This is a genomic window from Vibrio sp. YT-15 (genome assembly GCF_033337445.1).
GTDB classification, from domain to species: Bacteria; Pseudomonadota; Gammaproteobacteria; order Enterobacterales; family Vibrionaceae; genus Vibrio; species Vibrio alginolyticus.
Genome location: NZ_JAWOQR010000012.1, coordinates 57672 through 142824 on the forward strand (window position 1 = coordinate 57672; position 85153 = coordinate 142824).

Genomic DNA, 85153 nt, shown 5'->3' on the forward strand with positions numbered 1-85153 from the left:
GGCTCTGTCGTAACCAAAGACGTTGCGCCGGGCGATCGAGTCGTTGGAAATCCGGCGCGCTCCATTAAACCCAAAAACTGAAGAAAGTCGCTATTTCGCCAAATGATCGCGAATAATATTGGCAAGCAGATTGAGAGCATGAACGTATTTGTCATTGAGCTCAAAAGAAGCGTTAAGACGAATACAGTGATCGTATTGTTCTGTCAGGCTGAACATCTTTCCCGGTGCGATGCTGATATTACCTTTTAGTGCTTCTCGATATATCGGCAAGGCATCAATATGCTTGGGGAGCTCTAACCAAATAAAGTACCCACCGCTTTGGCTTAACACTTTGACTGCTTCAGGTAACAGCTCACTAAGCAGAACCGTCATCTTACTTTTACGTTCAAACAGCTTTTTCCGTAACTGCTTCAAATGCGATTCATAATTGCGGCTTGTTAAATAGTGCACCAATGTCATTTGCACTGGTGCACTCGTCGCTAATGTACTCATTAACTGTAACTTTTGTACCTCTAGCGCCCGCTTTCCCGCCGCAACCCAACCAATACGTAGCCCTGCGATTAACGATTTTGAAAACGAGGAGCACAACATGGTATTGCCCGTGTCATCAAACATTCTTAGTGGGTAAACCGAGTCATTCTCGGCATGCAGTTCGCTGTACACATCATCTTCAATCACTGGCACGTTATATCGCTGTGTCAGCTCAATCAGCTTTTGTTTTTTCTCGTTGGTGAGCGTAAAACCCAGAGGATTTTGGAAGTTCGACATCAGCCAACATGCTTTCACATCGTGTGTTTGCAGCGCTCGTTCCAATGAGTCTAGGTCAATGCCCGTGACTGGGTCTGTTCTTACTGAGAGCGCTTTCAAGCCTAACCGCTCTAAGGATTGCAATGCACCATAAAATGCAGGCGACTCCACAACCACCCAATCTCCCGGTCTTGTGCAGGCTTGCAAACTGAGCGTTAACGCCTCCAGCGCGCCTGCCGTAATGACAATTTCATCGGGTGAAATTTCAATGCCTTTCGCAGCATAACGCTTCGCGATGATGGTGCGTAATTGTTCGTTTCCCGGCGGTAAGTTATCAAAGGTGGTGGAAATCGGCATATTGCGAGCGGCTGCGCTCATCGCCCGATTCACGTGATAGCGTGGATACAAACTTGGGTCTGGATAGGCAAAGCCAAAATTGATCATGGATGGATTTTTACTCGCCTGCAGAACATCAAAGATAAACTCATTGATGTCTACCTGCTCAGTCCACGAAACCGCGGCTGGCGCTTGGGGTTCATTTGAGCTCTTAATATTGGGCGCGACTCGATAACCAGATCGCGGCTGTGACGTGACCCAGCCTTGAGATTCCAGAATTTGATACGCGTGCAACACCGTCATCAAGCTCAAACCCGAGTGTTCAGATTGGCGACGCAGCGAAGGCAGCTTGTCACCCGGATGCCATATCCCCGATTTTATCTGCCTTTTAAGCTGTTCCACTAACTCTTGATACTTCGCCAAACGCAAATCCCCTTCCATAAAGCCGAATTCAAAATAATAACACTTCAATATTTAATCTGTTATAGGTTTATAGTCACTGTCTGTACCTACTTCCCTCATTCCGCTCCTTTTAAAATAGCTCTCTCATAAAACTTAAAAGATCAAAGGAAGTTTAATGTTTGGCCTCGACGCATTTATGCTTGCACGGATACAGTTCGCCTTTACGGTATCCTTTCATATTATTTTCCCCGCTATCACCATAGGTTTGGCCACCTATCTCGCCGTGCTGGAAGGCTTATGGCTAAAAACACGTAATCCCGATTACCAAAAGCTCTATCACTTCTGGTCGAAAATTTTTGCGGTTAACTTTGGGATGGGCGTTGTATCTGGCCTTGTCATGGCCTATCAATTCGGCACCAACTGGAGTGGTTTCTCCGACTTCGCTGGTTCTATCACTGGCCCATTACTGACTTATGAAGTGTTAACGGCTTTCTTTCTCGAAGCCGGATTTCTTGGCGTGATGCTGTTTGGTTGGCGTCGCGTCGGCGAAAAGCTGCACTTTTTTGCAACCTCGATGGTGGCGTTAGGCACGATCATTTCGACCTTCTGGATTCTCGCCTCCAACAGTTGGATGCAAACGCCACAAGGCTATGAAATTGTCGACGGACGTGTAGTGCCAACCGACTGGTTTGCTATCGTTTTCAATCCTTCATTTCCTTATCGTTTGGCTCACATGAGCGTCGCAGCTTTTGTCAGTTCAGCACTCTTTGTAGGCGCGTCAGCCGCTTGGCATTTATTGAGAGGCAATCAATCGACTGCGGTAAAAACCATGTTTTCGATGTCGCTCGGGATCTTAGTGTTCCTTGCGCCACTCCAAGCCGTGATTGGCGATGTGCATGGGCTAAACACTCTGGAACACCAGCCCGCCAAAATCGCTGCCATCGAAGGACATTGGGATAACAGTGATGGCAAACCAACCCCATTGATTTTGTTCGGCATGCCAAACATGGAACAAGAACGCACAGACTATGCCTTAGAAATTCCTGTTCTAGGAAGTTTGATCCTACGCCACAGTTTAACTGAGCCAATCCCGGCGCTGAAAGACTTCCCGAAAGAGGAACGACCGAACTCACCTATCGTCTTTTGGTCATTTCGAATCATGGTCGGGCTAGGACTTCTGATGATTTTTCAAAGCTTCTACAGCATGTGGTTACGAAAAAAGAACACGCTTTATACCTCGCGTTGGTTCCTCAAATTTTCATTATTTATGGGGCCATCTGGCCTTATCGCAATACTCGCTGGCTGGTTTACGACAGAGGTTGGTCGACAACCTTGGGTCGTGTATGGCGTACAAAAAACGCGTGATGCGGTTTCTGCACACGGAGACCTACAAATGAGCATCAGCCTGCTGTGTTTCCTTGTTGTGTACAGCTTGGTGTTTGGTTTTGGGTATTACTACATGATCCACCAAATCAAGAAAGGCCCCGATGCAATCGAGCACGATGAGCACGACATGACGACCGTTTCAGGCCGCATCTAGAATTTGTCACAAAGTTAAGGTAGAGAATATGCATTTTGATTTATCCGTGATTTGGTTCGCGATCATCGTTTTTGCCACTTTGATGTACATCATCATGGACGGCTTCGATTTGGGTATTGGAATACTGATGCCCTTCATCAAGGATGAAAAACAAAAAGACGTCATGGTCAACAGTGTCGCGCCAGTTTGGGACGGCAACGAAACTTGGATTGTGCTTGGAGGCGCATCTCTATTTGGCGCTTTTCCGATGGCTTACGCGGTAATTATTGAAGCGCTAACCATCCCTTTAACGTTGATGTTGATTGCTTTGATCTTTCGTGGCGTAGCATTTGAGTTTCGCTTTAAAGCATTGGAAAATCACTTAAAGTTCTGGGATCGCTCTTTTATGGTCGGCTCGATTTTAACCACGTTTTTCCAAGGCATCGTTGTTGGCGCGGTAATTCAAGGCTTTGCGGTGGAAAACCGCGTCTTCGTAGGTAGTCAACTCGACTGGCTCAGCCCTTTTCCCATCTTTTGTGGTTTGGGTTTAGTCGCAACGTACGCGCTGCTTGGTAGCACATGGCTCATCATGAAGACGGAAGGTGAACTGCAAAACACGATGTACCGCTTCACTAACAAAACACTACTGGCGATGATCTCCGCATTAATCATTGTGAGCGCTTGGACTCCACTTGCTTACCCTGCCATTGCGGAAAGATGGTTTTCTCTGCCTAATTTGTTCTACTTACTGCCCGTACCTGTCATTACTGGGCTGGTATGTTTGAAGATTGCTGACTCCGTTAAAAAGCGTAAAGAGCGCAGCCCTTTCGTGATGGCGCTAGTGATCGTGATTCTCGGGTTCGCAGGGCTTGGCATCAGTATCTGGCCAAATATCATTCCTCCTAGCATATCAATATGGGAAGCAGCGGCTCCTGCAAGCAGTCAGCGCTTTATGCTCGTCGGAGCAGTGATCATCATCCCGATCATTCTGGCTTACACCTTTTGGAGTTACTACGTCTTCTCCGGAAAAGTAAAAGAAGGCGAAGCGTACCATTAACAAGTTGATAAGGAGTGAGTATGAAAATCAAAAATTGGTGCCGCCAATGGGCTTGGATGGTTGGGATCTGGGCGGCCAGTGTGCTAGCTCTGGGGTTCGTATCAATGCTGTTTCGCGTCATGATGACCGCGGCAGGGTTAAAATCTTAGCTCGGCACTTTTAATGGGGGCCTCTAGCTCTTGCGTTAGGAGCTAGAGGCGTTTACATTCAAGTCCGACTTTTCACGTGTGCAGACAATACGATCGTAGATTCTGAACCACGAGCCACTTCAAAATAACCACCAGCACGAGATAGCTGACGAGCCGTCAATTTTTCTTTGCCCAGCTTTTCAAACCAATAAGGCGCTAATGAGCACTGAGCCGAGCCTGTGGCAAGATCTTCTGAAATACCGATTTTAGGTGCAAAGTAACGCAGCACATAGCCACTATCAGAGCTTTGAGCCGTCACGATGACCGCATGAAACTCATAAATTTTAATCAGCTCATCAAAGTTAGGTTGATAGCGAACAACATCATCTTCGGATTCGAGAACAACAACCAAATCACGCGTTGTAAAAGCATCTACGGGGTGATTGGAAAAGCCTGAAATACCCAAGGGGATGGCATGAGACTTGGCTTGCCAACTTGGCATCACGATCCTGTACATTCCATCAAGTTCAGTAACGGTAATATGGCCATACTGGCTTTTTAGAATGACCTCATTCTGATGATAGTTGGAAATGATTGCAGCGCCTGCGCCCAAACTTCCGTGTCCACATAGGTTGATCTCTCCTTCTAGGCTAAACCAGCGAATGTGGTAGTCACTGCCAGACTGAACCACAAATGATGTGACAGGTTGAGCGACCTGATGAGTGATTTGAAGTAATTCAGAATCACTCAGCCAGTGATTTAGTTCGACAACGCCACATGGATTACCTTGAGCTAACTCATCACAAAATACATCAAATATTTGCGCTTTAATCATCCATCATCCTTGCGGTTTAACCATGCATTAAATCAAGGTCCTCGTCATTATCATCTCGATAAAAACGAGAGTTCAGCTATCAAGTCAACTTGATGTAGGTAATATATACGACAACAGAGTCGCAATCTTCAGTAAGTTTTGTTCGTTGGGTACAATCGACAGGTTATATGACAAAGCTTTAAGCCTCAACATGACCGATGTTCGTGGCTACTTTTAACGCTTGTTTATTGAGATTAGATGCCTCCCAAGCAACAACAACACGACTAGTGAGAGGGATATCCTCAATCTCGGCGACTGTCGCGGAATCATCGAGATGTTCAGCCAGTGAGCGCGGAACGAGAGCAATACCTAACCCAGCCTGCGCCATGGCAATCGTCGTACGAAGTTGCGGTGCTGCGAACTGTGGTTCGAGCCTTACTCCTGCGTCGGCAAAAAGTGTACTCATGCCATCAAACAGTGCGGGGCCCGTCTCTCGTGGAAACAGTAAAATTTTATGGCCTCTCAACTGTTTCATCTGGATACAGGGATATTTTGCCAGTTCGTGCCCCGCCGGAATCACCGCGACAAACGGGTCGTTAAACAACACCTTGTGCTCAAAAGGCTCACTGGCGTAACAGGGTAGCCGCATGATTGCGAGATCAAGTTGTTTGCTTTTTAACTGAGTGGCAAGCTCTGGCATTGATAGTTCCGCCGTCTGTAAATGAACCCCATTCTCTTGAATACGCCCAATCCTCTCCAATACCTTAATGCAGGTTGATGTTGACGTCGCGAACCCAATTTTAACCTGCGTATTTTCACCACGAGCAATCTGACGAGCTTTTGCTTTAGCGCGTTCCACATCAGCAAGAATATTTACCGCATCCGTATAAAAGACTTGCCCTGCATGGGTCAGTTCTACTCCTCTAGACAAGCGCTTAAATAAGTCCACGCCAAGCTCGTGCTCTAGCTTTTTGATTTGTTGACTCAAAGGAGGTTGCGCAATCCCTAACTGTTCAGCTGCTCGGGTAAAGTGACGAGTCTCGGCGACCGCGACAAAATACTTCAGGTAGCGAAATTCCATATATTTTCCATATCAAAATAAATCTTTTTTATATTGGATTTAGCACCGTGTAGAAGTCAATCTAAATATACTCTTCATTGCATAACTGGTCTTACTCATGCGTGGATTTTATAACCCTCTATGCGCTTGTTCGCTTGAAGTAGCGAAAGAATTTTCTGAATACCATCACGTTACCGGAGATGGTGAGATTTATCAGACTTCGTTAATGAGTGCTTTGATAGCTGGTGTTTACGAAGGCTCAACAACCATAGAAGAACTGCTGAAACATGGGGATTTTGGTTTAGGTACGTTCAATGAATTGGATGGTGAGTTGATTGCGTTTGATAAGGAAGTTTTTCAACTCAAGTCGGATGGCTCCGCAAACCCGGCAGACCTAGCGCAAAAAACGCCCTTTGCTGTCATGACTTTTTTTAAGCCTGATATCGAGCTGCCACTGACATCGCGCATGTCACGTCATGAAGTCCATAGCCTCATAGACGACATGGTTCCAAGCGATAACCTATTTTGCGCAGTGCGCATTGATGGCGTTTTCGATTCAGTTCGTACTCGTACCGTACCTAAACAAACACGCCCTTATCGACCAATGCTTGAAGTGGTCAAAGAGCAACCAACATTCCGCTTCACGCATAAGCAAGGCGTGGTCGCCGGCTTTCGCAGTCCTAAATATACGACTGGCATCAATGTGCCCGGCTATCACGAACACTTTATTACTGATGACCGCCAAGGAGGTGGTCATATTCAGGATTACAGCATTTCGTCAGGGTTCCTCCAGATTGGCAAAGTCTCGCGGCTAGTGATTGATACCCCGGTATCGACAGACTTTCTCAACGCCAATTTGGCTCCGGAAGATATAAATACCGCCATAGAAAAGGCGGAAAAGTAACAAAGTCAGGCAAATAATAAGGACAACAAATGCAATCCAAACCTTCAAATAAAAATGGAGCTCAGTTGATCGCTCAACAGCTAGAGTCTCTCGGCATTAAGTACATTTTCGGTATTCCCGGTGCAAAGATCGATCGACTGTTCGATGCGATTGAAGACACTAACATCCAAATGATTCCGGTACGCCACGAAGCTAACGGCGCATTTATGGCGGGCGTTATGGGAAGACTAACCGGCAAAGCAGGCGTCACCATGGTTACGTCAGGCCCTGGCTGTGGAAATCTAGTTACGGGGGTGGCAACAGCAAACTCCGAAGGCGATCCGCTGATTGCTATCGGTGGTGCGGTGAAACGAACTGACCAGCAAAAACAAACACACCAGAGCATGGATACCGTCAGTATTTTTCGCTCTATAACTAAGTTCAGTGCTGAAGTGCAGCATGTGGACGCCGCAAGCGAGATCATGGCGAACGCATTTCGTATCGCAGAGTCAGGTCGTCCTGGGGCTTGCTTTTTGAGTCTCCCCCAAGATGTTTTATCCGAGCAGACCCAAACGGACATTATTGTCCCCTCGCCTTACACACAGCCTGGTTGCGCAGACATCGCAGCAATCGAAGAAGCGGTCAGTCGAATCAGTAAAGCAAAGCGCTGTTTGGTTTTACTTGGCCTTCACGCGAGCCGCAGTCAAAACGCTGCTGCTATCGCTCGGTTTCTTCAAAATACGCAGCTACCCGTTGTCGGCACTTACCAGGCCGCCGGCACGGTAGACATCAATTACTATCATCACTTTGCTGGGCGTGTCGGTTTGTTTAATAACCAACCTGGCGATGTTTTACTGCGGGACGCCGATTTAATTCTCACCATCGGCTTTAGCCCAATAGAGTATGACCCTGAGCTTTGGAACAGCCACCGCAACCCCGTGATTCACCTCGATATTGAACCGGCTGAATACCAACTTAATTATCAGCCTTGTGTTGAAATCGTCGGAAACATTGCGCAGTCATTAGACAAAATGGGCAGCTATATCTCTGAATATGCTCGCCTTTCCCCAACGGCACTTTCAGTACTGGAAGAGGTAGCACTGCAACGGCAAGTGATCAAGACCTATCCCAATGTCTATAACAAGCAAGGGTTTCATCCACTGGCGCTAATTAAAGCCATGCAATCTATCATCACACCAGATACCACGCTATGCCTTGATATGGGGAGCTTCCACATCTGGATCGCTCGTTACTTAAGCTGTTTTCGAGCTCGCCAAATGCTGGTGTCTAACGGCCAACAAACGATGGGCGTTGCACTGCCATGGGCCATTGGTGCCAGCCTACTAAAACCTGGTAGCAAAGTGGTATCGATATCAGGAGACGGCGGTTTTATGCAATCGAGCATGGAGTTAGAAACCGCGGTTAGACTGAACTGCAATATCGTCCATATTGTGTGGGTTGATAACGCCTACAACATGGTAGAAATGCAAGAGATCAACAAATATCAGCGCTGCTCTGGTGTGAAATTTGGACCAATTGATTTCAAGGCGTACGCCGAATCATTTGGCGCGAAAGGCTTCGCAGTGACTAGTCAACACGAATTACTACCGACATTGAATAAAGCCATGGATGTTGAAGGACCAGCAGTGGTGGCTATCCCCGTAGATTACAGCGACAACGACAAACTGATGTTGCCGCGCACAGAGAAAAATCAAGATCCCGTTTTTGTAAGTTTCGAAGGAGAAATCGCATGAGAGGATTAAAAAATAAAGTCGCACTCGTGACTGGCTCTGCCAATGGCATTGGTTTGGCCATCGCAAAACGTTTGTATGAAGAAGGCGCAAACGTCGCTCTTGCCGATTGGAATGAAGAGCAGTTGGCAAACGCCGTTGAGGGCTTTGATAAACAGCGTGTGTCGGCACATTCCATTGATGTTTCTGATCCAGACAAAGTCGCAGCACTGATTTCTGATGTTGTTACCCGTTTCGGTAAACTGGATATTTTAGTAAACAATGCTGGCGTACATGTCCCTGGTTCCGTGATTGAAGGTAGTGTGGAAGACTGGAAGAAGATCTCTGGTGTAAACATTGATGGTGTTGTTTATTGCGCGAAGTTTGCTTTGCCTGAACTCTTAAAAACGAAAGGTTGTATGGTAAATACCGCGTCCGTTTCCGGTTTGGGTGGTGACTGGGGTGCCGCATTCTATTGCGCGAGTAAAGGCGCAGTGGTGAACCTTACCCGAGCGATGGCATTGGACCATGGTGCGGATGGGGTAAGAATTAACGCCGTATGCCCAAGTTTAGTAAAAACCAACATGACAAATGGCTGGCCGCAGGACATCCGCGATAAATTCAATGAGCGCATTGCGCTTGGCCGAGCAGCCGAACCTGAAGAAATTGCGTCTGTCGTGACTTTCTTGGCAAGTGATGACGCATCTTTCATTAATGGCGTAAACCTACCTGTAGACGGCGGTGCCACCGCATCAGATGGTCAACCTAAAATAGTATAAGCATGAAATAGACAGATCAGTAAGAGACGTTCTACTACCTTTCGGATCGATGCTGATCTGTCGCTTTACGCTCTGAGCACATAACCCGTGCCAGCAATAAACTCAACCACTCAACCGCTGCTAGAGATATCTCAACAACTTAAAACCAGCAACGAGAAATTAATTTTTCACACAAACCGACAAACTATGTGAGCATTCCATCAGGCATAGAGTGAAGACTTATATATCAGCGATTCACAAAGAACCAGAAAGTTTCCGCGAATACTTCTTCAAAAAGATTAAAAGCGACTAACACTTCTGCCACACCATCCATTGCTCTCTGCCTTTAAAAACCTCAACACTGTTTGCCACCACTGAGGACTTCACAAGTTCAAACGTGGGCTCTAGAAAAGCTGCCAACTCCCCACTTCGCAAACAAAATGGAGGGAAGCGAGAGTGGTAATCATCATCTATAACGAAATAACCAATTAACAAACCGTCTCTTGGCAGCAATTTATCCACCATAGAGAAATATTCTGACCACATGTCTCTCGGTAGTGCTGCGAGAAAGGCCCGCTCGTAAATGACATCAAACGAGTGAAAAAAATCGGCATTAAATACATCACCCAATACGACTTTATCTTTGTAGTTACCTAACGCTGATTGCGCCATTTTTACCGCTTCTTGGCTGTAATCCATCGCGATCACGTCATGCCCATATTGAATAAAAGTGCTCAGTTCATAAGCGGCACCACACCCAGGAATAAACACTGACTGGCCTACATGAAGTGAATTGTCGAGATAGTCCTTGAGTTCTTGAGGTGTCGATTGGGCATCCCAAGGCATAGTGCCTCGGATAAACAAATCATCCCAGAATTGTGTGTTAATCATTGGTGCCTGTTTCATTTACCCGCTCCCTGATTGCGGTAGTAAAAAATAAAGGGATACGCAGCGCAATGTGGTATCCCTTTTCTAGCCTTTTGTCTGACGTTGTTAGTTTTTTATGACAACCACTTTCTACTGCACTTATGCCACCAATGAGTTAACTGCGAAGATCATTGATTAACGGCTGCTCCACTTGGTTCGGTACAAACTGGACATTGCCTTTCAGTTTAGTGACTGACTGTAGTGTTGCTTGAATGTCCTCTGCTGATACATGCACATCATGACAACAGAAAGTAATGGCATCGTTGAAGCCATCGCGCTCAATTTTCAAGGAGCCTTTAATATCGTGGCGACGACAGACTTCTTGGATCTGATGCGGATAAACAAACAGCCCTTTTACTTTCACCGCGGAGTCTGCTCGTCCCATCCAGCCCTTAATTCGTGCATTCGTGCGTGAAGAATCAGAACTTGTCTCTAGATATGCCGATAAATCTCCCGTTGCGTAGCGAATCAGCGGGAACTTCTCATCGAACGACGTTACAACGACTTCACCGACTTCTCCCGGTTGTACAGGAACACCATCAGGATCAACGATTTCAACAATAATATCTTCGGCAATCACTAATCCTTGTTCACCAGACACTTGATAAGCAATCAAACCAAGCTCTGCACTTGCGTAGGCTTGAAAGACTGCAATGCCTTTTTCCTCAAACATCTGTTGCATGTCTGCTGTAACCGCTTCACCAGAGACCAGAGCTTTCTCAAAGCTAGGCAGCTCATTGTATTTCTCTTGGTACTTTTGTAGCAACGTCAGCAAATAAGAAGGTGTGCCAGTGTAACCATTAGGTTGAAGCTGTTTAATTGCCTCTATTTGCGCTTCGGTATTGCCTACTCCAGCCGGAAATACCGCACAGCCACAAGCCCTTGCGCCACCATCCATAATAAATCCGCCAGGAGAGAAATGGTAAGAGAGCGTGTTATGCACTAAATCACCCGCACAGAACCCAGCAGCGTGAAACGCGCGCCCCATACGCCAGAAATCGGCCTCATCCGTTTGAGCCTCATATAACGGCCCAGGAGATTGGAATACGCGCGCCATTTGACCAATGGCAACGCTATTTAAGCCACCAAACGGCGGTTTAAGTTGCTGCTGATTAGGTACATTGAACTTACGTGTAATCGGGAGCTGAGCAAGCCCTTCACGATTGTTTGCCAATGTAGGATCTAACTCAGAAAAATGCGCTGCGTAATGTTCGCTATTGGCTTTCGAATTCTCAATCAGTGCTGGCAAACGTTGAAACAGCGACTCTTCTCGCGCCTGTAGAGACAACGATTCTTTCGCATCAAATAGTTCGTTCATCCTTGCTCCTTACAACCAACGCTTACGACGTTTGTAAGATTTCAGATTCTTAAAGCTCTTGCGATCTTCATCGCCGCCGCCAAGGTAGAATTCTTTTACGTCTTCATTGTTTAGCAATTCGTGCTTGCTGCCATCTAGTACGATTTTGCCTGATTCCATGATGTAACCGTAATCGGCCGCTTGAAGAGCGAAGTTGGCATTCTGCTCAACCAAAAGCATGGTAATACCTTGCTCTTTGTTGATCTTGTTAATAATGCTGAATACTTCTTTAACTAGCAGTGGAGAAAGCCCCATAGACGGTTCGTCCAACAAAATCATCTTCGGTCGAGCCATTAATGCTCGGCCAATCGCTAACATTTGTTGCTCACCGCCAGACAAATAGCCCGCCAGGCCAGTGCGCTCTTTGAGTCGCGGGAAATAGTCAAACACCATTTCGATGTCTTGTTCAACTTCGTTGTCAGTGCGTGTATAAGCGCCTAAGCGAAGATTTTCTATTACCGTCATATCTTCAACAATTCGGCGCCCTTCCATAACTTGGAAGATGCCCGAACGGACGATCTCTTCCGGGTTTTTGTTGTCTATACGCTCGCCCATGAAGTTGATTTCGCCGCGCGTCACTTCACCATCTTCGGTTTTCAATAAACCAGAAATGGCTTTCAACGTTGTGGATTTACCCGCACCGTTGGCGCCCAGTAAGGTCACAATCTGCCCTTTTGGAACTTCTAAACTCACACCGCGAAGTACTAGTATTACTTCGTCGTAGACGACTTCAATGTTGTTCACTGAAAGCAGTATTTCTGCCGGTTCGATATTCGTTGCTAATTCAGCCATCAAACTACTCCTTGCTAGGGTGAGAGTGTTCTCTCACCCATCCTTATTTTCAGTAAGCTTTGTTATTAATAAGTCGTAGATTAGTAACCTAGCCAATCGTCACGACGTGACAATGTCACCTGAGATACTTTCTTAATATCAACTGCGCCGCCATCGTTGTTGCCCATAAAGACGTTCACGGTTGTTGTGCCTCGGTGATCTTCCGGTTTCCAGTTCGCAGGGACACAAACACCTTCTAAGCCTTGTGGTACCCAGTTGTCATGGACATACATGCCCTTCTTGATGTTTTCACCTGTGATGCCACCGTTGTCTTTCGCCCACTCCATTGCTTCTTTCATATAGAACGCAGAACAAATACCGCGAATGTAATGGTGAGTTCTGAATTCGCCCGGCTCTGATTCAGACTGCTTAGAAATCTCACGGACCAGTTTCATGCCTTCATTATCATCTCCCCAAAACGCTGTCATACCTGGGAAAACGTAATCTTTAAGGCCATCGCCTGCTGCTTCAAGCACTGGCTTATCGCCGCCCCAAATGTTTGCCATGTACTGGAACTCTGTCCCAACCGTGTTACAAGACTTCACGAGTGAGATAACCGAGCTACCGATATTAGCAATGTAACCGTAGTTGGTGCCTGACTCTTTCAGCGACAAACATTGCGCTTTGAAGTCCCCTGGTTTTAGTGACACAACGACTGGGTTTTGCACATCAAAACCAAGCTCTTTGGCGTACTCTGCACACGCTTCTTTTGGCGCATTCGGGAATGGATGGTTATCGCCAATGTGCGTAAATTTCGGCGCACCTTGATTGCCCTTAGATTCCCAATCTTCTTTCGCCCACTTAACTAGCGCACGGCACGCATCTGAGTACGACGCACCATAAAAGAAATTATAAGGCGCTGGTTTCGCGGTTTTTGGGTTTTTGCCAGTTGGGTCAGTTAAGTGACCAGAGTAAGAAGCAGAGAACACCGGCACTTTGTCTTTGGTAACAAACGAAATAAGTGCTTCGGTATCCGCCGTACCCCAACCTTGCAGCGCAACCATGTCTTTACGCGCAACCCAACGTTTATAGTTAGAAATCGCCACTGGTACTTTGTACGCCATGTCTACTGTTTCAAATTCGAGCTCGGTACCGTTAATGCCACCGTTTTGGTTAATCCAACGCAATGCGTCTCGCACGCCAGAACCATAAGGCTTGCTCACATAGGCAGTTGGTCCAGAAAAGTCGACTAATTGCCCGACAAACACAGAATCTTTTGCCCAAGTTGCGGTAGTAAACAGTGCAGATGACAGCACCAACGTTGTCGCTAAATGTCCTTTGTTCATAACTCGTTGTCCTTGTTATTGAGGTATATTCCACTTAATTCCACGTTAATATGAGAACGGATAGTGTTTCCAATATGCTCGAATCTGTTGCCAGCGATGCGATAATCCTTGAGGTTCGAAAATGAGGAACAGCATGATGACTAAACCAATCGCCATCTCTTTGAAGTAAGCCAGACCATCAGTGAAAGCGGTGGTATCACCAAACGCTGAAAGCCCCGTTACACCAAACTCTAAAACTTCAGGCAGAAGTACGATAAATATCGTCCCCATCAATGTGCCTTTGACTGAGCCTAAGCCACCAATGATGATCATTGCCAAGAACTGGATAGACATCATGATGGTGAAACCTTCTGCTGATACAAACCCTAGATAATGTCCGTAGAGTGCACCCCCGATGCCCGCATAGAATGCACACACTCCAAATGAGAGCAGACGATACTTGGTTAGGTTGATGCCCATGATCTCTGCTGACAGATAGTGATCTCGTACTGAGACAAACGCGCGACCGTCACGAGAACGGATTAAGTTTGATGCCCACATATACATGAAGATCAGCGCAAACAGAGCGATGTAGAAGAAGCTTTCGTCAGTCGTAAACTCAAAGCCAAACAAATTAATTGGGTTCGCGCTTGCACCGTATGAGCCGCCACTGAACCAATCTGCGCGAGCAAAGAAGTCCTCTAGAATAAACTGCGCCGCCAACGTTGCGATAGCTAGGTATAAACCTTTAATTCGAGCCGCTGGCAGACCAAACAGCATCCCCACAATCATGGTTAAGTAACCCGCGAGCGGAATCGCAAACACGACTGGAATGTTAAACTGGTTATTTAGCCAAGCCGATGCAAAGGCGCCAAAGCCAAAGAACGCACCGTGACCTAGCGAAATTTGTCCGGTAAAACCAACCAGAATGTTTAAGCCCAATGCCGCGATACCGAGGTATGCAATCTGAATAAACAGGTTTAGGAAGTAAATATCCAAGACCAGCGGTGCTGCCAGCATGGCGATGACACCTGCAATCGCAAGGCTTCTGATGGTTTTGGTTTCAAAAATTGGCGTATCGCTTTTGTATGTGGTTCGAAAATCCCCACATGGGCGCATGCTAAGTTGAGCCATGTTATTTCTCCTTAAATACGCTCAATATCTTTGGTACCAAACAGGCCATATGGCTTGAAGGCAAGAATGATTAACAGCACATAGAATGGTGCGATGTTGTATAAGTTACCCACTTGCAGGTATTGGCTATCAAAAAACTCAGCCAAGTTTTCTAGCACCCCGATGGTAATACCACCGACAATTGCGCCGACTACCGAATCTAAGCCACCTAAAATAACGGCTGGGAAAACTTTGATACCAATAATGGATAGCGCGTCAGATACGCCGTTAACGATACCGATAACAATCCCTGCTGTTGCAGATACCATTGCCGAAATAGCCCAACTGATGGCGAACACTTTCTTGATGGAAATGCCAAGACTCTGGGCTACTTGCTGGTTGAATGCCGTTGCGCGCATTGCCAGACCCATTTTGCTGAATTTGAAGAACCAGTAGAACGCGCCCATGATGAGCATTGAGAAGATCAAGCTCAGAATGTAAGCAAACTCAACATTCAAACCTCCGATATTCACCACGTTGGTTTCGAACACTTGCGGGTACGACACAGCCGAGACACCGAATATCCACTTCATCAGCGCTTGGAAAAACATCGATAGACCAATGGTCACCATGATCACAGAGATAATCGGTTCACCAATCAACGGTCTGAGCACAATGGTTTGCACGGCGATACCAAAAATCATCATGAACGCGAGCGTGAGTAAAAAGCCAATAAAAAACGGTAACTGTAGGTGCACCAATGCCGCCCAACATACCCACGCGCCAATCAACAAAAACTCACCCTGAGCAAAGTTGACCACCTGGGTCGATTTGTAAATCAATACAAAGCACATGGCGACAACGCCATACAACATGCCAACGATCACGCCATTAATGACGAGTTGCAGTAATAAATCCGTATTCACTATGCGATCCTCCGTTGTTCGCTATCCACTAGTGTTGGCTCATGCTCAATAAGCGTTTCAATAACTAGCGACGTTTGAATGCGTGTTTTGGTGCCATCTTGATAAGTGATCACTGTATCGACATCGACTTTTGGATCGTCGCTGTAGATGGTTTCGATGATGTCTCCGTATTTCTCTGCAACCACACCACGGCGTACTTTACGTGTGCGAGTTAGCTCTCCATCGTCGGCATCCAACTCTTTGTAAAGTAGAATGAATTTGCTGATCTTCTGTGCATCCGGTAGGGATTCGTTCACTTTTTGAACTTCTTCACGAATCGCTTGGTACACTTCTGGTTGAGCAGATAAGTTGGTGTAGTTGGTAAATGCCAAGCCGCGTTGCTCTGCCCACTTCGCGACGATCGCATAGCGAATACAGATGATGGCAGACAGCCAAGGTCGACCTTTACCTACCACCACGGCTTCTGCAATAAACGGCGAGAACTTGAGTTTGTTTTCGATAAACTGTGGCGAATAACGGTCGCCATGGCTGGTTTCCGACATATCTTTCAGACGATCAATCACGACCAAGTGACCGGAATCTTTAAAATAGCCCGCATCGCCTGTGTGCATCCAACCATCTTGAACATCTTCATCATATGCTGCTTGGTTGTTTAAGTAGCCAGTAAACATGCCTGTACTTTTCGCGATGATTTCACCAACGCCATTGCTGTCTGGGTTGATGACTTTCACTTCTGCATTATCAAACGCAACACCAACGGAATCGTAATCCACATCATCCGCTTGGTGCACGGTGTATGCGCCACACATTTCGGTCTGACCATAAAGCTGCTTAAGTGGCACACCAATAGCTTGTAGGTAACGGAAAGTGTCAGGCCCCATCGCCGCGCCGCCCGTTGCAGCAGATGTTAGGTTCGAAAAGCCTAAACGGTCTCGCAAAGCACGCAAAAGAATCCATTCGGCGAGTTTAGAACGTTTGCCCTGCTCTAACGCTTTGTTGGCTAAGCTCATGCCCAGTTTGTACATCTTTTGCTTAAACGGTGTCGAATCCATCATTCGTGCAGACACGTCTGCCACAATGTTTTCCCACACACGTGGCGCTAACAGCACAAAGTTTGGACCGATTTCACGCAAGTCGGACATCATGGTTTCTTGTTCTTCCACAAAGTTAACGATTTGACGAGAAATCAACGCCTGACCAACCACGTAAACCTGCTCCATAATCCAAGGCAAAGGCAGAACAGAAACGTAGTTGTCGCCTGGGGAACGAGGGTCTGCACGCAAGTAAGCCGCACAGTGATCCAAGAACGTGCCACTGTGTAGCTGAGCCAATTTTGGTTTAGAAGTCGTACCCGACGTTGTACAAAGAATTGAAAGATCGCTGCCTTTGGTTTCAACAACCATATTGAGATATTTGTCTGGGTCCGCTTTATCAATCAGCTGACCTTTTTTGTAGACCTGTTCAACATCAATCAATCTTGGATCATCGTATTTACGCATTCCACGAGGATCGCAGTAAATAATGTATTCAACGCTAGGAATTTCATCACCAAGCTCAAGCAGCTTGTCGCATTGCTCTTCATCTTCGGCAATCACGACTTTTGCTTTGGCATAGTTGATAAGGTATGCCACCTCTTCGTGCATAGAATCTTGATAGATGCCCAGCGAGAAACCTTTGATCGCATGTGCCGCTAACTCGCCCCATACCCATTCCGGGCGGTTATCACCTAACAAACCAACGACATCTTGCTCACCAATACCCAAATCTTGTAGTGCCAGTGCCATCCACTTGACGCGGTTTTCGTAATCCTTCCAAGTGAACTCTCGCCAAATACCAAACTCCTTTTCACGCATTGCGACTTGTTCGGGCCAGTTCTTGGCATTGTGTTGCAACACTTTTGGAAAGGTATCTAAGCGGGTTATATCTGCCCAATCATTATGTTGCTGTGCCATTATGCACTCTCCTCTAATGTCGGTAGCTCTTCGCCTAAGTACGCTTGTTTCACATGTGGGTTGGCCATCACTTCTTCAGGCTCACCCGTAGCAATGTGTTTCCCGAAATCCAAAACCAAAACGCGATTAGAGATGTCCATGACCACGCCCATGTCGTGCTCAATCATGATGATCGTGATATCTAATTCTTCATTCAGATCCATGATGTAACGTGCCATGTCTTCCTTTTCTTCCAAGTTCATACCTGCCATTGGTTCATCAAGCAGCAGTAACTTAGGTTTTAAGGCAATGGCACGAGCAAGCTCTACACGCTTACGTAAGCCGTAAGATAGCGTGCCTGCAGTCGCTTTTCGGATGTGCTGGATTTCTAGAAAATCGATCATGTCTTCCACATATTTGCGGTGCGCCATCTCTTCTTTCTGCGCATTAGAGAACCAATAGAGTGGCCCCGTGACGAAGTTGTTTTTTAGTAGGTGGTGTCGGCCAACCATGATGTTGTCCAGTACCGACATGTGAGAAAAGAGCGCTAAGTTTTGGAAGGTTCTTCCCAACCCTAACTCAGCTCGTTGGCTAGGTGTCCGTTTAGTTACATCATCTCCAGCGAAGATTACAGAGCCTTTGTTTGGTGTGTATCGACCAGAGATGCAATTGAGCATTGAGGTTTTACCTGCACCGTTTGGACCAATGATTGAAAAAATTTCCTTTTCATTCACATGGAAGCTCACGTCAGTTAGAGCTTTCACCCCACCAAAAGCCAATGAAATATCGTTTACCTGCAACAGAGGCGATTCCGATACCATAGTTGATCTCCCTTTCGTTATTTAAGTGCGTTCCATTGAGCACTATTTGATCAAACCTAACTTTGATACTGGTAACCGCTTTTACACCTATGCATCAACTTTGTATTCAGTTTACGTAAACGTCAATTTAAAATCAGAATAGTGCCTGAAAGATTAAGTTGCAATCGAGTTCATCGAGAAAGATTTGAACTAACGCAAACTTTAAGTAAATAAATTGTTAATGAAAATTATTCTCAAACGCTTACATATTTGGATAGTTCGGACCACCACCACCTTCTGGCGGAGTCCAGGTAATATTTTGACTTGGATCTTTGATGTCGCAGGTCTTACAGTGGATACAGTTGGCCGCATTTATTTGCAGCTCTGGCTGCTGCTCCCCCTGTACGATTTCATACACGCCAGCCGGACAATAGCGCTGTGCTGGCTCTGCATATAATTCAAGGTTCTGCTCAATAGGGATCCGCTGGTTCTCCAGTCGTAAGTGGCATGGTTGATCTTCCTCATGGAAGATATTGGATAGATAAACAGAAGAGAGGCGATCGAAACTTAACACGCCATCAGGCTTCGGATAGACAATTTCATTGCTGTTTTCCGCCAATAACAGAGACTGATGATCAGGCTTATCACAGCGGATATGCCACTTAGCTTTGCCTTTTAATACGTTATGTTCCAGCAGCGCTAAACCACCGCCCAGCCACGATCCAAAGCGGTGGATTCCACTTGAGAAGTTACGTGCTTGATAAAGCTCTTCATACAGCCAAGACTGTTTGAAATGCTTTTGATAATCAGCAGTAACTGACTGACTCTCAAGGGCTTCACATACTGCTTCAGCGGCAAGCATGCCAGATTTCATTGCGGTGTGTGTGCCTTTGATTTTAGCGCCGTTAAGTGTTCCTGCATCACAGCCAATTAACAAGCCACCAGCAAACTGCTGCGTGGGAAGCGAATGAAAGCCGCCCTTGGTGATCGCTCTCGCGCCATAGCTAATACGCTTCCCATTTTTGAGGTATTGCTCAATCATCGGGTGGTGTTTAAAACGTTGAAACTCATCAAATGGACTCAAGTGCGGATTCTTATAATTCAAGTCAACAATCAACCCGACGGCAACTTGGTTTCCCTCTAAATGGTAGAGATAACTGCCACCTGTAGCTTCATTTGATAACGGCCAACCTAATCCGTGCACTACTAAACCTTGCTGATGCTGCTCTGATGGGATTTCCCACAGCTCTTTAAAACCGATAGCGTAGTGTTGAGGCGTTTTCTCTTCAGCAAGATTAAATCGGTTAATCAACTGCTTACCAATATGCCCCCGTGCGCCTTCAGCAAATAAAGTAAACTTCGCTCGCAGTTCAATACCAGGTTCGAAATTTCCTTTTTGTTCACCATTTTTATCTAATCCCATATCGCCCGTGATCACGCCACAAACACGACTATCTTCATCGATGATCGCTTGACTGGCGGTAAAACCTGGGTAGACCTCCACCCCCAAGTTCTCAGCCTGCAACGCCATCCATCGGCATAGACTGCCCAAACTTATGATGTAATTACCTTTGTTATGTAACGTATTAGGCACCGCCCAAGAAGGCAGTTCATGACCATTGATGTCATTGCCTAGATAGTAGGTTTTATCTTGGTTTACTTTGGTATTGAGCGGAGCGCCTTTCTCTTCCCAGTCGGGAAAAAGCTCATCCAAACTCCGCGTTTCAAACACCGCACCCGATAAAATATGCGCTCCAACTTCAGAACCTTTTTCTACCACGCAAACAGAGAGGTCTTGTTTTTTTTCTGCTGCTAATTGTTTGATTCGGCATGCCGCAGACAAACCTGCGGGACCAGCGCCTACAATCAGAACATCAAATTCCATGCAGTCTCTTTCCATGATTGCATTCCTTTTTCTTTGCATGTTGCCAACTTGTTAATCAACAATATATTTAAAGTTGACGCAAACGTAAAGGTAAATTAACATCATTTTAAAGACGTCATCACATCGTCTTCACTGTAAACACATAGTCTTCACTGTAAAAGGAATCTAACGTGAAAATACTAGTGCCAATCAAAAGGGTCATTGATCCCTACGTTAAAGTTCGCGTGAAAGCGGACCATAGCGATGTTGAAACCAATAACGTCAAGATGACGATTAATCCATTTTGCGAAATAGCCGTTGAAGAAGCCGTACGACTAAAGGAGCAAGGTATTGCAGATGAAGTCATCGTTGTCAGTGCCGGCGGTAGCCAGTGTCAGGAGCAACTACGTACTGCGCTTGCATTAGGCGCCGATCGCGCTATTCATGTCGATACTGAAGACAAAATAGAGCCATTAGTTGTTGCTAAGCTGCTCAAAGCTCTAGTTGAGCAAGAACAAGCACAGCTTGTGATTACGGGTAAACAATCCATTGATACGGACAACAACCAAGTGGCTCAGATGCTGGCCGCCCTACTTGACTGGCCTCAAGCAACTTTCGCTTCCGACGTGAAGATAGAAGATCAAAAAGTTCAGGTCGTGAGAGAAGTGGACGGCGGCTTGATGACGGTCGCGATGAACTTACCTGCGGTGATCAGTACTGACTTACGCCTGAATGAACCGCGTTTTGCCTCTTTGCCTAATATCATGAAAGCTAAGCGCAAGCCGTTAGATACCATCACACCTGACAGTCTGGGTGTTGAAGTGGTATTTAGCCAAACCATTCAAGAAATCACACCGCCAGCGCAAAGAAAAGGTGGCATCAAGGTTGAATCTGTCTCAGAGCTTCTCGATAAGCTGCGTAACGAAGCGAAGGTGATTTCATGAAGAACTTAATCATAGCAGAGCATGACAATAACCAATTGCATGCGGACACACTCAAAGTGGTTAATGCAGCAAAACAAGTCAGCCAAGACAATGTTTTGATCGTAGTGGGCCACCAGTGTGAAGAAGTCGCTCAGCAAGCTTGTCGCGTTGATGGTATATCAAACGTAATTTGTGTCGATGATGAGCAACTTAAGCATCAATTTGCCGAGAGTATCGCACCTATTGTAGTGAGTATTGCTGAAGGTTTTGACGCAATCTGGGCTAGCTCATCATCAAAAGGGAAAGATCTTGCACCGCGAGTAGCAGCGAAGTTCGGCGTTGGGCAAATTTCCGATATTGTCCAAGTTATCGATGAAAACACTTTTATCCGCCCTATTTACGCAGGAAACGCATTTGCCAAAGTGACCACCAGCGACAAGGTTCGCGTCGTCACCGTGCGCGCGTCTGCGTTTGAGCCGGTTACTTGTCACAACCAAGCCGATATTAAGCATCAGCAGGTCACTATATCAGACCCAATGGTTGAATTGGTTTCTGTTGATAAAACCGTGTCAGAACGTCCTGAATTAAGCGCGGCAGAGGTGGTTGTGTCAGGTGGACGCGGGGTCGGTAGCAAAGAGAACTTCGCGTTGATCGAACAAGTGGCCGATAAACTAGGTGCTGCCATTGGCGCTTCTCGCGCGGCGGTTGATGCCGGGTTTGTTGCCAACGACTTACAAGTGGGTCAAACCGGTAAAATCGTTGCACCTAAGCTTTATATAGCGGTTGGGATTTCCGGTGCCATCCAGCATCTTGCAGGAATGAAGGAATCCAAAGTGATTGTCGCGATCAACAAAGATCCAGAATCTCCTATCTTTGAAGTTGCCGACTATGGATTGGTTGGTGATTTATTTGAGGTACTACCTCAGCTTGCCGAACAACTTTAAACGATCAGATAAGGGGCGAACACTGCTATGTTCGCCCCTTTATTTTGTTTTTGGTCATATTCAAAAGAATTGAAATTAGAGGGACCTATGCCAAATTCTGCACCTATTTGGTCACCATCTGCTGAGCGCGTCAGCAATAGCAACTTATTACGGTTCATTGAAAAGGTTAATAAAGACAAAGCCGAAGGTGCCGTAATCAACAATTACACGTCTCTACACCAGTGGTCCATTGAGCACAATGATGAATTTTGGCGACATACTTGGCAGTTTTGCAACGTAATCGGAGATATGGGTTCACAAATCAAGAGCCTTGGCAGTCCCAAATGGACACTAACAGGTTCTAATCATCATCATGTAAATAGAGACACAGTATGGTTTGCTGACGCCACGCTGAACTACGCAGAGAACCTCCTATCTCAGGCTGAGCAATCACCAGAGCGTGAGTTTATTGTTTTTAGCAATGAAAGCGGTGAACACCGACAACTCACCGGTAAACAGTTGCTTGAACAAGTTTCCGCCATTCAACAATGGCTACTCAATTGTGGTGTCGGTAAAGGCGATGTCGTTGCGGGTTATTTGCCCTACCTTCCTGAAACCGTTATTGCCATGCTGGCCACCACCAGTCTTGGTGCCATTTGGACTTCAACCTCTCCTGATTTTGGTATCGATAGCGTCGTAGAGCGTTTTGGTCAGGTCAAACCGAAAGTTCTTTTTTGCTGTGATGGCTACCAGTTCGGAGGCAAAGCTTTCGATATGACGGACAAGAACACCACTCTTAGTAGTAAGTTAAGCAGTGCCTCCGAAGAGACTACTATTAGTGTATGCCAAATCGAATATTTACAAAACGCTGAGAGTGCTAGCACTTCTGAGTTTGTTTCTTGGTCCGATATTACTCACCACTTTTCTCCACAATCAATTCAATATCAACCAATGCTGTTTAATGACCCGTTATTCATTTTGTATTCTTCTGGTACAACAGGTCAACCTAAGTGTATTGTTCATTCCGCAGGCGGTACCTTGCTCAATCACCTCAAAGAACATCAACTGCATTGCGACATCAAATCGCAAGACAAGGTTTTCTACTACACAACATGTGGTTGGATGATGTGGAACTGGCATGTTTCCGCTCTTGCGAGTGGTGCAGCCTTAGTGATTTACGACGGTAGTCCGGTTTACCCTGATCACTCCGTCTTATGGCGATTAGCTGAAGAACATAACGTGTCGCTGTTTGGTACTTCAGCGAAATACTTAGAGGCACTGGAGCAGGCAAACTGCTCTCCAAAACTAGAACATAACCTGAAGTCACTCAAAACTCTGTGCTCAACTGGTTCGGTGCTTTACCCAGAACAATTTAATTATGTCTATCAGCACATCAAGCAGGACTTGCATCTCGCTTCTATCGCTGGCGGCACAGATATTTGCGGATGCTTTGTACTTGGAAACCCTATTTCACCAGTTTACAAAGGTGAATGCCAAGGCTCAGGGCTGGGAATCGACGCACGTGTTCTAGAGGATGATGGACATACTATTACGCAAAAACGCGGCGAACTGACTTGTAATAACTCACTACCTAACTTCCCTATTGGTTTCTGGAACGACAACGGCGAACGTTATCACAACGCTTATTGGAGCAAGTTTACCGATATCTGGCACCATGGCGACGATGTGATGCAAACCGAACATGGCGGCTTTATTTTTTATGGCCGTAGTGACGCAACCTTAAATCCAGGCGGCGTACGAATCGGTACCGCTGAAATCTACCAGCAAGTGAACGCGTTACCCGAGGTTGAAGACTCCATCGCTGTCGGCAAGTTAAACCAGCAGTCTGAAGAAATCTGGTTACTAGTAAAACTCGCTCACAACGTCGAGTTAACCCAACAACTCACCGATTCAATTCGCCAAACATTGAAAACAAAATGTTCACCGCGCCATGTCCCACGACAAATTTTTGCTATCAGTGATATTCCTAAAACGCGCTCAGGCAAATTGGTTGAGCTAGCAGTGAAACAATTGGTAAACGGACAAGCTGTAAAAAACATTGGTGCTATTGCTAACCCAGAAGTGCTGGAAGAAATTAAAACGCTTTTCAACATAGAAAGTGGCGCCACTGTCACTTAGAGACTCAACAAGTCTTCCAACAATACAGACGGGTATAACCTGACTGTATTTTTAGCTCGCTCGATAACTCCTCCCCACTTTCGTGGAAACTGCGCGAAATATGCTTCATGTACACAAAAAAGGTGAGATAATTCTATCTCACCTTTGAGCCATATGAGCTGGAGCATTAGTTTGGGGGTTAAGCTTTTATCAGTTGGCTCATATCTTCGCGAACTTGTGGCACCGTTAAACCAACGATGATTTGAAGGCTCTCTTGATTTCTAACAATATTCACCGCTCCGTGCTGTGTGAAAAATGCGTTCTCCTTTACCAGAGAGACATCTTTAACTTTAACACGCAGACGCGTCGCGCAATTAGTTAACAAGTCAATGTTTTCTTTTCCACCCAAACCTTCAATAAAGGCACTAGCTTGTGACGGACTTGCGCTACTGTTATGGACCGCTTTCGCTTCTTTGTAGTCAGCTTTGGAATACAACTTACTATCTGCACCTTCACGTCCCGGAGTAAGTATGTTGTATTTTAAAATAAGCGCGCGAAACGTAACAAAGTAAACACCAGTAAACATGAGACCAATAATAATCTGAATCACGTATGTTCCTGCATGGTTACCAGCCAAAGGCAACCAGTTTTGGAAAATGAAGTCTATCAAGCCAGTCTGAAAGTTACCGGAAACACCAAACATAAAGGCGATCGTTGCCATTGTCGCAGATAACAACGCATGCAAAGCAAACAGCGCAGGTGCGATAAATAAGAATGTAAACTCTATTGGTTCGGTGATCCCTGTAAGAATTGCTGTGATTGCGGCTCCGAGCACTAACCCCATCACCATCTTTTTATTTTCTTTTTTCGCAACTGAATAGAGTGCTAGTGCGATACCCGTACAACCAAACACTTTACCCATTCCCGTCAACATCAAACCACCCTGAGGAAATTGTGTCGTTAAACTTTCCGAGCTCTGGGCGAATGTCTGTATATTTTGAATCCAATAGGAAACCGTTCCGCCATCGACTGCAACAGGCCCATAAAAAACGGGACCATATACGAAATGATGCAACCCCGTTGGTATCATGATTCGCTCTAAAAACGTAAATAGCCATACCCCTAACGATCCAGCAGAAACCAAAAATGATTGCAGATTATTAATACCATGCTGAATACTTGGCCAAGTCAAACAAGTTAGAATTGCCATCACGACCATAATTGGGAAGCTAATGATCACAACCAATGGCGTTCCGCCAAATACAGCCGCCCAATCCGGTAGCTTTTTATCAAAGAATCGGTTGTGAACCCAAACAGAGAGACTTGCAATTAAAATCGCACCTAGCAAGTTGGTATCAAGCGTTAGAATGCCACCAACTTCAGTCAAACCTCGCTCACCTTCCGTATAGTTAACGCCCAGTTCTGGCCCCCAAAATTGAAGGATTCCACCAATAACGTAGTTATACGTAATGTAGGAAACAAGTGTTGCAAGTACAGCGCGACCAGATGCTTTTTTAGCTAAAGCGATAGGTAACCCAACGGCAAAAATAAGTGCCATATTTTTAAATACAGCGAGTGATGCCTGTAAAATGATCGTCGAGACTTTAACCCAAGCACTCCCCTCTAGTGCCCAAGGAAACACTTCTTGATTTAACAGCACAACAGAGAAACCCAATAACATGCCCGCTGCTGGAAATAATAGAACGGGAACAAACATCGCGGCCCCGAACCTTTGAATAATGTCTTTCATATAAACCTCTTGTTTCATTCACGGAGCCTACAAGTAGGCTCCGAACGTCCAGTTGTTATTGAAAAAATTGAGGAAGGTAGGCTTTATTTTCTTCTAGTAATTGTTTTGTTATTTCTTTAGCTTTTGGCACATTAACCACGGTACGGTTAAGTGTGAGTGCATTAATCAGCTTTTGCTGACTTCCTTCGTACCAAGCATCCACGACTAATTTCTCGTAACCAAGTTGGCTCTCAATCATGGCTTTTTGGAAGGTTGGGATTTTTCCTACAGTAAAAGCTTTCGGTCCATCACTAGTTAGCGCAGCTGGAACTTCTACCATGGCGTCATTTTGTAAATTTGTAATAGCACCATTATTCGGTACGATGACGAGATACACATCGCTCAAGTTGTAGGCTAGCGAAGCCGCGACTCTCACCATGTATCGACCATGGATATCGGCATGCAGTGTTTCGTGCTTCGTGGTGCCCGCTTCAATTATTCTTGCGTTCAATTCGAACACTCGTTTCTCACGGCCGTTAATTACCTGCCTTGCGCGAGTATTATTGATATCCTCTTTCACCACCATTTTTTCAGGGTACAAATAGTATTGAAGATACGTATTCGGCAAAAACTCTGGATTATCAGCAAGCATTGTTCTCATGTTTTTGAATGTGGCTTGCCACGATGGGTCATCCGCTATTTCCGCATCAACCGCACTGATCCCTTCTTTTAGGATGATATTTTTAATTTTATCCGTTAAGTCTTCACCCTGTTTGTTACGAATTTTGGTAAACCAGCCATAGTGATTAAGCCCAAAATATTCAGGAACAAAGTCCCAAATTTCACACCCTAACAATTGCGCATAGCTGACCATAATCGCTGCTGGCATATCACAAATATTTAGAATTCGCTTATCATGCGGAAATTCACGATTTAAAGCTTCAGCGACAATTGCCGCCGGGTTGGTGTAATTAAGAATCCACGCATCTGGACACGTTTGTCGGATCTCGTTCACTAGCTGGATCATGTCGCCGATAGAGCGAAGTCCATATGCCATTCCTCCCGCGCCACATGTCTCTTGCCCAACACAAGAGTTGGATAGCGGGATTTGTTCATCGCGCTCGCGCATGGCCAACCCACCAGTGCGGATCTGGATAAAGAAAAAGTCCGAATCTGCGAATGCGACAGATTTATCCGTTGTATAAACAAACTCTTCAACTTCTGGATAGTGTTCTCGCAATAGAATTTCAGTAGCTAATGCATTCGACTCTTGGCGTTTCTCATCTATGTCGTAAAACACGACTTTTGCGAGTGGAAAGTTATCTTTTTCGGCAATAAGGCTGTTCATCATACCAAGTGTGTATGTACTGCCAGCACCAACAATCGTTAATTTTTGACGTTTCATTTCGCTACCTCAAATGTTTACCCTGAAAATGTATAAAATAAGTATTAATACTTTTATGATACATTTAAAGTATAAGCACAAAGATACGAGATAAAAATCACACAAAGATCCTAAGGAAAAGTATTAACTACATCTCAGATCACATTCTTGCTATCATGATCCAAGACTTAGCGAGGTATTATGAAACCCAAATACATAGACATTGCGGAACGATTAGAAAAAAAGATCAAAGATGGGGAACTACAACCGAAATCGATGCTTCCAAAAGAGAGTGATTTGCAAGAAGAGTTTTCCGTAAGCCGCGTAACCATCAGAAAAAGCTTACAAATTCTGGTCGACAATAATTTAATTAGTCGGACAAGAGGTAGTGGAACTTATGTAAACGATCTAAAAGCCCAACATGATGCCTTACATTTGCTGGGTTTTATCGAGGAAGTCAGTAAACAGGGGAAAACACCTAGCTCTCAAGTCATAAAGTTCGAACTTAAAAAGCCGAATGAGCAGGTTGCTAAGCAGTTAAATCTCTCGCCCAATGATGATACATATGAAATACATAGACTCAGATGTATTAATGATGAGCCTGAAATTTACGAAGTCACTCATATGCCAGCAATGTTATTTCCAGACTTGAGCATAGCCATAATGAATGGTTCTAAATATGAGTACATTGAAAATAGCAAAGGATTGAAAATTGCGAAAAGCAGTCAGTCTGTCAAACCGTATTTGTTAGATGCAGAGACGGCCTCATACCTGAATGAATCAGAAGCTTCCCCTATTCTAAAAGTTGAGTCCACTGGTTACCTAGAAGATGGTCGTGCATTTGAATATACCGTCAATTACTTCCGACTTCATCAATACAGCTTCGAGTTTATTTCAACTAGGACGTAGTACTATTCGACGCTAATGGTTAATCATTGCGCCAAATCTTATATCCGACCTCTCGCATTGCTCTGCCGAGCAGGTGGGAGGCGACTGGCGCAGTGAGAACGATAAACAACATCGTACCGATAACCCGAGAGATCACGGTAACTTCAGGGAGTGAGAAAGCGACCGCTAATAACAAGCAGCTCACTCCGACAGTTCCAGCTTTGGTCGCTGCATGCATTCGGGTATACAAATCAGGAAGCCTCAGGACACCTAGACTTGCAACCAAGGTCAACAATGTTCCTAAGCATAAAAATAGTCCAATCAACACGTCCATTATTCTTTCTCCTTTCTTTTAACGATCAAACGTGCAAATGCGATCGTGCCGAGAAATGCGACCAAACCTAATGTAATGGCGATGTCTAACAGAGCGTCCTCACCGCTGTCTAAGGTGTAAACCGTAATAAATCCGATAGTGATAAATGAAATCAGATCTAACGCCACAACTCGATCAGCTAGCGTTGGTCCTAGAATTAAACGAGCAAAAGCCATAACAAAGCTGAGTAGTAGCCCAGAATAGGCAAAAGTGACCGTTATTTGCAGCCAACTATCCACGCGTCACCTCCAAAATTCGATGCTCTAACCCATCTTTAATTCCGCGAATAACCTCTTCATGTTCAGGTGCAAACATGGCATGAACGATAAGATACTTTTTATCAGCCGTAACATCCAAACTAAGCGTGCCCGGTGTTAAAGAAACCATGTTCGCCAGTAATGTGATTTCTAGATCAGAATCGACCTCCAGAGGGACATAAACGATATCAGGCTGACTCAAATGAGTAGGTGTCACGACGTCCCACACCACTTTCGCAACCGATATAACCATTTCATAAGCGAAGTACACCAATAACTTCAATGCAGATGCAAAACGTTGAAAGTAGCTCGTTTTCAATCCAAATGGTTGACTCAACCTTAAAGCAAAAAAACCGACCGTAAATCCGACAACAAAATTCAGACTCGAATAGCTGCCATTAAGCATCATCCACGCTAACGCTAAGAAAAAATTGAGGAATAGATAGATCATGTATTTCCTCCTAACACCACTCTGATGTATTCAGTCGGATTTAACAGTTGTTCTGCAGCTTGAACGGAAAATTGATAAAAAGGCTCCGCCACTAAGCCAATGATTAGCGTCAACGTTGTCAATACAATAATTGGAACGCAGTACAACCAATGTACTTTGGCCTGCAGAGTCTGTTCTGGCTTCTCTCTAAATGGCTTTTTCCAAAATGCCTCACTCCAAATTTTCGTCATCGAGTAGACGGTAAGCAACCCCACCAATAACGCGGTACCTGCTAACCAGTAATATTCAGCCTGTATGCTCGACTTGATGACCAATAGCTTTCCCCAGAAACCCGATAGCGGTGGAAAACCGGCCAGAGAAAACGCAGGGACAAGAAGCAAGAACGCTAACCAAGGCATAGCTTTGTATACCCCACCCAAATGTTCAAGTTGACTAGAGCCATATTTGCGCTCGATGAATCCACCTATTAAGAACAAATTCGCTTTTACAATGATGTGATGAACAATGTAGAAAATGGCACCGGCTAAAGCTAAGGGAGTGTAAATAGCCAACCCCATGATCATATAGCCTATTTGGCTAATAATATGAAAAGAAAGAATTTTCTTAATGTCGAATTGGCTAGCCGCTCCTAAAACGCCCGTTAACATGGTTAGCCCTGCGACCCAAATTAACGTCGGTTGCCAACCACTCTCGGCGAGCGGAAATACCAAGGTAAAGACTCTTATCAACGCGTATACACCGACTTTAGTAAGCAACGCGGCAAACAGTGCCACCACACCGCTTGGTAACGTGTGATAAGAAGCTGGCAACCAAGCAAATAAAGGAAAGAGTGCCGCTTTAATAGAAAAGGCAAACAAAAATAGCGCGGACAGCATCATGTTGATGCTCAATTCATTTTCCCCTACTTTGGTGTAGAGATCGGCCAAGTTCAAGGTGCCCGTTGCGCCATACAATAAACCGATAGCAAGCAAAAATACCAGCGTCGAAATCAGGTTCAACATCACGTACTTTACTGCACCATCAACTTGAGTTTTCGTTGCATCTAACACCATTAAACCAAATGATGAAATGAGCATGACCTCAAACCAAACATACAGATTAAAAATATCTCCAGTCAGGAAAGCACCATAAACGCCAGCAAGCAACACGTGCATTAACGCATGGTAATTGCTATAGGAGGGCTTTCGGTGAAGGTCCGCCATCGCGTAGAAAACACATATCGCACCAATCACCGCCGTTATCATCACCATAGCAACGCTGAGGTAATCTGCGACAAACACGATACCAAATGGCGCACTCCACTGACCAAAAGCAACGGCTTGAATACCATTACTTATGATGTTTTCTGTGAGAAAGCCCGCAACGAAAAGGTTCGACATCGCACTTACACCGCTCAACCACTCAACACTTTTTGTTGAGCGACGGACGAAGAAGATAGTCAACGCCGTACTCAGCGAGAGAACAACCGGTAACGTAAGCAAAATCGAACTCATTGACCCTCCTCAGAACGTTGCATTTCATCGACGTTTGCAGTTCCAGTGTCTTTATAAGCTCGATAGAACAGCATTAAAGCAAAAATAAGTAGTCCAAAACCGATGACTATCGCAGTTAAGATAAGCGCTTGAGGTAAAGGATTTGCCGCGCTATCTGGTGGTAAAAGAGCATTATCGCCAATCAATGGCGGCTCTCCGGGCGTCAGCCTTCCAGCGGTAAAAATAGCAAGGTTAACCGCACTACTGAGTAACATGATGCCGAACAAAAGGCGCAAGATATGCTTTTCAAGCATTAAATAAACACCTGCTGCGACAAATACTCCAACGACAACACTCCAGACTATTTCCATCACTCTAGCTCCTCATTAATACGAAGCAGCATACCCATCACGCCACCTATAACGGCAAGGTAAACACCAACATCAAAAACCAATGGCGTCCCTAGTGGTATCACGTCTTTCCACCACAGTCCGGTCAAAAACGGTTTATCAAACGCAAAGCTCAAAGCACCAGAAACTAAGCTCAATGCGATGCCAGATAACGCAATGAGAAACGGTTTGAAATACAACCTAGAACGAACGTATTTCGGTGATTCCGCGAACATGAGAAGTGATAAACCAATAACGGCAATCAACGCACCAATAAAGCCACCACCCGGTTCGTTATGACCACGTAACAACAGATACACTGAAAATACGAGCATGAGTGCCGAAACGATGTGTGCCGTGGTTGCAAAAATTAATGATTGGATACGATTTTGCTTTTTCGCTCTTGTCTTAAGCAAACTCACTGCCGCAATCCCAGCAATAACAACGACGACAACTTCTCCCAATGTATCAAATGCGCGAAAGTCAACCAGAATAACGTTAACAATGTTTCGCCCATGTCCACCCGGGACACTGTTTTCTGCAAAGAAATCTGACACCGAAGAGTCCATCGGCTGAGACGTGATTCCTAACAAAAGTAAAGTAACCGAAACTCCTATCACACCTGCTATGCAAATATTCGCTACTTTACGTCTTATTGAATGCTTGGGCACGGTGGTTAGACGTGGCATATGACGCATTAACAATGCAAGAAAGACCACCATTAATGTTTCCACTAACAGTAAAGTCTTCGCAACGTCCGGGGCGCTATAGATCATAAAAACAAGCGTGGTCATGAAGCCAATCATACCAAGCGCAGAGATCGCAAGAAGTCTTGCGTGGGACAACGCACATACGAGCGCAGCACCAATTAACAATAAGGCAATACCAATCTCATAGAAAGTGACACTTGAAAGTTCGCCAACCAAAGGTAGAGGAATAAGCGCTACCTGACTCAGTAACGCAACGGCAAGTACCGTGAAAAATAATAGGACATAGCGACTCAATTTCTTTTGCTGTAACCGCGCCGTTTGCCACTTCGCCACTGTCATCATGCCATCTAATAGTCGTTCAAAAATATTCTCCGCTTTGGGGACGAATAGATGTAACCGCTGAAAAAATGCAGACACAGTAGGATAAACACGGTACACCACATACCCCAACGCTAGCGTAATAACGCTTAACACTAACGGTACATTCACGCCATGCCATAGTGATGTCTCTTTAAGAGCTGCTGTGGGCAGAATGTCAGCAGAGCCCGGAAAAATAATATTGCGATCTAACCAATTTAAACCGAATAACGGGACCAGGAGACTGCCAAGAGCCAGGAGCAAAGGCGAGATCCACATGGCTTTTTTTGTCTCAACTGGCTTAGTTTCAATCGGCACGAGACCACGGCGAGCAAAGAATGGTCTCGCAATAAGCATAATGGTTAGCGCGACCATCAGTATATTCACGATTAATAGTACAAAGGCGATCCAGTTATTGAGCTCTACTGCGGACTTGTACATGTATTCTTTGCTCAAAAAGCCTAACAACGGCGGGAACCCCGCTTTAGACAATGCAGCCAAACTCCCCGCAACCATGCTGATGACGAGAACTGACTTCAGACCGTACAATTGATCAATATCTCGTGTTCCTGTCGCTTTGTCGATATTACCCACCACCATAAACAGCGCAGCTTTATAGAAAGAGTGAGCGAGAATAAACATCAATACTGCACTAACAGCCAAATCTGTGCCCATACCTAGTAATAATGTTAATTTACCCAAAGCAACATTCGTGCTGTAGGCTAGCATCAGCTTCAAGTCAGTTTGTTTTAATGCGACAAATGTGCACCAAATGGCCGTGATACTCCCAGTGATGACTAAAGCATAAAACCAGATCTCGCTGTGGGCATAAACTGGCGATAAACGTGCTAATAGGTAAATGCCTGCCTTTACCATTGTTGCCGAGTGTAAATACGCACTGACCGGAGTGGGAGCTGCCATCGCGTTAGGTAGCCAAAAATGAAACGGGAATTGCGCAGATTTAGTAAATGCACCGAGTAGTATGAGCACTAGAGATGGGATAAACCATTCATGCTGCGCAATAGTGTCTGCCTGCTCGATAATGGTATTTAGCTCATAACTCCCTGCCATTGCTCCCAGCAAGATAAGACCAGCTAGCAACGCTAGTCCACCAGCACCGGTAACAATCAGCGACTGCAAGGCGTTTTTCCGAGACGTTTTATTTTCGTGATTAAACCCGATCAGTAAGTAAGAAGTGATGGTGGTGAGTTCCCAGAAAACAAATAACAACAGGATGTTATCGCTCATCACAATCCCTAGCATGGCAAGCATGAATAGGGTTAGATACAAATGAAAGGAAAACCGGCTATCACTTTCCCGTAAATAAGCCAAAGCGTAGATTTGAATCAGCGCGCCAATCCCACTGATCAGTCCCGCAAAAAGAAATGAAAGGCCATCTAGTCTAAAGCTAAGGTTGATATCGAGGCTTGGTATCCATTCCGCATTCCAGCTCACGCCTGCAGGATTATAGATGTAGAAGAGAAAAGAGAAGATTAAAACTGGCAGCGCAGGGAAAATCAGTAAGACCAACTGATTATCTAGGTTTTTCGGCAGGTTTTCTTTACCCGTTATGTTATTCAACATCGCAGCCCATTCGTTATTATAAGAAGGTACGCCCTATTCGGCGCAAATGACAAACTCCACTGTATTGTTTTAGCCCAAGCGCTTCAAAAACGATCATGAAACCAAGGGAAAAGTAGCAAACAGTAATCACTGAGTGCTACTTAGAGGAACGCCGATACAAACCGCTATTTGCTGTCTGCTACGGCATAAGAACGTAGGTCACTACTTACATATTCTTGGCTGAATGTATATGGATTATCGTCATCAGCTAACTCGAATGCATCGTAGGTGCAGTCACCGATATCATTTCTCGGACAAACATAAACATTCGAACGTTCTATCATTTCTGTGTGGCATTTCGGGCATAGGTTTTTCATGTCACTCTCCTCTGATAACTTATTGATACATTGATAATTCCATGTTCTAGAGATCCATCTCCCTCCTTTACCTAAAACATCACTTAAACCCAACTTTGTTACACCCCAATTACTGAATCGGTGAGACAAAACCATCGGGCTTAAGAGCGACCAAACTACAGTTAATCGATTGCAAAATATTTTCAGCCGTATTACCAATGACATAACCAGATATACCAGTCCTCGCTAAGGTACCCATGACCAACACGTCTACCTCAATACTTTCTACGTAATCTGGAATCTTTTCGTCGGGTTTTCCATGCAGGTGGTGAATCACAATTTCACCTGTAATCCCAGACTCCTCCAACAGCTGTTGCAGAGCTTGTTTATGATCGGCTTTTGCTTTGTCGAGTTCATGTTTCAACTCAGCATCATCGACTTGAATCCAAGCGTTACCATTAAGGTAGTTTTCTAAGTAATACTCCCAGCAAGAAATCACGTGTAAACGACTATCGCAGGTGTCGGCTATCGAACGCGATAATTCGAGTAAACGCACGGCTAATGAGTGCTGTTCATCGCTTGCCGTTAATGGGTCGATAGCCACAGCAACACGGCGCTTATCTCTTGGCTTATCAATTGGTCGGTGCAACCAAAGCGGACAAGGGCATTTTCGTAACAGAGTCATATCAATAGCTTTGAAACCCTCAGCACCTTCACCGAGCGGTTCAGCTTCTTTGATGATGAGATCTTTGTTATCAGCTAATGCTTCTTGAATAATACAGACAGCGGGCTTTTCACTGCTTTTCACAGTAAGAGGAAATGCGAGATCCTCTTCAGTGAGTCCCAGCTTCTGTCTGTATTCGTGAATACTTTGTTTGAGGGAGTCTTGCAGCGATTGCTCATAACTTTGCTGATACTGGATCATGTCTGTTGGGAAATCAGGACACGCTATTAGCCCTGAGACAGGCACTTTGTTGCTAGATGCAATCCTCATCGCTTGTTCGAGGGCGTCACTATGGCCTGGCAATCCTTGTGTTGCAAAAAGTATGTTTGCGAATCGTTTCATACACACCTCCTTGTTTGGTTAAATATTAACCACCCACAAAGTATAATACCTAACGGATAATTGTAACGGCTTGTGACGTTGATGAAATCAATTCTCATTAAGAGACGGGTATTGCTTCACTTGGTTTTACGTCACACTCTCCTTTCATCACAACTGCCGCCTTCTGACCTAAATAAATTCCGCTACCTAAAATTGAGACCAAATAAAAACCCAAATTACTCAAAGTTTTTTCTCACCTTGAGTAACTTGGGTATAAGCAATAACACACTTAGTGTCCGGATTTAAATGGATGGCCTAAATTTTCACGCAACTTAGTTTAAAGATGCCATCTCAATCACGAATCGGTATGCAAAGTTTTACGGCTTTAGTGACCTAAAATCGCCGTAACTCAATGTTAAGGTTGTTGTTTTGTCGGTGCCAAAGCAATTTCACGAACACATACACCTTGCGGTTGCTGATAAGCAAACAGCACTGCTCGTGCAATGTCGTCTGCTGCCAACACGCCGCCCATATCCACCTTCCAAGCGTCATAGCCATCTTTAATATCTTGAGACGTTGTATGTGAAAGTAATTCCGTTTCCACTGCACCAGGTGCAATCGTCGTAACGCGAACATTCGATGACGCAACTTCTTCACGTACGTTTTCAGAAATAGCATGAACCGCAAATTTGGTACCGCAATAAGCAGCATGATCAGGGAATGTTTTCTTGCCCGCGATAGAGCTGATGTTAATGATCGTACCACTGTTACGTGCTTTCATAGGTGCTAGGACGGACTGCATGCCATTGAGCAAACCAATTACGTTCACATCAAACATGCGCTTCCACTCCGATGCTTCCTGAGTATCTATCTGACCTAGAAGCATAACGCCTGCGTTATTTACAAGTGCATCTACCGGACCATACAACGCTTCAGCTTTCTCAATTGCAGCCTCAAAAGAAGCTTTGTCGGTCACATCTACCTTTTCACAAAGCGTATTTGGTAAGTTTAATGCTTCCAAACGTTCTACACGTCTTGCTAACAAAAGAAGAGCATGGCCCTGTTCACTGAAGTGACGTGCAATCGCTTCACCAATGCCTGAACTAGCGCCTGTAATAACAATTAACTTTTTCATTTTGAATCCTTAATCGAACGGTTTACATCAGTGGCGGTAAGTTTAAGAAAACTTTGTTTGTTGATATATACCGACCTAGTTGAAACACTGTTGTTATACTGCAACAATACTTTTTTGAATTATGAAGAAGTCATCATGCAAACACACATCAACCTTGCGGATATTCGCTCTTTCGTCCTAATCGCTCAACTAGGAAACTTCACGAAAGCAGCAGAGCAACTTGGCGTTTCTCGCTCACACGTTTCACGTCAAATAACAAATCTGGAGCAACAGATTGGTGTCACTTTGCTACAAAGGACCACTCGAACACTGAACCTCACCGAAGCAGGCAAGGTTCTGTATAAACAGTGTGAAACTGCCCTTCACAATATTGATCAAGCTGTTATGGCAGTGGTTGATGATGTAGAAGACTTAAGAGGTGACATTCGTATCAACTGTGTGGGGGGCTATTTAGGAGAAGACGTTGTCGCAGATATCGTTGCTCAGTTTCTAATCCAACACCCACAAGTGAGCATTAACTTAGATTTTAGTAGCCATCGTGTCGATTTAATCGCAGATGAATTCGACATCGCTTTTCGAATGGGAAAGTTAGAAGACTCCAACTTTATCGCTCGTAAACTGATCGATGTGAAAATGGGGACATACGCAAGCCCAAACTATTTAGAAACATATGGCTATCCTTCGCATCCAAAGGACTTAGAAAAACACATTTGTTTGACAGGTAGTGTGACACGGTGGGCATTTGAGAACACAAATACAAAGCAGTCAACGGAACACCAGATACGTGGACAGTTACGATGTAAGAGTGGCAGAGTAATGATAAAAGCAGCCCTGGCGGGAAATGGCATCATCCGTGTGCCAGCACTTTATTGTCAACAAGAACTCCAGACAGGCAAGCTAAAAGAAGTGTTTACCAATTGGAACATTCCGAGTGTGGAATTTTCACTCCTTTATCATCACGACCGACATCAACCAAAACGCATCCGAGCCTTTGTTGATTTTACCACGCAATACTTTCGCAAACTGCAGAGTAAAGACAAGTAACCTGCACGTTGGTACCTGTCTATGTATGCTTTATAGGCTGAGCCTGTGAACCTGGGGGTTGTTCTAGAAAGAGTGTGAGCATTTTGACGCTTAAGGCTTGGTTTTCATAAACGTCAGAGGTGTTTGTCCAGTTTGCTTTTTGAAAAATGCAATAAAAGCACTGTCTGACGAAAACTCCAGCCAATCGGCAGCTGCGCTGACTGGCATGCCCGTTGATAACAATTCAACTGCTTTTAAAAGCCTCCACTGTTGCCGCCAATCTTGATAATTCATTCCCGTTTCCGACTTAAATAATCGTGTTACCGTCTTGGTGCTTGCCCCCACTTTGCTTGCAAGAGTAGTAAGCGAAGGAGCTAGAAATGAAGGTTCAACCAACTCTCGACGAAACGTTGTTAAGAGCCGATGCGATGGCAAAGGCAACTGAAACGAATAACGTTTCGTAGCATAAAACTCCTCCCAAAAAAGCGCCGTCGTATTTACCATCTCGCTGCTAGGCTTATCCCACTCCCAAAATGACATTTTATCAATAAGGGCTTGGAGTAAATTATTCACTTCTATCATCGTGATCTTACTCGGACAGGCAAACTCCTCACAATCAAAATACAAAGATCGGTACGCCACCACATTCGTCATTAGTGCGCGATGCGGCGTATTAGGTGGGATCCAAACCGCCTTTGTCGGTGGCAAAATACAAATCGAGTCTTCCAGAGCAAAACTCATACAACCTTGAGGTGCGTACAATAACTGCCCTTTCTTGTGCATATGCATACCTGAGTCGTGCTTGCCAATATCCGCAGCAATTCCCACTACACAATTAGAAATTTTGTCTGCATCAAATTGTGTTTTTTCGTTAATAAGCGCCATTTTGTCCGAATGTTGATGTATTTGGTTTTTATGTTGTTATTAGATCAATCATAGCCTCATTTATACTGCCCGCCAACTTCATTAACGATGGGTAACAATATGAATACTAAGCCCTCTTTATGGCTCATGCTGGTTATGTTGATGTTTCCGCAAATTGTAGAAACCATCTATAGCCCAGCGTTGAGCTCAATCGCTCTATCATTTGATGTAAACCACGCACAAGCAGCCCAAACATTGTCGATTTACTTCCTAGCTTTTGCCATTGGCGTTGTAGTTTGGGGAGTTCTCGCAGATAAACTGGGAAGAAGGCCCACCATGCTTATTGGGCTCTTTATCTATGGCTGCGCATCTTTACTCGCAACTCAAACCGAAAGCTTTGCTGTTGTCATGGCCGCGCGAGCCCTAAGCGCATTTGGTATCGCGGTAGGATCCGTTGTCACACAGACCATGCTTCGTGACGCGTTTGACGGTCAAGAACTGAGTAAAGTCTTTAGCTTAATGGGGATGGGTATATCAATCAGCCCGGTAGTTGGCATGCTATTAGGCGGGCAGCTTACAGCGCTTGGTGGATACCGTTATGTGTTTTTTGCCTTGTTTTTAATCGCGTTAGTATTGCTCGCTTATAACGTTATTAAGCTTCCTGAAACACAGAAGGAACAGACACCAGTACGGTTGCATCAACTTAGCTGGGAAATGGTAAGAGACGCGCGAATTTGGCGCTCAGGATTATTGGTTGCTTTGTATAACATTGCTCTATTTTCTTATTACCAGCTTGGCGCATTTACTTTCTCAGCACTTGGGTATAACTCCGAACAATTTGGATACAGTGGCATGGTACTGGGGTTAGGCACTCTGCTTGGGAGTTATTTAAACAAATCCCTAGTGTCTAAAAATGTTCGAAAAAGCCAACTACTTTGGCTCTCAGCAGTATTGCTTAGTTTGGGATCAGTCGGTGTGTTGATTCTGAGCCAATCAATCTGGTTTGTTGCTCCAATGGTGTTAGTCGTCATGTCTTATGGGATTGCGATACCCAATATACTCAGTGACGCACTCGTTGATTATAAACAACAGGTAGGTAGCGCAGGCGCTTTACTTGGGCTCATGTACTACATCATGATCGGGACGGGATTAGCGATGGCTGGAACAGCACAAAACTTAGGTGTCGTTCTATTAGCATGTAGCTGTTTAGCGATTTTATTAGCGTTTTCTAAAAGGCAAGTTCATACCAACTTGTGACCAGATACTACGCATTGCTTGCCTAATCTTCCGAAGATTGGTCTACATCTTTTCTAACGGTTAACTAAAACGTAAATAAAAAGCGCCTGTCGGCGCTTTAATTATCCATAGATCTTATTGCCATGTTGGCTCGCCAAACTCTTCACAACGTTGCTTGTCGTAATTTTCAATGCGCCCGCGTTTACCTACAAACTGAACCTGAACAACCATTCCAGCTTCAACATATTCACTGAAATAATCGCAAGAAACACGAAAACTAGTATCGCGTATCACAATTGGTACCCATTCATAGCCGCCGCTGCGTGGTAAGTAAGACTTGAAGGTAATGACCCCGTCATCTGAAACGTTGATTTCTTCATCATATTCATTCAACTTATAAAAACGTTGTCCATCAAACTCTGCCTTTGCTTTTTCAATTATTTCCTTCGTTGCTGTCGATTGCATCGGCGTATTTGACACCAGTTGACACCCAACAATAGATGTCAATACGGACAAAGCCAAAGCGAGTTTAGTTATTTTATTCATTTACCTAACCACTGTATAATTATTCAACACTTACCATTTTAAAAGGAGGGAGACCATACTTTATTTTAAAAAAAATAAAAAGCGCCTTTCGGCGCTTTTTATCTGAACATTTCTTATCCAAACGTCTCGAGTAGATTTTCTAGAAAAGCTAACTTTTTATTACAATGAATTTTATTTAGGCTCTCACCGGAATCTATTGCTATTTAACCCCAAGCTTCAAACTCATTAGGCTTTACGTGTTTTATTTTTAATCTAACGTTGGGATCCAGAGCTGTTTCAGTTTCCAATTCACAGTAGTACTCAACAGCATTTTCATCTTCAATCATGTCAACGGAGTTAGCAACGACACTCAACCGCCCACCACCTCTAGTCAATGAAAAATACGCATTCTTGTTTTCATTTACTTCAAACTTCAAAGGAATGAATTCAGGTTCTTCAAAAGAAATATCTATCCATTTATAGTTATCTAAACTCTTCCCTTGTCTTGGAGTATAAACTGTTTTCAACCCATTTTCGTCAACAACAAAATACATCGAATTCTCGGCTTGATTAAAGCAAGCTTTCAAACTGCCACCTTTATTTTCTAAATCACATGTGAATACGGTGGATTCTTGATCACAGCTTGCACTTACAGAAAGTGAAAGAGACAAGGACGATAAAAAGCTAATGATGTTTATATTCCTAATGAACAAGGAGCCCCCTCATCAAACATTCAAGAGTCACGCGCAAGAACCAGAGGATCGTTATAAGCTAACACATCTATTGTAAATTCAGTGAAACTCCGGTTCATTTGGGTCTTGAAATTGTTCAGGAAATCTTTTGATTAGTTCTTCTTCTAATATCACCGAGCCTGATGATTGACCTCCACCAAACGTGTTCAGCTCGGAAGTCTCTTCGCAAGATGAGCTAAATACAAGCTCACTACCTTTATAAACATGCAAGCTACAGTTATCAGCTAAATAACCGATACTATATCTGTAATCCCCTGAATAGAAAAAAATATTCCTACCTTGTAACTTACCAAGTCTTATATGATAACTTAAAAATTTACCTTTTGGGGTTTCTGCACTTTCTGGGTATTCTAATTCTACTTTATCGCTTGTCCCATATCGATACTTTACATAACCAGTACTTGGACTTCTATGCCCAGCCCCACACAAGGAAACATATTTTCGGTTCTCTAACTTTGCATTAAAGTAAATGTCCTCGTTGCTCTTACACAAAGTGACTGTTGTATCGCTTAGTTTTTTGTCTATCTGTGGGTGTACTGCTAAAACTGGGAAGCTTATTATGAGAATGCTTGACATAGCATGAAGTTTAATATTTTTTATCATTAGTTAAATACCTTATTTTCCCATAAAAGTTTGAAGTTTTCTCTACGCTTCCGGTAAGATTTATTGCTAGTATAACGGTTTACCTTACGTGTTATTTCATTCACAACTTTATCGTTGGCTCCTTTATCTGCCCTCTCAGGACCTTTAATATCTAGCCAAAACCAAGCAGCAGAGCGAGTCGCATATTTAGCCTCTAATATAAGCTCTGGTGTATTTAAAAAATCTACGACGTCCAATGGCCACTCTGATTGATTTTGTAAATGCCATTTATTGAAACGCTCATAATTGTCTCTGCCGGTAAGCTGTTTTAATCCACGCCCCCTAAAAATCCACCCATCATCAGTTGTCAAAAAATCACCATTCTTCATTTCGCTTCTGCCTCCATACATAACGTTAAACAATATCCTTTTGTCATCAAGAGTAGGAGAAGTACCATCTTTTTTAACGAATTTACCATTTTTCTTGTCTGCGATACCGTGAACATCAATATAGCGCTTACCTGCATATTTAGGGTGATCTAAAGGATATCGACGTGACCTAGCAGTATTAAATTCTGATGTATCCAGCGTAGAAATACGATAATTGGTATATTCAGCCATATTTAGGCTCTCACCGGTTTCTTGCATAAGCTGAGCAAAAAAGTGTGTTCTACGTAAAGGCGTATCTAGCTTATAAAAAAGCATGTGATCATTTAGTTCATTAACAATACCTTGTAAGACATCCCGCTTAGAGTCTTTAACTTCAGGGTATACCTCTTGTAGCATTTCTAGAGTAAACTTAAAGGCACCTTGAGTTTGAGGAATAAAAGGCCAATAATGCCAAAGACTCTTATCATCGCTTAGTTGCAAATCACCTTGTAAATCTTGCATCCATGAGAACTTATCTGCTCTTTCCAGTTCGAATTGCGAGAAAAGATCAAAGCTATCCATCACTTGATCGCGCCATGGGGAGTTACGGTAGTCCTCTATAGTCACAAAACCAGCGGAGCACTTAATATCTAGAGCTTCCTTTGCGGTCTGATGGATTGATTCATAAAGACTTTGTGACGACTCTGTATGCCAATCTGTAGGATGTTTCACAATAAATCGCTCAAAGTGTTTACGCTTACCGTCTAAGTATACTTTGGCATCGCGAGCAGTGAACGAGGAGAAGTCCGTTACTTGATCTTCTGTCACAGATTCAAGTAATTGCTGAATAAACGAATTACTCATATCAACGGCACCGCTACTATCGGCCCCATCGAGAACAACAAGTGGATTTTCTTCCGCATTTTTGGGAGAAATCTGTTTTTTGAAAAATTCGGGCGGCTCCTCAAAAGAGAACATCTCGATATGCACACGATTATCTTCTTTCTTAGTTCCAATTGCATCGTTACTGTACTCATGCAGTCCCATGTAACCGATATCTTCCCCAGCTGAAACCTTTATCCCCTCTCTAAATAGGAGTGGGAGTAAAGAAACCACACTACCGTCCCTAATCATTGCCGCCTTGTCCGACATCCATTTAGGTTCTGAAACTGGTTCTGATAGGACAGCAGAGGAATCTTCTAAAATGTCAAAGTCACTATTGAGACCCGAAGCAAACCAAACAATCTTGTTTAACAGTGCTTTTTCGCTACCACTTGCCGATTTACCATTCTCTACCACACGGCACTTTATCATTTTGTAGGTATTTTTGTCGATCTGGTATGGATGGGTCTCCTTCTCTTCTGCATACAGGTATTCAAGTAATGTTCCTTTAGACATCGACTGTTTTTTTTCACCAGAATTAATAGGCACATCACTATGTTTGAAAGTGCGTACATTTCTCGCTTCTTGTAAACGGTAACGCGTGGTTATAGATGAATTGGCGCCAATATCTGAAGGTGGCGCAAGGTGCATATAAAGTGTATAGAACTTAAATACATCTTCATTATCTTCGGGGTTTACAGCCTCATGCTCGATAAGCACAAAGTTATTACTATACTTAAACTCTTGCTCTTGGTACGTTGATGTTAGGTAATCAGGATTTATGCGAAATGCCACTATTTTTCCATCAAGCATCGCTTGAATAGGTCTGAGCCCTTTCCCCCACGGTAACATTTTTGATGTTAAGTGAATGCCACTATGCCAACCGTACCCTTGTCCTATTAAATAACGACCGCTCTTAGCTTGATCAAACAATTTCGTAAAATCACTGAGCGTGTAGTAAGCGTCACCTTCTCGTTGCGCTATCGGAAAAACTGCATCCATGATTTAAATGTCCTAGTCAGAAAAGTTATCGTCAAAAGTGACAAATGATGGGCGGTTCAAGTTGTTTGACTTCGTGTACACCACCGCATTAACCCTACCTAAATTAGTAGCAAAGCTAGATTGGCTCGCTATGTTAACGGTGCTCCCAAGGGCCATTGCCGATATAGAAATTAGGGTGTCATTTTTGGTTTCGAAAATTTGGCTAATGACGTCAGGAAGTGCTTGTTTGAAGTGGTTAAGTGCTTTTTTATAACCGTTTATACCCTCTTCAACAGAACTCAACGATCTTGCAGAAGCTTGGCTTTGTATGAAATCTAAACGACCGATGATTTCACTGTTTAGCTCATCGATGTATGAACAGATTTGATTGTTTATCAACGTCCATAAAACAAACTGCAAATACTTCACAGTATTCCCAGTCCCTAAAAAGCGAAGCTTCGCTAATAATTCATAGGGAGGCTCAAACACATCAGCTTGATATAAGACTCTCAATATATCGCCATTTTCGTGCACTTGCTCCAAGAGCAGTTCAACTAAAGGTTCATATTTCTCTAGCGCAGTAGTATCAGTTTGGATGTGATAAAGTGCCGAAACATAAGCATCAGAAAAGTCTTTAGAGTGATTTTGACTAATCGCATAAGGAGACGATATACGGCTTTGCTCTAACACAATGTCTTTAAAGTCATCATCACTGAAGGATGGGGACATCAATATCCCCCAGTCATTAGCAACCCCAACACGATCTTCCCAAAATGGTGAGCGGCGACCTGCGACAAACGTACAAAAATTATTCGGATCAGGGTAAGTTTCCGTCACAATATTTTCAGCTAAAGATTGGTTCGGGGTGTAAGAGTCTTGAGTTTCACTGAGCACTAACTTGCATTCTTTTAGAGCGAGACCATTAACAGATGCTTTTCCGCTAGAATCCAGCACTCCACTCCCAATGACAGCACCTGAAGGTTCGACTAAAGAAAATTGTGCATTAGAGTAAGGGAGCCCATTTGGATATTTGCATTCTATATCCAGCGTATACGTCCCTTCCTGATCTTCCGTAACAGAAACCGATGGGTTTTGTGCCCCACCCAAACACATGGTGTTGGCTTTGTTCATGGTCATTTGATCGGACAGGCGACATACGCCCTTACCTTCAAATTTAACCGTTGGTGAGGCTGAAATGAATTTTGCTTCAGCTTCTATCGTGCCAGAGGAAACGCCTTTTCTGTCACCGCCCGCATCGCCGGTACTTTTTGAGAACGTACTGCCCTTGATAGCGACACAGTTACCGCCATCCATAGAGACCGTCGTAGTCCCACCAGCAAGGTCTGCTGATTTAGCATTGTTGCCATAAGGGATAGGGACGACTGGCTTGCCGACCTTAGTTAAACAAACATCTGGGAGCGTTGCATTCGCTTCACCACCTGAGCCTTTATGAACTATCGAAAGTCCATTCGCACCAACTGTTACGCCCATAACCAATCCATTTGAATTTTATTGATTGAATGATAAAAGAGATCGCAAACTGCAATCTCTCTAAATAACTAGTGAATTTCACTAAAAGACCAGTGATATTCACAATAAGCCCTAAAACTGGCAGAAGATCTCATTTTAGATCTCTGGTTATCTATACATTTCAAGCAGTTGCTGAAATTTTAAGTCTATGACGATGTAGGTTGCCGCATACATAAGCGCAAACGTCATCGCACTAAGACTTAAGATCAGCTTGGGTGAAATTACCCTTTTTAACGGCTTCTTTAGGTATTTAGCTTTAAGGTTGATTAAAGAAACTTTTTCTTGTTCTGCTAGGCGGTCATCTCGCACTAATCGATAAATGGTGCTGCCAATTTCCGCTAACTTTTCGTTGCCACGCTCTTCACGGCCGTACTTGCCTTGGAAACCAAGTTGAAGCAATAAATAGAGAAACTCTATAACGTGACGGTATTTGCGAGGGTCGGCTTTTAAGCGGTCGAGAATAACGAAAAACTTATCACCACCAGACGTTTCATTATGGAATTCAGACAGTAAGCTGTTCTGGCTCCAGTGACTATTTGCCCCCCATTCTTGCCGACAAACAGATTCATCAATCGCCGCACACAAGCAGTAACGAATTACAAGAACCGAAGCACGATCGAGCTCCATTTCATTAAGTTTTCGTTCGCCTTTTCGAATCTCACGTGCCACTTGTTCACGAAATGGCATCGGGTCATCAAGCCAAGGGATCGAAGACATACAAGACAGACTGGCGATCAACCATGAGAACTGGTCCACTAGCGGGTTAATACCCATGTTATCGATAGATAGATCTTGTACTGCGATGTTTCTCGACAAGTCAGGCGCTGGCATTACCTCCATTGGTTTGCCAGGCTCTGGTTGGAATAAGACTACGGTGACGTCGGTTTCTGCGTAACTCATAGACGAACGGCCCAAAGTTGCAATGATAAGTTAGCGAAATCGCCCGCAACGTGAATCGCAATCGCAGCAGTGTTCTTCAATGCCATCCACTCTTCGCCCGTTTTATCGAGCTCGAAATAGGTGTAGCCAGCGTGATACGGCAGCGCACGTGGCACTACTGGCATTGGTTTGATCTCAATCCCAGGCAGTTGAAGGTTAATCAAGTCACGTATGTTATCGATAGAACCGATCTTCGTTTGGCTGACAAACTGGGTATGCAGGACATCCAAGGTCACGTCAGCTTTAACTGCGAGGATAAAGGTCGTCGTATCGATGATCTTATTGTCAGGGATTGCTGCCGTTCTGATGCCATAGTTCTGATCTTTTAAGGTCAGTGGAATTGCTCTTTGCTCAGACATCACGCTCAATGTCATTTTCGCACTGTCTAGGACGCGAGAAAGACAGCTAGTAAGATCACCATGATTGTACTTCGTAAACTCAATAGGTCGGCGTGTCGTTGAGCACAGCGTCGAAAGCTCACCTTCTGCCTGAAGAAGAATTCGATACAAAGACTCAGGATGCACAGCTTCTGTGCTGGCGAAATGCCAAAACAAGGGTTCGTATCGGTTGAGCGCTTGCAATAGCATAAAGTCAGAAACCGATGATACACCTTGTTGATCCACCACCCCTAATCGCTGAACTATCGATTCCGCGCGATGCTTCAACATAGAAGCAAACTCGGTCGCAAATTTACTCAGTACTGTCGACGCATGAATATCGATACAGGTAGGAATGAAACTATCATCTAAGATCACGCTGCCATCAGGCTTCACTTCTGAGATCTTTAAGATCGGAATAGACGTGTAAGCACTCTTATCTTCATGATCGTACATTAAGCAAAAGTTAAGCTTACCGACGACGATATTTGCCATGTCTTCCGAATCATAACAAGCGTCAACCGCTTCTTGAGATTCCATCGTATAGCGCGCACCGTCTTTTTTGGTACCAAACAACTCAGAACGTTCCGATGGTAACGGACAGCACAAATAAACGACTTTATCGGCAATAGAAGGATCTACATCTTTCACTTCAGGCAGCTCGGCAAGCAACGGAAGCTCAAATGGTGTCCGGTCTTGTAAAATACCTTCAGCACGAGTAATACCGATTTTACCCAGTGCTAGTAACTGAGAGTTGATTTCTAAACGTTTAATTCCCCAATGCAAAGGCGACGCATTGGCGCTCAGCATGCTCGAAAGTTTACTTTGTGAACGATCGAGTTGTTGAAAATGCTGCGGCTTCATGAACATTCCATCTTGCCAAACAACTGGATTGTATAAAGACATGTTTCTATCCCTTAAAAGTAAACCTGTTCAATGCCGCGAGTGTTATCAGAAATTAACTCACTGCCCTCTAACTTGAGCTTGATGTAGTACTCGCTCTTCTCTTCAATAACTTCCACTTTTCGCCATGACGAACCATCAATATCACGAAAAGCCACTGAAAAACCGACGGCACGAGTGTCAGGGTCTAGCGTTAGCATTTCATGAACTTTTCCACCTGGCTGTATTTGATATTCGTAACGTTTGATGTACTCATCACCCAACGACGCTTTATCGCTCTCAAACAAGGCAAAGAAATCTAAGCTTCGGAACAATACTGGCGAACTTAATTCGTGAAGACGGAGAATAACTGGAGATGACTGGCCCCCATTTCTCACATTGAGTACAGGTGATGCCTCAATAACCAATTCAATCGACGAAGTTTCTGGTGTGATACCAGTGGACTCTTTAAATTGATCCCACATGGAACAACCGGACAACATGGCAAATCCGAGTAATACGGCGATACTACGCATGGTTTCCCTTAATCACTTTGTTATAGTTTTTCTTAATCAGCCCTTTTAAGGATGTTTCATTAAGCAGGCGACGATTATTAGTGTAGAAATCTAGGTATTCGGCCCACAGCTTTGACTTAGTTGAGAACAAAGACTGGCTAGCGACCCTGTTAGCAAATGCTACGGGATCGTTCGTTTCTGACTGTTCTAAAACGAGCTCATTCAGTGCTTTGTTAAACATAACTTGGTGGTCGTTCAACTCATCGAGCATTTGTTCAACCAGTTCATTTGGAGCCAGTAATTGCTGACTATTCAAAGTAAGCATTAGCTCTGCAATGTTCGAGTTAGCCTCACTCGCACTCTGCTCATCTTTTAACGATTCCACTTCGTGCAACTCTTTCTGTAGGTTATCAATACATAAACGCAAGCAAGTGCCCATTTGCTTGAATAACTGCGCCTCGTTTGTCATCAACTCTGGGTTTCGAATACCCAAACCATCAAAAAACGCTTGCGCTATATCTTGAGAGCAAACGGCCGCATCAGTATCGACTTGTGCTTTCGTCGTACTGTTTATCGCATGCTCTGCCGTAGGTATTTGAAGTTGCTGATTAGTGTTAGGAGAAGGCGTAAAAGATTGGGTCATCTCTTCCCATTTTGACCCTGTATTAGCCTGCTCTACGGCCATCTCAGTAACATTATGCGTACGATGTTGTCTTTGAATCGTGCTATCTGGGGCTACTGTGCCTGGTTGCATCACCTCAGCTGAGGCAATATCGGCTCTATGTGCCTTACCGCTTTCTGGCGCTGATGCATCATTGTCTGATGCGTTACTCTTGGTTTCCGCAGCCATCCAGTCTTCAGGGATTAGGCTTGGCTGATCGAATTCGGAATATATGCTGAAACTGTCATCGACCACCTGACGCGTACTTTCCACGGTTCTAGGTTGTTCAGATTCTGTGCGCTCATTATCACGAATTAAGTAATCGTCATCTCGCTGCATCGAAAAATTAAGGTGAGCAACAGGATCATGACAATCAATGTCATCCTGTTTAGTCTCCATAAACAAATCTTCTAAGGCACCGACTTTTTCTTCCTCTTCGACAACCGCATCTCCTAGACTAACCAGAGGATCGCTAGATACTCGCTCAGGAGCAATATCAGCGGCGATGTCTAGTGTTGAGGTAACGTGCTCAAGAGAAATACCAATCTCATATTGCCCTAAAGAAATGATGTCGCCATCAACTATCGCAACGGGTTGATTTTTTAGTATTTTATTCCCATTTACCATTGTGCCGTTAGTTGATACGTCACTTATATAGTAGGTATCTCCATACACGCTGAGCAAACAATGAGTGCCCGATATAAAGCGGTTGTGATCGGCTAAAGACACGCTACAGCTTGGGGAACGACCTATCGAACCACCACTTTCAGGCATTTCAATATGCTTTGCACCGGTGTATTCCTCTGGACACTTTGAGATAAATAAAACTAGCTGATTTGAGTACATTTACGAACCTCAAAAGAGCAAAGAAACTGATAGTTCAAGCCCACCAATTCCATCATTTACAACCGGAAGGATATAAGAGGCCTGCGGGATAATTTGTATATGGGCGTCAGGATTACTGCCTAACTTTATAGCAGTACCAAGGGTCACAACCGCACCTAACTCAAACTGGTCGATATCTTCAACACTCTCATAACGATAGCCCTCTTGGTCTACTTGCCAGCGATTAGAATATTGCGAGTAACCGACAGACAAGCCCGCACCAACATATGGCGTGAAAACACTCCAAGAAGTCAACGCATATTGAGGAACAACACGAAGTTCATAGTTCGTCGCTTCTTGATATAAGCCGTTTGCTGGCGCTTCAATATCTTCTGCTAGATAGTTTAACCCTAACCACCAACGCCAACGGTTATTGTTTTCATCAATAGGACGAGTATGAACCAAGCCGAACCTAAGCGTATCCTGCTCACCACTTTTACCTTCATCGTATTTAATGCTATCGATAGTCAACATACTGGTAGAGAGTCCATATCGCTCCCCTTTTGCCATTGCAACAGAAGAAAATAGACACATGGCTGAAATCAGCCCAATTTGACTTGGTTTTAGCATTTCGTCCCTCTAGGAAAACCGATATTCTACTTAGAAGCGAAAGATATCAATTATATTCTCTTTTTCAATAAGCCTAAAAAAACACCTATAATTTAATACATTTCAACTATCAGGTTGGTTGTTTTACCTACAAACAAAAACTAAAGAACCGACTACAGATTAAGTGACGAGACAGTAAATCTTTCTATTTAAATAGAAGTAACAGAATTTGATTGCTAATTGAACAAAGCGTAATCTTCGATAACAATTTAGTTACTTTTTAATCAACGTTCTCATCTTCATATATAAGTTTCTTCTTATAAATAGACTTAACTATTGATATTAATATTATGAACAAAGATCACACTAAAAGTAATTTAATTTCTTTTAATGAATTTTTATTATCTAATCCGCTTATTTTGTCTATAGAATTGCGACAGATGTGCACTGCTTATAATTTAATATAACAGTAGTGAAATCCTATATAACTTAATACTTCTATATGATCAGTTGGAACTTTCCTTATGTTTTTTACCGACTTCGCTCGAAGACCAATCGATGAAAATAACCCAAGCGGCTCTAATCCTAATGGTTCTGAGGATTTTGACGAAATTAAACGTCAAATAAACAACCTGAATAAAGTCACAGGGAGAGTCTCGTGGAAAACGGTTCAAACACTCTCAAAAAAGATCTTGAGTACCCAAGCGAAAGACCTACGTTGTTGCTGTTACTTTACCGTTGCGTCAACCTATAACGACGGCTTAAGAGGCCTTGTTGAAGGGTTAAACTCAATACTTGATGTGTGTGTCGTATATTGGTTCAACGCGTATCCAGAGCATTCAAAGTCAAAGGCACGAATGAGCGCTATTGAATGGATGGTAGAGCATACTGAAAAACGAATTAATAAGCATCGGGCGTTACCAGAAGAGCTTCCATTGATAGAGGCAGCACATCAATTATGCTTGAGGATTGAGGAAGAGCTTCGTCTTCATTACGGTATTGAAGCGCCGTCATTAGGTCGCATTCGCCGTATTTTGAATCAATGGATTGAGCAGATAAAAGAACAACAAATTGCGGCTGAGTTACGCGAGAAAAAACAAGCCAACACTAGCGCTCCTGCAGCAACGCAGAAGGCACCTGAAATTAAAGTGAATGTGTCTCCCTCTCCGGCACCGGTGTCATCACCCAACCTAAATAGCCAAGAGAAAGCATCACCGGCAAAGTCTGGTCGATTTATGATCTACTTCGTTATTGGTTTGATTGTTACTGCGATATGTTCACATTTCATGTACGAGCAACAACGTTATCGAACATTGGAACAAAAAATTAATCAAGCTTCACTTAATGAACTTGTAAATTTGGTCGCCTCGTTAGATTACGAAAATAAAAAATATGCTCAGTCATTGAAAACGCAGGCCATTAATCGTGTCGATATTATGATGAATAACTGGTTTTTAGACTCAGCAAAAGTAAGTAACGTCAGCGAGCTCGATAGCTTGACCAATGAATTAATCGCAATCTATCCGGATTCGTCTTCTGCACAGCAGCTACGTCAAAACTTTTTGACACAGAGCGCCCATTTAGAAGACCAGTTTATGGATGTTTATAAGCGATTCTCAGACGCAAGAACGGTGTTTGCCAACGTAGCTAGACAGAATGTAGATAAGAACTCTGAAAAGGCGTACGAATACAGTAACTCGTTATTCCCGCTTTTAGGTCGTATTGAATACGCTGAAAAGTATTCACAGCAAAAGGAAATTGACCGCGCAACCCTTTTACTGAACATCTACCTATATAAATTGAGTCAGCTACAAGCTGAAAAAACTGACAATAAATAACAATACAATTAAAGAAGTTTTAGGCTTATGTTCAAACAAAAACTGTTTAGAAATCCAGTGGTGATTTCTACTATATTGATGCTTTTAGTGGTTGCAATTATCACCACTATTTATCTGCTTTTTCTTGACGAAATCGATCAACTTCATCTTTGGCTGACCCTTGGTGCTATCGCCATTGTTTACGTCACTTTTCAATTCACATTATGGTTGAAGAAAAAGAACAACGCTAAAGCTCAACATTTGGAAACCGAGGAAGAAGCACTTTCTATGGTTATCCAGCCTCTTCTTGCTAACTCAGGCAAGAAACCAATTTACCTGATGCTTGGTAATAAAGGGTCAGGGCGACGTCAATTTTTATTTAATTCTAGTGCAATTAAACCGATGGATCGCACTAGAACCGCTAAGAATGACTTTTTTGAATGGTACGAATCTGACAGCGCTGTATACATCAAACCTGACCAACGCTTAGTGTTCCAGGAAGTATCAAGCAGTGATGCTTCTTTATGGAATACGTTCATTGAAGAAGTTATTCATCATCGACCTCGAAAGCCATTTTCTGGGTGTCTATTCTTCACCGATTTCGAGTTCATGATCGTCTCTGAGCCAGAGCAAAAAGAGTACACCATTTCGTCGTTATTGGCGCGCTTGAGTACCATCAACTCTAAAACGTCTTCAGCATTGCCAATCTATTTGATTATGTCAAAGCTAGACAAGTTAGATGGCTTTAAAGAATACATGCACTTTAGCTCTCTCAAGACACGTGTTGAGTTCCTCTCTATCCCACTAAAAGAAGCCAAAGGTGTATTTGCAGAGTACTACCGCGATAGCTATCGAAATCTAGTGAGAGTGCTTGAAAGTAATGCGCTAGATGCATCCGCTAATTCAACGGACATTGATGAGAAACAAGCAATACTCGCTTTCCCTAAGCAGTTTGAGCTATGTCAGTCTGAAGTCAGCTATGTGCTTGAGCGTCTATGTGATGTTAACAACGGTGTCTATTCACTAGACATCCGTGAGATTTTCTTTAGTTCGAGTCTGCAAGGCGGTCGCAAGTACAATTTACTTGCAAAAAGTTGTAGTAATTACTTCAACTTACCTATTATCGCGTCAGAGCATACTCAGTTAACAGAAACGCCTTATTTCTCTCGCTTTCTGATTGATTCACAAATATTGCCGGAAAGCGACTTTGCGGGCGAAAACAAGACGTATCTTCGTCTAATTCAGAGACAAAGCCGTTTGGCAATACTCGGCTCTATTATCCTGCTTACTGGGGGCAGTTACTTCTTTTTCACGACATTAGACAGTAACTTACATGTGATGAATCAACTCTTGAGTATCGATGACAAATCACAAGTGGAGCAAGATGCAAGATTCGATGAGCTTTTAGCGAAGGCGACGAAAGCAATAGAGCCTTCTTATGGGGCGTGGCTTAAAGGTTCTAAGGCTTTGGATGAAGAGATATTACCACTCAACATTAGCCGTTTGGATCAAAGCACTCGCATCGCTTACGAAGCATTACTTAAGGACGTTGCTCAACAGTTGATACCTCTCATTGAGAAAGGTTACCGTCTACAACTGACACAAAATCAAAACACTTTTACACGCGCTTTACCTCTATTGAAGGGGTATCTAATGCTAAACGATCCAACAAAGCGTGATATCCGTTTTTTGCGTCATCAAACTCTCCAAATGATGAACGATTTGAGCAACCAAAGTGACGTCGTCAATCAGGCGATGCGCTATTTGGACGCTTACTTTCGCACACAGTTTGATCCAATTGATATCAATATGGATCTTGTTCGCGCAACACGTCGCTCATTGCTAGCAAATTCGAATGTTGATCTCGTTTATGCAGGCATTTTAAACGAAGCAAATTCGATTGATTTAGGAACCCTAGATCTGCAACGAGCTGTGGGTTTTGAGTTTAGCAATGTATTCAACACACCAATCGATAGTGAACGCTTGATCGTAGATAAGATCTATACCTCCACTGGTTTTAGTACTTTTTATCGACCACGCGTGGACCTAATGTCACAACAAGTCATCAGTGACAACTGGGTTTTAGGTCTGTCACAACACGTTATTCCTACTAGTGAAGAACAAGAAGCCTTCAAAGAGGAAGTACGTAAAAAATATACTGACGACTACATCAGTAATTGGCGCAATGCGCTGAGTGAACTAAAAGTCCAAAACTATGACAATGTCGGCGATCTAACGAACGCGATAGACTTAATCTCGGGTCCTTCTTCACCAATGACAACCGTACTGAAGCAGGTCTATGCCAACACACAATTTTCACCCGTTGGTGAAAAAAATGCTCTGATTTCAAAGCTAGACCCGAAACTCGTGGCAGCGGCAGACTCCGCATCAGACGCAGTAGAGGAAGTAGTTAAGCCTGATTACTTGTTGATGAAACGTGTTGAACAAGCTTTTCACTTATTAAACCAACTTCAGGTCAGTGAAACACCAAACTCCCCTACTCCTTGGGATGAGACCGTAACAGCGTTAAGCCGTGTTCGCACATATATGAAAGACATCGCTGATGCACCTGACCCGCAAATGGCGGCGCTAGCGGCAGCTCAGCATCGAATGAACAGCAGTGAAGCTGACCCATTAATCAAACTTAAACAGATTGCCCAAAAATCACCGGAACCCGTTCGTAGCTGGTTGTTAGATGTGGTTCAACAAAGCTGGTCAGTCATGATTAAAGAGTCCGCTAAAGGCATTCAAACCCAATGGTACAGCGAGATTTACACCAAGTTTAAAGAGATAGGGCTAGGACGATACCCATTTGATCTAACAGCGACCGAGGAAATCTCAATTGAAGATTTTGAATTACTGTTTGCTTCAGGTGGCTTGTTAGACACATTTATTCAGAAAAATTTTGCACCGTTCTACGATACCAATTTATGGACGCCAAAACAGGTGGATGGCGAGACGATGCCAATCTCTCCGGCTCTGTTAGTGCAACTGCGTAACTATAACGTTATTCGAGACACATTAATTAATAAAAGCACTAACCGCGTTCATATTCCGTTTAGTGCAAGAGTACTCGATCTTGATTCTAGTGCGATTAGAGCGAGCTTAAAAATTGCAGATACCAATATAAGTTACTACCACGGTCCAAGCCGCATTCGTGAAATGGCATGGCCACCGCAAAATGGTGACTTCAATATTAGTATCACACTCCAGGATGTAACCGATGAAGGCAGACAGCACGTTTTAAATAAGAGTGGTCAATGGGCGATATACAGATTGCTAGGTGACTCGACCTTGACAAACACTCATAACGGCAGCTTTGTCAGTGACATAAAAGTGTCAGGGAGGGACTTGAGCTTACGCATCACTCCGTTGACACAGAAAAACCCATTCACTCTTGCTGAGCTGTATAACTTTACGCTCCCAGAGTCGATTTAATAACAATATAAAAACAAAATAGGCAGAACACATGATTTCAAACATGACTTTACAAGGTTTAGATAAATTAGATCGAAAAATACTTTCAAGTCTATTGTCGAATGGGCGAGAGTCGATTGCGAATCTATCCCGAAACATTGGTTTGTCTCGAACAGCAGTAGCAGAAAGAATTAATCGTTTAGAAAAGACCGGTATTATCAAAGGCTATACCGCACAGATTCGTGTAGAAAATGAAGGGCGAAAAGCCGCTAGTTATCTACTGATCTCTTGTGAAAAGGGTAAGAAGAATGATGTAACGAATGCACTTAAAGAAATCCCTGAGGTTCGCTTAACGAGCGTTGTTGGTGGCAACTTTGATATTATTGCCCTAATTGAAGCGCCCGACCTGCAGTCTATTCATCATCTTTGTAATGAAATTGAATCATTTAACGGCATTCAAAGGCTTGATACTACCGTTGTACTGCATCAGCCGATCAGTCGTTAAGCTTTTCTGACCTCTTTGAGGAAAACATAAAGGGCCGCTCGTTGAGCGGCTTTCTTATATGCTTCCGATAAGTCGAATTTTGGCGTCTTTATCACCTGGGTTTCCTAGCCAGAACGTTTGACCTAGTTGGTTCCCTTCTCCATTACCCAGTTTGTTTTCTGGAATACTGTCTAGGTTAACTGTCAACTTTAGGTCCCACGACATTGGGTCACGCAGAATAAAGCGCATCAAGCCCACCAGCGTCTTATGTAACTCACCATCGTAGGAAAACTGCTTAAACGTTTCAAAATCAATGTTGTCGATACACAAGTTAAACTTGCCGTTCAAATCCGCAATGCTTTGCCCCAAGTGTAAGCTTTGCCCCAATACACAATTGGAGCGGTTGAGTTTGTTACGCTGGCTTTCAGCGATTTCTACGCGTCTATAAACCCATTCTTCGATTCGCACATTCGGCAGTGAAAAGTAGTGCGAAACAATACCGGAAATAAGCTTGGGTGAGCGTGTACGCGTAGATAACTGGTTCACGTAAGACAGAACTTTCGCTCGATCTAACTCCGCTACTTCACAATCTTGCATAACGCTTGACAGACCAGCCAAATGCAGTATGCGCCCAGAAAACGCATCGCTCGCCCCGCTTTTGTACTGCACGTGATATCGGTATTTCTTCCAAACACGATACAGTAAGCTTGTATAGCGGTTGTGGAAAAAATCGAAGAAATCCTTCACTGGGTTATCATCGGGATCACGACCGACGAGTTTCTCAGTGTAAGACGCAGGTAGGGGCGAGCTTGAACCATGCAAGCCAAGAAAGTTCGTCTCAATACGTGAATATTGCTGTCCGTTTCTTTCCATATGAGTAATAAAATCCATATCACTCTTTGGAAAGCACAGGTTTGGCGACACGCTGAACTCAATTCGCTCTTGATGGAAGTATTTGTTCTCGCCCACGGCAACAAAGTTTGAGTTTGGCTCCAGCTGGTAGTGTTTCTCTAACAGCAACACCGCTTGGTAGAAACTAAACTCATTCGACTTATCAGAAAGTGTATTAATCATAGTATTGTCTGCTGCCCGATTAGGCTTGCCCAGTTGTAAACCTCGCCCGTCGCTTCATCGAACACCTCTAGTTCGGTAAAGGAGTTCACACTCGAATACAAACGGATAAACTCATTCAATACCGTGGCCATAAGGAACATATCGCCTTCATTTACGAAGAACTTAGAGTCCGTCACGAGCTTGAATTGGTTACCACGCACAGATACACCACGAAATACGCGATCGATTGGTTTCATCTCTGAAGAAATAATGCCATCAAGTCGATGAATCGACGCGCGGTGGGCTTGTCTATCAACTCGAGAGTGGAAGTCGTAAGTCGAGAGCAACACTTTCAACACATCGATATTGGCCAAAGACAAGTAGTTGAGCGACATGTTGGCAATCAACTGCCATTGAAGCTCACCATTAACCTGAGGACTTACTGACTGTGTTGGCTTAGTAATGTTTTTAAACGTCGCATACGTTGGCGATTTGTGCGTCGCGTACGTGATGTCTCCTACTGACAGGCGCTCCGCTAAGTCCGCGTTACTGCATTGCAGTTTCATCAATACTGTTTCAGTCCCTAAATCCGCGATGTCGCCATTGTGAGTATGGAATGAGATATAGCGCTCTAACCCTCTTCCGCTTACTCGCTCGCCCACTTTGGATTTGTAGAACTCTCGCTTATCACGCTGGTTGATTTGGTGCTCAAACGATTCAAATTCAATCAGTGGTTTTCGGCGACGCTCGTCTTTACTCCAGCTCTCCACTTGCTCAATGGAATAAACCTCGTAATGCTCCTGAGTGTTACTTTGTGGACGCACCTTGTACTCGTTTCGTCGATGCTCTAAACGGATTGGGTCGCCGTCTTTTTCAAACAAGTTAACGGCAGGTGTGCAGTGCAACCTTAAGTGTTTATCTTTAAGTACCACTTCTGAAGGCAAAGCACGCTTAAAGTGGAATTTGATTTTGACCGTGCTGCGTTGCGGAATGCCTTTTAGCCACTCTAAGCCTTTAATGTCGAAGAACATGAACTTATCTGGCAAAGAGAAGAATTCTTGCAGCAAACGGTAGCCTGCAAAGGAGTTTTTGCTGTAAGGCAGCAGCGCCTCGTCCTCTTCATGCCCGACTGGCTTAACGTACTCTGGCCCTAAACGATGTTTGTAGCCGCCACCAACATCCAACTCGACGTAATCTAGATAACGGAACAGCCATAAGAAGACAGTGCGAGTAATATGAATCTCACCATGCAGGTGCAAACGCAACGTATCTAAGCCGATCCGAGACAGTTCCAGGCCATGCTCCGTCGATAACGTCACATCAATCATCGAACTGGTGCGGCTGTTAGTTTGTTCGATGTTAGTAATCGTAACTGGGTATAGATTGACGTCATAACAAGTACGGAACAAACACTGCGTGCCTTCTACCTGCTCGCTGGCCATTTCCGCACCACGTTTCACCACGGTTTTCTCAGTAACACTTCCGGTATGCGGTTTTAGTTCGCTAATGCACAAAGACGGGATCGAACGCATGTAATGTGGCCACAGCAAAGTCATCAGAGATTGCGTTAGCTCAGGAAGTTCATCGTCAATCTTTTCGCGGATGCGTCCGGTCAAAAAAGCAAAACCTTCCAGCAATCGTTCGACATCTGGATCAAAAGTTCCTTCAGAGAGAAAGTGAGTTAACTTCGGATGATATTTGGCAAACTCACTACCCGACTCGCGTAAATACGTGAGTTCATCTTGAAAGTATTTACTGTTACTCAAGTGGCACCTACTAAACGTTAAATTGGCCGTCGGTTCCCATGTAGACATCGATCGACATTGGGACTTTACCGCCGTTATGGGAAACTTCGCCGCGAATACCAAAGCCGAGTTGTAATGGATTATGGTGATCTTCACGGTAATGAACCTCGACATTAAGCAATCGGGGCTCAAAGCGTTCTATGGTTGACGTGATGTTTTTTTGAATATGGCGAACGAGGTTTGTGTTGTTAGAAAGTACGTCGTTAAAATCTGGCAGACCATACTCATTGTCGATCATTGCGTTGCCGGAATGCGTATTCAACAAGTCAGCGAGATGCGAGTGAATGGATTCAATCAAATGCTTATGAGACACCACTTTCTCGTAGCAGTTTTTTGGTTCTCCTAGCTCGATCCGCTCTAAAAGACGGTAACCTTTTTCCATATGCGATCCTACGAAAAAAGCAGCCAGTCTTCACTGGCTGCTTGATGGTTTCAGTAATGGGTTATTGGTCTAGCTTACCAACTAGAGACAAGTCGAAGCTTGCGCCCATGTACTTGAAGTGAGGACGTACAGACATCGATACTTTGTACCAGCCTGGATCGCCTTCTACGTCTGATACTTCAACCTTCGCAGCGCGAAGTGGGCGGCGACCACGAACTTCCGCTGGCGGGTTCTCTTGGTCAGAAACGTATTGACGAATCCACTTGTTCAATTCGATTTCTAGGTCAGAACGCTCTTTCCAAGAACCAATTTGCTCACGCTGTAGCACTTTTATGTAGTGCGCTAAACGGTTGATAATGAACATGTAAGGAAGCTGAGTACCTAGCTTGTAGTTCATCTCGGCTTGTTTGCCTTCAGGCGTGTTCGCAAACACTTTTGGTTTTTGAACAGAGTTTGCAGAGAAGAACGCCGCATTGTCAGAACCTTTACGCATGGTTAGCGCAATGAAGCCTTCTTCCGCTAGCTCGTACTCACGACGGTCAGAAACCAGGATCTCGGTTGGGATCTTAGTCTCGATTTGACCCATAGCTTCAAAGTTGTAAACCGGTAGATCTTGTACAGTACCACCGCTTTGAGGACCAATAATGTTCGGACACCAACGGTACTTAGCAAATGATTCACTGATCTTGGACGCCATCGCGTACGCTGAGTTGCCCCATAGGTAGTTATCATGGCTGTCTGTCACTTGCTCATCGTAGTCAAACGCCTTGATTGGGTTATCTTCAACAGAGTAAGGCGTACGTAACATAAAGCGAGACGTACATAGACCTAAATAACGTGCATCTTCGTGCTCACGCAGACCACGCCATTTCGCGTACTGTGGACCTTCGAATACAGACTTAAGATCTTTTAGGTTTGGCAGCTCTTCGTAGCTGTCTAGACCAAAGAATTTAGCCGATGCCGACGTTATGAATGGTGCGTGAGACATTGCACCTACGTTAGCCATGTATTCCATCAATTTGATGTCAGGCGACGAAGCTGACATAGCGTAATCACAAATGACGGCGCCAACAGGTTTACCACCGAACTGGCCGTATTCACGTGTGTAGATTTGCTTGTACAGGCCAGACTTCACCACCTCTGGAGCGTCTTCGAAGTCATCAAGAACTTCGTCTTTCTTCGCAGAGATCAGTTCGATTTGAATGTTCTCGCGGAAGTCAGTGTGATCAACCAGGTACTTAAGGCCACGCCACGTTGATTCAATCGCTTGAACTTCTTCGTTGTGAAGAATTGCATCAACTTGCTTAGACAATTTTTGGTCGATTTCAGAGATCATCAGATCAACCAGAGATTGGTCGACTTTCTCTGTGTTCGAACTACTTAGTAGCTCACTGATGAATGCTTCTACGCCGCGTTTTGCAACGTCAAAACCTTCATCACTTGGCTTTAAACGTGTTTCGTTAAGAATGCTATCCAGAAGTGAGCCTGATTCAACTAAGGCTGCTTCTTGTTCTGGCGCTTGTGCTTCTGCAGACATGATATCCCTTACTCTTCTTTCGCGTCTTGGTCGTTGCCAATGCTTAGTTCATCCAACAGTTTCTTTCTCGCTTCTTCATCTTGAAGAACCGATGCGATCTTCTTACGGAACGCAGGAACGTTTCCTAGAGGACCTTTAAGTGCAACCAAGGCTTCGCGAAGCTCAAGTAGGCTGTTTAGTTCAGGTACACTTTTCGCGATCGCTTCAGGAGAGAAGTCCTTCATGTTTTGGAAGGTCAGATCAACACCAATCTGGCCGCCTTCTTCATCAGAAAGACGGTTTTCAACGTTGACTTTAACGTTTGGAGACATGCCCTCTAGCACTTCGTTAAAGTTGTCTTTGTCGATGTTAATTGGAGTACGTTCTTCAATTGGTGTCTCATCTGCACGCGCAGTAAAGTCGCCAACTACCATCATGCTTAGCGGCAGCTCTACGTCTTCTTGCGTATCGCCAGTTGCTGGAACATAACGGATATTAATTCGCTCTTTAGGAGCCACCGAGCCGTCACGTGACATAATTCGTTCCTTATCTAACTCTTTAATTAGTCGTAAATTGCTTTCCACTCTTCATACTTCTCAGGTAGAAGATCCTTGCTTCCAAATAACCGATGGAGTGTTTTTCGAATTAGGTCTTCTAACTGTGACGATAAGTGGGGTTCCCAGCTCGCGAGATTAAACGCTTTTTGTACTTCCCACCCCTTCTCAAGATACGGCAAACACAACGGGTATAATCCAACAGACTGGTAAGCTGCTATCAATTGTAAATACAGCATGAACTGCCCACGTCCCGAGCTATCCAGCTCAAGTTTGTGGGCAAGCTCTGCGGCACATTCCCCTAGATTTTCTAGAGTGATATCCTCCATTGGCAGCGAGTCTTCCTGCGAAATCACAACCGTTTGAACAACAGGTTGAGAAGTCGAAGAAGTAGTATCTTGAGTCGATAACCAGCTCAAGGTCGCTTCATCTGCAAATGGTATAGAATTCTTAAATGAGAGGTGCTCGATGCCCTCTAGCGATTCAACAAAACGCGTCACTTCTTGTTTCACAGCAAGCGCTGCATCATCAAAGCCCAAGTTATTAAGCATCGAATACACGAAGTAATGGCCCGTCAGCCAAAACGGCGCATCCGTTAATGTGCGCTCCAAACGCTTAATGGTGTCGATGTCGCTTTCTTGGTCAGCTTTATCTCGGTATTCCGCTTGTTGATCGGACGACACTGCCAAGCTCAAAGGCGTTTGATTATTTTGGTGGCCGGGTAGACCATCAATGTCATCCCAAGTCAGATGACGATAAATCCGGTAAGCCAGCGGATCACTTGGGTTCGCATGAAGCATGACTTCCGCAACCTTCTTCAAGGTGCGCTTAGAAGCCGTAGGCGAAGAGAAGTCCGTATCGACATCGACTTCTTTTGCTACCGCTTTCTTAACTGGCGCAGGTTTAGGGGCCGGCGGAACCGCCTTCACCGGTGCGGTTTGCACTTCACTCTGCGCTGGCGTTTCTGCGACGGCAGGCTGCGTAGCTGGTGCATGCGCCGCTTGTTCGACGTTAACGACTGCATCATCGCTCTGCTCATCAGCCGCCGCTTGTTGAGATAAGACATTGAGTTGAGTGCGAATCTCAAAGAAATCCGCTTCTGAGTCTTGGTAAACCTCGTCGTACTGGCGCTGCACTTCTTCAATAGTCGAAATGCAGTTTGATACCAAATCCCATGACTGAGCGCTTTCCGCTAACTTGCTGCTGACCAGTTTAAACTGATGGTTCAACCATTCGACCGCGCCATCTCGACCCCGCTTTCGGGAAGGATACAATTCAACGCCAAAGCGACTTAACGCCTCACTAAGCAGCTTTAGACCTTGTTCAAAGCCTTGCAGACCAAACTCTTCTGTTAGCGCGCGAACGAGGTAACAAATGGCTTTTAAGTCTTTACTGTGGTGCTCTAGAACTTCAGTCGCGTGCGTTTTTACCACGCTCCAATCTACTGTTTCGCCAAACAAGGAACCGAATTTCTTCACTTCGGACTCCATCATTTCATAGCAAAACTCGTAACGGGCATCGTTACCCACTGGAGATTCATCAGAAATAGGATTAAGCAGACGATCGATATCAATGTTGGACAAAATTCACGTCTCCTTCAGTCAAGTAATCTCTCAACGCCCGCGCTACCGCAATTGCGCCATTTGCTGGCTTAGATAATCGATGGCTCTGCTCAATTGCATCCGACGCCATGCTATCTAGAATTTTCGTGATTTCTGTAAATTTACTTGGTGCATTCCGTTCTAAATCGGCAAGGGATTCATGTAGCTTTTGTTTGTCGTAAACGGATTGCTCCATCACGGTGCTAAACAAAATAAATTCGCTTCTTGCGACGATTAAATCCTTTATTTTTTTGTCTAGTTCTGGCGTATTACCGAAGTAGGCTTTGGCTAATTCAGCTTCTTCAATTGCTTTGGTGTAAAAGTGCGCCTCTGCATGTTTATCGATGGAGTCATTAATATTTTCCATCACAGCCTTTGGTAAGATTTGGTTGTAGAAATAGGCTTGTGACTGGTTTAATAACCATGCCTCTTTCATTTCATTTTCTGCGAGCTTAGCTTCACCATCTAAAATTAAGCGAGCAATCTGCTTATCTCGACTGCCAGCTATGGCAGATACTTTCATGGAATCGATAGACGCGACATTTAATCCAGACATCACTTTAGTCAACGCCTCATCCGCATATGGAAACAGGGCACCGTCACGAACAAGGGTTTCTCGCAAGGTGACAAGCTCCTTACGTAATTCGACTAATGCCATTGGTAAGCCATCCGCTAACGATTGATACGACGTTAACTGAGCCTGTTTTTCTTCATATAAATTCGAGAGGCTTAACTGCTGAGTTTGATATGCTGTTCGATAAGCTTCTGTCATATCAATACTCTGAGTAGCTTGAGACAGTTCTTCTTTGATTTTCCATGGAGGCTGAGCCAAAAAAGAAGCCGTTTCAGAGGGCGTAATAACGTGAGTTACAGGAGCAACTCCTTGGGAAAAAATGGCATCCAATTGATCTTTATTCTGTTGATATAAATAACTTCCTGCTGTTGCCAGCACACTCAACACTAAGCTCGCCTCTAATATTTTAAAGCGACCATACGCCGTTTTATCATTTGGCTTACAGTGTGTAAGCAGCAAGTCCGCGTTACGCAAGCTACTGAAAATTGGTGCGTTAGAATTTGAGCTAATTGATTGCGTATCGATTCGCGCTAACTGTTGAGCAAAAGAAATAGCGGTATAGCCATGCCCTCTTGGTTTGTTGATGACTTCTTTCAGCAATTTCCAAATATGAACCGGGATCAAAGCCGGACGCTTTCGGTCTTTTAACTGCTTATTCCAAGCATCACCAAATATTGATCCTAAAAATAGATGTCCAGCGAGCAAAGCGAGAGAGTAAACATCATCTTGCGGTTCCGCGATGCCAGTTTCTATATAAAGAGGGGAAGCGTAGCTCAAGCTTGCTTCTGCGTAAGGTTCTGTCTCTCCAATGTAACGAGCAGCGCCGAAATCAATGAGCTTAACGTAATCACCTTCACTCACTAATACGTTAGATGGTTTAATATCAAGATGGCAGATACCTCTTGTATGCATAAACTCTAGAGCGCCAGCGAGTTGGTACACCAACCAAGCGATGTGGTCGTGGCGGAAGCCTTTAGAAGAATGACGCTCCATTTTTTCTGCCAGTGATTCACCTTGGATCCACTCGTACATCAAATATGGGCGTTCGAATTCGTTGCCGATTTTTACAAAGTTAGCCACGCTAGGGTGTTGAGAAAGCTCCAGCCTGCTCGCTTCGTTAATCAACATTTTGCTCGCAAATTCTGGCGAGTCATCATTGATAACTTTGCAACAGATTTGCTTCTCTGGCTGCCCTTTTTTTGCAAGATGGTAAACCGTTGTCTTACCATTTTTAGAAGGAAGCTTGTCTAATACATCAAACTGTGAAAAAAGCACGTACTCAAGCTTCGGCTTATTTTTTTCTGCTAGCCTTTGCTCATTCAGTTTCTTTTTCTCAATAGCTTTAACAACCAACTGATCGATATATCCTTTGGCTGTACTCTGATTATTAGACACTTAGTACTCTTTCATAGAATAAATATTATTAGAGTTGAATAATATTTTCTTGAACGTACTTGTATCAAGGTTGGTATTTAAAACAAACAGTAAGCCTATTATTTTAGTTATTATTACTAACTTATTAGACCTTTTTACTTACGCTTTCACTGCATGAGTTATACGCTTTTTCGTGTTACAAACTTCAACCTAATAATATGAGTATACTTTCATTGCCATTTGATCGATGAGTGCTCACTAACATTGCAGTAATTGGAGAACTCCTTTGTCACCATGAAAGTCGAACATTAACAACGTAGTTGGTTGCTTAAAGTGGTGCTCTCTGACCGCAAAAGCAATTAAAGCGAGAGAAGAACAACTGCCCATCGTGCCCCACAACTCATTGATAAGCTGCGGTTGTTCTGGGTTCGTGAATCGTTCTGCTTTAGCCCCCAGAGCAAAACCGTAATCTTCCGAGTGCATGCGAAGGTTCGTCATATCGGAATACACTTCACCAAATGAATCGAGCTTTTTACTCGCACGTTGAACAAGTCGAAACATGCCTCTTCGGTCTGAAGTGTTTAATTCCGTATCAATGTAGCCAAGCTGCGCTTGAGGCTTAAGTTTCAATGTTTCTACGGTGTTTTTTCGACAAAGAATTAAACCCGCCCCACCCTCGCTCGGAATAACGCCCCATGGATTATTGGTACTCATTACCATCGCATCATCGATGAGTGTTTGCATCGAACTCACCAAGGAATCGACACTGATACACATCATAGCATCATATTTATCCAATGATTTCATGGCCTGGAGAACGAAACTGGGCCCACTGGCATGAACAGCATTCACCACAGAGAGAAATTCAGCATAGTTACTTTCACCAAGCCATTCTTGCACCTTTACTAGTGAAACAGACGCAGGCACCGCTATAAGCAAAGGTATTGGTCTCAATGAACGTGGTAACTGTGCTAACAATGAATCAAGCAAGTGGGTGATTAACTCACACGTTTTCTCAAACTGCTCACTTTCTTTGGTGTATTCGATTTTGGCGTAAGTAAAACGCTCGATACCATCATCCCCTACACATTGGTCGAATCTTCCTAAATCAGCATACGAAACTGCACTAGCAATATCTAAATTCATACCGGTTGGCGTCATCACTTCCATCCCTAGCACGTAACGGCCTGTTGAATTATGCATGCTCGCTTACCTCTTCCAACTTAGTGATCGATGTCGACACCAACAAATGCTCCTTGCCCTGACAAGGAAACGCAGCGGTGTAACTGATTGATATAGTCTTCTTTTCCGCATCAACGAATAAGGTGTACATCGCCATATCAGCTTGATAACTTTGATCTTTGAACGTCGCGATCGCACGGTATTTTTCTTTAGGAATTCGAAATGAAAGCGTGTCATCATGACAAAAGCCACTCATCATCAAACGCTCCCCCCCACGAAGGAAGCCTCTGCACTGTTGATCAATAGGCGCGCTTTGGAAGAACCGCTTATCAAAATCGAGTGGCAACATTGGCTTGCGATTCTCAATCCAATCGTCATCGAACGTGCCGGCCAGCTTCTGGCGCGACTCAAAGAACGGAGGCACAGGCCCGAACCCCGCAACGCGTAGTTTTTTCGCGGCGGCACTCCAGTCCTCTCGGGGATAAAAAATCGAGGGTACTTTCTGTTCAAGCAATTCTTTGTTGGAGTCGGCAACCCCACCACCTATTCGGTTACGTAAATCACCGCCTACCGCGCAAGTGTAATCAATGTCTTTTTCAATAAATGGGACTGAATTGCTCAGCGTGATACTGCCAGCATGCTCAACCCATACGCGTTCCCCGTGAATAGCGAGAGTCTTATCGATATGACCATCAATCAGCACACGACACTCTTGGTATGTCACTGGCTTTTTCGCGTAGCTGCGCGCTTTGCCGTAAACAAGTACATCTGTGTTGTCTTTGGTATACGCGAACTCGTGGTCAACTTTCATCGCAGAGAAACCTTCTTCGCCCAAATATTGGGGATCATCGAAGATTTCACTTTCACCTAATTCGTGCCAAACCACACCATCGAATTGCCAAGTACGTTTAGCGACCACAACCCACACTTCATCGCCGTTTTCGTCACGTTGAAAACGACCTTTAAGTGATAGCTCAGGGTGCGCTTCAATATCCCATAACAGCATTGCTATTCCTTAAGTTGAATCGTTCGCTCGCAGAAGGTGCGGCCTTTAAATTGTTGAAGTTCCAGTCTTGCTGATGTATCGGCATCGCCATATCCCAAGGCACGTAGGCTCTGGATTGAATGCAGATTTGGCGCCATAGCCAGTCGCGGAACAGCACATCAACGTTAGAATCTTGCATCGCAGCTAACGTAGACTCGAAGCTCAATGCGTAACCCAAGCGGCTTGGTAGATTTTGGATATATTTTTCATCTTCCACCCACTCATTGAGCAGATCGACGATCTCTTCCCATTCATATTCGACACCAACATCTTGCGGAGTCAGAGGAAGAAGCTTTCCGTAGGCGACATACAAGGCTTGAAGCCAAATTTCACCTTCAGCTTCCTCCAGACTTTCCAAGTGCTCGATGATTTGGGGCACCAGTTTCCAATCGCCACTCAGCGCAAAATCAACAGGTGCTAATGAAGAAGAGATATCAAACGCCTCAAACTCTTTTAATTCAAGCAACTTGGCATAAGTGAGCACTTGCGCTGATGGTAATCCATTTGGTTCGATGCCAAAGCTCTGACGGAACCAAGTGCCTCTGTCACGTTTGGTAATCAAACGTTCAAATAGGTATTGTTCGCTGCCTGCATTGTCATTAAGCCAATCAATCCCCTCTTTTACGTCTTGTAAAGCGAGCAGTGGCAAAGCAACTTGAGAGCTAATGATGCTGGCTTTGTGCCAGCGCTTGATGAGAGAAACACTTAATGTTTGACGTACACGTAAGCATTCAAAGTAAAACGCACTGGATGTCGCATTACCCTCAATAAGCTCCGAAAGCGTGCTATCCATAGATTCAACCGGAGATTGTACGGCAATGACCATTGCAGTTTTAGCGTCAATATCTTCGAGTAAACTCAATCCGCACAAAAGGTTATCCAACTCTGAGCCCAACTCGCCTTGTAGCATCAGCCAGCTGTAGATTTCTGGCTCTTGGCCTCTTAATTGATGAATCAAGCCCGGTGCTAATCGATAAAACGACAAGTAGACCTGCTTGAGCTCTTCAATTTGACGTTCAATCAGCTTGAGATACTCCAACTCAGGACTTGGATAACCCCTTTTGTGAATTTGAACTCGCTGCCTGATTAAAAACCCGATACTTTCAGAAGCAATGGACAGCTTTTCATTACAGAAATCCAGCCATGTTATTGGCAACTGGGAAAGGTCATTCACAGCGCGCTCAGCTTTTGCTAACGCGCCTTCGACTTCTTGATTGGTTATGGGTGCCTTTAGGTGCTCGACACCGATTCTTTGTCGCATCTAGTTATCCGTTATTAGCGTGCCATAACGCGATTGCAATTAGTTAACTCGAAGTAATTAGCTCACTTGGCGTGACTTGTTAACACAAAACCATTAGCTAACGCGAGGTAATTAGTTAATTGCGATCGTTCCGCCTTGAATTTTTTGTGCTTTTTCTGCTTGAGAGGTGACGTACTTCGCTTTAGTGGTAATTCGTCCATCGCGCCCGCTATAGCGAGTTTCTGTCTCACCACTTTTGACTACCAACTCTTGTTCTGTCTCGATAACCATCTTCTTCGCTCGCAATACAAACTCGTCAGAGTCATCCAGAATGGAGAAGAAAATGTCCGTCACAAGAGGCAAGCTTAAGTCGTCGTTCAAAAATTCAACTCGACAACTTAATCGATTATCAATAGCCATTTGCAGTTCAGAACGACGAAAGCCACGTCCTAGTCTCGCAGTGAGTGGCTGCTTAAATGGGTTACCATCAAAATCAACTCGCACACTGCCCGTAGACTCACTGATAGCCACTATTATTCCAAAACGCGAAAAGCAAGCCGTTGATTCGGCTTGCTGCTCTGATATTACTTCTGTTGTAAGAGGTTGTTTTTCCATTGTTAGTTAACCACTACGTTGCCACCTTTCACGACGACTTTGTCACTGCCTTCGATCGTAATAGCCGAGCCTGATAACTTTATTGAACCATCACTGTTCATCACTAAAGAGGAACCACCCGTTTTCAATACAATCTTGTCGCCACTGATAATTTGCGTTGCACCATCAGCTTTATAAGCGGTGTTACCTTTCACTGATACCGTTAAGTTGCCACCAACCGTCTGGTTATCATCCGCACCAATATCTGAACTCTTAGACGCACCGATAGTAAGGTTACTGTTTTCGCCAATATCTAAGTCATCATTTTTGCCGATCTTAGTCGTACGGTTATCACCAATTTCTAAGTCAGAATTGTTTTTCACATACTGGGCTTCGTTCGCGTTGTATGTAACGGTAACGTCTTGCTCGACTGTCTCGGTAAACGTACTGTTTACTTGTGTCGTTTTATGCCCATGAATGGTTTCTTTATGGTCACCATGAACTTCATTCGTTTGGTGACGTGCAACCTTCAAGAATTCATCTTGACCGATATCACGGTAACGGTTGTTGAGTACCTTGGTCGACATGTCTTTTTGAGCGTGAATATAGACTTCTTCTTGGTTCGCTTCGTCTTCAAAACTCAACTCGTTGTAACCTGTTCCTTTGTGCGTTTGCGTGCGGAACGTGGTACGAGTTTTGTTTTCTGGCAAAGAGTAAGGTGGGAAATGCAAACCGTTGTAAACTGCGCCCGTAACTAACGGACGATCTGGATCCCCCTCAAGGAAAGTTACTACGACTTCGTGGCCAATACGCGGCAAATAAACTGCGCCCCATGTTGGCGCCGCCATGGATTGGCTTACACGAATCCAACAGCTTGAATGCTCGTTGTTATCACCGTAGCGATCCCAATGGAACTGTACTTTCACTCGACCAAGCTTGTCGGTGTAAATCTCTTCACCTTCTGGTCCTACAACGACTGCCGTTTGAGGGCCATCCACTACTGGTGCCGCTAGTTTAGGCGCTTTAAACACCACATCGCGTGGAATACACGAGAACTGGTTGTAGTAAGTGGTTGGCATACCACTCGCTTCATCTTCATGCACTTGCGGATCTTGACCTGTGTGCATTACAGACAACATGAGGTAATCGCGGTTAATCTCAGAACGCGGGTGGTCACTGACGTTAAAGCTGTAACCAGATGCTAAGCGCATTACGTCACTCGTTGCTTCCACTTGTTGATTATCGACTATGTGTTCCGACATCCACTCCGTGGTTCTCACCTGACCCATCAGCGGGTCGACGTATCGTCCAGGATAATCAAACTGCTTGAGATCTTGGTCTAGCTCGCCAGCCTGTGTCATCTCTTGTGGAATTTTAGGGTGTTCGTAGTTGTAATCTGTGTACGTAACCTGTCCCGTTCTAACGCGGTTAACTAACTCGAGATCAGAGATATGTTCGCGATCGGCAACACCACCACCATCGGCATGATAAACAATCGGCCCAATGTAAGAAGCATTTAGTGGCGAGCTTATCAAAGGTGCAATCGCGTCATTACTGTCGACAATGACCATCGTATGATTTGAATCGCTATGGTCAAAGTAATACCACATACCGTGTTCAGCCATCATACGCTGCACGAAGTGCAAGTCAGACTCACGGTATTGCAGAACGTATTCTTTTGGAGGATAAGTACCCGACACTTCAAATCGGTAATCGGTGACTGCCCCATCATCGAGTACTTCTGTGATGATGTCTTGCGCTGACTTTTGCTGGAAAATACGACAATCTTGGCGCTGAGATAAGAACCAAGCTTGAGGAACCAAGACTAATTGATAACGAGAAAAACGACGTCCAGTCCCTAAGTAACGAACTTCATTCACCACGCCGTTGAACACACGCGCAGCCCCAACACCTTGTCCGTAAAGTGTCAATGTTCCTGCTTTACGTATTAACTCATCGAACGAGATATCTGGATCAAGTGAAAGTAATGAGAGATTGATGTGGAAAGGCTTAGATAACTCTTCATGAACATGAAAGCTCTCAACCCGAAATTCATGCCCACATCCAGGCACTTCAAATTTAAATTCTACGTCATTCACCATATCTTTTACCTGATACAAATAATCGAATTAGGGCCAACAATCGTTGGCCCTGAATCTTTACGCGACGAGCAATTAAGCTTCGCGTGGAGCACGCCAGTCGTCGTTACCCGCAGTACCACAGTTTTCGTGAGTTACTTCGATCGCACGGTAAGTGAACTTAAGCACTTCTTCTGTCACGCGGTCAGCTGTTGCTGCGTCTTGACAGTGGTTCATACGAGTTTGGATATCGACAAGTAGCGCATCAATCAATTTGATTGAGTAGTAGTGCTCTTGTTTACCTTGAACTGAAGTGCGGTAGAAGCGGATCACACACTCAGGAAGTTTTTCGCCAGATACTAGTGCGTTGAATAGTAGTGGAGATGAGCGATCTTGAACTTTAGTTACAACAAGTGGACGGTGTACACGTTGACCAGTTGGCTGACCACTTTGTGGATCACGTGGAACTGTTAGCACGTGATCAAGTTCTTGTACTAGGAACTCATCAACGTGAGCTTCTTGCCATGTGTTACCTACTGAATCTGCAGAGTAAGTATCTTTAGTAATATGGCCTTGAGTCTCACCTTGGATAGACATATATGCTGGAGTTGGCATCGCTATTTCCTTTTCTAAAATCTGTTTTGTTTAAATCACCAAATCGCTTATCACCGCGACTAGTTGGTATAATCAAAGTCCGTGCCAACTTTAAAAACCAAACAAAAACAACAACTTAAACAATGCCAGGCATTATTCGCTAATATATTGAGTACAATTTATTGGATAAAAAACCAAAAAGTTGGATTAAGATAATAATAAATTGTTCTAACTTTAAAAAGTGAAAATAACCATATAAAACTGTGTAAATAAAGTCATTAAAACTAATAAATCCGACACTTTTACTATCAATTAATTTAGAATAACAACGCCATTAAAATAACCACAAACATTAATGTCACAATAATCATTAAAAATAACCAACAAACGATAGTCAAAATATCTTGATAAAAAAAGAACGCAATCACTTTTAGTATAATAGCCGCTACCTCTTTTCCTCTAAAGAATAAAATGGCTATGATAAATATAAACCTTTCTTCATTAATTCAGCGTCTACACCCGATTGCAAAAGTAGCATTAGAAGACGCCGCTGCACTTGCAGTCTCTGAAAAAGCAAACGAAGTTCAAATTGAGCATTATTTACTGAGTCTATTAGAAAGGCCAAATAGTGATTTTGACGTCTTATTAAGTCATTTTGATTGTTCTGAGAACTTATTAAGACAATCGGTTCGATCCACACTCGACACCAACGCCAAAGGAAATGGCAGCAAACCTGTTTTTTCTGCTTTATTAATCGAATGGTTACAAGAAAGCTGGCTGGTTTCTTCTTTAGATCTATCCGAAACACAAATCCGCTCTGGTGCCCTACTCCTTACTCTTGTTAGTAACCCTCTCCGTTACGGCCAACATGGTTACGCCTCTATCCTTGAAGCGGTAAACCCTGACAGCCTTAAGCGTAACTTTGCAGAGCTAACAAGCCACTCTATTGAGGCGCAAGTTGCTACTTCAGAGAAAACACAAGCTCGTGAAGATGGTTCAGCACTGAGCAAGTTCACAACCGACTTCACTGGTAAAGCACGCAAAGGCGAAATCGACCCTGTTTTCTGCCGCGACCAAGAAATCCGCCAAATCGTGGACATTCTTGCTCGTCGCCGTAAAAACAACCCTATTGCTGTTGGTGAACCGGGCGTTGGTAAAACCGCAGTAGTAGAAGGTTTGGCACTTAAGATTGTACAAGGTGACGTACCAGACAACCTCAAAGGTGTTGAGCTTTACGGCCTGGACATGGGTCTTCTGCAAGCTGGTGCAAGCGTAAAAGGCGAATTCGAAAAACGCCTAAACGCAGTATTGGATGAAGTGAAAAACTCGCCAACTCCAATCATTCTATTCATCGATGAAGCACACACCCTTGTTGGCGGTGGTAACCAAGCAGGCGGCAGCGACGCGGCAAACTTGCTAAAACCAGCCCTAGCGCGTGGTGAAGTGAAAACCATCGCTGCGACAACATGGTCGGAATACAAGAAGTACTTCGAGAAAGATCCTGCCCTTGCACGTCGTTTCCAATTGGTGAAACTCGACGAACCATCTCCTGAACAAGCAGCATTGATCATTCGTGGTCTGCGCCCTGCTTATGAAAAATCACATAATGTTTACGTGCGTGATGACGCGATCACTGCTGCAGCAGCACTTTCTGCTCGTTACATCTCTGGCCGTCAACTGCCAGACAAAGCGATCGATGTACTAGATACGGCGTGTGCACGAGTGAACATCAGCCTTAATGCCATTCCTGCTTCTGTTGAGACTCTGCAGCAAGAACTTGCAGCTCAACAGCGCGAGCTAGAAGCTCTTGAGCGTGACGCTCTGCAGCAAACTGGCGACAAGCACAGCCTTGCTAACATTCCAGACCTAAAACTGGCAATGGAAACAACGAAAGAAGAGCTAGCAGAACAAGAAGCGCAATGGCACAAAGAAAAAGAGCAGATCCAAGAGATGATTGCTCTACGCTCTCGCTTACATGAACTGGTCTTTGGCGAAACAAATGAAGAAGAGCTTGTTGCAGACGAAGATTCAGAACAAGAGCAAGACGTTTCTCCATATGCAGAAATGGATGAAGAAGCCGTTCGCATTGCCATTTCGGCCTGCCAAGAACAGCTAGATGTAATCCGCAATGGCAACCCACTGGTTCACTTTGAAGTGGGCCCAGATGAAGTCAGCCATGTGATCTCGGACTGGACTGGTATTCCAATGGGTAAGATGCTTCAAGACGAAGCAGAAACCACGCTAAAACTGAAAGACAGCCTAACACAAAGCATCAAAGGCCAAGAATACGCTATCGATGCACTGTCTGAAGGCATTCAAACTGCGAAAGCTGGTCTAGGTAACCCAGACGCACCAACAGGCGTATTCCTGCTGGTTGGCCCAAGTGGTGTGGGTAAAACCGAAACGGCTCGTGCGATCGCTGATCAAATGTTTGGTGGTGAGCGCTTTATGACGACCATTAACATGTCTGAGTTCCAAGAGAAGCACACGGTATCACGCCTAATTGGTTCACCTCCGGGTTACGTAGGTTACGGTGAAGGCGGCATGCTGACAGAAGCGGTTCGTCAACGTCCATATTCTGTTGTTCTTCTTGATGAAGTGGAAAAAGCCGACCCTGAAGTGTTGAACCTGTTCTACCAAGTGTTCGACAAAGGCACGCTGAACGACGGCGAAGGCCGCACAATCGACTTCAAGAACACGCTGATCATCATGACCAGTAACCTTGCGACGCACGAGATTGAATCTTTGGTTCATCAATCCAAAGACATCGATGCGAACATCATCGCAGAAGCTATTCGCCCTACTTTGAACCAACACTTCAAACCGGCGCTGTTGGCACGTATGTCGGTACTGCCATTTGTTCCACTGTCTGATGAAGCAATGACTGAAATAATTCACCACAAGCTAAACAAAGTTTCTCAGCGTCTACAGAGCCATCACAAATTGTCTCTGAGCTACGAAGAAAGTTTGGTTGAGTTCGTACTAGGTAACTGCCGCCTTGCTGAAACAGGCGCGCGTAACATCGACGCGGTCATCAACCGTCAGTTGCTGCCGCAACTATCGACTCAGCTATTAGTGCATGACAAGGATGATTCACATACGCAAATCGAAGTGTCTGTCGATGAGCAAGGAACACTAACCTATGCGTTCAGCTAACCATAGCGAACTTAGTAACGCCCTACTTGCGATCAGTCAGTCTTTGGCTGATCGCAGCCAGCTTACCCAAACCTTGGATGCTGTGTTGACCGCTGCGAGACAAATGACCCTCGCAAAGCACGGCATCATTTATGTTTTGGACCAGACTGGCCAGGCGTTGATTCCAAGTACCGCTCACCATAACGATAAAACGATTGTTTCCCACCCTTGGGAGGCATTGCAGATTGATTCCGCTAGTGAGAACGATCCATTTAACTTTGCCATTCGCAATGGTGAAGTGGTATTGATTAACGAGTTGTATAAGTACAACGGTTATGACTGTGACAGCATCTATCAAACTGAGCAGACGCTAGGGCTAAAAAGCGAGAACTTGCTGGCGTGGCCTTTGATTGATAGCGAAAGTAAGACCATTGGACTCTTGGTCTTGCTCGATTTAAGTGTTATCGACAATGAAGCTGCATTGACTGAGTTTTGTCGTATGGCCGCGAGTAATATTCGCCAAGCTGTGTGGTTAGAGCAATACGGGCAAGTGATTAAAAATCTCAATGCAGACAATCAAGCCCTAGTGCGCGAGAATACTCAGCTCAAAAAACGTACTCAGAAAGCCTATCAAGGTCCTATTGCAGAGAGCGAAGAAATGCTCAATGTCTTGAATCGTCTTGACAAGGTGTTATCTCTCCCTGTCGACGTTCTGTTGCGTGGTGAAACGGGCGCTGGTAAAGAAGTGATCGCGAAATACATTCACGAAAACTCTAATCGTTCAGAACAACCTTTGATCGTACAGAACTGTGCCGCAATCCCAGAGCAGTTATTAGAATCAGAACTCTTTGGCCATAAGAAAGGCTCATTCACTGGCGCGGACAAAGACAAAGTCGGTTTGTTTGAAGCAGCCAACGGCGGCACGCTATTCCTGGATGAGATTGGCGATATGCCAATGCTACTGCAAGCAAAATTGCTGCGTGTGCTACAGGAACGTAAAGTTCGCCCAATCGGCACTAGCAAAGAGATTGAAGTGGACGTTCGCGTTATCGCCGCAACCCACTGTAATCTTATGCAGCAAATCAAAGATGGCGGATTCCGTGCCGATTTGTTCTATCGTTTGAATGTGTTCCCTATTACATTACCACCATTGAGAGCTCGCAAGTCAGACATTATTCCCCTTGCCGAACATTTCGTGCAACACACAACCAACACGCTAGGTTTGCCGCAAGCGCCAGGGTTAAGTGCCAATGTACGTAAACAGCTCCTTGCCTACCAATACCCAGGGAACGTGCGTGAGCTTAAGAACATCATTGAGCGCTCGGTGCTACTGTCCGATTTTGAAACCATTACTCACATTGAGTTTGGCGAACAAATCCCAGAAGATGTGCCAAATATCGACATGAAAGCAGTCTCACCTACCCCAGACCAACCTGCTTACGAGCGTCAGGTACAAGCGGATTTAGAAGACGCTTCAAAGAGTCTTAAGGACGTTGTCAGCCAATACGAGCGTACAGTGATCATCGATTGCTTAAATGCGTGTAATTGGCACACCAAGAAGGCCGCTAAACAATTGGCACTTCCAATGAGCACTCTCAACCATAAGATGAAGAAATACGATATTTCTGCAGCGGGTTGATGGGGCTTAAAAAGAAAACTCTAAATTCAGTATGAAGTCATAAGAAAAGAAAAACCGCCCGAAGGCGGTTTTTTTATTTTCCTTCAAACAACCACTTTTTGAGTATTTGCTCTCGTTGTGCAGATAGTGGAAGCTCCTTCGCTACTGAGTAATCTTTCATGATTGGTTCCGCATTCATCCAAACACTCAAAGGGGTAGCCTTATGGGACATCTTACTACGGTTTAAACTTGCTAAGTTGGAATCAGCATCGTCAGTCGTTCCTGCAGTATATTCAGAAATAGCTTTAAACTCCTTCTCACTCATCTCATACCAACTCTGGTTGTAATGGATTTCTCGCGAGTTGAACATAGTTGGCGCCGTTGTATCTATAGCTCGAACAGGGAGCCTTTGTGATGAAGCGTTTAAAGATAGTCCAGCTTTCCCATCAATATCGAGCATGATGTATGGGGCATCGTTTCCTCTAGGAATAAACGGGCGTAAGCCAGTCATCTCTTTCCCGGTTGCGTTAGTGTACTTCAGTGATATCTCGACTGCGTATAGATCAGTGTCGACAAAGTCTGGTGATAAAACACCTTCCTTAACCACCAAGTCGTTTACAAGCTTACTTAGGTTGCTAGAAATATGATCCGATACCTCACTCAGGCTTTGCGGTATTGATTTAGGTTTGAATGACACCTCTTTCTTCTCGAGGTTCACTTCTACCTTTCCTAATGGATACAAATCTACATCTTGATGTTCAAAATTATAGAGACCTCTTGCATCGTTTGCTTTCAAACGAATGTCTACGGGTAAGCGGTGACGGTCAAAGCCTCCTCGCTCAAGTATTTGTTCTACATTTTCAACAGATTTTGTACTGACGATGAGCAACAGCTTCGTTGCTTTTTCAGAAGTATCATAGGATGGCTGCTTCTTCGTCCAACCGATCGCCTCCATTATATCGTCGTGCTTACTTCCGGGAATGAGGCTCTTCACGCTAGCGTCATAAATGTACAAATTTGCCTTAGCATCTGAGAATAGCTCCGGATATTCGACCGCTTTTTTGCCCGCTCTTGCTAAGAAAGTTTTCTCATATAAGAATTCATGCTCTTTTGACATAGTTAAATTAAAGATGGATGCCTTATCCGTACTAGAGGTAATCTCCTTACCATCTTGAGTTTTAAGTACGAGCTCTCTCTTATACGTTAACTTTGATTCTGTTTTACTGACATTTGGTACACCGACTTCTAGAAGGTAACGCATCACATAAGCCGCTGAGTGCTGTTCATCTACCTGACCAAACACCGACTTCCATTCTTTGCTACCGTAGTCATCAGCAATAGGTTTGATGCCACTCATGATGTTGCATCCAAAGTAATAAGTAGGACTTACAACAACACCGTATAGCGTCGTATCTGTCTCTAACATTTGTTTCTCTGTTAAATACGCTCTCTCAGTTTCAACTAGTGATTCCGGTGCAATTTCACGAACATATTCAGTAGTGTAAGACCCAAAATCGTCAAAGAACCTATTTTGCCTCACAGGTCTAACACCCACAGGCACAAGAGTAAGCAAACCTTCTTCTTTGAACTTGGTCAGCGTTTCATCCTTCATATCAAGAATAATAAGTACTCTAATTGGCATAGTCGGCGTAATAGCTTCACCGCTATTAACCCTGTCTTCGAGTGGGAGCCATTCATCATTGACTTTTACGGAAACCATATGCCCAGCAAACATAGAGTCATCGAGCTTAGATAAATCGGGCGCTTTTAACAGAGATCTAAGCTTAGTTAAACTAGGGTCCGCAACAGTATGTATAGGACAGAATTTTTGATATGCCTGCGATTGTTCAAGCGCTTTTACCCCAACCTGAGATTGCTTCGCTCGGTATGTTACGTAACTCGTCATTGCAGCAAAACTCAGCACACTTTCCGAAGCACTACGGTAAATATTCTTTGTTTCTAGCCACGCTTCATCAAGGTGGAAAGAAGGAAGCCAAGTCCCCCCCAAATCCCAATCATCACTTAAAAGATAGGTCTTTATATAACCTTCAATATCAAGATCTCTTTGCCCTGACGTCAAGTGATTAACCACGTAATATTCCGAAACGTAATTCGTTGTTTTGTTCTCTTCTTTTATTTGAGATTCAAGTAGAAGCAATCGTAGCAGCCCATTGAGCGCTATAGCGCGTTTTATATATGCCTTGCCAACAACACTCAGTTCATCGAATGCAGGTAAACCGCGATACAGTAACGCCTGTCCTACCACATCAAATTCAGAAAAACGTTTCTGCTTCTCTTTATATTCTTCTACTTCTTTATTAAGAATTTTGGCTGCACCATCCAAAGTAGAAACCAAGGTTTCGCCTGACCAATACAACCCATATGCTAACGCGGCTCCTGGACCAAGCATTGGCGCAGCAAAGCCTAATGCAATATCAAAGGCTTGGCCGGAAAATTTCCAAATTTCCTCATGGACTTTCATCTCTGCTAAAACCGCTTTCTGTCGATTTTTCTCCAGAGTAAGCAGCCAACTTCTACAAGCAGGATATTCAAAAGCAGAGTTGAGGTAGAACTTCATCTCCGCTCGACGACTTAAGCGCCTGTTACTCGTATCATTATCGGCATAAACGCCTTTACCCAGGGCAGATATTCGATGCTCCCACTTAATAGCATCAGTGCCAAGATCTTCTAAAATAGAAGATTTAAGCGCCGCAGCACGTTTTTTTGAGAGTTTAGTGTTGTATTCCACCGAGCCAATATCACACGTATATCCTTCAATGTTCAGCAACATTTCTGACTTTGTATTACGCAGATATTCGGCCACTTTAGAAACGAGCTTCTTATCAGAATTGGCAAGTTCATCATTTGCACTATCAAATTCAAAAAACAGTGTGAGATAGCTTGCCTCACCCTCTTTTGCCTGTTTTTTTTCTAATAGCGGACTACCATTTAACAGCACTTTATGACTTACACTTTTATCAGAGAATGCTTCAAGGAGCGCTTTTTTATGCTCCGCTTCAGACTCAAGCAGTGCCTGACGATCTTTTTCATCACTCAATAAAAGTGTTGATATTACCGATTGTGTTTTCTGACCATATTCCTTTGATTTATCAATATAGGCGTTAAACGCCGACTCGGAATTCTCAATACCTTTCGGAATTTCAAGGCCACTAGAAACAAGCTCTGCAAAACCAAAAGGCTTATCAAGTGCATATTCAATAGCCCGAACGGCCGGCTTTAAAGGGGTTAAGATCTTATCGTCCACCTTATGCCAAAAATGCTGTAACGCTGGTGGAATCGTATAAACGCTCGGTAAGGCATTCCCAAGGTGATTTGACCAGTTAAGGGCACTAGCTAAGTCAGAAATAGGCGCAAGTGTACTTTGCGCAGGTGGCTTTAGCTTTTGTGCAAAATCTAAGAACCCCTTCGCTTTAGCATCAATACCGACTGCCAGTTTTAAAGCCTTTAAGAGCGGATCTCCAGCTTGCTCTCGATTCAAAGCTGCGCTAAATGCTTTATGGACCGTCGTCATACTGAATGGGTCCATCACACCAGAAGCTGACGCGGCTATCACCTCTTTATATTTACCAATTGAATTGAGAATGTTAATCGACGGTTGCACACCATTGGCAGGTTTGTTTTCGCTAGTGTAAGGTAGATTTTTACTCCAATCGAGCCAGCCTTTAAACGTGTCTGGCGCATGTTGGAAAAGCGACTCTTCAACAGAAATAGGATCACCTGACACAATGATGCTGCGCCCTGCTATGGAATAAATAGGCAGGTGTAAGACTTGCTCAGACAAAGAGTAGCAATTGTTTGGGAGATTTAACTTAGCAACCTGAGCCATCTGGATATCTGAAGGTTCAAGTAATGCATCCCAATATCGCTTAATTCCCTCTAAATCTATATCAAAGCGGACTAATTGCTTAATTTGTTCATCATCATCTAGATGACCGCCAGTGATCCAAAATGTGGCGACATATTGAGTCACCTCTTCTGCATCTTGGGCGTCACTCGCTTGGTTGGCAATATCATAGTATGTTACTGGCCTCACTCGACTGGTGATTTTATTGCCTATATCTTTAGCATCCCCTTTAATGATCAAGTTTTCCGGTTGTCCAGACAAAGTAACTTCCGCGCCCTCAAAATAGTCGGCAGAGAAGAAAAGATTGATAGTCCAAACTTGAGGAATGCGCAGATAATAAAAATTATGTTTATAGTCTCCACTATAAATTTGTTCGTACAGACGTTTATAAGCGCCTTTTTTTTGACACAGTTCCTCTTCTGCCGCTTCAGCTTTATGGATAAAAAACTCGGCCAATTCGGGCACTAAAAGTCGTCTCTCGGATACATCTTTGTCCAAATCTTCTCTGATTTGCCAGTCACGCAAACGTGAGACTTCAACTTCAGCACTCGTGATAACGGCCTCTCTAGCTAATTGTGCTAGGCGTTTCGTCCAATCAGTATCTTCGGACATAACCGCAGCGGGCATTAAGTATGGTGGAATATAGACCGGCTTCAGCTTCTCTTTAGTGCTAGAGATAACCAATGGCGTAGAAGCAAGTTTGTTCCAATCAAGCTCTTTTACAGATTGAACCTTAGTATTCCAGCCTTGTAGCCGACCTGATGAATCACTGAAGTATAATGGTGACTCGTTCTTACTACTGCTACCATCCGCAGTTTTATCTACCGCCAACTCGGGTAGGGCAAGCGCAAAACCGGGTAATGGATAAAGCCCATTGCCAGTAATGGCTTCTCCAGTCGGTCCAACTAATTGGCCCATCAAATAGAGAGAGTGCTGTTCAATCTTAGCCCTAGCCATGATTACGCTCCTCTAGTACCACTTTCGCTTTTTTTAGGTCAGCGTAGGTTGGCAGTGGGTAGAGTGACTCGCTCCAATTATCCGTCTCTTTATGCTCAATTACATACTGGCTAAAGCCAAAGCCATAGGCGGATTTTTTAACTCGTTCTCCATCTCTAAAACCTACAAACCCATATATCATTTCTGTAGTCGGGCTGTTATCGGTGGATTGGTGTAATACGCGGGTTATGTTTCGACCATGAACAGGGACGAACCACATATCACTACCATTAAAAGCCAACAGATCCACTGTAGCAGGAAAATCGCCTATTTTTTCAGATGGTCTTCCCGAGCGGTATGCCGCACCTCCGAGGCAATAAAAGCCATCTCCGTACGTACCGCCCCAGACATTACAATCGTAGCTAACCGGAGTAAAATCACCGCGATCGATCAGTTTTAAGGTTTTGGCATCAAACACAAATGTGTTCCCACATTTTGGAACATCACTCTCCCCAAAAGTTTCGAGATACTCCTCTTCCTCTCCTTTACAACCAAATCCCGCCAATCCCGGTTCATAACTAAAATATATAGCTTGTTCTGACTGACTCATATAAGGCTTGGCAAAAGAAGTCATGTAACGTGCGTCTGAACCATTTACATCAGTAAATTTCACTACCTCTTTTGTGTCTAGCTTAACCAGCAAAAGTTCATCGCTTTTTTTCACAACAACTTGTGTGCTGTCCGTATCCCACATAATGTCGTGACGAGTTGAGCCAGACTCCTCACTAATGTTAGTTATTTCGCCATTATCTAGATCATACAGCGCGGTACTATCTTTCTGAGGGACAACAAGATAGCGGCCGTTAGGCGACCGTGACATATATTTAGCATAATCAATCCCAGTATTAGGCGGGGGTGGCAATATCCCTTCAGGGATCAGTAATTGAGGGTCAGTACCATCAATGTTTAATGCCCAGTAACTGACCTCAGATTTTTCTTCCGGGTTAGCTACAGTAAACAGGACCTGAGGGAGTGTCACATTTTCAGTATTCCAATCTGCAACCTTTGGGTTATCCGGTATTTTAAAATCATACTGGTAAAGCCAAGTATCCGTTTTACCTTTGTACAAATCTAGGCGGTCTGCCATGCTCTCTATTCGAGCTTTCTCATCAAAATAGGGTTTAGTGGCAATGTAACCAGCACCTGCGGCGGCAATAGTCGTCAAACCCAAGCCGAGTAATATTTTCTTTTTCATTCTTAATCCATTTTCTAGTTGGGTTATAAAGACCAATCCAGCATTAATGACTCAAAACGTTGTTTTTCTTCTGTTGTCATACCTTTAGGCTTATCGTTTAACTGAGCCTTTGGCGGGGGTTCAGTAGCGCTCTCAGGTTCAACAAATAAATCGTTGTAAGCGACCCGATCAAAAAGTATGTGACGACTGTCTGGGTCTTGGTCATGTACCAGGGACATAGTAAAGACCCCGTCCAATGGCAGCCCGCTTAATAACGCTTGCTGCCAATCGTGGTCTTCCCCTTCATAAAACTCTAAATCAAAGACGTCTTTATAATCGCTATTGTGATCGATCACATAGAGTGAATTCAAAGCGGTGATGCCAGACGTACCAACATCCACTCGGAATAATAGGCCACTGTTTTTTCCATCCACATAAGCAATGACCGTATTACTCTGGTCGTAACTACGTACTATGGCCTGTTGGTCACTCAGCCATGGCATGTCGTCTTCGGTCACTTTGTGGATGGCTGCGCTGTCTACATCGGAGGTGAATTCTTTTGCACTGAATGACTGTGCGTCACTGTAACTGCTTAATTCATCTAATGGCGTGCTGGACTTCTCTAGCAAACCAGCATCCGATTCTAATGCTTCAATTTGAGCAAAGCGCTTTTGCTTTGGTGAGAAAATGATCTTGAGTCCATTTTCTCCCTGTTGGACTTCACCCGATATTTTGTAAGGTGCCCAAAAATGCGCCATAGCAAAACCGCTTGCGCTTCTTTGTATTACCTGAGGTGTGTCTTTTTTCTTTTCTTCTTGCTCTAGCGTGCGGTAATACTCGACGTCAACATCTTGGTAGTAACCTTTCTCGTTTATCGCCATCTCTCGCCAGAGCTTTCCTTTCCAAAACACATAAAGGAAACCACCACGCAGGTCAGAAGCTTTTGCTTTGTCGTTGCTACCATCTAAGTAAGCCAAAGGTCTCACCGGCACCAACACGTTGTCCCACTCATCCATCTGAGTTTCTTTATCAACGGGTTGCAGGTCTTCGGCGAGTTTAAGCAAGATTGGCTGAGGCTGGTCAGAACAAGGGATTTTGATATAGAGCGTTTTGCCCTCAGCTTCGAGATCTTTAAATGTCGCGAGGCTGCGGTGTTTGTTTTCGGTATCAGCCTTGCCTACAGTCACTTTTTCTTTTTGTGCTTCGGTTTTTCCCAACATCAAACATGCCGCGTTGCTAGACCACTGCCCTGCAAACTCGACAACGATTTTTTGATCTGGGCTTGGCTCAGAGGGGACATGCGTGTAACTACGAACTAAAGCAACATCGTCGGTAACCTGCTTGTATCCTGCTTTAAAAGCTTTGCTTTCATTCGAAGCTGATACAAAGTCAACGAGTGATTTAAGTCTAGGGAAGCTTTGCAGCTGAGAGTCCGTCAATGGCGAACGACGAGCAACGGTAGATAATGACACCCAATTGCCTTTCCCCAATTCGATTCTTATCGCAGCTAGCAATGCGCTGGTCGTTTTTTTGGCAGAGATGGAAATCTTTTGCGCCAATTCTTTAGGGAGGTTTCTAAGGATGTCATCTGAATTTCGCAAACGCGAAAGCTGTCCTATACACTCGTCCGGTGTAAGAACATAAGATAGCTCGTTGGAGGATAGCTTCGAGCTAGGTATAAATTTGCAAACTAAATGCATTTGAATTCTCCACAACCAACATCGTAAATATGGCTGCGGTGACAATTAAGCTGATAAGGCTTACAAGTACGATTTGGTCTGCGTATCCTACTTACTTAGCCATTTATTTTCAACGAGATAGAAAAATCGCCCGAAATCAAAAACACCAAAAAAAATGGTGATTTTTACTATTAAAACATGCGATTTGGCCACAATAAAAGCCAGTAACATCACCCACTCTGTCAAAATGGTAAAATCTTACTATCTAAAAAAAATTTAATTTATGGACTGAAGTTAACAAAAATCGTAGTAACGTGCGCTTCAGGTAAGCACGAGGAAATTCAGAAGTTTATGAGGTGCCCTCCTCAGCAACAAACAACAAATTGACTGTTACTGAGGAAGTTTAAATAAAAAGGTGAGCGCATTACGCACTCACAAAAGTAACTGCTCTGAAGCTTGCTAGGATTAAATTTGCTTCATCGCGAGTTAAAGAGGCGAGGTATGACCCATCGACCTCATGCAGAACACTATACTCAGAGTATAGAAACGAGCGTAAATATATAATATTTAAAAAGATTTTCAACGCGACACATTCACCACAGCACCTGCCGAGCGACCATCACAATCACTTCATACACACCTAAAAGCAACATTGGCCTAGTTATTATAGTTATTCAGCCTTGTATTAAGACGATTCATTAATTCGAGTAACTTATCAATAAAGGCAATTATTTTGATAAATATCACAAAAAGTCCCAAAGAAATAAAGCGAGCTAAACGCTCGCTTTATTTATGCCGCATTTTTTAAAGTTTTGTTATCACTAAAATATCGGTTGTAAACAGCACCTAAGGAGGCTGTACTTGCGAAACGATCATAGTTAAATGTTGCTTGAGCCTCTTCCGCAGAGGCGGAAAGCTTGTTGGTACCATTTACATAAATCGTCACTACACCCTCCTTGAGTCCTGAGAGATCTAAATCAGTTGTCCATGAGTCTGAAAGCACGGTAGCCATGCCTGTGGCTTCTGTACCATCAGCGTCGACTGCTTTAATATCTATGAACTCACCATCTTCAAACCGTTCACTGCTACCACTTACTGTCACGCTTTCCACTCCAGTAACATCGTTGATAACGTCTAGGTGTATTGTCGGTGTAATTGGCATGGAGTAAGCCGTGTTCTGACTACCGGTATTCCCTGATAAGTCTTGGTAGTCACGAACAAGCAACGCCACATTGAGCTCTGACGTGCTTGGTACCACCACATCACCAGTCCAAACACTTGGGTCCGCGGTTGCCACTAATGAA

The 85153-nt window shown here is 44.1% G+C and carries 67 protein-coding genes and 2 pseudogenes (1 of these 69 running past the window's edge); 18 read left to right on the top strand and 51 right to left on the bottom strand.

Features of this window, described 5'->3' with window-relative positions; genetic code table 11:
* On the top strand, positions 1-81 hold the 3' end of the coding sequence (locus tag R7D93_RS19250) for a sugar O-acetyltransferase (protein ID WP_132937146.1). It extends 468 nt beyond the left edge of the window; 81 of the gene's 549 nt are visible here — the last part of the coding sequence; the start codon falls outside the window, past its left edge; it ends in the stop codon at positions 79-81.
* Between the two features lie 9 nt (positions 82-90).
* Here the strand turns inward: R7D93_RS19250 and R7D93_RS19255 are convergent, their stop codons facing one another.
* Positions 91-1524, bottom strand: coding sequence for a PLP-dependent aminotransferase family protein (locus R7D93_RS19255; protein ID WP_318096952.1), 1434 nt, complete (start codon positions 1522-1524; stop codon positions 91-93).
* A 136-nt stretch (positions 1525-1660) separates the two neighbouring features.
* Here R7D93_RS19255 and R7D93_RS19260 point away from each other — a divergent pair, with 136 nt between their 5' ends.
* Genes R7D93_RS19260 through R7D93_RS19270 form a run of 3 tightly spaced genes read left to right on the top strand, consistent with a single transcriptional unit; the run spans position 1661 to position 4210 of the window.
* Positions 1661-3025 (top strand): cytochrome ubiquinol oxidase subunit I, encoded by a 1365-nt coding sequence (locus tag R7D93_RS19260; protein ID WP_005477080.1) that lies wholly within the window; start codon positions 1661-1663, stop codon positions 3023-3025.
* A gap of 28 nt (positions 3026-3053) precedes the next feature.
* The gene (cydB, locus tag R7D93_RS19265) at positions 3054-4061 is read left to right on the top strand and encodes a cytochrome d ubiquinol oxidase subunit II (protein ID WP_025520823.1); all 1008 of its coding nucleotides are present in this window, start codon (positions 3054-3056) and stop codon (positions 4059-4061) included.
* Between the two features lie 20 nt (positions 4062-4081).
* Entirely contained in the window at positions 4082-4210 is a 129-nt protein-coding gene (locus R7D93_RS19270) for a DUF2474 domain-containing protein (protein WP_015313385.1), read from the top strand.
* A gap of 58 nt (positions 4211-4268) precedes the next feature.
* On the opposite strand, the gene R7D93_RS19275 is transcribed toward R7D93_RS19270, so the two are convergent.
* Together R7D93_RS19275 and R7D93_RS19280 are read right to left on the bottom strand one after the other, a co-directional pair.
* On the bottom strand, positions 4269-5024 hold the full coding sequence (locus R7D93_RS19275; protein ID WP_225496021.1) for a PhzF family phenazine biosynthesis protein: 756 nt from the start codon (positions 5022-5024) through the stop codon (positions 4269-4271).
* Positions 5025-5202: 178 nt separating this feature from the next.
* Positions 5203-6084: a LysR family transcriptional regulator gene (locus R7D93_RS19280; protein WP_213901161.1), complete on the bottom strand. Its 882-nt coding sequence runs from the start codon at positions 6082-6084 to the stop codon at positions 5203-5205.
* Between the two features lie 97 nt (positions 6085-6181).
* On the opposite strand from R7D93_RS19280, the gene budA reads away from it, so the two are divergent.
* The 3 genes from budA to R7D93_RS19295 are packed head-to-tail and all read left to right on the top strand — an operon-like array spanning position 6182 to position 9455.
* Entirely contained in the window at positions 6182-6967 is a 786-nt protein-coding gene (gene budA / locus R7D93_RS19285; RefSeq protein WP_005373273.1) for an acetolactate decarboxylase, read from the top strand.
* A 29-nt stretch (positions 6968-6996) separates the two neighbouring features.
* Positions 6997-8700 carry an acetolactate synthase AlsS gene (alsS, locus tag R7D93_RS19290; RefSeq protein WP_225496022.1) on the top strand — a complete coding sequence of 568 codons (1704 nt, stop codon included), beginning with the start codon at positions 6997-6999 and terminating at the stop codon, positions 8698-8700.
* A complete protein-coding gene (locus tag R7D93_RS19295) occupies positions 8697-9455 on the top strand; it encodes an SDR family NAD(P)-dependent oxidoreductase (RefSeq protein WP_005373277.1) in 759 nt (252 codons plus the stop codon). Before alsS ends, R7D93_RS19295 begins: the two co-directional genes overlap by 4 nt.
* Before the next feature lie 288 nt (positions 9456-9743).
* On the opposite strand, the gene R7D93_RS19300 is transcribed toward R7D93_RS19295, so the two are convergent.
* From R7D93_RS19300 to R7D93_RS19340, 9 genes are all read right to left on the bottom strand, one after another.
* On the bottom strand, positions 9744-10340 hold the full coding sequence (locus tag R7D93_RS19300; RefSeq protein ID WP_225496024.1) for a methyltransferase domain-containing protein: 597 nt from the start codon (positions 10338-10340) through the stop codon (positions 9744-9746).
* 136 nt (positions 10341-10476) lie between these two features.
* Positions 10477-11679 carry a phenylacetate--CoA ligase family protein gene (locus R7D93_RS19305; RefSeq protein WP_225496033.1) on the bottom strand — a complete coding sequence of 401 codons (1203 nt, stop codon included), beginning with the start codon at positions 11677-11679 and terminating at the stop codon, positions 10477-10479.
* Positions 11680-11688: 9 nt separating this feature from the next.
* Positions 11689-12510 (bottom strand): ABC transporter ATP-binding protein, encoded by an 822-nt coding sequence (locus R7D93_RS19310; protein ID WP_054574668.1) that lies wholly within the window; start codon positions 12508-12510, stop codon positions 11689-11691.
* Positions 12511-12590: 80 nt separating this feature from the next.
* Entirely contained in the window at positions 12591-13835 is a 1245-nt protein-coding gene (locus tag R7D93_RS19315; RefSeq protein ID WP_005373285.1) for an ABC transporter substrate-binding protein, read from the bottom strand.
* Between the two features lie 45 nt (positions 13836-13880).
* Positions 13881-14948, bottom strand: coding sequence for a branched-chain amino acid ABC transporter permease (locus tag R7D93_RS19320; protein WP_005382737.1), 1068 nt, complete (start codon positions 14946-14948; stop codon positions 13881-13883).
* 11 nt (positions 14949-14959) lie between these two features.
* Positions 14960-15853, bottom strand: coding sequence for a branched-chain amino acid ABC transporter permease (locus R7D93_RS19325; protein WP_005373295.1), 894 nt, complete (start codon positions 15851-15853; stop codon positions 14960-14962).
* Positions 15853-17805, bottom strand: a complete 1953-nt coding sequence (locus R7D93_RS19330; protein ID WP_005382741.1) for a long-chain fatty acid--CoA ligase — start codon at positions 17803-17805, stop codon at positions 15853-15855. Before R7D93_RS19330 ends, R7D93_RS19325 begins: the two co-directional genes overlap by 1 nt.
* Entirely contained in the window at positions 17805-18605 is an 801-nt protein-coding gene (locus tag R7D93_RS19335; protein WP_225496035.1) for an ABC transporter ATP-binding protein, read from the bottom strand. The genes R7D93_RS19330 and R7D93_RS19335 overlap by 1 nt, the downstream gene beginning before the upstream one ends.
* 241 nt (positions 18606-18846) lie before the next feature.
* Complete coding sequence (locus R7D93_RS19340) at positions 18847-20484, bottom strand: electron transfer flavoprotein-ubiquinone oxidoreductase (protein WP_225496037.1); 1638 nt, start codon at positions 20482-20484, stop codon at positions 18847-18849.
* Positions 20485-20639: 155 nt separating this feature from the next.
* Between R7D93_RS19340 and R7D93_RS19345 the strand changes: the two genes are divergently transcribed.
* From R7D93_RS19345 to R7D93_RS19355, 3 genes are all read left to right on the top strand, one after another.
* Positions 20640-21392: an electron transfer flavoprotein subunit beta/FixA family protein gene (locus tag R7D93_RS19345; RefSeq protein WP_042523555.1), complete on the top strand. Its 753-nt coding sequence runs from the start codon at positions 20640-20642 to the stop codon at positions 21390-21392.
* Positions 21389-22315 (top strand): electron transfer flavoprotein subunit alpha/FixB family protein, encoded by a 927-nt coding sequence (locus R7D93_RS19350; protein WP_225496039.1) that lies wholly within the window; start codon positions 21389-21391, stop codon positions 22313-22315. The genes R7D93_RS19345 and R7D93_RS19350 overlap by 4 nt, the downstream gene beginning before the upstream one ends.
* 87 nt (positions 22316-22402) lie before the next feature.
* Positions 22403-24433 (top strand): acetoacetate--CoA ligase, encoded by a 2031-nt coding sequence (locus R7D93_RS19355; protein WP_225496041.1) that lies wholly within the window; start codon positions 22403-22405, stop codon positions 24431-24433.
* Positions 24434-24611: 178 nt separating this feature from the next.
* Here R7D93_RS19355 and R7D93_RS19360 read toward each other — a convergent pair whose 3' ends face one another.
* Both R7D93_RS19360 and R7D93_RS19365 read right to left on the bottom strand, forming a co-directional pair.
* The gene (locus R7D93_RS19360) at positions 24612-26162 is read right to left on the bottom strand and encodes an alpha-glucoside-specific PTS transporter subunit IIBC (RefSeq protein ID WP_158155883.1); all 1551 of its coding nucleotides are present in this window, start codon (positions 26160-26162) and stop codon (positions 24612-24614) included.
* 55 nt (positions 26163-26217) lie between these two features.
* A complete protein-coding gene (locus tag R7D93_RS19365) occupies positions 26218-27546 on the bottom strand; it encodes a 6-phospho-alpha-glucosidase (protein WP_151515680.1) in 1329 nt (442 codons plus the stop codon).
* A gap of 180 nt (positions 27547-27726) precedes the next feature.
* Here R7D93_RS19365 and R7D93_RS19370 point away from each other — a divergent pair, with 180 nt between their 5' ends.
* Positions 27727-28434, top strand: coding sequence for a GntR family transcriptional regulator (locus R7D93_RS19370; protein ID WP_053307578.1), 708 nt, complete (start codon positions 27727-27729; stop codon positions 28432-28434).
* A gap of 19 nt (positions 28435-28453) precedes the next feature.
* On the opposite strand, the gene mnhG is transcribed toward R7D93_RS19370, so the two are convergent.
* The 9 genes from mnhG to R7D93_RS19415 all read right to left on the bottom strand — a co-directional run bounded on the left by mnhG (position 28454) and on the right by R7D93_RS19415 (position 36521).
* Positions 28454-28747 (bottom strand): monovalent cation/H(+) antiporter subunit G, encoded by a 294-nt coding sequence (gene mnhG / locus R7D93_RS19375; protein WP_005373314.1) that lies wholly within the window; start codon positions 28745-28747, stop codon positions 28454-28456.
* On the bottom strand, positions 28747-29025 hold the full coding sequence (locus R7D93_RS19380; RefSeq protein ID WP_005373317.1) for a cation:proton antiporter: 279 nt from the start codon (positions 29023-29025) through the stop codon (positions 28747-28749). The genes mnhG and R7D93_RS19380 overlap by 1 nt, the downstream gene beginning before the upstream one ends.
* Positions 29018-29494, bottom strand: a complete 477-nt coding sequence (locus tag R7D93_RS19385) for a Na+/H+ antiporter subunit E (protein ID WP_005373320.1) — start codon at positions 29492-29494, stop codon at positions 29018-29020. Before R7D93_RS19385 ends, R7D93_RS19380 begins: the two co-directional genes overlap by 8 nt.
* Positions 29491-30987: a proton-conducting transporter membrane subunit gene (locus R7D93_RS19390; RefSeq protein ID WP_225496042.1), complete on the bottom strand. Its 1497-nt coding sequence runs from the start codon at positions 30985-30987 to the stop codon at positions 29491-29493. Before R7D93_RS19390 ends, R7D93_RS19385 begins: the two co-directional genes overlap by 4 nt.
* Positions 30984-31337 carry a Na+/H+ antiporter subunit C gene (locus R7D93_RS19395; protein ID WP_017633704.1) on the bottom strand — a complete coding sequence of 118 codons (354 nt, stop codon included), beginning with the start codon at positions 31335-31337 and terminating at the stop codon, positions 30984-30986. The genes R7D93_RS19390 and R7D93_RS19395 overlap by 4 nt, the downstream gene beginning before the upstream one ends.
* Complete coding sequence (mbhE, locus tag R7D93_RS19400) at positions 31337-34006, bottom strand: hydrogen gas-evolving membrane-bound hydrogenase subunit E (RefSeq protein ID WP_225496052.1); 2670 nt, start codon at positions 34004-34006, stop codon at positions 31337-31339. Before mbhE ends, R7D93_RS19395 begins: the two co-directional genes overlap by 1 nt.
* Positions 34007-34170: 164 nt before the next feature.
* Entirely contained in the window at positions 34171-34362 is a 192-nt protein-coding gene (locus R7D93_RS19405; RefSeq protein WP_082245536.1) for a hypothetical protein, read from the bottom strand.
* Positions 34363-34471: 109 nt separating this feature from the next.
* Positions 34472-35407, bottom strand: a complete 936-nt coding sequence (locus tag R7D93_RS19410) for a universal stress protein (protein WP_054574676.1) — start codon at positions 35405-35407, stop codon at positions 34472-34474.
* Positions 35408-35801: 394 nt separating this feature from the next.
* A complete protein-coding gene (locus R7D93_RS19415) occupies positions 35802-36521 on the bottom strand; it encodes an SDR family oxidoreductase (RefSeq protein ID WP_005373333.1) in 720 nt (239 codons plus the stop codon).
* A 135-nt stretch (positions 36522-36656) separates the two neighbouring features.
* On the opposite strand from R7D93_RS19415, the gene R7D93_RS19420 reads away from it, so the two are divergent.
* The gene (locus R7D93_RS19420) at positions 36657-37565 is read left to right on the top strand and encodes a LysR family transcriptional regulator (protein ID WP_225496054.1); all 909 of its coding nucleotides are present in this window, start codon (positions 36657-36659) and stop codon (positions 37563-37565) included.
* A gap of 90 nt (positions 37566-37655) precedes the next feature.
* Here R7D93_RS19420 and R7D93_RS19425 read toward each other — a convergent pair whose 3' ends face one another.
* Positions 37656-38429 (bottom strand): AraC family transcriptional regulator, encoded by a 774-nt coding sequence (locus R7D93_RS19425; RefSeq protein ID WP_176311479.1) that lies wholly within the window; start codon positions 38427-38429, stop codon positions 37656-37658.
* A gap of 99 nt (positions 38430-38528) precedes the next feature.
* Between R7D93_RS19425 and R7D93_RS19430 the strand changes: the two genes are divergently transcribed.
* The gene (locus R7D93_RS19430; RefSeq protein WP_225496055.1) at positions 38529-39665 is read left to right on the top strand and encodes a multidrug effflux MFS transporter; all 1137 of its coding nucleotides are present in this window, start codon (positions 38529-38531) and stop codon (positions 39663-39665) included.
* Between the two features lie 114 nt (positions 39666-39779).
* On the opposite strand, the gene R7D93_RS19435 is transcribed toward R7D93_RS19430, so the two are convergent.
* The 10 genes and pseudogenes from R7D93_RS19435 to R7D93_RS19480 form a co-directional block, all read right to left on the bottom strand.
* Complete coding sequence (locus R7D93_RS19435) at positions 39780-40190, bottom strand: hypothetical protein (protein ID WP_033906420.1); 411 nt, start codon at positions 40188-40190, stop codon at positions 39780-39782.
* A 203-nt stretch (positions 40191-40393) separates the two neighbouring features.
* Positions 40394-40882, bottom strand: a complete 489-nt coding sequence (locus tag R7D93_RS19440; RefSeq protein WP_225496057.1) for a hypothetical protein — start codon at positions 40880-40882, stop codon at positions 40394-40396.
* A gap of 78 nt (positions 40883-40960) precedes the next feature.
* Complete coding sequence (locus tag R7D93_RS19445) at positions 40961-41524, bottom strand: hypothetical protein (RefSeq protein WP_213867634.1); 564 nt, start codon at positions 41522-41524, stop codon at positions 40961-40963.
* Positions 41524-43755 (bottom strand): hypothetical protein, encoded by a 2232-nt coding sequence (locus tag R7D93_RS19450; protein ID WP_225496066.1) that lies wholly within the window; start codon positions 43753-43755, stop codon positions 41524-41526. Before R7D93_RS19450 ends, R7D93_RS19445 begins: the two co-directional genes overlap by 1 nt.
* 1022 nt (positions 43756-44777) lie before the next feature.
* A pseudogene (locus tag R7D93_RS26345) lies at positions 44778-45225 on the bottom strand (DUF4150 domain-containing protein); the annotation flags it as partial.
* A 147-nt stretch (positions 45226-45372) separates the two neighbouring features.
* The gene (gene icmH, locus R7D93_RS19460; protein WP_005373354.1) at positions 45373-46164 is read right to left on the bottom strand and encodes a type IVB secretion system protein IcmH/DotU; all 792 of its coding nucleotides are present in this window, start codon (positions 46162-46164) and stop codon (positions 45373-45375) included.
* The gene (gene tssK / locus R7D93_RS19465; protein WP_154204268.1) at positions 46161-47486 is read right to left on the bottom strand and encodes a type VI secretion system baseplate subunit TssK; all 1326 of its coding nucleotides are present in this window, start codon (positions 47484-47486) and stop codon (positions 46161-46163) included. The genes icmH and tssK overlap by 4 nt, the downstream gene beginning before the upstream one ends.
* Positions 47487-47497: 11 nt before the next feature.
* Positions 47498-47998, bottom strand: a complete 501-nt coding sequence (gene tssJ, locus R7D93_RS19470) for a type VI secretion system lipoprotein TssJ (protein WP_005386118.1) — start codon at positions 47996-47998, stop codon at positions 47498-47500.
* Positions 47991-49484 carry a type VI secretion system-associated FHA domain protein gene (locus R7D93_RS19475; protein ID WP_213867631.1) on the bottom strand — a complete coding sequence of 498 codons (1494 nt, stop codon included), beginning with the start codon at positions 49482-49484 and terminating at the stop codon, positions 47991-47993. The genes tssJ and R7D93_RS19475 overlap by 8 nt, the downstream gene beginning before the upstream one ends.
* A gap of 9 nt (positions 49485-49493) precedes the next feature.
* The gene (locus R7D93_RS19480; protein WP_017633753.1) at positions 49494-50093 is read right to left on the bottom strand and encodes a hypothetical protein; all 600 of its coding nucleotides are present in this window, start codon (positions 50091-50093) and stop codon (positions 49494-49496) included.
* A gap of 503 nt (positions 50094-50596) precedes the next feature.
* Here R7D93_RS19480 and R7D93_RS19485 point away from each other — a divergent pair.
* From R7D93_RS19485 to R7D93_RS19495, 3 genes are read left to right on the top strand one after another with little or no spacing between them, the layout of a single operon-like run.
* The gene (locus R7D93_RS19485; protein ID WP_005386112.1) at positions 50597-51910 is read left to right on the top strand and encodes a type VI secretion system ImpA family N-terminal domain-containing protein; all 1314 of its coding nucleotides are present in this window, start codon (positions 50597-50599) and stop codon (positions 51908-51910) included.
* Between the two features lie 27 nt (positions 51911-51937).
* A complete protein-coding gene (gene tssM, locus R7D93_RS19490; RefSeq protein WP_225496068.1) occupies positions 51938-55327 on the top strand; it encodes a type VI secretion system membrane subunit TssM in 3390 nt (1129 codons plus the stop codon).
* A gap of 31 nt (positions 55328-55358) precedes the next feature.
* Positions 55359-55811 (top strand): Lrp/AsnC family transcriptional regulator, encoded by a 453-nt coding sequence (locus tag R7D93_RS19495; protein WP_005373369.1) that lies wholly within the window; start codon positions 55359-55361, stop codon positions 55809-55811.
* Between the two features lie 54 nt (positions 55812-55865).
* On the opposite strand, the gene tssG is transcribed toward R7D93_RS19495, so the two are convergent.
* The 13 genes from tssG to R7D93_RS19560 all read right to left on the bottom strand — a co-directional run bounded on the left by tssG (position 55866) and on the right by R7D93_RS19560 (position 71403).
* On the bottom strand, positions 55866-56864 hold the full coding sequence (gene tssG, locus R7D93_RS19500) for a type VI secretion system baseplate subunit TssG (protein WP_005373373.1): 999 nt from the start codon (positions 56862-56864) through the stop codon (positions 55866-55868).
* Positions 56861-58609 (bottom strand): type VI secretion system baseplate subunit TssF, encoded by a 1749-nt coding sequence (gene tssF / locus R7D93_RS19505; RefSeq protein ID WP_042523535.1) that lies wholly within the window; start codon positions 58607-58609, stop codon positions 56861-56863. The genes tssG and tssF overlap by 4 nt, the downstream gene beginning before the upstream one ends.
* A 10-nt stretch (positions 58610-58619) precedes the next feature.
* Positions 58620-59030, bottom strand: coding sequence for a type VI secretion system baseplate subunit TssE (gene tssE / locus R7D93_RS19510; RefSeq protein WP_005373376.1), 411 nt, complete (start codon positions 59028-59030; stop codon positions 58620-58622).
* 61 nt (positions 59031-59091) lie between these two features.
* Entirely contained in the window at positions 59092-60567 is a 1476-nt protein-coding gene (gene tssC, locus R7D93_RS19515; protein ID WP_005373378.1) for a type VI secretion system contractile sheath large subunit, read from the bottom strand.
* Between the two features lie 8 nt (positions 60568-60575).
* Positions 60576-61082, bottom strand: coding sequence for a type VI secretion system contractile sheath small subunit (tssB, locus tag R7D93_RS19520; protein WP_005373381.1), 507 nt, complete (start codon positions 61080-61082; stop codon positions 60576-60578).
* Positions 61083-61108: 26 nt separating this feature from the next.
* On the bottom strand, positions 61109-62683 hold the full coding sequence (gene tssA / locus R7D93_RS19525; RefSeq protein ID WP_225496115.1) for a type VI secretion system protein TssA: 1575 nt from the start codon (positions 62681-62683) through the stop codon (positions 61109-61111).
* Positions 62670-64670, bottom strand: coding sequence for a serine/threonine protein kinase (locus tag R7D93_RS19530; protein ID WP_225496117.1), 2001 nt, complete (start codon positions 64668-64670; stop codon positions 62670-62672). The genes tssA and R7D93_RS19530 overlap by 14 nt, the downstream gene beginning before the upstream one ends.
* Before the next feature lie 237 nt (positions 64671-64907).
* On the bottom strand, positions 64908-65852 hold the full coding sequence (locus tag R7D93_RS19535) for a hypothetical protein (RefSeq protein ID WP_033906406.1): 945 nt from the start codon (positions 65850-65852) through the stop codon (positions 64908-64910).
* Positions 65845-66837, bottom strand: a complete 993-nt coding sequence (locus R7D93_RS19540; RefSeq protein WP_225496126.1) for a DUF2169 domain-containing protein — start codon at positions 66835-66837, stop codon at positions 65845-65847. The genes R7D93_RS19535 and R7D93_RS19540 overlap by 8 nt, the downstream gene beginning before the upstream one ends.
* Positions 66818-68137 carry a hypothetical protein gene (locus R7D93_RS19545; protein ID WP_225496128.1) on the bottom strand — a complete coding sequence of 440 codons (1320 nt, stop codon included), beginning with the start codon at positions 68135-68137 and terminating at the stop codon, positions 66818-66820. The genes R7D93_RS19540 and R7D93_RS19545 overlap by 20 nt, the downstream gene beginning before the upstream one ends.
* A gap of 111 nt (positions 68138-68248) precedes the next feature.
* Positions 68249-68731 (bottom strand): hypothetical protein, encoded by a 483-nt coding sequence (locus R7D93_RS19550; protein ID WP_158159483.1) that lies wholly within the window; start codon positions 68729-68731, stop codon positions 68249-68251.
* A gap of 2 nt (positions 68732-68733) precedes the next feature.
* Positions 68734-70812 (bottom strand): type VI secretion system tip protein VgrG, encoded by a 2079-nt coding sequence (gene tssI, locus R7D93_RS19555; protein ID WP_005373412.1) that lies wholly within the window; start codon positions 70810-70812, stop codon positions 68734-68736.
* A 72-nt stretch (positions 70813-70884) separates the two neighbouring features.
* Positions 70885-71403: an Hcp family type VI secretion system effector gene (locus tag R7D93_RS19560; protein ID WP_005373415.1), complete on the bottom strand. Its 519-nt coding sequence runs from the start codon at positions 71401-71403 to the stop codon at positions 70885-70887.
* Between the two features lie 456 nt (positions 71404-71859).
* Here R7D93_RS19560 and tssH point away from each other — a divergent pair, with 456 nt between their 5' ends.
* Positions 71860-74538, top strand: coding sequence for a type VI secretion system ATPase TssH (gene tssH, locus R7D93_RS19565; RefSeq protein WP_225496154.1), 2679 nt, complete (start codon positions 71860-71862; stop codon positions 74536-74538).
* Positions 74525-76156 carry a sigma-54-dependent Fis family transcriptional regulator gene (locus tag R7D93_RS19570; RefSeq protein ID WP_225496130.1) on the top strand — a complete coding sequence of 544 codons (1632 nt, stop codon included), beginning with the start codon at positions 74525-74527 and terminating at the stop codon, positions 76154-76156. The genes tssH and R7D93_RS19570 overlap by 14 nt, the downstream gene beginning before the upstream one ends.
* A 73-nt stretch (positions 76157-76229) precedes the next feature.
* Here the strand turns inward: R7D93_RS19570 and R7D93_RS19575 are convergent, their stop codons facing one another.
* From R7D93_RS19575 to R7D93_RS19590, 4 genes and pseudogenes are all read right to left on the bottom strand, one after another.
* Complete coding sequence (locus R7D93_RS19575) at positions 76230-80918, bottom strand: OmpA family protein (RefSeq protein ID WP_318129518.1); 4689 nt, start codon at positions 80916-80918, stop codon at positions 76230-76232.
* 31 nt (positions 80919-80949) lie between these two features.
* Positions 80950-82191 carry a hypothetical protein gene (locus R7D93_RS19580; RefSeq protein WP_029835127.1) on the bottom strand — a complete coding sequence of 414 codons (1242 nt, stop codon included), beginning with the start codon at positions 82189-82191 and terminating at the stop codon, positions 80950-80952.
* 23 nt (positions 82192-82214) lie between these two features.
* Positions 82215-83870 (bottom strand): hypothetical protein, encoded by a 1656-nt coding sequence (locus R7D93_RS19585; RefSeq protein ID WP_225496132.1) that lies wholly within the window; start codon positions 83868-83870, stop codon positions 82215-82217.
* Between the two features lie 769 nt (positions 83871-84639).
* Positions 84640-85153: pseudogene (locus R7D93_RS19590) on the bottom strand (hypothetical protein); the annotation flags it as partial.

What these genes read in the sequence shown, in the direction of transcription:
- R7D93_RS19255 (WP_318096952.1), bottom strand. Translation starts at nt 1,524, where the DNA reads ATGGAAGGGGATTTGCGTTTGGCGAAGTATCAAGAGTTAGTGGAACAG.
- R7D93_RS19260 (WP_005477080.1), top strand. Translation starts at nt 1,661, where the DNA reads ATGTTTGGCCTCGACGCATTTATGCTTGCACGGATACAGTTCGCCTTT.
- cydB (WP_025520823.1), top strand. Translation starts at nt 3,054, where the DNA reads ATGCATTTTGATTTATCCGTGATTTGGTTCGCGATCATCGTTTTTGCC.
- R7D93_RS19270 (WP_015313385.1), top strand. Translation starts at nt 4,082, where the DNA reads ATGAAAATCAAAAATTGGTGCCGCCAATGGGCTTGGATGGTTGGGATC.
- R7D93_RS19275 (WP_225496021.1), bottom strand. Translation starts at nt 5,024, where the DNA reads ATGATTAAAGCGCAAATATTTGATGTATTTTGTGATGAGTTAGCTCAA.
- R7D93_RS19280 (WP_213901161.1), bottom strand. Translation starts at nt 6,084, where the DNA reads ATGGAATTTCGCTACCTGAAGTATTTTGTCGCGGTCGCCGAGACTCGT.
- budA (WP_005373273.1), top strand. Translation starts at nt 6,182, where the DNA reads ATGCGTGGATTTTATAACCCTCTATGCGCTTGTTCGCTTGAAGTAGCG.
- alsS (WP_225496022.1), top strand. Translation starts at nt 6,997, where the DNA reads ATGCAATCCAAACCTTCAAATAAAAATGGAGCTCAGTTGATCGCTCAA.
- R7D93_RS19295 (WP_005373277.1), top strand. Translation starts at nt 8,697, where the DNA reads ATGAGAGGATTAAAAAATAAAGTCGCACTCGTGACTGGCTCTGCCAAT.
- R7D93_RS19300 (WP_225496024.1), bottom strand. Translation starts at nt 10,340, where the DNA reads ATGAAACAGGCACCAATGATTAACACACAATTCTGGGATGATTTGTTT.
- R7D93_RS19305 (WP_225496033.1), bottom strand. Translation starts at nt 11,679, where the DNA reads ATGAACGAACTATTTGATGCGAAAGAATCGTTGTCTCTACAGGCGCGA.
- R7D93_RS19310 (WP_054574668.1), bottom strand. Translation starts at nt 12,510, where the DNA reads ATGGCTGAATTAGCAACGAATATCGAACCGGCAGAAATACTGCTTTCA.
- R7D93_RS19315 (WP_005373285.1), bottom strand. Translation starts at nt 13,835, where the DNA reads ATGAACAAAGGACATTTAGCGACAACGTTGGTGCTGTCATCTGCACTG.
- R7D93_RS19320 (WP_005382737.1), bottom strand. Translation starts at nt 14,948, where the DNA reads ATGGCTCAACTTAGCATGCGCCCATGTGGGGATTTTCGAACCACATAC.
- R7D93_RS19330 (WP_005382741.1), bottom strand. Translation starts at nt 17,805, where the DNA reads ATGGCACAGCAACATAATGATTGGGCAGATATAACCCGCTTAGATACC.
- R7D93_RS19335 (WP_225496035.1), bottom strand. Translation starts at nt 18,605, where the DNA reads ATGGTATCGGAATCGCCTCTGTTGCAGGTAAACGATATTTCATTGGCT.
- R7D93_RS19340 (WP_225496037.1), bottom strand. Translation starts at nt 20,484, where the DNA reads ATGGAAAGAGACTGCATGGAATTTGATGTTCTGATTGTAGGCGCTGGT.
- R7D93_RS19350 (WP_225496039.1), top strand. Translation starts at nt 21,389, where the DNA reads ATGAAGAACTTAATCATAGCAGAGCATGACAATAACCAATTGCATGCG.
- R7D93_RS19355 (WP_225496041.1), top strand. Translation starts at nt 22,403, where the DNA reads ATGCCAAATTCTGCACCTATTTGGTCACCATCTGCTGAGCGCGTCAGC.
- R7D93_RS19360 (WP_158155883.1), bottom strand. Translation starts at nt 26,162, where the DNA reads ATGAAAGACATTATTCAAAGGTTCGGGGCCGCGATGTTTGTTCCCGTT.
- R7D93_RS19365 (WP_151515680.1), bottom strand. Translation starts at nt 27,546, where the DNA reads ATGAAACGTCAAAAATTAACGATTGTTGGTGCTGGCAGTACATACACA.
- R7D93_RS19370 (WP_053307578.1), top strand. Translation starts at nt 27,727, where the DNA reads ATGAAACCCAAATACATAGACATTGCGGAACGATTAGAAAAAAAGATC.
- mnhG (WP_005373314.1), bottom strand. Translation starts at nt 28,747, where the DNA reads ATGGACGTGTTGATTGGACTATTTTTATGCTTAGGAACATTGTTGACC.
- R7D93_RS19385 (WP_005373320.1), bottom strand. Translation starts at nt 29,494, where the DNA reads ATGATCTATCTATTCCTCAATTTTTTCTTAGCGTTAGCGTGGATGATG.
- R7D93_RS19390 (WP_225496042.1), bottom strand. Translation starts at nt 30,987, where the DNA reads ATGAGTTCGATTTTGCTTACGTTACCGGTTGTTCTCTCGCTGAGTACG.
- R7D93_RS19395 (WP_017633704.1), bottom strand. Translation starts at nt 31,337, where the DNA reads ATGGAAATAGTCTGGAGTGTTGTCGTTGGAGTATTTGTCGCAGCAGGT.
- mbhE (WP_225496052.1), bottom strand. Translation starts at nt 34,006, where the DNA reads ATGTTGAATAACATAACGGGTAAAGAAAACCTGCCGAAAAACCTAGAT.
- R7D93_RS19405 (WP_082245536.1), bottom strand. Translation starts at nt 34,362, where the DNA reads ATGAAAAACCTATGCCCGAAATGCCACACAGAAATGATAGAACGTTCG.
- R7D93_RS19410 (WP_054574676.1), bottom strand. Translation starts at nt 35,407, where the DNA reads ATGAAACGATTCGCAAACATACTTTTTGCAACACAAGGATTGCCAGGC.
- R7D93_RS19415 (WP_005373333.1), bottom strand. Translation starts at nt 36,521, where the DNA reads ATGAAAAAGTTAATTGTTATTACAGGCGCTAGTTCAGGCATTGGTGAA.
- R7D93_RS19420 (WP_225496054.1), top strand. Translation starts at nt 36,657, where the DNA reads ATGCAAACACACATCAACCTTGCGGATATTCGCTCTTTCGTCCTAATC.
- R7D93_RS19425 (WP_176311479.1), bottom strand. Translation starts at nt 38,429, where the DNA reads ATGGCGCTTATTAACGAAAAAACACAATTTGATGCAGACAAAATTTCT.
- R7D93_RS19430 (WP_225496055.1), top strand. Translation starts at nt 38,529, where the DNA reads ATGAATACTAAGCCCTCTTTATGGCTCATGCTGGTTATGTTGATGTTT.
- R7D93_RS19435 (WP_033906420.1), bottom strand. Translation starts at nt 40,190, where the DNA reads ATGAATAAAATAACTAAACTCGCTTTGGCTTTGTCCGTATTGACATCT.
- R7D93_RS19445 (WP_213867634.1), bottom strand. Translation starts at nt 41,524, where the DNA reads ATGATAAAAAATATTAAACTTCATGCTATGTCAAGCATTCTCATAATA.
- R7D93_RS19450 (WP_225496066.1), bottom strand. Translation starts at nt 43,755, where the DNA reads ATGGATGCAGTTTTTCCGATAGCGCAACGAGAAGGTGACGCTTACTAC.
- icmH (WP_005373354.1), bottom strand. Translation starts at nt 46,164, where the DNA reads ATGAGTTACGCAGAAACCGACGTCACCGTAGTCTTATTCCAACCAGAG.
- tssK (WP_154204268.1), bottom strand. Translation starts at nt 47,486, where the DNA reads ATGTCTTTATACAATCCAGTTGTTTGGCAAGATGGAATGTTCATGAAG.
- tssJ (WP_005386118.1), bottom strand. Translation starts at nt 47,998, where the DNA reads ATGCGTAGTATCGCCGTATTACTCGGATTTGCCATGTTGTCCGGTTGT.
- R7D93_RS19475 (WP_213867631.1), bottom strand. Translation starts at nt 49,484, where the DNA reads ATGTACTCAAATCAGCTAGTTTTATTTATCTCAAAGTGTCCAGAGGAA.
- R7D93_RS19480 (WP_017633753.1), bottom strand. Translation starts at nt 50,093, where the DNA reads ATGCTAAAACCAAGTCAAATTGGGCTGATTTCAGCCATGTGTCTATTT.
- R7D93_RS19485 (WP_005386112.1), top strand. Translation starts at nt 50,597, where the DNA reads ATGTTTTTTACCGACTTCGCTCGAAGACCAATCGATGAAAATAACCCA.
- tssM (WP_225496068.1), top strand. Translation starts at nt 51,938, where the DNA reads ATGTTCAAACAAAAACTGTTTAGAAATCCAGTGGTGATTTCTACTATA.
- R7D93_RS19495 (WP_005373369.1), top strand. Translation starts at nt 55,359, where the DNA reads ATGATTTCAAACATGACTTTACAAGGTTTAGATAAATTAGATCGAAAA.
- tssG (WP_005373373.1), bottom strand. Translation starts at nt 56,864, where the DNA reads ATGATTAATACACTTTCTGATAAGTCGAATGAGTTTAGTTTCTACCAA.
- tssE (WP_005373376.1), bottom strand. Translation starts at nt 59,030, where the DNA reads ATGGAAAAAGGTTACCGTCTTTTAGAGCGGATCGAGCTAGGAGAACCA.
- tssC (WP_005373378.1), bottom strand. Translation starts at nt 60,567, where the DNA reads ATGTCTGCAGAAGCACAAGCGCCAGAACAAGAAGCAGCCTTAGTTGAA.
- tssB (WP_005373381.1), bottom strand. Translation starts at nt 61,082, where the DNA reads ATGTCACGTGACGGCTCGGTGGCTCCTAAAGAGCGAATTAATATCCGT.
- R7D93_RS19535 (WP_033906406.1), bottom strand. Translation starts at nt 65,852, where the DNA reads ATGCATAATTCAACAGGCCGTTACGTGCTAGGGATGGAAGTGATGACG.
- R7D93_RS19540 (WP_225496126.1), bottom strand. Translation starts at nt 66,837, where the DNA reads ATGCTGTTATGGGATATTGAAGCGCACCCTGAGCTATCACTTAAAGGT.
- R7D93_RS19545 (WP_225496128.1), bottom strand. Translation starts at nt 68,137, where the DNA reads ATGCGACAAAGAATCGGTGTCGAGCACCTAAAGGCACCCATAACCAAT.
- R7D93_RS19550 (WP_158159483.1), bottom strand. Translation starts at nt 68,731, where the DNA reads ATGGAAAAACAACCTCTTACAACAGAAGTAATATCAGAGCAGCAAGCC.
- tssI (WP_005373412.1), bottom strand. Translation starts at nt 70,812, where the DNA reads ATGGTGAATGACGTAGAATTTAAATTTGAAGTGCCTGGATGTGGGCAT.
- R7D93_RS19560 (WP_005373415.1), bottom strand. Translation starts at nt 71,403, where the DNA reads ATGCCAACTCCAGCATATATGTCTATCCAAGGTGAGACTCAAGGCCAT.
- tssH (WP_225496154.1), top strand. Translation starts at nt 71,860, where the DNA reads ATGATAAATATAAACCTTTCTTCATTAATTCAGCGTCTACACCCGATT.
- R7D93_RS19570 (WP_225496130.1), top strand. Translation starts at nt 74,525, where the DNA reads ATGCGTTCAGCTAACCATAGCGAACTTAGTAACGCCCTACTTGCGATC.
- R7D93_RS19575 (WP_318129518.1), bottom strand. Translation starts at nt 80,918, where the DNA reads ATGGGCCAATTAGTTGGACCGACTGGAGAAGCCATTACTGGCAATGGG.
- R7D93_RS19580 (WP_029835127.1), bottom strand. Translation starts at nt 82,191, where the DNA reads ATGAAAAAGAAAATATTACTCGGCTTGGGTTTGACGACTATTGCCGCC.
- R7D93_RS19585 (WP_225496132.1), bottom strand. Translation starts at nt 83,870, where the DNA reads ATGCATTTAGTTTGCAAATTTATACCTAGCTCGAAGCTATCCTCCAAC.